This window comes from Marinoscillum furvescens DSM 4134 (genome assembly GCF_003386095.1).
GTDB classification, from domain to species: domain Bacteria; phylum Bacteroidota; class Bacteroidia; order Cytophagales; family Cyclobacteriaceae; genus Marinoscillum; species Marinoscillum furvescens.
Window position 1 is genome coordinate 225,255 of sequence record NZ_QREG01000002.1, and the last position, 115,343, is coordinate 340,597.

Genomic DNA, 115,343 nt, shown 5'->3' on the forward strand with positions numbered 1-115,343 from the left:
CTTCAGTACTCACTACTGCTACTGATTCGGTAGACGTTACTTCCGCTGGACCGGAAACGTTCGCTACTGCTCTGGCTTCAGATGACTACACCGTAGTAGTCGTTGACAACTCTTCGGGATGTGCTACGCAGCCTTACACCGTATTCATCGATGAAGTGCCTGCTAAACCAGAGTTCTCGGTAACAACTCAAGATGACAATACCGTGTGCGATGATGGTATCGCAGGAGCATTCAATGGGCTAATTGAAGTTTCACCTTCCACTTCTGGCACATCGGCGAATTATACCTACCAGTGGTATGAAGGAGCTAGCACAACAACGGCCATTGCAACCGAAACTGACTCCACCATTAATGCCATTGCAGGAGGCACATATACAGTGTTAATAACATCAAATGCTAACGCATGTGACACAGCGATTACCGTAACCATTGCTGATGCTCCGGATAATCCTACCATATCCGCCAGTACTATCAGTGATGTTGACGTTTGTACAGGAAATGCTGGATATCCAAATGGAGGAGTTGACATTACTGTTGCCAATGGGTCTGGTAATTACTCGTATGAATGGTACTACGGATCCGGTGTTGATAGCTCTAAAGAACTTGATAATTCTGATGATATATTTACCCAAAAAGGAATAGCAGGAACAGCAAGTGTAAACGTTTCGGGAGCAAGTTCAAACACTATCTCAGGACTCAATCCAGGAAATTACACAGTGAGAATTCTAGATACCGATAGAGGATGTTACTCTACACCGCAAACTTTCACAATTGCAGAAACACCAAGTGGATTAAGTGTCACAGCTCAAGTAGATCAGGACAACTTTAGCTGCGATACTGGTAATCCCAATGGAATTGTAAGCGTCAGTGCATCAGCAGGTGCCACTACTCCACGTTTTGAATGGTATGCCGGCACTAGTGCAATTGGAACTCCAATAGCGTCAACTTCGACAGTAAACAACCTTAAACACGGAACTTATACGGTTAAATTCATCGATGATGCGACAAATTGTTTCGTTACTGATCAAGTAACTGTAGATGAATTCGTTCCGACTGTCAACATAACAACTAGCGCAACTCCTCAAAACAACTGTAACGACCCTGATGGAACAGCTTCAGTTGATACGGAAAGTATCTCTTTTTCCCCTGCAGGTCCTCCTACTGGATTTACAGCACCGGGTACATTTACCTATCAATGGTACTATGGAGTGGGAACCACGACAGCATTAATAAATGGTACAGACCCGGGGAATGACTCCAACCCAGCGGGAGTTACAAGCGCTACTGTCACAGGTTTGGCAGCTGGAGACTACACGGTTGTAGTTACTGAAACTCAAAGTGGTTGCGTCAGTGCGTCTCAAACAGTAACAATTGGTGATAATGTTTCGGCAAATGCTCCAGATTTGGAGTTCAATGTTTCCATCTTACCAGGTGACTGTTCAGGTGTTGGCACATTCCAGGTGAGATTAGCTTCTAACCCTTCAGGTCATTCTTTTGCTTTTGAATTTTATGAAGGTGCTCAAAATTTTGCAGCTGACTCAACCTTTGGTACAGGACTACAAACAAATGATGAATTAGCATCCAATCCTGGTACTCCTATTACGGTAACTACCACAACAACCAATGCCATTGGAGGCACATATTCAGACAATCAGATTGAAGATGTAGTTTCTGGAGTTTACACTATTGTAGTTACTGATCAAACCACGAACTGTCGTTACCAGGAGTATTACAATCTAGGGTATGCAGGTCAACAAACTACAACAACAATCACTGTTGAAAATGTGGATCAATGTCCGGAAAATGGAGTTGCCAGAGTTGGGCTTGCAGATGACCCTACAAATGCAGGATATCAAGATGGTGATGTAGATGATATCTCCGAGTACATTTTATATCTCTATGCTGGAACGGGTATTCCTGCAGACAGAACTGCGCCTTACTCTTATAATGGATCAGTATTTCCTGTAACCTATAATGCTCAGAATGGTGAAATACGAGATGGTAATGGGGCATTAATTACGACATCTGACATACTTAATACTGATGATGAAGCAATATTTGAAGGACTCCCTGCAGGCCCTTATATTGCCGTAGCAAGAGAAAAACTAAACCCTGCATTTTCACCTGGCTCTACACTCGAGTGCTGGTCTGCAGCCTCTTTAGATGAAGAAATCCTTGATCTTGCCCATGAACCGATAGTTGATGCCTTCACCATTACCGATAATACCAATTGCGACATAAGTGCATCTGGCGCAAATGGACGGCTTGCTGTTACGATTGTAGAAGACCCCAATGAAAATGCCAACCCGGCTACCAACCAACAACCACCTGGTTATCGTTTTACATGGACAAGAGATTCAAATGGGCAAACTGTTTATTCTGAAGACATCTTTACTGAAACCGCGACATCCACTACACCTGATTCACTCAGCCCTGATGATTACACAGTCACCGTTGAAAGAGCATTAGAAACCTTCGACATCAATTATACTCCTGGTAGTGGGATATTTAATGATGGCGAGCGAGTTACATTTTCTGGAGGTGCTCATGGTGTAATTATTACTGACAATTCTGGAAGTGATATGTACATCTACATTACATCGGGGACTTTCTCCGATGGGGAGACAATCACAGGTACAACTTCAAGTGCTACCGCAACAGTAGACAGCAATGCTGCTGGAGCAATCCACCTGAATGGATGTTCAACAACACAATCATTCACTATTGGGAATAACCCGGAACAACATTTCATAACTAATGCCACAGTGATTGATTACAATAACTGTGACGGCATACCAGCTAGTACTGTCACGATCAATGATGGAGATATAGAAGTGGCTAGCGTTGGTCAGACAGCTAGTGATTACACTTTCCAATGGTTTAAAGGAAACACTTCCAATGACGTTACTGCCACTGTTGGGAATGGGGCTACAGCGAATATGAATCTTACAGGATCCCCTTTTGCGAATACTTATTACGTTATCGCAACGAGATCGTCTAACGGTTGCTCCACTCCTGCATTTGAAATCATTATAGATGACAACACCTCAGAACCTCAAGTATCTATTACCTCTACCTCAGATGACACTTCATGTGACCCGGATGCGAATGAAGGAAATGGTTCTATAACTTTCGAAATTTCCAATGCAGACCTAAATACAGATTACGACTATCAATGGTATGTTGGAACCGGTACTTCAGGCACGGCATTAACAAATGCCGGAACAATCAGTGGTGCTGTAGGAAGCTTAAATGGAGCAGCTCCAGCAAATTACGCTTCAACATTGGATGGAATCGATGGAGGTACTTACACTTTAGAGGTTATAGACAGATCGACACCAAATAACACATGTTCTGTTGTTGCCACAGTTTCCATCAATGAGGTTATTTCTCGTCCTACAATAGTAATTGCCGACAACCTAGATCTTAGAAACAACCAAAACTGTACAAATGAAAATGGTTACATCGAAGTACTAGACGTTAAAGAAAATGGAGCTGATCAGAATGTTGCTGGATATACATTTGAATGGTTCCAGAATGATGGAATTACAGCCATTGCAGGTACGGTAAGTAGTACAGGCACCGGGACAGACAATCGTGTTGATGACCTTACCGGTGGCACCTATAAACTCAGAATCACGAACAATTCCACTGAATGTGTAAGCTCTCAGTTAATTGACATCACCATCGACGATGTACAGGTAGACCCTGTCGTGCAACTCGCTTCTAAAACTGCTGATGCATTCTGTGACGGAGCCGATGAAAACGGTGACGGTACCATCGATGTAAACATCACCGAAGCGGGTGCTGCTGCTAACCTTGGAGACTACACCGTAGAATGGTACAGAGGTGCATTCACGAACAGACCTGCGGGTGGCACAGGTGATGCTTCTTTCATGTTCGACAACCAGGGCAACACCACTGGTGCGGCTAGAGGATCAGCAGACATTGGAGCTGACATCACCCAGCTCGACTCGCTCGAGTTTGGTAGCTATACCGTATACATACAGAAAGATGGAACTACCGCGCCAAACGCAGGATGTGACATCATCGCTACTTACAACATCATCAACGATCAGCCTACATTCTCGGTAGATGTTTCTGATGCCTCTCAGGTAGTCACTATGGACAACCAAAACTGTGACAACCCGAACGGAGCAATCAAAATACTCGGTGTGGAAGTGGATGGTGCGTTCGTAGACTTTGCTTCAAACACTAACTACTCGGTAACATGGGCGGGTGGTCCAGCTACTCATACCGTCAGCGTAGCTTCTGACTCTATATCAGCGCTTGTTGGTGGTACATACACAGCTACAATCACCAACACTTCTACTAGCTGTAGTGTCGCTACCGTCGAAATAACCATCGACGATGTACAGGTAGACCCTGTCGTGCAGCTCGCTTCTAAAACTGCTGATGCATTCTGTGACGGAGCCGATGAAAACGGTGACGGTACCATCGATGTAAACATCACCGAAGCGGGTGCTGCTGCTAACCTTGGAGACTACACCGTAGAATGGTACAGAGGTGCATTCACGAACAGACCTGCGGGTGGCACAGGTGATGCTTCTTTCATGTTCGACAACCAGGGCAACACCACTGGTGCGGCTAGAGGATCAGCAGACATTGGAGCTGACATCACCCAGCTCGACTCGCTCGAGTTTGGTAGCTATACCGTATACATACAGAAAGATGGAACTACCGCGCCAAACGCAGGATGTGACATCATCGCTACTTACAACGTCATCAACGATCAGCCTATTTTATCTATCGAATCAAATGATTACGTTCTGGTCAACAACACCAATTGTTCACCAGGAAATGGAACGATACGAATAGATACGATCAGAGAAGATGGGGTGATCTATGCCATGAGTTCCAATATTGGAAACTACACCTTTAGCTGGACAGGGCCTGGAGGTCCACTTGCGAGTACATCTAACCAGATCACTAATCTGGAAGCAGGAACTTACACCTTAAATTTCAGCAACAATACAACAGGGTGTCCTTCTACCTCTATAGATTTCGAATTTGAAATAACTGACGAAAGCGTAGAACCTGTCATCCAGCAAACCGCACGCACAGCTGATACTTACTGCGTCAATGGCGTAGATGGCTATACTGGAGATGGATCACTGACCCTTCGTATACGTGAAGATGGTGCAGATGCTACACTCAGCGACTACACTGTACAGTGGTATAGAGGCACTTCAGTGCCTGCTGGAACCACCACAGATGCTAACTTCTTAGCCGATGAATCTACTGCCATTGGTAGTAACTCCGGTCAAGCCAACGCAGGTAGCGCATATGTTGATGGCAACATCCTATCATTGGATAGCTTAAGTGCAGGATCGTACACAGTCATCGTAGAGAAAGTTTCTGGTACTGACAATTTGGGATGTAGCCATACCAATACTTTCGAAGTAGCATCTGATCCGGCACAGTTGACCATAGACCTCTCTACTCAGGTAACTTTTGATGACAACTACAACTGTGAAAACCCTAATGGATACATTCAAATCACAGGGGTATCAGAGGATAACGCCACTCCATTTAGCATTGCAGACTACAGCTTTAGCTGGGAAAAAGATGGCTCTGCATTCAATGATCCAAATGACGGAAGAATATCTAGCATAAGTGGCACCAACGACAGGCTGGATAGCCTGGCCGCTGGCACCTACTCTGTAGAAGCCACCAACCTGATCACTGGATGTGTGATGAGCTCTACTATAGAGATTCTTATAGAGGACTCTCCTATCAATCCTGAGATCATTTTTGGTAGCAAAACAGCTTCAACGCTTTGTAACAATGCAGCCACTGACGGAACAGGAAGTCTAAATGTATCCATAGAGGAAGATGGAAGTGCAGCCACTTTGAGTGACTACACCTTTACCTGGTATCGTGGCACCACCACCAATGCAGGAAATGAAATCTTCCCGAACGATGGAGGTACCAGAGGTAGTGCAGACACCACCAGTTCCTGGACTTCACTAGATAGCCTGGCCACTGGTCAGTACACACTAGTGATCCAAAAAGTGAATACTTCATCACCGAACGCTGGATGTATTGCACAGCGAACATTTGAAATCATTGAGAACCAACAGTTCCCTGTATTGAATGTTCCAGTTACACAAGTAACCAACAGTACTACTTGTCAAACACCAGGAAATGGTCAGATCACGCTTAATGCGAGCAATATCACCATCGGTGGTACAGCTCAAACTGATCTGGGAGACTTCAGCTGGACCATAACAGCTACCAATGGATCTACCATTAGTGGACAAACTTCTCCTTATAGCCCTACCCTATCTGGAGCAAGCGCAACACTTACAGACCTTTCGCCTGACGTCTACACCATTTCCATTGAGTCGAATGCTACGGGCTGTTTTGCGTCTTCCATCAACGTGGAAGTTCATGACCGATCACAAAACCCGATCATCGGTGACATTGAAATTACGCCTAACTCCAACTGTAGTGGTGGTAACGTGGCACAGGGAAGTGCCGAAATCCTCTCTATCGACGGAGCGGTGCCTTCTGCAGGAAACTATTCTTATCAGTGGTACATTGGCACCACAGCTACTGCTGGCAGTGAAGTGAGCAATACCTTTGCAGTGAGTGACTCTACTGAATTACTTCAGGATGTACCAGATAGTGTTTATACTGTGCGCATTATCAACAATGATGCAGCTAACAATACTGGATGCGTTAGTACGCAAACTGTACGAATCACCAACGATCCAGAGTACCCTGCTATTACTAGTTATGAAGTCAACAACAATGCTTTCTGTACTAGTGAAAACGGAACGTTCAACATTCTGAAAATCCGACATGCAGGCACGACGTACGAAGCGAGCAATACGGCAGACTCTACTACAATGGTCAATGACTTTAGCATAAGCGTGACTGACGCTAGTGGCAATACAGTGACAGATACTGATACCAGTACTCCGCTAGAAATTGATGGTCTGGGAGCTTCTGGCAACCCTTACACCATAGTCGTTACAAGATCCGCAGACTCACAGTGCGCATCAGCTCCACTTTCATTCAATGTAAGCGATGAACCATTCAACCCGATAGTTCAAATCGTGCAAGTGGAAGCCGACTCTACGTGTAATGGTTCGGGCACTGCCAATGGTATACTCCGAGCAATTCCTGACAATCAGCAGAACCCTACAGGGTACAATTACATCTGGAGAAATAGTGCAGGAAACACCGTAGGCACAAACAATGACTCACTGATGAGCCTCAATGCAGGGACTTATTCCGTTGAAGTTATAGACACGTTAAGTGGTTGTAGCACTACGGCTGAGTTTGTTCTGGAAAATGTGCCTAGTGAGCCGGAAATCACAACCCTCACCAAAGCGGATGTAACCACGTGTCAACCATCTGATGGATTGTTTGAAATCACAGGAGTCAGCACGGGAGCTTTGAGTGATTATACCTTTGCTTTCTACGATACCGATCCATCGGTAGGGTCCCCTACTCCTGTACAGGATAGTGCCAGCCCTGCGTTAAGTGCTTCGGCCACTCCGGCATATGACGTCACTCCAGGCACTTACTATGTGAGAGGCACCAACGTCAATACAGGATGTATCACTCCAATCCGACAAGTGACCATCGAAGACAATACGACTCCACCGGTCGTACGTCTGGAAGGCTTTACTTATCAGAGAAACTGTGATCCGTCAAGGCCAAATGGAACCTTTACAGTATCTGCTGACAATAGCCAGGATACGACAGCCTACTCTTTTGAGTGGACAGACGAAAATGGTACGGTAGTAGAAGCAAACAACTTCACTGCTGATAGTTTGGCAAGAGGCAATTACACAGTAACTGTCACCAATCTATCTACAGGATGTACTGCTGAGGCTACGTACTTCATGGAGGATGATTACCCAGATCCACTGGATATCAAAATCACCTCTGAAGGTAATCGCTATTGTGAAGATCCTAATGGACAACTAGCAGCTACGATTATCAATATTCCTGATGGGAAGTCTCTGAGTGGCTATAACTTCTACTGGTATGTGGGAGCACAAAGCAACCCGGATACTGCGCAAGCTGATCATATAGGCACTTCCTGGACCAACCTCAACAATGGTACCTATACACTATATGTGGTAGATACTGAGGATCCATACTGTCAGTCAGATATCCTGACTGCCGAAGTGGCTGATGAAACCGAAAGCAGTAGACCAGATTTCAGAGTAGACATTCTGAATACCGTTACCATCTGTTACGAAGATCAACCAAACGGTAGAGCTGTTATTGGATTTACAGCCAAACCAATATTCAATTATCAGTTTGACTGGTATGCTGGTACTGACACCACTGGTACAGTACTTCATACTGGCAATAACATCGACAGTCTGGCAGTGGGTGTTTACACTGTAGTGGCCACCGACCTGGAGTCTGGATGTGAAGCCATGCAGCAGTTCATCATGGACGAGTCCATTGCTCTGCCAAGTTTACCTTCGGTAACGGTAGTTGAGCATCGTACCAACTGTTCCGTGCCAAACGGCAGAGCATTTGCCAGAGTAAATGGTGAAACAGATGGCTATCGATTTGAATGGTATGCTGAAACTGACATGACTACTCCAGCCTTCATAGGTAGCGAAGTAGAAGGACTCGACTCTATCAACTATGTTGTAAGAGCCGTGAACATAGCTACCGGATGTGAATCTGCAGATAAGCCAGTGGAAGTAAGAGGTGAAATTGTAGACCCTGCGTTCACCATCGATGTGACCATGTCTAACTGTCTGAGAAATACAGACAACTCGATCAACCTCTTCACAGGTAGTGCACGCATCATCTTTGAAGAAAACAATCAAATACTTGCTGCATCCTGGATAGATCCAGATGGTATTGAATACAGCACTGATCCAGTGCTGGGCAATGCCAGACCTGGAAACTGGTCAGTTACCTTCACAGCTGACAATGGATGTGAATACACTGCAGATTTTGTAATCGGAGCTTCTATCAAGATTTACAACGCCGTATCAGCAAACGGTGATGGTAAGAACGATTACCTCATGATCGATTGTGTGGAATACTTCCCTAACAACAGAGTAAGTATCTACAACAGAGATGGATCGCTGGTATACGAAATCGAAGGTTATAACAACAATGACCGAAGATTTGAAGGTCAGAACAATATTGGAAGATCAGGATTGGATCTGCCAGTTGGCACCTACTTCTACTTTATCGATAAAGGTGATGGATCTGAAGTAGTACAGGGATATTTAGAGTTAGTTCGTTAAATTAAGCGTGAGAAATGAAAAAGTTAATATTCACATTAGGCATTCTTATGGTAAGCTTTTCGAGCTTCGCCCAGCTGCGTCCGCTTACCTCTACCTATCCGTTTAACGGACTGCTCATCAACCCTGCATATGCGGGAAGCTTGAACCTCCTATCAGTAACTGCGGTGCATAGAAGGCAGTGGCTAAACGTAGATGGGGCTCCTACTTTTACCGCGCTCACGGCACACAATTCATTCATGTCAAACCGCATAGGTGTAGGTTTATATGCTGCCAATGACCAAATCGGTGCTCATGTCACCAATTCTCTTTATGGCAGCTATGCATATAAAATAAAAACGGGAATTGGAATACTGGCTTTGGGACTGCAAGGTGGGTTTGATAGCCGCAGGTCGGATTTCTCCGAATTAGAGGTTTTTGACAGTAGCGACCCCTACTTCAGCGGTACGGTAAACCGGTTTACTCCAAACTTTGGAACCGGAGTTTACTTTGCCAACCCAAACATGTATGCAGGCATTTCAGTACCCTACCTACTTGAAAACAAAACACTTGTTCTCGAAGATGAAGATGGCTTAGCCTCAGACTCTCGTGAAAGCAGGTATTACTATGCTACCGGTGGAGTGATTTTCCCGGTGGCTCCCAATATCAAGTTGAGTCCTTCAGTGCTGCTTCGCATTCAGGAGCAAAACCGTATTGCTTATGATATTTCAGGCATAGTCATCTTCGAAGACATAGCTTATGTAGGACTCAGCTACCGAAACTCCAACGACATCACCTTCATTGGCCAGTTAATTCTTAATGAAAACTTCCGCGTTGGCTATGCTTATGACGCCACTACGAGTGAAATCAATACTGAAACCACAGGATCACACGAAGTACTGGTCAACTACCGCATCAAGCTGCACAACTATAAGAAGGATCCGGAGTGCCCCGTATATTTTTAGATGCTACTTGCGTGAGCCACTCAGGTCTGCAAGGAGTGCATTGGTAAGTGAAAGCAACAAACTAAAGAGTAGTGCCCACCAAAACCCCGTAACGGCAAAGCCTGGAACGATCACATCAGCCAAAAGGATCATCAGCGCATTGATCACAAGGAGGAAAAGCCCCAATGTAAAAACCGTGAGCGGAATAGTGAGGATGATTAACAATGGCTTCACGGTGAGGTTTAAGAGGGAAAGGATCAGCGCCACGATAACAGCCGCCAAAAAACCCTCGATATACACGCCAGGAAGTAGGTAGGATACGATAATAACCGCTAAAGAGGACAACAAAAGTCTTACAAGAAAATTCATCTAAGTGAGTTTTAGTCTATAATATCAATCTAAATATCGCTGCTGAAGTATATCCCAATGATGCTGCAAATGTCCGGCCATCACATAAAGTAGCGCTCTTACTGAAAACACAGCTCCATTAGCCTCGCCAGTTCGCACACTTTCTTCTTCATTCAGTGTTTGGGCAAACTCCAGATTAGAAACTCGCAAGCCTTCAAATTCGGCAACCAGTGAGGAGAGTGATCGTTCATCAAACCGGCCTGCCGCTACATATTCATCCTGATCATAACCACTCAATATCGCCTTGTCACCTCGGGCAAACCGAAGCGCCCTGTACGCCATGACACGCTCCGTATCGATGATGTGCCCAAGCACCTCTGCCACACTCCATTTGCCAGCTTCATATTTGTACAAAAGCTTCTCATCAGGAATTTGTTTGATATACTCAACAAATTCTTTGGACTGCTTCTTTAGGAAAGCCAGTATGTTCTCATCTCCTACCTCCGATATATACCCACTATAAAAATGCGCATACTCTGCGGGTGCCGGTTTATTGATCTTGTTCATTTTTAAACCAATTTGCGTATTTCAAATAATTTCCTGCTATTCTTTTGAGCATCTCTTTATTCTTACCATCCACTTCCTTTACTTTCTTAGCCGGCACGCCTGCATAAATGCTATTGGCTTCTACTACAGTGCCTTCTAAGACCACTGCTCCGGCTGCTACTATAGCCCCACTTTTCACCACAGCTCCGTCCATCACCATTGCACCCATTCCTATCAGCACACCATCTTCCAGTGTGCACCCATGCACTATGGCATTGTGTCCTATAGACACGTCACTGCCTATATTCGTCGGTGCCTTTTCAAACGTGCCATGAATCGTGGCATTGTCCTGAATATTCGTACGATCTCCTACTTTGATGTAATTCACATCGCCGCGCACCACAGCACCAAACCACACCGTGCAGTCATCTCCCATTTGCACCTCTCCTACCACTGTGGCATTATCCGCCAGCCAGCAGTCCTTACCAAAGACTGGTTTTTCTCCACGTACAGATTTAATCAGGGCCATATCATTTCGTTTTTAAAACCTTATAAATTGCAAGGACGTTAAGGTAATCGTTTTCACTAAAAAAGTGAACGAGAACACGAATCAACCACTCGCAAACTTTAATTTCGCACGAGCAAAAACAACAACCATGATTCGAATATTATCTATTGTCGCTTTGGTGATTATCACCGTAGCATCATGTACCCAACCAGCGAAAGACAACCTGGAAGCTACAGAAGCTCAGCGTGTGCAGCGCATCCATGAGCTGGCTGATCACCTGGCCATCGACACCACCAACTCAGTAGTTACCTGGATTGGCAGCAAACCTACTGGTCAGCACAATGGCATTATCGCGCTCGACTCAGGTACAGTTTCTATCTATCAGGACACCCTTGTAGCAGCCTTTATCCGAATAAACATCTCCTCTCTACAGGTGATGGATATAGAAGACCCTGATAAAAATCAAAAACTTAAAACGCATCTGCTGTCAGATGATTTCTTTCATGAGTCTGCACATCCCTTTGCTTCCTTTGAGGTGACAGATATTAGCACATACGACTCCACATTGGTAGCATCCGATCAGGAGCAGTACCCTTCTGAATTTGCTCCAGCAAAACTGAGCGAATTTATGGTAGCATCACCCACTCACATCGTCAGCGGAAATCTCACCATGCGTGGCACCACCAAAAACATTTCCTTCCCGGCCAAAATCGAAAGAGAAAGTAAGCGTTACGTGATTGAAGCTAAGTTTAACATCGATCGCACAGATTGGAAATTGTCCTACAACAGTGAAGCAAACGTAGTGGACAAAGCCAAAGACCGGTTCATTTACAACACGGTAAATGCAGGCATATACCTGGAAGTGCCCATAGAAGACAAATGATAATACTGCCAAAATGGCACAGTCTTAAATTTCATTTTATCTTTGCCTTTCCTTAAAAATTGAAACTACTTCGAATATGACGCAGGTGATAGCAGATCTTGAGCTTTTGGACAAAAAGACCGAAGAGCAAGACGAGAGTTGTGGAGTGAAAATTTCGAAAGAAAGCAACAACGACCAGGCCCGAAAACTATACATAGAAAGCTATGGATGTCAGATGAATTTTTCTGACAGTGAGATCGTTACATCCATTTTACAGAAAGAGGGCTTTGATACCACTTCTTCTTTCGATAAGGCAGATGTCATTCTGCTCAACACCTGCTCGATACGTGAGAAAGCCGAACTAACAGTAAGGAAACGACTTACACAGTTCAATAAAATCAAGGAAGATCGTCCGGAAGTCACCATTGGGGTCCTCGGCTGTATGGCAGAACGCCTCAAAGCAAAGCTACTCGAAGAGGAAAAAATCGTGGACCTGGTAGTAGGGCCAGATGCCTACCGTGACTTACCTAACCTCGTAAAACAAGCCGAAGACGGTGAAAAAGGAGTGAACACGTTCCTCTCTAGAGAGGAAACCTATGCAGATATCTCACCCGTTCGCCTCAACTCCAACGGCGTAACGGCATTCATCTCTATCATGCGTGGATGTGACAACATGTGCTCTTTCTGTGTGGTGCCCTTCACACGTGGACGAGAACGCTCCCGAGACCCACACTCCATAGTAAAAGAAGCAGAAGAATTGTTTCAAAATGGATTCAGGGAAGTAACACTACTTGGCCAAAACGTGGATTCTTACAAATGGTCTGCAGAAGAAAACAACAAAGCCCGACTCGAAAAACAAGGAGTTGATGAAGTGGTAAACTTTGCCAACCTACTGGAGATGGTAGCTAAAGTAAGCCCGGACTTGCGCGTGCGCTTTTCCACCTCCCACCCAAAAGACATCACTGATGAGGTATTGCACACCATGAAGCAATACGAAAACATCTGTAAATACATCCACCTGCCTGCTCAAAGTGGAAACAGCAGAGTACTCGAACTGATGAACCGCACCTACGACCGTGAGTGGTACATCAACCGTGTGGATACAATCCGAGACATATTGGGGGAAGATTGCGGCATTAGCTCAGACATGATTGCTGGTTTTTGTACCGAAACCGAGGAAGAGCACCAGGATACGCTCTCGTTGATGGATTATGTAAAATACGACTTTTCATACATGTTTTTCTACTCCGAGCGACCTGGTACACTGGCTGCCAAAAAGTACGAAGACGATATCCCTCTGGAAGTAAAAAAACGAAGACTTCAGGAAATCATTGCCAAACAGCAAGAGCACTCCCTGGAGCGCAACAAGCGAGATATCGGCAAAACTTTTAAGGTACTGATAGAAGGAACAAGTAAGCGCTCAGATGAAGACTTACAAGGCAGAAATACCGCCAATAAAGTAGTAATCTTCAAAAATACAGGACAACAAAAGGGTCAATACGTAAACGTTAAAATTCATGACTGTACAGCAGCGACCCTTTTCGGAGAAATCGTAGAGTAAATGGACTACAAGATAGACTCAGAAATTCAAACCGTAAAACAACGATTTGAAATCATTGGCAACTCTCCGAAGCTAAACAATGCTATACGGGTAGCCATGCAGGTGGCACCTACAGACATGAGCGTGCTGATCACTGGCGAAAGCGGAGCCGGTAAGGAGTCTTTCTCCAAAATCATTCACAGCTTATCACACCGCAAGCACGGGCAGTTTATAGCAATCAACTGCGGAGCTATACCTGAAGGCACGATCGATTCCGAGCTATTTGGTCACGAAAAAGGAGCATTTACTGGGGCTCACGAAGCGCGAAAAGGCTACTTTGAGGTAACTAATGGAGGCACCATTTTCTTGGATGAAATCGGGGAAATGCCCGTAAGTACTCAAGCCAGACTACTCCGCGTGCTGGAAAACGGAGAATTTATCAAAGTAGGGTCTTCCAAAGTACTCAAAACCGATGTGAGAATCATAGCCGCTACCAACGTGGATCTCACAGAAGCAATCGAAAAAGGCAAGTTTAGAGAGGACCTGTACTACCGACTAAATACCGTTCCCATCATGGTGCCGCCTTTGCGAGAGCGCGGCGAAGATGTATTGCTCCTGTTTAGAAAGTTTGCCACCGACTTTTCTGACAACTACCGAACCAAACCCATAAGCCTCACAGACTCAGCAAAAGAAATGCTGATGAAGTTTAGGTTTCCAGGCAATATCAGGCAGCTCAAAAACCTGGTAGAGCAAATGAGTGTCCTGGAGATGGACCACCAAATAGACGCTGACACCCTGCTCAAATACCTTCCAAAGACCACCAGTTATTTGCCGGCACTGGTTAGTGGAGAAAAGGGCTCGGATGAGCACAAAAACTTTTCAGAGCGCGACATACTTTACAAAGTGCTGTTCGACATGAAAAGAGACATGTCTGAAATGAAGGGGTTGATCCATCAGATTTTGTCTGAAGACACCTCCCGAAGTGAAATACTCTCTCAGCATAAGCGTTTGTTTAACGACATGGACACCCCGGCCCCACCGCCGGCATATCCATCAGAGCCTCGTGAAGAGCCTACGCCGAACCCACTAAAACCAATCATGTTGGAAACCGGCAAGGAGCGAACAGAAGAAGATACAGACACCTACGATATCGAAGATATCACGCACGAGACGGAAGATGATGACTCCCTTTCGCTAGAAAAGAAAGAAAAGGAACTTATCATCATGGCACTCCAGAAAAACAATAACAAGCGTAAATATGCAGCCAGAGATTTGGGCATATCCGAGCGCACACTATATCGCAAAATCAAGCAATATGAGATCGATAACTAATAGCATAGCCCTACTTTTACTCTTTTCACTGACAGGGTGCGGTGTATATAGCTTCACAGGAGCGTCTATTTCGCCTACCGTAAAAACGATCTCCATTGGTACGTTTTACAACAACGCCACACTAGGCCCGTCCAATATGAGTGTAGTCTTTACGGAAATGATCAAAGACTACTACCAACAAAATACAAGCCTGACACTGGTAGACGAAAATGGCGACCTACAGCTGGATGGCTATATTGCCGACTATACCATCACACCCGTGTCAGCCACAGCATCCGGCAACAACGATCAGGCTGATTTTTCTAGCATGTCGCGCATTACCATCACGGTTTTTGCCAGCTACATCAATACACAGGACGATGAATTTGACTTTGAGCGAAAGTTTTCGTTTTTTGTTGATTACGACCAAAACTCTACAGATTTGTCATCTGAAGAGCAACAATTTTCCGAAGAGATATTTGACCAGATCATTCTCGATATCTTCAATGCCTCTGTGGCAAATTGGTAATTTTTCTTAATTTAGATTTTAATCAACTCAATAGTTCCTCGTGAATAAGCAGAAATTTGTTGAACACCTGAGAAAACCCGGAGAAGTAACCGAGCAATCGCTATCAGAACTGGAAGACCTTATCCAAGCTTACCCTTATTTTCAGGGAGCAAGAACGCTGCTAGCTAAAGCCAGTAAGCAACTAAAAAATAAAAAAGCTGGCCTCAGGATAAACTCTGCTGCCATCTATGCTACCGACCGTGCACTGCTCAAACGCTACATCAACGATGAGCTCATTTTTCTCAACCCACTCCAGGTACATGAATCACATGAGGCAGATCACGAGCGCGATCTCAGCAAAGCCATAAAGAAAAGTACCACTCCCCCTGTGGTGCCTGCCAAACAAGACAAAAAGCAACCGAAACCAACACCACAGGAGGAGCTCCCCAAACAAGAAGCTACTCCTCCGAAAGCAAAACAGGAAACCAAAGCAGAGCCACCTGCTTCGAAAAAGGTAGACATTCCTATAGTTTCTACAGAGCCCGGACCTCCTTCAGATCTAGATCATATCATAGATGAACTCTATCAGGACCTGGAAGAGCTCAAGTCCAACAGAGCCAAACTAAAAGAAATAGAAGATCAGCTGGCCGAAGAAGAAGCCGTTTCCAATGCCGTAAAAAAAGCTACAGCCAAAGCTGCCGCTAAGGACAAACCTGCTGGAGAGACTAAAAAAGCAGCCGCTAAAAAGGAAACAGCTAAAGATAAGCCCCAGGCCAAAGACGAAGAAAAAGCAGCAAGCAAGCCTGCCACTAAATCTGCTAAAAAAGAAACACCTAAAGCGAGCGCTTCAAAATCAAAAAAGGCAACCGCTAAATCAAGCACTACCAAAGCCAAGACTAGCGAAACAAAATCAACAAAGGCTAAAAAGGAAGAAACATCGGATGCTGAACCCGTAAAAAAAGCTTCCGAATCGAGATCCGCACGAACAAGTCGTAAAAAGTCTACCTCAGCGAGTACTGCAAAAAAGGCTACTACCAAGAAATCTACGACAGCAAAATCTTCAGCTTCCAAGTCCACAGCAGCCAAGAAAAGCACTTCGAAAACCAGCAAAACCAAGCCGGCCAGTAAAAAAACTGCTACGAAGAAAGACGAAGGCAATAAGACCGAAGGAAAAGAAGACAAAGGAGAGCGTCCGAAAGTTGATCAAAACTCCATAATTGACAACTTTATCAAAACAAACCCATCGATCACTCCCGCACAGGCCAAGCCTCCTGTGAAAAGCGAAGAGGACCTTTCAGGAGACAGCACACTACTTCACCCAGACATAGCCTCAGAGTATCTAGCCGAAATCTATCTGGAGCAAGGCAGTATAGAGCGCGCCATTCAAATATATGAAGCACTAATGGTGAAATTTCCTGAAAAATCGGTTTACTTTGCCGACGTTATTAAAAAATTAAATAAAGAGAGATAGAATGTACGCGCTGATTGTAAGTATTATCATCCTCGTAGCTTTGCTACTGATCCTTGTTGTGTTGGCACAAAACCCAAAAGGAGGAGGACTTTCCAGCCAGTTTGGTGGAAGTGGCACCCAGCAGATCATGGGAGTAAAAAAGACCGGCGACCTGCTGGAAAAACTAACGTGGGGATTTGCCATAGCACTTTTGGTGCTGACTTTGGCTACAAACTTTTTTATTACTGAAAACACACAACAGTTCTCTTCACCCAACATCGAAAACGCTCAGGGCACCGTACTTCCTTCGCAAAGCATACAACCTTCTGCTGAGGACGGATCTATCGAGGATCTTGGCTTAGAGGGTGACTCTACCAACTAATCAGTAGAAAGCTTACGCAGTATTATTCTCTTTGCCACTGGCAGTACAGTCTGTGGCAAAGGGAACTTTAGCTTACTCACCACACAAAAAGTTGCCGGGTTTGGCAATTCCTTAAAACGCCGCACCAGATCCAGCTTGATCTGCTCAAATGTCCGGCTGATATCCTTAAAGTCATCTGCTACAAACGTGGTATTCATAGCGCGGTATTTCTCATCTGCCCGCTCAAACACCGACAACTGATAGCGGTACACCTTCACATCACGAGCAGCATCCTGATTGAACAGGAAATACCCTTCATTCTTATAGATAGGCGATAAGCCCACCTCTTCTACCTCCAGATGCTCCTCCACCAGGTCATAGAGCTCCTTCCCCTCTTCTATCGTTTCTTCTAGCTGAGGCAGCGCAAACCCAATAATCTCCTCAATCTCGGCCATCACTTCATCATCATGAATGATGCGCTTGTAAGTAAACTGCAACTTTTCAAAATCAGCCTTTGAGATAGACTTGGGAAAGTTCTCATAGTACAACTCCTTGTTGGCTTTAACCTGCTGCAGATTGCGGTAATGCATGATCAAGTCTGACAAAAACGGAAAAAGCTCCGAGGCATCAAATCGTTTTCGTATGTCTTGCAAATAAGCCAGCAACACATACTTCTTATACTCATAATCGATCATCCCATCTGTGAGCCAGTCATGTTTCAAGTTTGTCATACGCTGTGGTGTTTTTTATCACTAAAAAATTAATAAGCAATTCACAAAATGGCAAACTGTCAGATAGACTGACAGACACCAACTACCAAACTGATATTTTGTCAGGTAATTACTGACAAAACAATAAAATCAGGCATTTTTCTCCCTTTGGCATATAAAATGCTCATAGGCCTATTCGAAAGATTAGTTTAACAAATTAACTAACCATATAACAACAACGAACATGTCAAAAGTTAATTTCAAACCATTGGCTGATAGGGTTCTGGTAGAGCCTGCGGCAGCAGAAGAGAAAACCGCATCAGGTATCATCATTCCTGACACTGCAAAAGAAAAACCTCAGCGAGGTGAGGTTGTCGCTATTGGTACTGGTAAGAAAGACGAGCCTATCAACGTGAAAGTGGGCGACCAGGTACTTTATGGCAAATACTCAGGCACTGAAGTGTCTATAGATGGTAAAGAGTATTTGATCATGAAAGAAGCTGACATTTACGGAATCGTATAACCCGAATTACCTAATTCTTAAAAATCTTAAATCGAAATAATTATGGCTAAAGATATTTTCTTCGATACCGACGCAAGAGATAGCATCAAGAAAGGTGTAGACATCCTTGCAGACGCAGTAAAAGTAACCCTCGGACCTAAAGGCCGAAACGTAATCCTTGACAAGAAATTCGGTGCACCTACAGTAACCAAAGATGGTGTTTCTGTAGCAAAAGAAATCGAATTGAAGGAGCCTATCGAAAACATGGGCGCTCAGCTTGTAAAAGAAGTGGCTTCTAAAACTGCAGATGACGCTGGAGACGGTACTACTACTGCTACCGTGCTTACTCAGGCGATCTTCGGTCACGGTATCAAAAACGTAGCTGCTGGTGCTAACCCTATGGACCTCAAAAGAGGTATCGACAAAGCGGTGGCTAAAGTAGTAGAAAACCTACGTACTCAGTCTAAAGAAATCTCTACTAGCGAAGAAATCGCTCAGGTAGCTTCTGTATCTGCTAACAACGACGCTGAGATCGGTAAAATGATCGCTGACGCAATGGACAAAGTAGGTAAAGACGGTGTGATCACTGTAGAAGAAGCAAAGGGTACTGAAACTGAAGTGAAAACTGTAGAAGGTATGCAGTTTGACAGAGGTTACCTTTCTCCTTACTTCGTGACCAACACCGAGAAAATGGAAGCTGAGTTGGAAAACCCTTACATCTTGATCTACGACAAGAAGGTTTCTAACATGAAAGAATTGCTTCCTATCCTCGAAGCTACTGCTCAGACTGGCAAGCCACTTTTGATCATCGCTGAAGATGTAGAAGGTGAAGCTCTTGCTACGCTCGTAGTAAACAAAATCAGAGGATCACTGAAAATCGCTGCTGTGAAAGCTCCAGGATTCGGTGACAGAAGAAAAGCAATGCTTGAGGATATCGCTATCCTTACTGGCGGTACAGTAATCTCTGAGGAAAGAGGCTACAAACTAGAAAACGCTACGCTTGATTACCTCGGTACTGCTGAGAAAATCAACATCGATAAAGACAATACTACCATCGTAAACGGTGCTGGTAAAAAAGAAGATATCGAAGCACGCGTAAACCAAATCAAATCTCAAATCGAGAACACTACTTCTGATTACGACAAAGAAAAGCTACAAGAGCGTCTTGCTAAGCTTTCTGGTGGTGTGGCTATCCTTTACATAGGTGCGGCTACAGAAGTAGAAATGAAAGAGAAAAAAGACCGTGTGGATGATGCACTACACGCTACAAGAGCTGCAGTACAAGAAGGTATCGTAGCTGGTGGTGGTGTAGCACTGATCAGAGCGCTCAAAGCCATCGAAGGGCTGAAACTCGACAACATCGACCAGACTACTGGTGTAAAAATCATCTTCAACGCTATCCAGGCTCCTCTTAGAACGATCGTAGGAAACGCCGGTGGTGAGGCTTCTGTAGTAGTAAACGCTGTGAAAGAAGGCAAAGATGATTACGGATTCAACGCTGCTACTGGCGAATATGTAAACATGTTCAAAGCTGGTATCATCGATCCTACTAAAGTTACTCGTCTGGCATTGGAGAACGCTGCGTCTATCGCTTCACTCCTATTGACTACCGAGTGCGTAGTAGCTGATCACCCTGAAGAGGAAGCAGCTCCTGCTGGAATGCCAGGTGGCGGAATGCCAGGTGGCATGGGCGGCATGATGTAATCAAAACGCTTCAGTATTTTAAAAAAGGTCGATTCAGTTCTGAATCGACCTTTTTTTTTGTATCACTATCAAATTTTTGATGAGACTCTATGTTCATCGAAGTTAACGCAATAATTATTAGACGATTTTCAGACTTTTCTTATTTTTAGGAAATCATGAAAATCTCCATACCTAACCTTATCATCGAGTTTGTCTCGGTGGTGTTCGCCGTATTGCTCGCTCTGGGCCTAAATGCCTACAAGCAGTCGCTAGACAATGAAGCCACAGCAACGGCTTTAAAGGAAGCCATCATATCCGAATGTCATCAAAACTATTTGAAAACTGATTCATTGCTGACCAACAACAGCGAATACTCAGTACTCCTCGACTCCTTAGTACAGCTCGATAGTGAAGACATTCCCTATGTTCCATTTTTCTATCATTTCGAATTGCTCACACATGGGGCCTGGGAAGCAGCTCAGCGTAGCAATGCGGTACAGGATTTAGACCCGCAGTTTCTTTTGGACGCAGCTGACATCTACCACACCCAGCAGTTTTACACTGATTTTGCTGCTAGCTTTTTTAGCAATGTGGGCACTTTTCTCGCCCATCAAAACTCCCTGGATCAGTCCAATATGGCCCTGGCAATGTATTACTACACAGGTGTTCTTAACAACTCAGTAGACGACCTCAGATTGAAGTATGAGGAATTTCTAGACAAGTACGAAAGCAACTAATCTATTCTTAAATAACCAATACTTTACACATGATATTCATTGGAATTCTCGCCCTCCTGTTTGGGCTGTTTATGTTTTTTCTCCGGCCCAACCTCGCGGAGACTGACGAGTTTGAAGGCGAACTAAGAGTACGCAAAAAAGCCCCTCCATTTTTACTCATGTTTAGCAAGCGCATATCGCTAGCGATTAGCACTTTAGGGCTCATTTTCATTTTACTTCCCTACATGTTTTTCTGGGCAGAACCCGGCTACCAGTACTTTTTGGTCTACCCCACCGGAAACACCGATGTGGTCATGAATCAGGGCATCAAGTTTAGAGGTTTTGCCAAAGTAATCTCCTGGCAAAAATACATCGATGTAAAAGTGGTCGATAGTGGTGAAAGCAGCAAAGAAATTGAAGGTGCTATGAAACCCATACCGATTCGGTTCATCGATCAGGTAACTGCCGAGGTTCGGCTTTCCGGGAGGTTTCAGCTACCTACTGTCCCTGAGGATTTCATTGCGCTAGCTATCAAGTACCGAAGCATGGAAAACCTCGTACAAAACACCCTCATTCCTACGGTACGCGAGCAGGCCATCAACACTGGATACATGTATGCTGCGCAGGATTACATCTCTGGTGAAGCTCAGAGCTTTCGCCAAACACTGGACGAGCAGCTCAAAGATGGAGCCTATGCTGTGATCAAAATAGAAAACAGAGACACGGTGTACAATGATGCCATTCAGGAAGTGGATGCACGAACCATCAAGGAGATTCGCACCCGCTACACGGTGGAAAAAGTAATCGAAAATGGCTTTCCTAAACGAATCCCTCATGAGCTCACTGAAAACAACATCATCGTCTCCCAGGTGATTGTAGATGATGTAGTATTAGAGCCGACCTTTAAAAAACGCCTGGAAGCCCAACGCGATGAATCTGCTAAACGTCAGATAGAACAACAAAAAGTAGAGACGGCCAAGGCGGCTCAAACCAGAATCATTGCTGAAGGGGAACGTGACAAAGCCCAGGAGCGCGTGACTCAGGAAAAAGAACAGGTAAAGCAGCTCATAGCGATCGAAACCAAACTCAAACAGGAGCGCACCAACAAAGAACTGGCCGCCATTGCCCTGGAAACCGAGCGACTGAAAGCACAACAGCGAAAAGTCACTGCAGACGCCAAAGCATACGAAAACGCCAAACTCGTTTCCGCAGGGCTTACGCCACAGGAAAAAGCCGAGTGGGAATACAAAACCTCTGTAGGTGTAGCTACGGAGCTAGCAAAACTCAAATTCCCTCAAACCATGATCATAGCTGATGACAAAAAAGGTGGTACGCCACTCGAATCCCTTATCGGAGCAGCCATGGCCAAACAGCTTACACAGGGACAGAAAAAGTAAACCTATTTATCAAATGCCTCCTAAAGACTACCTTTACACAGGTGGCATAGGAGGCATTTTTTGTCTTTGCCATGGATTTTACCTAACTACTAACATGATACTATGAGTACAAGTACTGCTTTCCAAAAAGTAATTGACGCTATAGACACCATTAATGGCCAGGACCCGAATCAAGAAGAAGTCAATGGTCAGGCATACCCCAAGGAATTGCTCTATAGCCAACGAATGACAGATAAATTGCTCGAATTTGAGCCTGAAGCATCCGAGTTACTCCAAATAGCCGCTCGCGGACAACATATCAAACGTTGGTCCATTCCAAGAGAAAGCTACTCCATGGACCGCAAAGGCTACCTCAAATGGCGCACCGTGCTAAAGATGAAACATGGAGAAATCGTGGGTGACCTCATGACTTGTACTCATTACCCCAAAGAGGATATTCAGCACGTAAAAGACCTGCTGATGAAAAAAAACCTCAACAAAGATCCAGAAGCTCAAACCCTTGAAGATGTCATTTGCCTGGTATTTTTAGAGCACTACATCGATGACTTTGCAGCGGAGCATACCGACGAAAAAATGATTAGCATCCTACAAAAAACGTGGGGCAAAATGTCCGAAAAAGGTCATGAGGCCGCACTTAAGCTCCCGCTCTCTGAAAAGGTTAAAGAGTTGGTAGGAAAAGCGCTTGCCTGACATGCATGCATATTGAGCATAAATTCTACTGCGAATAAACCCAAAAAAGGGTTACTAATCTCTACAGGCAATACAAGAGCACTTTAGAACAAGCGAAGCGACTTGTCGCTAAAAAAATGCCTGTCTCTAACTTCGGCATGAAGAAAGCGACAGGCATTTTTGTATAAGGGTAAATTTTATCCCCTGGTTTATGTTTTGTTATCTGCTATTACGATCCAGTCAGAAATGAAGAAAGATCAACAGCCACGAATTTACCTGAGGTACTTAAGGTGTTGGTTTGAGCAAACTGCTGAACGGTAGCCGTAAAATCTCCCTTAACAACGCCATCTGATACTTCTGTGATGTGTAGCGTATAGTCCGTCTTATCTTCATCATAGTCAAAGACTGGGCCATTTGTACTAAAATCGGCACTATCCAAATCGGTAGAAATGCTGTAAGCGTCAGCATGCTCGGCTTTGGTATAGGTCCCCACAGCGAGCTCAGGAAGCGATATATATAAAGACACAGTGTCGGTACCATTCACGAGATCAGCGCTGATCGTCACGGATTTTTCATCATTAAACTCAAACTCTATGTATCCAACAACTTCACTGTCTGGCTTAGTAAAAACCTTGCCTTCTACTGTTACTTCTGCTGACGAGTCTGCCAGCGTCACTTCATCGCTTTCTTCACATGAAAGTGTGAAAATGGCAATTACGAACATTGCGATGAAAACTAATTTCGATTGGTTAAGCATACTTGTAATATTTGTTATGTGTGAATAAAAGTACAAGTCTAACATATTTCTCAGTTTTTACACACACCCCTTATAGGTGTTTACCAGTAAATTCAATGAATTTTTTCAGCGGGCATTATTTCAGTTGCATCTTGCTTCCTCCATCTTTACACACATGAAATTGATTTTAACCTGCATGATGCTCCTTGCGGGCACTCTAACCTTCAGCCAGGGAGTATCCTTCTCTTACCTCCTCCCCAAAAATGGCTACCTGTCGGCTCCTGTTAGTCCTTTTAGCATTCGTGGAATAGGCTTTGGCGAAAAAGCCGGTCTACAGACAGGCATCACGCTGTACAGCATCCCCGGCCTGGGGATGGAGGAGTTGCCTTTTAGCTCTGACAAACCAATGGTTGGACCCCATTTTGCTATACTGGTACCCGGTCAGCTGTTTTTCACCATCCCTGTCAAAAACTGGCAGTTTAAATTTTTGGCCGGTGGCTTTCTCTGGTGGAACATCAACCCTCGGCTTAATGAAGGAAACCTGGATCGGGGATATAGGGAATTCGAACAGGCAGAGAGCCTAAACACAGACTTCTCGCTGAAAAATAAGCTGGGCAAGGGCCTTACAGGAGGACTGGAGATCACTTTCGCGTGGAGCCGTGAGCTATCGCTTACGGCCCAGGCTTCTTACCTAAAAGGGTCTGCCGAAGCCCCACTCTCAGGCACCTACACCGGCAGTAAAAATGGCCAAACGTTTACCACCTCGGCCGACGAAAATGCAGCTATACTACTCGAAGGACTCGAACTTTCTTTTGGAGTGATATTTTCCAGGTAAACAAAAAAAGGCTGGCAGAAAAGCACATTTGAAATGGTATGACCATCACGCTTTTCTGCCAGCCTCTTTAAAAATCCTATTGACAAGGGATTTACTTCACGTCACCCATCCATTTTCTCATAAAGCCTGAGAAAATCAAAAACATAATACCAGCGCCAGTACCCAGCATCACTACAGACATAAACAGGTTAGGTACCTCGGACGCATTTTCCGGATCAAAACCACCGGCAAACAACCCGGCAATGAGGTTTCCAAGAGCCGTGGCCACAAACCAAATACCCATCATTTGGCTATAGTACTTCCTCGGAGCCAGTTTAGTAGTAGCACTCAATCCCACAGGGCTGAGCGTAAGCTCACCAGCGGTATGAAATAAATAAGTGAAAATCAACCAGCCCATTCCAGCTTTGGCGCCCTGCGCGGCAATCAATGCAGCGAAGTACATAATGAGAAAACCAAACGCCATGGAAATAAGTCCGAGTCCAAATTTCACTGGAGTGTTTGGGTTGAGTCCCTTGGCAGAAAGGCGGATCCACAACGCACCAAACACAGGTGATAATACGATGATGAAAAATGGATTGAAGTTTTGGAGCAAGCCGGCTGGTAACTCATAGCCAAAAATAAATCGGTCTGTATAGTCTCTGGAAAACAAGTTGAGTGTGGAACCTGCCTGCTCAAATCCAGCCCAAAAGATCGCAGCACCAATAAAGAGCAAAAAGATCACAAAAACTTGCTTACGCTCTTTCACATCCAGGCCTCCAGCGATAAAAATATTTGCAAAATAAGCCAGCGTAATGACCACTATCAGCACGCCCACACTCTTGGCTATGCCTGTAGCAGTAGTCACATCTACCACTCCAAAGTATTGCAAGGCAAAAATGAGGGCGATCGCTCCAACAGTGAGTAAGTATGTAAACGTATTGCTTGTTCTTTCACCGGGGAGTTTCACCCGTTTTTGAGGCTTTTCGCCAATACCTTTTAATGTACCCTGAGTAAGCTTGTACTGCACCAGGCCTAAAAACATTCCTACAGCTGCAGCACCAAAGCCCATGTGCCAGTCTACCTTTTCTCCCAGGAAGCTCACCACGGTCTGTCCGAGTAACGAACCGATATTGATGCCCATATAAAAGATCGAAAAGCCAGCGTCACGACGCGCACCTTTGTCATCGCCGTAGAGGTCACCTACTATAGAGCTGATGTTGGGTTTAAGGAAGCCGGTACCGATGGCTACAAAGGCCAGTCCTGTAAAAAAAATCTCCTGATGACCAGGGATAGCCAAAACCAAGTGGCCAATCATGATCAAAATACCTCCGTACCAGATAGACTTCTGCTGACCAAAAATATTGTCGGCCAGCCATCCACCAGGCAGTGAAAGCAAATAAACGGCAGCTGTATAAAGTCCGTATACCGCAGCGGAGGTTTCCACATCCAATCCCAGCCCCTGTTGGGCGGTTTCTGTGGTCATAAATAGTATCAGGATGGCACGCATGCCATAGTAGCTAAAGCGTTCCCACATTTCTGTGAAAAACAAGGTTGCCAGACCTCTGGGGTGGCCTAAAAACGTCTTTTCAGAACTCATTCTGTTGGTTTATTGGGTTATATAATCATCCGGTGATCCCACCGCTAAAAGCCGACAATTATAACTAATTAATGATAAATAGCAGGCCCCAATGTTACATCCGCCTTTCTTTTGGTGCATTCCACATCTTTTCTTTCTTTTTTTTAATCAATCCTGTCTAACTTCGCCTTGCAAACGTTTTCAAACCTAAAGACACACCCCTTATAGTCTGAAGGTCTACTTTGAAACTAAAAACAACTAAACTATAACTACCAAATGCACGGGCATTTGGCCTCAAAAACCCATAGCATGCAAGAATACGGATTGAAGTCTCAAAAAGCCGGTTTGGAGTCTGCCGGGATCAAAGTCAAAAAAGCAAACTGGAACCTCACTGCGGCCGAACTTACCGAAATCGCCGTGAGAAATGGTGAAGGTCATTTGACAGATACAGGCGCACTCATGTGTGACACTGGCAAGTTTACCGGGAGGTCTCCAAAAGATCGATTCATTGTAAAGGACGACCTTACCAAAGACGATGTATGGTGGGGAGATATCAACATTCCCATTTCACCCGAACATTTCGACCGACTTCACACCAAAATGATCGGTTTCCTGGAAGACAAAGAAGTCTATGTGCGCGATGCGTATGCCGGTGCAGACAAAACACATCGGCTGAAGCTGCGTGTGATCAACACCATGGCATGGCACAACCTCTTTGCTTACAACATGTTCATCACGCCTCCGGATTACAAGCTGGAAGATTTTGAGCCTAACTTCACCATCATCTGCTGCCCGGGATTTGAGGCAGATCCAGAAACAGATGGCGTGCGCCAAAGCAACTTCGCCATTGTCAACTTCACCAAACGCATGATCCTCATAGGCGGGACAGGCTACTCAGGTGAAATGAAAAAAGGCATCTTTTCGGTACTCAACTTCCTTCTACCTACTCAGGAGGGTGTCTTGCCAATGCACTGCTCAGCCAATATGGGAATAGAAGAGCGTGATACGGCTATCTTCTTTGGTCTGTCAGGCACAGGTAAAACCACGCTTTCTGCTGATCCTAATCGTCTGCTGATCGGCGATGACGAGCACGGATGGACCGAAAAAAATGTCTTCAACTTTGAGGGTGGATGCTATGCCAAGGCCATCAACCTGACCGAAGAAAACGAGCCTGACATCTGGAATGCGATTCGCTATGGTGCCATTCTGGAAAACACGCGATTTATCCCCAATACGCGTACCGTGGACTACACCAATGTGGAGGTGACGGAAAACACACGAGTTTCTTACCCGATCGATCACATTCGCAATATGATCAACCCGTCTATCGGGGGAATTCCTAAAAACATCTTTTTCTTGACCTGTGATGCCTTTGGCGTGATGCCTCCTATCCAAAAGCTATCTAAAGGGCAGGCCATGTATCACTTTATCTCTGGCTACACCTCTAAAGTAGCCGGTACGGAGGCAGGAGTTACTGAGCCTCAACCGGTCTTCTCAGCTTGCTTCGGAGCACCATTTATGCCACTGCACCCTACACGCTATGCAGAGATGCTGGGTAAAAAAATGGAAGAAAATGAAGTAAACGTCTGGCTGGTAAACACAGGGTGGACCGGAGGACCGTATGGCGTAGGCTCCAGGATCAAGCTAAAGTACACACGCGCTATGATATCAGCAGCACTTTCTGGCGTACTCAACAATGTGGGCTATCGCACACACTCCATCTTCGGAGCTGAGATGCCGCTCACCTGCCCTGAGGTGCCAAACGAAATCCTGAGTCCTAGAGAAACCTGGAAAAACGACAAGGCATTTTATGAAAAAGCCAATGAGCTGGCTCGCAGGTTTCAAACAAACTTTGACAAGTTCCGTGAGTTTGCCAATGAAGAAATCCTACAGGGTGAGCCCAAAGAAAACCTCAACTATGTAGGCAAGATAAACGCGTAAGTGTTTTTTGATTCAAAAATGATGAGACGGCAGCCTGGCAGGGCTGCCGTTTTTTTATGCCTCCATTCGAATCACTGTTTTCCCAAACTGACTGCTATCGGCCATACGCTCAATGGCCTCCACCCCACTACTGAGAGCATACACACCATCAATGGCTGGACGGATCTGGTGCTCTTCTACAAAAGCCACCATCTGCTCAAACTCCCGATCACTGCCCATTGTAGAGCCAATGATGCTTGCCTGCGACCAAAAAAGCCTGAAAAGGTCTAGCTCTTGAGGCTTGCCAGTGGTACTACCATAATGCACGATCTTTCCTCCAGGTTTGATCAGCTTTAGGTAATCATTGAGCGCATTACCTCCCGCGCTATCCACAATAGCATCAAAGCCACCTACGGATTTAGCTTCTTTTACCCACTCGGCTCCCTGGTAGTTAAACCCCGCGGTAGCGCCCAGTTTGCGCGCTTTATTGAGCTTATCTTCGCTACTTGATGTCACATACACTTCTGCTCCCGCAGCTATGGCCATCACTGCAGCCATCTGTGACACGCCACCACCTACTCCTGTAACCAGCACCTTTTTGCCGGCTGTCACTTTTGCTTTCACGAATGTCGCCCGAAAGGCCGTAAGCCCTGCCAGTGGCAAAGCAGCTCCCTCTTCATCTGACAGGTGAACAGGCTTTTGCATTAGGCGATCTTCATCCACAGCGATGTACTCCGCCAGCGTACCTTGTGTGGGCATGCCCAGCACCGAATAGTCTGATGATTGGTGTTGTTCGCTTGCTCCCCAGTTCACATTTGGGTTGATCAGCACCGTCTTACCCTTCCAGGTGTCGGGCCCATCTACTACTACCCCGCATCCATCAGAGCCGAGGACCACCTCAGGTTGTATGCCCGGGTATTTACCTACAGATATCCAATAGTCGCGGCGATTGAGAGCGGCAGCTGATAGCTTCACCAGGCACTGGCCAGGCTTCAAGGTTGGCTTGGGGAGCTCAGCCAGGGTAAGTGCATTAGTTTCGTTTGACAGTATGATTCCTTGCATACTCTGTTTGTTTTTGGGTTGTAGCGGAAAATTGTCAAGAATGCCTGAAAGCTCCAAATGAAAAAAACCTCCGGCCCAAAGGCACAGAGGTCTCGTTTTGATCAGAAAAGAAAATTAAGAGTAATTAAAAAGGCATAGCATCATCTCCACCTCCGCCGCCTTCATTTTTGTTGGCTTTGCTAGGAAGAGTGATGGTAAAGTCTGTATTGCCACCGCCACCAGTTTGAGGAAAGGTCTGTCCATAGTTATCGCCACCCATCGGCTGATCCAAATCTTCAAACTTGGTAAACTTACCGATAAATTTCAACGGAACATCTTCCAGTTTACCATGACGGTTTTTAGCGATAATCACGATTCCAGTGCCCTGCATAGGCATTCCGTTTTCGTCTTGCGTAATACCGTAATATTCCGGACGGTAGAGGAACATTACCATATCGGCATCCTGCTCTATAGATCCTGATTCCCTCAAATCCGAAAGCTGAGGTCGCTTATCGCCTCCCCGTGTCTCTACCGCACGACTAAGCTGCGACAGGGCTATCACCGGCACATTCAGTTCTTTAGCGATCATTTTCAGGGATCGCGAAATCTGAGCAATTTCCTGCTCACGGTTGCCACCGTTGTTGGAGCTCTCGCCACTCATGAGCTGCAAGTAGTCAATCACAATAATGGAAACACCATGCTGTGCTACAAGTCTACGTGCCTTGGCCCTCAGTTCGAGGATACTCAAACCAGGTGTATCGTCTATAAATATGGGTGCTTCTGATAGCTTACTGGTTTTACTGATGAGCTGTTGCCATTCGTAAGCTTCCAGGTTCCCTTTTCGGAGCTTATCCGACTCCAGCTCAGCCTCACCAGACACCATCCTGTGTACCAGCTGTACAGAGGACATCTCCAGAGAGAATATGGCCACCGGTATATTAAAATCTACTGCGGCATTTCGGAGGGCCGACACCACAAAAGCAGTCTTACCCATACCCGGACGTGCCGCTATGATAATCAAATCCGAACGCTGCCATCCCGAAGTATTGCGATCCAGCGCTGTAAAACCACTCGGGATTCCCGTAAGTCCATCGCTTTGGTTTTTACGTTCTTCGATCTCCTGAATGGCCTGATGCATCAGCGCACTCATGTTGTCGAAGTTTTTGCGAATATGTGATTCAGACACATCAAACAACGACTGCTGTGCCTTGTCTAACAGATCGAAAACATCTGTAGTATCTTCATAGGCGTCATGCTGAATATCCGAAGAAATCTGAATCAGGTCACGCTTAATCGATTGCTCTGCAATGATCCGTGCGTGATACTCGATATTGGCCGCTGAGTTTACTTTGGTAGTCAGCTCTGACACATAGTATGCCCCTCCTACCAACTCCAGGTGGCCATTTTTTCTTAGCTGATGCACCACCGTCTTGATATCCACAGGCTCACTGTTGTTAAACAGCTTGACGATGGCTTCAAAAATCATCCGATGAGCATCCTTGTAAAAGCTCTGAGGCTTTAAAACCTCTATAACGTTGGTCAGCGCATCACGCTCCAGCATCAGTGCCCCCAGTACTGCCTCTTCCAGCTCTATTGCCTGTGGCGGTAGTTTTCCAAGCTGTCGGGAGATATCCGAAACCGGAGATCTGCGGGGCTTATTTGTTGCTTTTAGGGTTGATGTGTTGCTTCCTTCCATTCAAATTTTTACTAAAAATCAAAGGCAAACCTACGAAGAGATGAGCTGAAGAAATTCGCTAAAGTCATATAAATTTTCACACTTTGTTATCCACAACGAAGCGCCTTATAAGTCAGTTCATTCACAAGTTATCGACATGTTATTCACATTGAAAAAAATTTGCCGCCGAGCCAATTTCCCTTATTTTTGGAGCAATCAGAAAAACCGCTCATGCAAATAAACACGGACCTTATTAAGCATAAACAACGCATCTACATAGGAGGCACCAATGGTGTGGATGAAATTTTCGAACTGGTAAAGTTTGTACTCGATCACGTGAACAAACCTGCTGATTTTTTTACTGTAGGCGCAGACAACACACTCACTGATGCCCCGGTAGTATTTATAAAAGGCGGAGATGAGCTGGACGGAGATGATGCCATCTTTCATCAGCTGGACATCCACATACTTCTACTTCATAGAATTAAAGACAAACTACCCAAAGGATACGACACCATAGATGCCTATGTAGCTCAGTATGAAAAACTGGCAGATAGTCTTCCTAAAGCGGGTACTTTTATTTTCAATGTGGATGACAACATGGCCACTCTCATCGGTAAAAAAGAACGTGAAGATGTGAAAAACATTGAATATTCCGCTCTGCCATCCACAAAGACATCATCTGGATTTACCTTTAATATTGGGTCGGGTGCTGTGGCCGTATCTACAAGTGACGAAAAGTTCCCAAAATACCTGGCTGGTGTTCAGGCAGTACTTAAGCGCATAGGCATTAGCGATGCTCAAATACTTAGTGCACTGAAAGACTACTAACACACGACTGTCGTTCACATACTACAACACCCAAATTCCAACACGCAAAGCCAATCCATGCAACTCAAACTAAAAAACCCACTCGTCGTATTTGATCTTGAAACTACAGGCACCACCATCTCACAAGATCGCATCGTGGAGATGGCACTTATCAAAGTTATGCCTGATGGATCTGTGGAAGAAAAGTGCAGACGGATCAACCCCACCATACCCATCCCTACAGAAGTGAGCCTGATCCATGGTATCTACGACGAAGACGTAAAAGACGAACCTACTTTTAAGCAGGTAGCCAAATCACTAGCCACCTGGCTGGAAGGCTGCGACCTGGCCGGCTTCAACATCTTGAAGTTTGACGTGCCGATGCTCGTGGAAGAATTTTTACGTGCCAACGTGGAATTCGATGTAGACAACCGCAAACTGGTAGATGCACAGAAGATTTTCCACCTGATGGAAAAACGCAACCTTACCGCGGCCTATAAATTTTACTGTGGCAAAGACCTGGAAGGTGCTCATAGTGCACTAGCAGACACTCAGGCTACTTACGAAGTTTTACTTTCGCAGATCGAAAAGTACAACGGAGAGAAGGTAGTGGACCTACTCGGTAAAGAACTTGGCGTCATTGAAAACGACGTAAACACCCTACATGCATTAACCAACAAGAAAATGGTGGATCTGGCTGGCAGAATTGTCTACAATGACAAAAACCAGGAGGTATTCAACTTTGGCAAACACCGAGGCAAGCCTGTAGCAGAGGTATTGCAACGTGAGCCGAGTTTTTACGACTGGATGATGAAAGGAGACTTTCCGCTAGACACAAAACGCAAACTGACTCAAATCAGGCTGCGCAATAGTTTTGGGTAACACCCCGGCCCGAAAAATAATGGATTAAATACTACTTCAACCCAACAATTGGTCTGGGCGAGTAGTATATTTAGCAACTAACCATTCTTTTTATTTATGGCCAAAACCATCATAGTATCTAACCGGCTACCTGTGAAAATCTCACAGGAGAAGGACGAATTCACCTACAAACCCAGCGAGGGCGGACTGGCTACTGGTCTGGGCTCCATTTACAAACAAGGTGACAACATCTGGATCGGGTGGCCCGGGCTTCCGGTTTCGAAAACAGAACACCGACAGGAGATTACAGAAAATCTCAAGAAAGAAAGCATGCGCCCGGTCTTTCTCACCGCCAATGAAATCGAAGACTTTTACGAGGGCTTCAGCAATGAAACGCTGTGGCCAAACTTTCACTACTTCAACCAATACATTGTCTTTGACAATGGCCTGTGGAAAGCCTATCAAAAAGTAAATCGTAAGTTTGCGAAGGAAATAGCTGAAGTACTGGAACCAGACGACACCATCTGGGTACACGACTACCAACTCCTACTCCTTCCTGAAATGCTTCGGGAATTTGCACCGAAGGCCAGTATCGGCTTTTTTCTGCACATCCCTTTCCCATCTTACGAGTCATTCAGGCTACTGCCCTGGAGACGTGAACTACTCAACGGCATGCTAGGGGCCGATTTTCTGGCGTTTCACACCTATGACGACATGCGCCACTTCCTGTCCTCTGTAAACAGACTCGCAGGCCTTGGCAATAGCAATGGCCAAATCAACGTGGACAACCGAAAAGTCATGGTAGATGCCCTACCAATGGGAATAGACTATGACAAGTACGCTCAGGCAGCTGCATCTCCAGAAACTCTGGCTCGCGAAGTACGCTATCGTACTTCTGTAGGTGAGCAGCGTCTGATCCTATCTATAGACCGACTGGACTACTCCAAAGGAATACCACAGCGCCTCAAAGCGTTTGAGATCTTTTTGGATGAAAACCCAGAGTACAGAGAAAAGGTATCCTTGCTGATGGTAGTGGTACCTTCGCGTGATCAGGTAGGCAAATACAAAGAACTCAAAGAAGAAGTAGACCTTCTGGTAGGCCGTATCAATGGTAAATATGCGCGCCTCAACTGGACCCCTATTCACTACTTCTACAGGTCCTTCCCACTGCATGCGCTATCGGCATTTTACCGTATGGCCGATGTGGCACTGGTCACACCTATGCGGGATGGTATGAACCTGGTGTGCAAAGAATTTATTGCCAGCAAGCTGGATCAAAAAGGTGTACTAATCCTTAGTGAGATGGCCGGTGCTTCTAAAGAGCTCTCTGATGCCATCCTCATCAACCCTAACGACTTACACGAACTAGTAGACGCCATAAAACGTGCGCTGACTATGCCAGAAAAAGAGCAAATCGCTCATATGTCTGTCATGCAGGATTCGCTCAAGCGCTACAACATTCATCATTGGGTAAACATCTTTATGGAGCGTTTGAACTTTATCAAAACAGAGCAAAAGGCTCTGGAAACACAGCTCGTAGATGAAGGCATTCGCCAAACCCTCACCGAAAACTACAAAAAAGCTAAAAAGCGACTTATTTTTCTGGACTATGACGGCACGCTGGTTGGGTTTCATAGTGACCCCACGAAAACAAAGCCTGACAAAGAGCTTCGCAGCATTTTGAGTAAGCTCACCAAAGACAAGAAAAACAGAGTAGTGGTCATCTCTGGTCGTGGTAGAGAAAACCTGGAAGAATGGCTAGCAGACTTTGACCTGGAAATCATCGCTGAGCACGGCGTATGGATCCGCGAAAAAGGCAGCGAATTCAAAACCCTCACCCACCTAAACGACGGATGGAAAGACGCCATCATGAAGGTACTGGAAGGGTATGTAGACCGTACTCCGGGTTCGTTTGTAGAGAAAAAAGACTACTCACTGGTATGGCACTACCGCAAAGTAGAAACTGGACTGGGTGAAGCCAGAACCCGAGAGCTCACCAGCCACCTTAAGTACATCACGGTAGACAAAAACCTAAAAGTACTGGAAGGCAACAAGGTGGTAGAAATCAAAAACTCTGAGATCGACAAAGGAAGAGCAGCGACTGTATGGCTCAATAAGCACCAGGCCGATTTCATCATGGCCTGTGGAGACGACTGGACGGATGAAGACACCTTCAAGGCGATGCCTTCAGAGGCATTCACCATCAAGGTAGGCAGCACTTCTTCTGCAGCACAGTATCGTGTGACTGACTTTACAGAGATTAGACAAATTCTCAAAGACCTGACTTAAAATTCAGGTTATCAAAATCTAAAAAGCCCCGGAATGCTGCGTATTCCGGGGCTTTTATTTTATTCACCTCCGCATTAATTAAAGAAAATCTGGTTTATCCAGCTTGCGAGCTATACGAGTGGCCGCATTGAGCAAGCCTACATGGCTGTAAGCCTGAGGGAAATTCCCCCACATGCTGCCATCGCTTTCTTTTACATCTTCACTCAGCAGCCCTACATGATTGGAGTACGACAGGATATTCTCGAAATATTTGATAGCCTCATCCAGTCTACCTACACAAGCAAGGGCTTCTACATACCAGAAAGCACAGATCAGGAAGGTAGTCTCAGGCTCACCAAAATCATCCTGGTGCTTGTAGCGGTAAAACAATCCGTCTTTAGCATGCAGTTCTTTTTCCAAGCCGATCAGATGGTCTTTAGCCGCTTGTGTATTACCATCCAAATAGTTCATCATGATCAATTGTAGCGTACTTGCATCCATACGGTCCACACCTTTGGCCTGAGCGTAAGCCTTTTTGGAAGGCACATAACACTTCTCAATCATTTTCGCAGAGCGTTCTTTCAGCTTGGCTGCCTTTTCGCCCATGGCACGATCTCCGATCACCTTCGCGATTTTCACCGCAGCACTACTTCCCGCCCAGTGAAATAAGTAAGTATAACAGTGATGCTGACTCAAGTTTCTAAACTCCCAAAGACCAGCATCGGTCTCATCAAATGTCTTCTCGATCATATCAAGCGTTTTGATGATCAGCTCCGAAGAGTCAAACCGCTCGGTAAAGATGATACGCTTGTCTTCATAAAGTGGCAACAGCGAAATCAGCACCTGTCCGTACACGTCATTTTGTATGTGAGTGTAAGCATCATTTCCTATTCTCACTGGTTGATTCCCCTGATAGCCAGCCAGTGGTATCTCCTTTTCGATCAGCTTTTTTTGACCAGATATTCCATACAAAGGTTGATACCGGTCGGATTCTTCTATGGTCGTATTGAGGATGTAATGAAAATACTTTTCTGACTCTTCAAAGTGCCCAATATTATTGAAGGCGTTGAGCGTGTAGAAGGTATCCCGCATCCAGCAGTAGCGGTAGTCCCAATTTCGCGTGCTACCGGGAGACTCTGGCAAACTGGTAGTAGCTGCAGCTATAATGGCTCCGGTATCTTCGTACTGATGTATTTTCAGAATCAGTGCCGAGCGAATTGCTTCCCGCTGATAGAAATTAACGATGGCTGCTGTTTTGACCCAGTTTCTCCAGTAATTCTTCGTCTTGGATAAAAACAAGTCTACAGTTTCCTCTAGTGAAGCTTCTAAAGGAGGACCATAGGTAAGCACCATGTACTTGGTTTCATTAAGCACAAAGCTGTCCTCATTGATTACATAGTTTAGAGAAATATTGGTAGTGAGCCGAACATGCGCCTCCAGGCCTAAGAATCGAATGTGATTGCTACCCATGGAAGGCTCAGGCACCGTATTGCCGTAATCACCTCTCGGCGAACATTTCACCACCACTCTAGGACTTCCCTCCAACCGTTCGATCTTTCGAATCATCATCAGTGGACGGTAATAACGATCCGTCTGATAAAACCTCGGTGCAAAATCCGTTACCTTATACCGCCCAGTCTCGCTAGTCACTTCGGTACACAATATATTCGTATTCTCCACATAGTACTGTTTGGATTGCATCTCACTTTCCAAAGGCTTCACAGAAAACTCACCACCCTTTTCCTGATCTAGCAATCCTCCGAAAATGAAGCTACTATCAAAGCGTGGCCAGCACATCCAGGAGATGTTGGTATCTTTATGAATGTGAGCAGTAAAGGCACAGTTGCCAATTACACCAAAATCATACGTATGTCTTTGCATGGGTTATCGTTAAAAAGTTACTAGTATTTCAGATCAATGAATCTAACATTTTATTATCAATTCATAAAATAAATTGATATTTCCTTATAAAGAAAGCAATATAAAATTGATTTATCAATAAAATTAACAAAAACTACTCTTAGCTCCTTGTCTATTTATGGCTATTATTCAGCTCGAAAACGTACAAAAATCCTTTGAGCAGAAACCCGTACTACGGCGGATTTCAATGGACATACATGAGGGTGAGACGGTGGCACTCCTGGGGAAAAGTGGTTCAGGCAAAACTACCCTACTCAAACACCTCAATGCGCTACTGAAACCGGATGATGGAAGGGTTTGTTTTCAGGGCACTCCTATTGACACGCTAAAACCTCACATCCTCCGCAGACAAATGGGCTATGTGATACAAGATGTAGGTCTTTTACCCCACCTTAGTATAGAAGAAAACCTCACAATGCCTCTGCGGATAACAGGCCGATCAGCCAGCCAGGACACTATAATAGAGTTAATCGAGCTTGTAGGACTCCATGAAAAATACCTCAATCGCATGCCACATGAGCTCAGCGGCGGACAGCAGCAGCGTGTGGGAATAGCTCGAGCGCTGGCCACAAACCCACAAGTCATCCTAATGGACGAGCCGTTCAGCGCGCTAGACAACATCACCCGCATACAGTTGCAGGATGACTTTCTAAACCTCAAAGGCCTTGCAGCAAAAACGATCATCATGGTTACTCACGATGTTTTTGAAGCTTTCAAACTGGCCGACCGGATTGCACTCCTGCACGATGGTGAATTGATGCAATTTGACACACCTATCAATCTGCTAACAAAACCTGCCAGCAACCATGTGGCTGATTTTCTAAAAAACGACCATCTGCTGCTAAAAATGCATCAGATTACCTGCCATCAGCTTGGACATCACTCTACCAAAACCGTATTTCATGCACTGGAAAGTGATGAACTGAAAAGCACTGAAAAACTGGCAATTATGCAAGCATTCCTGAATTTCCACTCATGAGCACCTGGCAGTATATAGTGGACCATAGGGAAGAAATTCTGTTACAAACAGAGGAACATTTACTTATAACCCTGACAGCTATTGCGCTGGCAACAGCTGTAGGTGTCTCGCTAGGTATTTTAATAACCCGAAAACCCTGGATGGCCAAAGGTATTCTCGGGCTGGTAGGGATCATTCAAACCATCCCCAGCCTGGCGTTATTGGGCTTCATGCTACCCCTGCTCGGCATTGGCACCCTACCCGCGGTGGTAGCACTCTTTCTCTATGCACTTTTACCTATCGTGAGCAATACCTACATAGGCATCACCAACATCTCTAAGCCGGCCGTAGAAGCAGCTATCGGCATGGGCATGACCCGATCTCAAATCCTGCGTTATGTAGAACTTCCGCTGGCCCTACCTACCATACTTACTGGCATCAAAACTGCTACTGTAATCAATGTAGGAGTGGCCACACTATGCGCCTTTATTGGTGCGGGAGGTCTGGGTCAGTTAATTTTCCGGGGCATATCGCTCAACAACACACCAATGATCCTTGCAGGAGCCATACCTGCCTCATTTCTGGCCATCAGTCTGGATGCATTTTTAGGTCTCGTACAGCGTCATTACAAAAGCAAAATGCTGTGGATTGGTTTATTCGTTGTTGCCGCTATTTGGCTAGCAGTTTCACTATGGCCTGAAAGATCCCCCACTTCATCCTTGACTGCTGGTTTTAATTCTGAATTTATTGAACGAGCAGATGGATTCGTGAGACTGGACAGCACCTACAACCTTCCGCTCACCATCAAAGAAATGGAGATAGGCTTAATGTATCAGGCATTGCACGAAGGCAAGGTAGATGTGATCGATGGATTCAGTACAGACGGGCGAATCAAGGCCTATGACCTGAAACTACTCAAAGATGACCAACAATACTTTCCTCCCTATGAAGCAGCTCCTATCGTAAACAATGCTACGCTCACACTACACCCACAACTCCGGCAAGTCATCAATATGCTAAAAATCACCAATGATGAAATGGTGGAGCTCAACTACGAGGTAGATCAGAACAAAACCGATCTCCAAACAGCCGCCTTTGACTTTCTTCAGTCAAAAGGACTGCAAGCTCACAAAGGTGCCGGCCATAGTGATTCTCCGCACATAGTGATTGGTTCGAAAGCATTTACGGAAAACTACCTCATGGCACATCTCTTTGCCCAGCTGATTGAGGGCAACACCAATCTCCAGACAAAACTTATTTTAGGCTTTGGAGGAACAAAAATCATCTTTGAAGCTCTCAAAGCAAAAGAAATAGACATGTATGTAGAATATACTGGTACAGGCTTACTCGTACTTCTAGACGAAAAATACACTCCCGATGCAACACCTTCAGAGACCTACCAAAGGGTAAAAAAAGGCTTTCAGCATCAATATAACATCACGTGGATGGAACCCATCGGATTCAATAACACCTTCGCGTTGATGATGCGCAGAAACATGGCAGATTCTTTGAATATTCATACCATATCCGATCTCTCAGACCATCTACATCACATTAAATAAAGATTTTCACTACATAGTCAACGATTTAGTTATATTTGGTTGGTTTGTATCATCAATCACATGCTAAAGGAAATTACAAAGAATAAGACGCTAAAGATTATTCTTGAAATCATCGCCGGTTTTTTAGTCTACTTTCTACTGATTACCATTCTTATCTATGTAGAGAAAGACAGCACTCAGTCGGGTATTCGGGATTATCAAAATGCGATTTGGTTTTCTATCGTCACACTTACTACTGTGGGTTATGGAGACCTTTTCCCTGCCACCTTATACGGAAGGGCAATTGGTTACATTTTTATCCTCATGAGCATCGGTATTTATGGTTTGTTGATCGGTCAATTCACTACACTTATGGCTACTATTAAAGAAAACAAAAAACTTGGCTACAATGGCACCTCTTTTGAAGGGCATGCAGTCATCATCGGATGGAACGAATTTGGAAAAATGGTCGTAGAGCAGCTGATTGGTGTCGGCAAGCAAGTAGCGGTTATTACCAACAACAAAGACCATATAGACATCATCAAAGACAACTACAACTCTCGTGACATTTACATTCTGTTTTCTGACTTTACGGCATTTGAGTTATTAAAGAAAAGTAACATCGAGCAGTCGTCCATTGTCTTTGTCAACCTGGATGACGATACCGAAAAGCTGGTCTATATCCTGAATCTAAAAAAGGTATTTCCAGACCTGGAATACGTAGTAACCCTGGACAATGGAGACCTAAAAAACACGTTTGTGAGCGCTGGGGTAACCAATACGATTTCCAAACACGAAATCTCTTCCAAACTACTGGCTTCCTATATGTTTGAGCCGGATGTGGCTGCGTATAGTGAGTCCATCATGTCGTTCGCAAAAGGTGATTCGGACTATGACATGAAGCAGTTTTTGGTCAACTCCTCAAACCCCTACCTTGGGAAAGCCTATCAGGAAGCTTTTTTTGATCTCAAGCGCCGATACAACAGTATTTTGATTGGTATCACAAAGCGTGACAAATACGGTAATAAGCGCCTGATCAAAAACCCTCATGGCGATCTTAAAATTGCTCCTGGCGACTACCTCATAATCATCATGAACGGAAAAGCTTTTAAACTGCTCAAGAAGACATTTGCAGTGAATGAAGGCTTCATCAGAGATCAGAAAAAAGAATCATGAAACACCTCAAATCACTGATACTAACAGGGGCTGCCCTTGCTACCATGATGGGCTGTGAAAACAGAGACATCAATGAAGGCGAGCAATTTAAGCCTCGTGAGATTCATGAAGACATCATGGTACACTTTGACAAGATCACTGTAGATGGAATAGAATACCTCATTTTGGAAAAAGACAATAATAACCCGCATGAGGGATTTGGGTTTATGGCATTTAGAGCAAACAAGCTTATGGAAAAGCAGGACTCGCTTCTAGCCCACATGCGCACGATTCAGGAACTACAAATAAAAACACTAGCTGCTGTGAGTAGACGCTCTGTAGAGGATGTCACTGCAGAAACTGAAGAAATCTTTCTGCGCTATCTAAACATAGAGCAAGATGAGCTCAACCAGCTAGAACAAAACAACCTAAAAAGCGACAGCAGGACTAACTCCCTGGGTGATACAGAAGAAGAATAAGTTGTTTTAAAAGAGTTATGACATAAAAAAAGCACGAGCGAACACTCGTGCTTTTTTTATGTCTTATTGTTTTTTCTTACTTCTGAAAATGCGCCTTGAGCACCTTCAGTGCTTTCGACACGTCTTCTGATACCACTGGCGAATTCACAATATCTTTCGCCACTTTCACAGCATCTATCAGCTCATCCTTATCTCGAAAAACCTCATCAAGGATGTTGCAGTCATAGATTAGAGACATCAATATCACGAACGAATTGGTCGGCTTAGCGCTTTTAAACACAATTGCCTGTAAGCTCTTACGAATTTCTGCCTCAAACGCGTAATTGGCATTGTCCATTCGCTCAGAGAGTGGAATCCACATCAGCTTGGTAGCCTCTTTTTTGAGTATACCTCGCTGTACCAGCAATTCATTCAGATCTTCTTGAATGTCTTTGAAAGTATGCGCCAGATTTTCCACAGCATCAATCAAACCAACCCCAGACTTTACCTTTTTCAGGATATTGTCTAGAATACCGTTTCCAGTACCTGTTTGATCCAGCACTTCAATCACATTATCTTTGATTGCTACTTTCTTCAATAAGTGCAACTCCAGTAATGCCGCACTGATCAAGCCAGGGACAATTGATTTTTCTGCTGCCGCCAGAAGTCTACCTTCTTCGTCATCAAGTGCAATCAAATACAGTCCTTCAGCAATGCTAATTTTCATATATCAAGCTACAGTTAATTTTTTTTCAATAGTAATCCCATCGTAAGTCCCTGCACCAGAATCGAGAATACTACGCAACAGTAGGTAGCAAAAAGTATGGTTTCCTTGATCACTGGCTCTATCCAGGTAAACTCCGATAAAGACAGGGCCAAAGCTACAGAAATACCTCCACGTAAACCACCCCAGGTCAATATAGCAATGGTTTTTGGCTCAAAAGTTCTGAAAAAGGACATGATACTAATTGGCACCGACACCCCAATAAAGCGAGCAGTGAGAACTATGAGAATTCCTGCGATACCGATTAAGATACTGTTAGGCGAGAACGTGTTGGCAATCACAATCATCTCCAGCCCTACCAGAATGAACAAAATGGCATTGAGTGCCTCATCGAGCAGGTGCCAAAACTTGAACACATATTCACCAGTGGCGTTGGCAAGTTTTTCGTCTCTACCTTCATTTCCAATAAAGAGTCCCATTACCACCATGGCTAATGGACCAGACACGTGCAACAGTTCGGCGATTCTACCCCCCACCATCACTAGTGTAAGTGTTACGAGCACTTCTAGCTCCACATGATCATTGTCGATAAAGTTTAGCAAACGGAAACCTAGAAAACCAAAAATAGCCCCTAGAAGCACTCCTCCGATCACTTCTTTGCCAAATAGCAGAGCCACTGACGCTGCGGTAATCTCTCCGCCCCCGTGACCTCCATGCCCGGCAGCATCGCCCCCAAAACTGGCCTGAGCAATACCAAGGATAGTTAGAAAAACTACTACTCCTACACCATCATTGAAAAGCGACTCACCTGCAATCTTAATTTCCAGGTTTTTTGAAAGCCCAAATTTCTTGATCAATGCAAGTACTGCAATAGGGTCTGTAGGCGAAATAAGCGCACCAAACAACAGGCAATAAATGTAATCAATCTCTACTCCTAATACGGGAAAGGTATAAAACACTAGTGTACCCACAATAAATGTGGACAAGAGCGTACCTACTGTGGCAAGTACCAGTACAGGCACTCGCTCTTCGAGTAGCTTTTTCAAATTCACCGAGAGTGCACCGGCAAATAGCAGGAAGTTGAGCATGACGCCCATAAGTACTTCCTTGAAGTCGAATTCTTCTACAATGTGCTCCGCTCCTCTGGTAACAGCCGGAAAAGCATAACCAAGTATTAGAATAAATACTGACATCATTAAGGCGATGGCCATCAACCCAATCGTACTTGGGAGTTTCAAGGCCGTGATGTTAATCAGCGTGAAAATTGCTGCAAGAAAAATCAGCAGCGTGATTAGGTCGAGTATACTCATTTGGTGAAAAATAATGGATTAAAAATGACTCCATATTGGCATTGCCAAAATAAAAATAAAAGTATTACAAAAAAAATATTGCCTAACTTTTATTCCAGACTAAAAACCAGAAAAATCTTTAAATATTCTTAATAAAAGCCGATTTTTAGCCCCATGATTACAATGCGAGACTTTCAGGTTATTGGAATATTTTGTGTTTTTTTAGCTACATCCTTTAGCTGCAAAACGGCCAACCAAACCCTGGGTGCACTAAAGGTCAAGCGAACCCTTAAGACCTCCCCGATATTCAGCAATCAGTTTACGGGATTTTACCTCCTCGATCCTACCACTGGTGAAGTACTTCTAAAGCAAAATGAAGCGTTGCATTTTACACCTGCTTCGAACACCAAAATACTCACCACCCTGGCCTGTCTCACTCATCTAAAGGACTCGTTACCTTTTGGATCTACCTACCTCATGCCTGACAGCACGGTATGCATTCAACCTTTCGGTGACCCTACTTTTCTACATCAAGATTTTCCCGAACAGCCCGTAATTAGAAAACTTGCACAGGCACCCCACCTGTCTGTAGCATTACCCGATCGCATTCTGGAGCCATTTGGTCCCGGATGGGCTTGGGACGATTATCAGTATAGTTTTCAAAGTGAGCGATGTTGGATGCCGATCTATGGCAATGAAGTAAGAATTTACAGTACCGACACACTACACATCGTACCATCTTTTTTCAATCACTATGTCAATAGGTATGTGGGAGAACGCCCGGGCAGTCTTGTATATCGAGATTTGCATTACAACCTTTTCAATATCTGGATGGAGTACGACACGTCTACCTTTGAACGAAAAATTCCTTTCGCCTGGAGCGAAGAATTACTCCATACCCTGCTAGCTGACACCCTTCACATCACGATAAGCAGCAGCACAGATGCCCCATCACATAACGCTGACACTCTTTACAACCAGGCCACCCTCCCCACTCTGGCACTCATGATGCAGCGTAGTGACAACTTCCTGGCCGAACAACTCTTAATCACCACGGCCAGATCGAGAGGATATACCAACATAAGTGCCTTTAGTAAAGCACTTATCGAAATATGGAATCTCCCCGATGACATTCGCTGGGTGGACGGATCGGGGCTGTCGCGATATAACTTAATGACGCCCAGAGTAATGGCTGTGCTTCTTCAAAAAATCCTGAATCACTCCGACAAAGCATCTATCAAGTACATTTTCCCAAATGGAGGGGTATCGGGCACCATCAAACACTGGTATGACGCTGATCAACCCTATGTGTTTGCAAAAACCGGCACACTTAGCAACAATCACTGCCTGAGCGGATACATTCAAACCCGCTCAGGCCGATGGCTTATATTTTCGATCATGAACAACAACTACACGCACCCGGTCACTGATGTGAAGTTGGAAATGGAAAAACTCCTGGAAACCATTCGGGATCGCTACTGATCTACATGTTTGGAAATCAGCCCTCCGGTAAGTCGCATGAGCTCGATTTTACTCTCCATTAGGTTATAGATTGCTTGCAATTTCTGTATAGATGCATTGAGGTGGTTGTTCTGAACCACTCGATAATCAAATGAATTGATCGTACCTCCTTTGAATTTTTCCTGCGTGATGTCCAGATTGGTAGCAGCAGATGACTCCAGCCGCTGATTGATATCAAAAAGCTGCTTCCTAACCTGATAGCGATCATATGCCTGACGCAGGTCCCTGTCAAGAGTTGTCTTCATTTGATCGATGCGTATATTTCCTATATCCTCACGCACCATGCTATTTTTAATCGCTCGGTTAATCTTCCCTCCGTTGAAAAGGGTAAAAGACAGTCGGAAATTCGCAAAGTAATTATCTGTAATAGCATTCAAAGGATCTTCTGGCCCAGGGCTACTGCTGCCATCACTTTGTGGAAAAGACGCTCGGCTTAAATCCACTCTACTTCTAGTATGCGAATACCCTGCACTCATGGTCAATGTAGGGTAGCGATCAGCTCTTGCCAGGTCCACATCTGAGCCCAGTATGCTTTGAGAGATGTACTGCTTTTTCAAGTCTACATTCCCATCAAACATTTTTTGCTGTAAATCCCCCAACTCATAGGACGGAAAGTCTTCCTTCAGATCGTCAGTAAACACGTACTCAGTATCCACATCACGCACTCCCATTACCAAGTTCAGGTTACGCACGGCGGACCTTAACACCAACTCCTGATTTACATAATTTACCGAATCACTCAGGTAATTCCCCTCCTCCAGCAACACATCCGAAGTAACAGAACTACCTAGCTCCTGTTTGGTCTTCACATATACGTAGCGGTCACTGCTCAGCGCCAACTGACGCTCATAGACCTGAAGGCGCTCTTGTTCCAATGTAGCCAGATAATATCCAAGTATTACCGTTTGCAGTGCATTGGTTATCACTATCGATGCGTTTCCTGCACTTTCTGCTTCCAATTGATCCAACCGTCTTCGGGTAGTGATCACCCTAAACCCATCGAACAGCACCCAGTCCATTGTAACACCCGGGTTGATAGAATTGGATAGTGTAATGTCTTGCAGCTGAAATGGTGAGGCTGTTTTCACATTGTCAGACAAATTATTGTTTTGGTTTACCCCAAATGAAATTGTCGGCAACAATCCTGCTTGCCCCCAATTATTGTTGTTCTCTGCAATGTTTACATTTTGACGCTCTATACGGATATCAAAGTTGTTCTCTAAACACAGAGTAATGGCATCAGACAGTGAAAGTGCCTGCTGTGCATGTCCGGCTATGGCCAGCACCATCAGCACCATCAAAGCGTTATATTTTATCATTGTTTGTTGCATTATATATCTTCTAATCATTAAGCAGACTCTCGGTACTCTTCTAGTCGCTTTTCATCGAGCAGCACACGTTCTACTTCTTCTCTACTAGGTTTTTCTCCAGTCCAAAACCATACGATAGCCCTCCGAATATCATTGAACAAAAGGATAAACACAGGGAAGAAAAGCAGAATAATAAAAGTACCTATCAATACTCCATACGCTACTGATATGGCCATCGGAATAAGAAACTGAGCCTGAAAGCTCGTTTCCTTGATGAGCGGGTACAACCCCAATACGGTAGTGAGTGAAGTAAGCATAATTGCGCGAAAACGGGCAATCCCTGCATTATATGCTGCTTGATAAACGCTTTGCCCTTCTTCTTTGATCAGCGAATTAAACTTGGATAAAAACACCACTGCGTCGTTGATAATCACGCCAGAGAGTGCTACCATACCCCAGACGCTGAGTAGCGACACGGGCAGCTCCCTGCCACTGATCCAGGACTCCACGCCGTGCCCAAACATGGCACCAAACCAGCCTAATGGTATCATGAGCGTAATCAGCAAGGCCTGGTAAAAGGACCTAAAAGTGATCATCAGGATAAAGAATATCAGCAAAAATGCTCCCCCAAAATACAATCCTATCTCCTGTCCGGCACGGGCACTTTCTTTTGATTGCCCCCCATAGTCCACATTTACTGATGGAAACCTCGCCTTGAGTTCGGGTATGATGGTGTCTTGAATCTTGGAAATGATCGGCGGCACTTCTGCAAATGGGTCATGCAGGTCGGCTTCTACTGTGACAGCTCGTGAAGTGTTGTAATGACGAATACCAGACACTCCTCTTTCGATTTGATAGTCCGCCACCTGTGTCAGTGGAAAGGATTTTCCATCTGCTGTTTTGATTTTAATATCCTCCAGCTGACCAATACTACTACGATCCTCATCTGGATAACGTACCCACACACGCAGTTCGTCATTGCCTTTCATGAAACGCTGCGCCTCTTCGCCAAAAAAGCCCTGACGCATTTGTCTGGTAATGTCGTCATGAGTAAGCCCCAGAAAGTACGCCTCTGGTCGTAGATCAAAAAGCATCTCTCTCCTACCAATCGGAACATTATCCTGAATTTCTTTGAGGTCAGGAATATTTTCCAACTCAGCTTTCAAAAATTCCTTTGCCTGCCGAAGCTCGTCATAGTTTTTTCCCAGTAGCATAACCGATACAGGCTTACCCCAGCGGTTACCACCCCCAATACTGAACTTATCAGCCTCTGGCACAGGACCTATTTCTTTACGTATACGCCCAATCAAGTCAAACTGATTGATGCCATATTTATCCAGTTCCTCGTACATTACATTCACATTCCCGGCATGCGAACCACTCTCTCCATCTCCAGAAAACCCAACATTGGTGAAGGTATAAGTAACAATATCCTCATCTGTCTCAAACTCGGATTTCATGTCATCGTTCACTTTCCACACGGCCTCATTGAAGCGCTCCAGGTAGGCTTCCACTTTTTGCTCACGCTCACCAGGCTTAAACGAAATATTGATATTAAAGCTATTGAAAGGTATCTGTGGAAAGAAAGTGGCTTTGATCTGACCTCCTGCCAACAGCCCAACAATAATGGCAATAAACCCAAATAGCATTGCTAAAGAAACTGCTCGGTATTTCATACAAAACTGCAGAGCCTTTCCATAAAGCTGGTACCGTAAGTAATCTATAAAGCCATTGATGGCACTGCGAATCTTGAAGCTGCGCGTGTCTTCCTTTTTCACACTCAACACCGACTTGCTGGCAAGGTGGGCCGGCAGGATAAAGAAAGCCTCTAGTAGAGAAAACGCAAGGCTAAATATCACCACATAGGCCATATCCTTCAAAAACTCAAAGCCGCCAGTGAGGAAAAGTAATGGCAAGAAAGCCACGATGGTAGTAGTCACTGAGGTGAATACCGCCGGCAAAACTTCCAGGGTGCCCCGGACTGCTGCCTGGATCGGGTTCTTTGACTTCTCAAAGTGAGCATAGATATTCTCGGCGATAACAATGCCATCATCCACCAAAATACCAATCACCAGAATCATTCCAAACAGGGAAATCATATTGACAGTAAGCCCCACGAACGATCCAAGTATAAACATCCCCAGGAAAGAGGCTGGGATCCCCCAAGCCACCCAAATAGACAGACGAATACTCAAAAACAAGCCCAATGAAATCAGCACCAATAGCAACCCAACCAGGCCATTGGAGGTAAGCAAGTCCAGACGTTGGTTGAGCATATTGTTAAAATCCCATGTGGTGGTCAGCTGCACCGCACTGTTTTGCTCATTAAATTTCTCCACATAGGCCGACACTGTTTCCGAGATCTCCGTGAGATCCTCGGTTTCAAGTTTTCGCACTTCCAAAAACACCGCCTGTTCGCCATTTAGCAATGCCTTGCTTGGTTGGTCTGCAAACTGCTCCTTTATCTCAGCAATATCCCGAAGTAGCAACTTGGTGCCGTCAGCATTACTGCGGACTACTATCTCACCGATCTGATCAGCTTCGGTCTCTTTTGCTTTAGAGCGAATGAGAATCTCTTCAGTTTTTGATTTTACGGACCCAGCCGAAATGTCTCGGTTGTTGAGCCTCACTGCGGCCACTACCTCATCAAAACGCAGGTTGTATCGTCGCAGCGTTTCTTCACTCACCTCTATAGAGATTTCCAATGGAGGAAAACCCGAAACATTGACCTGACTAATCACACCTGTAGCGAGCAGCTCATCCTCTATACTTTCGGCAAATTCCTTGAGTGTTTTCAAACTCACATCCCCTGTGAGCCCAAGCCATTGCGCTGTAGATCGCTGACGCTGCTTATAAACGATGGGTTTTTCAGCCCCTGCTGGAAACGACGAAATCCCATCCACTGCATTTTTTACTTCAGTGTAGATCTCATCGATATCAAAATTATCCAGTGTAAGTATGGAAATGCTTGCACTGTTTTCCGAAGAAGTAGAATTAATCTCATCAATCCCAGCTGTAGACTTCAGCGCCTCCTCTATTTTGGTGGTAACACCCTCCTCCATTTCCTCAGGTGATGCGCCCGGGTAGGCTACAGTTATATTGATCACCCGATCTTTAGAGGTAGGAAAAAACGACATCCTGGTATTCAAAAAACTCACGATACCGCCCAGAAGGGTGAGAGCTATCAGAATATTTGCCAGAATAGGGTATTTAACAAAATAGGCTACCAATCCTTTGATCATACTCATAGCTTAAATATTAGTTTGATGAAGTATTGGTGGCTCCCAGTGATGTGGGCTTAGCCTCTGATCCACCCATTTCCAGGTTGATATCTTTCTGTTCCAGCTTGTGCACCACCATATTATTGTGGGCATTGATCAATGGTTCCACAACCAGATCAGCATTCTCGGGCAAGCCACTTACCACTACACTTTCCTCCATGGTGCGGTGCACAAACACCTCTTTTATTTTTAGAAGGGTATCTTCTACGACGTATACCTCATTCGCATTGTACACGGCATGCCGGGGTATGATCATTCCCTGCTCTACTTTCCTTGCAGGAATGGCCGCCTGGATAAACTGTCCATCATATATTTTTTCTTTGCCCGGCTGGATAGAAACAAAAACATCTATAGACTGTGTGTTCTGATTGACTACATCACTGATTCGAGTCACTTCGCCGGCCCACCGCTGCTGAGTCTCCGCCGAATAGAGCTCCACAGAGGTGCCCATTTGCACCCATGGAATATCTTTGCTTTCTACAGCTACACGCAGCTCATGGCGACCTGTTCTAATAATGGTTCCTATACTCGTACCAGGATTGACAAAAGCCCCCGACTCCTGATTCACTGCGGTGATACTCCCGTCAAATGGCGCATAATAGCGATACTTGGTGAGGCGCTCCTCAGCACTTTTGATGGTATAAAAAGTAGAGTAAATCCCCTGAGTAGCTAAAAAGGTCTTTTCCTTATCAGTTTTGGCTTCTGGCAATTCGGGCAAATCACTGTCCACCGTTACCGCTTTAAAATAAGCATCCCATTGTGAATAGCTATTTGGATGATCTATCTTCAAGTCGGGCAAAATAGCCGCCAGATCACGTAAAAAGTTGCTTTTTTGAGATTTCAACGTCAGAGCAGCTTCCTTATCATCGATATAAAAGAGTAAGGCCCCTTTTCTGAATCGTTGCCCCTCTTTGAGTCTCACAGAGCCCTCATACATACGGCCAGATACTTCTGAAATTAAGTCGATGGACTGAGCAGTTTCTACTCGCCCAAAAGCGGTAATGTAGGTCTGAATGTCTTCGTACGTCACTGATGTAGTGCTTACGAATTTCTTTACTAGCTTAGGTTTCTTGGTTTCCGGAGCTTCCTTTTGTCCGGCAAAAAATACTGACATGCCTATGGCGCTGGCAAAAATTACCGCCCCTACTGCCAATATCAACCACTGTCTTTTCTGCATAAATAGGTGATTACTAAATCTGAATGAATTCTTATGGTTTAAAGGAATTGCCCTCCTTTTGTTGCACTGCCGCGAACTTACTTGACAAGCGGACGAAAACACCGATCAAGCAATTCTTTTAAGTGATAAAAGGTAGCTTTTCAAGGGTACCAAATCGCCCGCCACACCGTATCCAGAATAAAAGTTTTGTGTACTGATGGGCCTTTATATAGCTTTAAAAACAACTTAACTCAAACACCCTATGAATTTGCGGTTTATCCTACTGGCATGTCTTTCTCTTACCATCCTTGCAAACTCCTCGGCCCAGCGCTCAAAAAAACAGTCAGCCGATACCGGCTATAAGCAGAGCTTTTTAGACGGCATCAAATGGCGACACGTAGGGCCATTTCGCGGAGGACGCTCCGCAGCAGTCACAGGCGTACCAGATCAGCCCAATCTGTACTATTTTGGTGCTACTGGCGGTGGAATCTGGAAAACTACAGACGCTGGCAACACCTGGAGTAATATTTCCGATGGCTACTTTGGAGGCTCCATTGGGGCCATAGCTGTGAGTGATTGGGACCCAAACGTGATCTATGTAGGTGGCGGTGAAAAAACAGTCAGAGGAAATGTATCCTTCGGATATGGCCTTTGGAAATCTCTGGACGCAGGAAAAAGCTGGAAACCTGCCGGACTGCCCAAATCCCGCCACATTTCAAGGATTCGCATACACCCCAAAAATCCCAACATAGTCTATGCTGCTGTGATGGGTGACCTGTACCAACCTACATCCGAGCGAGGTGTCTATAAATCTACCGACGGGGGAAATACCTGGAATAAAGTGCTTTTTGCCAACCAACATGCCGGTGCTGTAGACCTTTGTATGGACCCTACAAACCCACGCGTCTTGTATGCCACCACCTGGAGAATTCGTCGAACGCCATATAGCCTGGAAAGCGGAGGTGAAGGCTCCGCCCTCTGGAAGAGCACAGATGCAGGCGAAACCTGGACCAATATCTCTACAAACAAAGGACTCCCTGAAGGGATCTGGGGAATAGCTGGTGTGGCAGTCTCTCCCCTAAATGCCGAGCGTGTGTGGGCTATCATAGAAAATGAAAACGGAGGAGTATACCGATCTGAAGACGGGGGAGCTACCTGGAAGCTCACCAATTCTAGTCGGGCATTGCGCCAAAGAGCCTGGTATTACACACGTATATATGCTGACACCCAGGATGAAGACAAGGTGTATGTACTCAATGTGGACTATCACGTAAGTAAAGATGGAGGAGAAACTTTTGAATCTGCCAGAGCACCACATGGTGACCACCACGACCTATGGATAGCTCCTGAGAATTCTAACCGAATGATCATTGGTGACGATGGTGGTGCTCAGGTGAGCTTTGATGCCGGCGCCAACTGGAGCACCTACCACAATCAACCTACGACACAGATCTATAGGGTGACTACAGACAATGCATTCCCATATCGCATATATGGTGCCCAACAAGACAACTCCACACTGCGAATAGCCCACCGCACAGATGGAACTTTTATCGGAGAACGAGATTGGGAACCTACTGCTGGTGGCGAAAGCGCCCACCTCGCCGTGGACCCTACAGACAATGACATTGTCTATGGCGGTAGCTACGATGGCTTTCTGACACGCTACAACCACCGCACCAAAGAAATACGCGCTATCAATGTATGGCCAGACAACCCAATGGGCTGGGGTGCTGAAGGCATGAAATACCGATTCCAATGGAATTTCCCGATTTTCTTTTCCAAACACGACCCAAAGAAACTCTATACAGCATCTAACCACCTGCATGTCACCTACAACGAAGGACAATCATGGGAGGTGATCAGCCCGGACCTTACGCGAAATGACCCATCCAGGTTGGGGCCTTCAGGTGGTCCAATCACCAAAGACAATACTTCAGTGGAATACTACTGCACCATCTTTGCGGCCGTAGAGTCGCTACACGAACCAGAGGTGATCTACACAGGATCAGATGACGGCCTGGTACACATTACCCGGGATGGTGGCAAAAACTGGACAAACATCACACCAACCGACCTTCCAGAATGGACCATGATCAATTCATTGGAAGTAGATCCTCACCGAAAAGGCGGCATCTACCTGGCTGGCACCCGATACAAACTTGGGGACTATTCTCCGATCTTGTTTAAGTCCTACGACTATGGTGAAACATGGCAAAAAATCACAAAAGGAATCCCCGAAGAGCATTTTACGCGTGTACTTCGCGCTGACCCTGAGCGTAAGGACTTATTATATGCAGGAACAGAATCTGGCATGTACATATCATTTGATGGAGGCAGCTCATGGTCGGCCTTTCAGCAAAACCTGCCAGTAGTGCCTATCACTGATTTGGCCCTAAAAAACAACAACCTCATAGCCTCCACTCAGGGCCGTGGATTCTGGCTGATTGATGACCTTACACCTTTGCATCACCTAAATGCACAAGTCAACGAATCAACCGCATTTCTCTTTAAATCAATGGACACTTACCGCCTCGGTGGTGGAGGTGGCAAAACTTCACTCACAGCAGGTACCAACCACCCTGGTGGTGCATTGGTGCACTTTTACCTAAAAGATACGACAGGTAAAGACACCGTTCGTCTCACATTTCGCAAAGGAACAGACGTAATTAAGGTCTTTAGCTCGGCTCCGAACAAAGACCAACAGGAAGAAAGCCTACCCATCTCTCCTGGGTTCAACACTTTCCAGTGGGACATGCGCTATGCGGATGCCAAAACTTTTGACGGCATGATCCTGTGGTGGGCAACCACTAAGGGTCCCGTAGCTCCTCCCGGAAACTATGAAGTGGAACTCGCTGTGGGCAACTCTATCCAAACCCAGCAGCTGAAGTTGATGAAAGATCCACGAAACAGCTCATCAGTGGAAGACCTGAAGGCACAGTTTGATTTTTTGATATGCGTACGAGACAAACTCTCTGAAACGCACCAGGCCATCCAAAATATCCGATCGGTACGCGATCGGATAGCGGCAGTAAAAACAGCCCTAAACTCCCAAGAGCATCAGGCGCTGATTGCTCAGGCTGACAGCCTCAGCGAGCAACTGACGAACATAGAAAAAGCACTTTACCAGACCAAAAATGAGAGCAGACAAGATCCATTGAATTTCCCCATCCGACTCAACAACAAGCTAGGCCACCTGGCCTCCCTTACTGCAATGGGAGACTACCCTCCTACAGAGCAGGCTATACAATTTTACCAGGAAGTCAGAGCCAGAATAGACGAAGAATTAGGTAAACTGGACCTTCTGATGAAAAATGATGTAGTGACACTAAATGAAGCCATCATTGCCAATAAAATTCAACTCATCAGCACCGACGAATAAGTCAAATTGAGCATATTTGCGACCTCATCAATGCTCGAATCATGTACAATGTAGTCGTAATAGGTGGTGGAATCGTAGGGCTTGCTTCTGCTTTGAAAATCAAAGAAAGCAACCCTAAACTTCGTGTGGCAGTGGTGGAAAAAGAAAAAGACCTGGCCATGCACCAAACCGGTCACAATAGCGGTGTGATCCACTCAGGGCTGTACTACAAACCTGGAAGCCTCAAAGCCAAAAACTGTGTGGACGGGTACAATAAGCTGATACAGTTTTGTGAAGAAGAAGAAATCAAATTCGAGCTGTGTGGAAAAATAGTGGTCGCCACTCGTGAAGAACAGCTACCCACGCTAAACATGCTTTATGATCGTGGACAACACAACGGGCTCACTGGCCTGAAAAAGCTGGTGCGTGACGAACTGAAAGAATATGAACCCTATGCAAATGGAGTTCAGGGGATTTTTGTACCACAGACGGGCATCATAGACTACAAAGAGGTAGCGTACAAATACGCCGAGAAAATACGCCATTTCGGAGGCGACATTTTCCCAGACAACAAAGTACTCGACATCACGGAAAACAAGGGTTTCATACAGGTCACCACCAAGCATCAGACACTCACTACCCGGCTGGTGGTCAACTGCACCGGATTGTTTTCTGACCAAATAGCCAAACTCACCGGTGTACCCGTCAACTACCGAATCATCCCCTTTAGAGGTGAATATTACAAAATCAAAGAACAAAAAGAGCACCTGGTCAAAAACCTCATCTATCCGGTACCTGACCCCAACTTCCCCTTCCTGGGCGTTCATTTTACACGCATGATAGGCGGTGGCATAGAGGCTGGCCCAAACGCCGTACTAGCCTACAAAAGAGAAGGGTATACCAAATCAGACATCAGCCTCAAAGATCTGGCTGGGAGTTTAGGATGGAAAGGGTTTAGAAAAGTCGCTGGAAAATATTGGAAAACTGGCCTGGGAGAGTTTTATCGCTCATACTCTAAAAGTGCATTTACCAAAGCTCTGCAGGAGCTGCTACCAGATATTCAAAAAAATGACCTGGAGCCAGGTGGGTCTGGAGTGAGAGCTCAGGCATGCGACAAAGACGGGGGACTCATAGATGACTTCTTGATACTGGAAAGCGAAAAAGTGATCAATGTAGGAAATGCTCCTTCACCAGCGGCCACTTCTTCGCTAGCTATTGGTGAGCACGTTGCCAATCTTGCCTTGAAAAGATTCTCAAATTAATCCCACAAAAGTCATGATGGTGCCAATCACATCATGAAATAGTTGTTTCTAAAAACCAACTACTGCTGTCAGTTCGTTTATAACCATGAAACGATGAAGCGTATGAAGAACTTAAAAACAATAGCACTTGGATATACTATGTTGTTGGCTTTCTCGGCCTGTGCACAGCAACCTAAAGAAGCACAGACAGAGAATGATAGTATAGGAAAAATCGAAAAAACGGAATCCGAGTGGAAGGCCGAGCTCACTGACATGCAATATTATGTGCTGCGCGAGCAGGGAACTGAGCGTGCCTTTACCGGTGAGCTATGGAACAATAAAAAAACCGGCACCTATTCTTGTGCTGGATGTGGACTACCTCTTTTCAAATCAGAAACCAAATTTCGATCTGGCACAGGTTGGCCCAGTTTTTACCAACCGATCAACACTACCAATGTAGGCACGGAATCCGACAGAAGTCTTGGCATGGTACGTACGGAAGTGCACTGTGAGCGTTGTGACGGACACCTTGGACATGTTTTCCCCGATGGCCCTGAACCAACCGGACTTAGATATTGCATCAATTCGGCAGCACTAAAATTTGTTCCAGAAGCCAAAGACTAAAGCGCTAGCACCTCTTTAATAAAACGAAGCGCCCTCAGCTCCATATAGCTGTAAGGCTTGCGCCATATCGAAAACCCGGCATGTCCTCCATACTTGGGTATCTCCAGGTGAAACAAATCACTGGCTTGTGCAAAAGCCTTAGGATAACATGCCTGTCCCAGCATAGGATCATTGGCTGCATTCACTACCAGCACAGGCACATCTAAGCCTTCAAAGTACCGGTCACATGTAGCCTCACGAAAAAAATGATCCTTATCGGCAAATCCATGCAGTGGTGCTGTATACCGATCATGAAACGCATCAAAGTCTGGCAATTCATCTACTCCAGAAGCATCTACTTCCTCAAACCGCTCAGCTTTCAGCTTTATTTTCTCTATTAGTTTTTTCAGAAAGCGCTGCTCATACATGCGATTCCCTCTAGCCTGCAGTTGCACAGCACTATCTCTAAGGTTACAAGGCACCGAAAAGGTGACTGCACCCTTCAACCGGTGATCTCTCGGAGCTTCGCCCAGATACTTCAAACTCATACTCCCTCCCATGGAATACCCCGCGAGCACTACGTGCTGATAGCCATTCCCCAGCACATGCTGCACTACACGATGCAAATCTGGTGTATCACCATGGTGATAAAACCTGGGTAGCCGATTCATTTCTCCACTGCAACTTCTGCAGTTCCATGCCAGCACATCCCATCCCTGTGCTTTAAAAAAATGAGCCGTTCGCTTTACATAGAATCGTTGACTATCACCTTCCAGGCCATGGGTGATGATCATACATTTATGACTACCTCCCCGTATCCAATCGAGATCCAAAAAATCACCATCCTCCAACTCCAAACGCTCTCGGGAGTAAAAGTCTCCTTTTACTTTAAAAAACATGCTTGGAATCACGGTTTCCCAATGGGCGTTTAGCATATAGCGCGGCGGACGTTTATAGTCAGAGATGTGTTCTAGTGGCATAATTCAGTCGTATATCTTTTCTAAATGTGGCAATGTAGGACCAAATGTAAATTTACCCCTCTTATAAACCACTAACTGACAATCATCTTTACACGGCATCACTGGCAAATACTTGAAGCTTTATTTAGTTTCGCCAGGTCGTATCGGCAGGGTTTTTGCGGAACCGAAAAGAAATTTAATTGAATATCCTTTTGAAGTACATTTCTACCGTATCACTGATTGTTTGTTCACTATGCGGCATTGCTCAGACGATGCAGGTAATCGATGAAACAACCGGTGAAAGCATTGAAAACGTATATATATACCACGAAAATCAAAGCTTTAGTACGCTCACAAGCGCTGATGGCACCGCTGATCTGAGTGCGTGCCCGGCCATGGGTATTGTCATCCTACAACATCCCGCTTACCAATCCACTTCGTTGGCATACAGTGAACTGATAGTTAAAGATTTTCGCGTAGAGCTAATGGAGCGAATTCTGCTTATCGATGAGGTGACGGTAACGGCCAACAGATGGGAACAAAACAAAGGAGAAGTTTCTCAGGACATTTTGGCTATCAGCCCAAAAACCGCGAGTTTTCAAAACCCTGAGACCTCAGCCGACCTACTCGCCGAAACCGGCCAGGTATATGTACAAAAAAGCCAACTTGGAGGTGGGTCACCAATGCTCAGAGGCTTTGCGGCAAATTCAGTACTGCTCGTAGTAGATGGTGTGCGCTTAAACAACGCGATCTTTAGAAGTGGCAACCTGCAAAACGTCATTAACATAGACCCGAATGCCCTGGAGGGAGCTGAAGTGATATATGGCCCCGGATCGGTGATGTATGGCAGTGATGCGCTCGGTGGTGTGATGGATTTTCACACAAAAGGCACCAGGTTCACCACACTAGACAAACCACAGGTGCGCGGCAATGCTATGGCCCGATATGGCAGTGCTGCCAATGAAAAAACAGGCCACCTCGACTTTAGCGTTTATGGCAAGAAGTTTTCGTACATGGGCTCTATTAGCCATACCCAGCTAGATGACCTGAAAGCCGGAAGTAAACGAACCAGTGGCTTTAAAGGACACTTTGAACGTACTCATTATGTGCGCTCTGCTGGAGGTGCAGACTTTCTGGTAACCAACAAAGACAAAAACCTACAAAAACACTCCGGCTACAACCTGCTAAATACCATTCAGAAAGTACGACTAAAAACAGGAGCCAAATCTGATATCGCATACGGTTTCTACTATAGCAACACCTCAGACATTCCGCGTTACGATCGGCTCACAGAAAAACAGGAAGACTCAGACTCGCTCATCTATGCAGACTGGTACTACGGGCCGCAAAAATGGCTCATGCACACCCTTACGTTTAGCACATTTGAGCCTACAGCTGTTTACAGCCAGGCAAAAGTCACTCTGGCATACCAGCAGTATGAAGAAAGTAGAAACGATCGAAAATTTGGAGATGACAGGCTCCGAACACGCACAGAAACGGTAGACCTCTACAATGTCACTCTAGACCTGGACAGGAAAATAGGTAAAGCCAACCTCTACTACGGTGTTGATTTTATCTTCAATGATGTACAGAGCTCTGGGTATCGTAAAAACCTAATAACAGGTGAAAAAACAGAAACCAGCAGCCGATACCCTGATGGTGGAAGTACCTATATCACCACTGCAGCATATGCAAACCTCAGCTACAAACCATCTCCACGATGGGTGCTAAACATGGGTGCTAGATATAGTGATGTGAGGCTTAAGGCAAGCACTACTGATGCCACAGCAAGCAGCTTTCTTCAGGAAGATTTGGACCTTCAGAATCAAGCAGTAAATGGGATGGCCGGAGTAATATTCAACCCCTGGGCCAGCACCCGCATCAAAGCACTTCTTTCTACTGGCTTCCGGGCCCCTAATGTAGATGACGTAGGTAAAGTTTTTGAAGTCGATGACCATGTAGTGGTAGTGCCCAACCCAAATCTTAAGCCAGAATATTCGTACAATCAGGAATTGGCCATACAGCAACGCATCGGCAAGGTATATGTAGACCTGGTAGGCTATCACAGCATGCTCACAGACGCCATTGTAAGAAGTGAGTTTACAGTAAATGGCTCTAATACCATTGAGCTGGATGGAGACACCAAAGAAGTACGTGCTCAGGTAAACGCAGAACAAGCCAAAATCTATGGCGCTTCTGCCCAGGTGAAGACAGAAATCACACCATCACTGGCATTTACCTCTAGTATTACTTTGAGTAAAGGATATGAGACAGGCTCCAATGAACCTTTACGCCATGTCCCTCCTGCCTTTGGGCGATCTGCCGTGATCTACCAAATCAAAAAACTGAGGGCAGAGCTCTACAGCATGTACAACCTACATAAAACGGCAGCCCAAATTCCCTCTAGTGAAATCGACGACAAGCCGCACCTGTATACAGACGAAGGATCCCCAGCCTGGGCGACACTTAACATCAAGTCGCAGTATGTCTTAAGTGAAACATTCACTGTACAGGCAGGCATCGAAAACATCTTAGACCTGCATTACAGAACCTACTCATCGGGGATCAGTGCGCCAGGCAGAAACATCTCTGCCACTCTTCGTGCATCCTTTTAATTATCGTCAGCACCTTCATCTACCCAACAGGATATCAGGTCTATTTGCTCTTGTGTGAGGTCCGGTCTTCCTGCTGGAGGCATGGTACCCGCACCTGTTCTGGCTTTGATCCGAGACGCACTGGCTATCACCTCGGCTTTTGTATTGAGTAGAGGTGACCTGGAGTTTCCGTGACACCCCGACACGGCGCAATTATTGGTAATAATGGGCATCACATCATCTGCCAGACTAACACCGCTAGAAATCTCCGTAGAAACCGTAGCTGTACATCCGTTACCATCCACTACTGTGAAAGTATAACTACCAGCTGCCAATCCCGAAAAAGTTGCTGAGTTCGTCAAATCATTGCTGCCTTGCTGATATTGATAGGCACCATCTCCACCGGTAGCGCTCAATACTACTGCGCCATCGGTGGTTTTACATCCCGCAGGCTCTGAAGATGATATAGTAAGTTGAAGATCATTATCCTGTGCTGCTACCGTCACCTCTAGCTCTGCAGTACACCCAGAAGCATCTTTTACAGCAAAGGTGTAAGCACCAGGTGCTAGCCCCGTAAACTGACTGCTCGCGTCGAAAGCCCCATCACCAAGCCGATAGGAATAGCCTCCCTCACCTCCGGAAGCTGACAAAGCTACCTCACCATTAGCAGCATCGCATGAAGCCGGTGTATTGCTCACAACAGACAGCTCAAGACCTCCACTGGCAGGATTAATAGTAAAAGTAGCGGTGGCCATACAGTCCTGCCCATCCACTGCCGTTACAGTGTATTCTCCGGCAGCTAACCCTTCAAAATCTCCAGACTCCTGAAAGTTCGTACCATCAAGACTGTAAGTTATACTTCCTGATCCTCCAGAAGCTGAAACCTGAGCACTACCAGGCTCCGTACATCCCGGAGGCGTGGTGGAGACCACTTGCACTATCAGGTCTGATTCATTACAATCTACATCCGGCTCCACCAGATCACTTTCTTTCTCTGAAGAGCAAGCACCAATAAGCATAAGGACAAACAAGTAAACGAAAGGAACATAAGGCTTCATATCTCGCAGGTTTCATGTAGATACATAAGTAACACATTTTTGTTTGTAAAACCTTATATTTTTTGTCGCAAAGACGTCAACTAAGGAAGCTTATCAGTCACCACACTCACTGCATTACAGATCATTGGGGGCATTTAGCACTTCCCAGGTGTGATCAGGGAGGAGCTTCACCGTAGCCACCAGCTCGTTGTACTTGCGGCTTCTTCCCCATTCGTTTGGAGCAATCATCGATAAAAAATCAGAACCATCATCGCGTTGATAGAGGTGATAGATCTCTCCAATCACTGGTTTGAAATTTAGCTGGCAGCTGTAAATTCGTTCAGACACATCTATCCTTTTCCTGAGCTCATTGGCTTGCTTCATTAGTAGCTCCATTTGCTCATAGATTTGACCAAACTGCTGATCAGTTTGGGCATACATAGCTGACATGGCTTGCCCTTTGATCACGCCTTTATCTTCAGACTTGATCAGTGCGCTACCCACATTATGAGCAAATTCGATTAGCCCGGGCAAATCGGTTATTTTCTCGCGTTCTTTTTCCAGGTCAATCTTAGAAATATCTACCTTATTCTTGTCACTCATTGACTTTCTCCTCTATGCGCTCTTTTAGGTTCTTTTTGGCTCCAGGCCAGGTAGTGCGTGTACTCATATCATATCCGATGATGAGCATGATTAGCAGAAATATTGCTGCCAGCACAAAAAAAATCTTCTTAGATCTTTTCATATCCATTGGGTGAACTGCAAATTTGGGGCAATAGTTTAAAATTAGATATGACAATAGACGGCAAATTAATTGAGAAATCTGACACTCAGGAAGTGTCTGCGAGTTTTAAGAAGCGAGAGTTTGTGGTGGAATATGCCGAAAACCCTCAATATCCTGAATTCCTAAAGTTTGAACTAATCCAAAACAACTGCCAACAACTGGATGCATTCAATGTAGGGGATGAAATGACCGTATCATTTAACCTCAAAGGCAGAAAATGGACCGATCGGCAGGGAGTGGTCAAATACTTCAACAGCTTGCAAGCATGGAGACTGGAAAAAAAGTCCACAGCAGCACCAACTGGTGGAGCGGATGCACCTCCACCACCTGCAGCATCTGACGAGTGGATGAAGGAAGATTTCTCATCAGATGATGATCTTCCGTTTTAGGAGTTACGTTTTTTGCGAAAAGTAATGGGAATGTAGTCCGATCCTGGCAATCCGATATGGGCCAGATCCCACTCCGGATCGTAATTGGCTACAAGCTGACGAATGCATGCCGCCCGATCATCTGTCGGGTATGGGCATTCGTCCCAGTAGAAAAATTCAACACGATAGTTGTATTGTTTTTTTAGCCCATTTACTCGCACTTCCACCTCAATGTCCTGATCTTCATTGAGTTGTGGTATTTCTATCCCTATGATGCTCATCGATTTAGTTAGTTTGGTTGTCTTAGTTATAAACAAAAAACATACCCACACCTATAAATACTTAATTTACAGCACCTTAAAGTCAGCAACCTAATTACAAAGTGTCCGTTTAAGAACGTAAAATGTCCAAATTCAGATCACACTATTTTTTCATATTCCTGGCTAGCATACTTCTGCTGGGGATAGGGTGCACTCGAAAGCCTGAAAAACGACCTTCTCCTCCTGCTAGTGATACACTCGCAGTGAATGACGCGCTCATACACATCCAATACAGCAGTCCGGGTGTAAAAGAACGCACCATTTGGGGTAAGCTGGTCCCTTATGGAGAAATTTGGCGCACCGGCGCCAACAAAGCTACCTACCTGGCAACCAACACCACAATCACGCTTGCGGGAAACACACTTACGCCTGGAAAATATGCCATCTTTACGATTCCTACTGACACTACATGGACTCTGATTTTCAATAGAGAGTGGGACCAGTGGGGCGCGTACAACTATGACTCTTCTAAAGACGCCTTTAGGACCAAAGTAATCCCTCAACAAGGCACATTTACTGAGCGAATGACTTTTTCGTTAACGAAGAACAAACTAAAATTTAACTGGGAAAACCTAACCTACGAACTGCCTCTAGACATCCAATAATCTAGAGCTTTCGAATAGCGTCCATTGTGACTTTCACCATCAATCTGGAAAGAGCTTGTATGGTATCGTCGCAGGATGTAATCATAAAACGGCGCTTCATAAACTTAGGATCGACAAACCCTATATAGACGTCTCCGTGCTCCTCCCATACGAGAATCTCAAGAGGTAGATCTAGCGCTGCAGTTTGCTGACAATTGATCAGTTGAGTAGTAAGCGTTGGATCCTCAAACAAAATACTCCGTGTAGGCGCAAGCTTCAGTCCACGTTCCCGAGCGATATCATCATGATGCACGGTTTCAAAAAATATCAAATCAGCATCCTGCTCGATAACAGCCACTAGTCGATTGACCGTTTCATCTACGTCAGCTTCACTGCGATAAACAGACAGATTCTGTGCTTGCCCAATTCGGCTTCCGAAAAGGCACACCACTACTATTGTGGCTTTGATAAGGCTGGTAAAACTCATTGCAACTGCTAAAAAACGAAATATTATAATTTCAAGAAAGCTTCCTGATGAATAAATAAACTAGAAAGGCATTTTTTGAGGTTGTTCAGTGAAATTCCCTTAGCTTGCCTTCAATTGGTTAGGAATAAACCGTCTGATTTTTCAATAGTACCATTATTTTTGTTTGAAGGACTCAATAAAAATCTCATGAATATCTACGCAAAACTGACGCTTCTTTGTGTGGCTTTGGTAGTGCTCACTTCGTCACTACTATATTTCTTTGTCAACCAGGAACTGGAAAATGCCTTTCACGATGAGCTAGTAACACTGGCTACCGAACAACCTGAACTTATCAGTGCGAGCATTCAGGAGACTGTAGACCAAATACAAGAAAACCTCCTTTGGGTGATCCTTTCGGTGCTGGGTGGGGCGATCGTTCTTGCACTAGTGGTGGCAAACATCTTTGTGAAGCCCATCATCAAACTCAGCAAAGCAGCGGAGCAAATAGGTCAGGGTAACTTACAGGCAGAAATCAAGGTACACTCTAACGATGAAGTGGGAAAACTTGCCGAGCAGCTTAGAAATGCCTCCCAGGTACTAATCAAACGTCTGGAGGAGCAGAAAAAGCTAAACGAGAAGCTCGAAAGCCAAAAAGACGAAATTTCCACTCAAAAGCAGCAACTCGAACATGCCAACAAACAAGTAGCTGATAGTATTGTGTATGCACAGCGCATACAGCGATCTATACTGCCAGACCTTTCGGTGATGAACAAACTTGTAAAGGATGCGTTCGTGATGTATCGACCAAAAGACGTAGTAAGTGGAGACTTCTACTGGTTTGAGCGTGTCCGCCAGGGACGCAATGAATACCTCATCATAGCCTGTGCAGACTGTACTGGTCACGGAGTGCCTGGAGCTATTATGTCTATCATGGGTAGCAACCAGCTGACCAACATCGTGTATTACCAAAACTATGTAGACCCTAATAAAATATTAGCACGGCTAGATAAGGTTATTAAGTTTGAGTTGCAGCGCGATCAGGACAATCAAAATCGGGATGGATTGGAAATTGGTATCTGCGTAATCAACCTGGATGACCTGAGCATGGAATTTTCAGGAGCAGGGATTCCTCTATACCTTATCAAAAAAGGATCTCAGGAGCTCACCACCTACAAGAGCCCAAAATACATGATAGGTGGAATAGAAGGCGATGAAAAGGAAGTAGGCAACAAACTAAACAAGGAACAAATCCAGCTGGAGGATGGCGATAAGATCTACCTTTCTTCTGATGGATTCCAGGATCAGTTTGGTGGACCTAATGACAAGAAGTTTATGAGCAAAAACTTTAAGCAATTGCTAGAAACCCACTGCATGCTTTCAATGGGTGAACAGCAAAAGCAAATCCAGTTGGCATTTGAAGATTGGAAGAAAAACTCACCACAGACTGATGATGTAGTGGTGATAGGTGTCGAAGTTTAAAAATACCTCCTGACCTGATTGAGGTCAGGCACTTTTTATATAAATACACATCTACAGAAAAAGGTCTGAATCAACATTCAGACCTTTTTTATTTTCCTTGTGAAACTATGATTAGTACCTAATGAGCAATGACTCATCTACTGACATTTCGTAAAGCTCCTCCAGAGCTTCATTCAAAGAGGTCAGTAATTCCGGTGGCAAATCTATATCCGGATCTAGTTCTTCCATTTGCTTTAAGGTCATACCTGCATCACGCACCTGATCCAGGCACTTCAAGCAGATACGTGTCCAGCTCTGTGGACTAATGTTTTCGGTACACCAATTTTTAAAATTACTTGCCTTTACTGCCATATATACCCCCTGTTACAACCTAAAACCAATAATTGAAATATCATCTGTCAAGCCACTCTCTCCTATCCAGTCATCGACTGTTTGGTTGAGAAACTTATACTGCTCAGCGAGCGGTTTATCCTGAACAGACTTCAACATCTCTTCAAACTTCTCCTGAGAAAACTTCACGCCATCCTGATTCTCCTGGTTGTAATAGCCATTAGAAAACATATAATAGGTGGCATTTGGTTCAATTGCAATTCGATCGGCCATAAGGTCATCGATGTTTTCCTCAGTTTCTCCTTCAAGTACGACCATTTCATTGCCATTGAAAATAATCATGTCTTGATTGATACCACTAAACTGTAAAGTCTGTGCATTGTTGTCGAACAATGCCACTGACACCTTCAAATCACACTGAAGCTCCTTAGAACCTGCAGCATCTAATTCTTGTGTAAGCTCTTTGATAATGTCTCCTGAGTGGAAAATCTTACGGTCCTGTATGAGGTCATTGAGTATAGAATCAGCTATCAGGGTTTTTAGCGACCCCACTATACCTTTTCCATCAAACTCAATTACTGCCACTACCGTGTAGTCCTCGGAGCGAAAATTCAAACTGGTAGTCCAGATAAACTCTTCGCTAAAGAGATACTTACTGCGATACATCACAAAGTGGTCAGCCAATATCCTGCTCAGGTAGCGTTCGTTGGGCAGCATAGACTGCTGTAGCAATCCTGCATACCTGATACTGTCAATAAGGCGCTTATTGATGTTCTTCAGCTCCTCTGTACGCTCTCGCACACGCTGCTCCAATTCTACATTGGTCACCTCAAGCTCTTTCATGTGCTCTTCGCTATCCTGAGACTGTTGGTAAGTCTCCATAGCCCTATCGAGCACCCCTTTCATTTCATCAAAGTTCCAGGGCTTGGTGATATACTTGTAGATCCCGCATCGGTTAATCCCATCTTTGATCGCCTCTATATCCGTAAAACCCGTAAGAATGATTTTGATCATATCCGGGTAGTCCGGCAAGATCTTCTCCAGGAGTTCCGTACCGGTCATTTCTGGCATTCGCTGATCGGTGACTATTACCTGTATATCATTTTCCTTCAGGATGTCGATAGCCTCTAGAGGGTTATCGCAGGTATGAACATTAAAAAATTTCCTGAAATTTGACTTAAAGACCCGGAGATTGGTAGTCTCATCGTCCACATATAATAAAGAGTATTTTTTACTCTTCTTAACTCTTGATATCTCTGGTGAATCTTGAATCTCTTCCATCGCTGCTTAAATTCTTCTATTGATCGGTTAGTTTGAGATATATTACTTGCTTTCGGCTACTTTACTGTCTTGAGATTGCTTTACTCTGGTTACTTTTTTGGGCAAAGTAATGACAAATTCTGTACCCTGATTTTCCTCGCTGGTAAACTCAATCTTTCCACCGTGCTTTTCAATAATTCCATAAGTAATGGACATCCCTAATCCAGTTCCTACACCCACAGCTTTAGTGGTAAAGAATGGCTCCCAAATTCTGTTTTTGATCTTTTCAGGTATACCGACTCCATTATCTTTCAACCGGATCACCACTTCATCTTCCAGCTCTTCAGTGTAGATGGTAAGTTCTCCTTCTTTATTATCCTCAGGAATCGCCTGGATACCATTGTTCAGAATGTTCATAAATACCTGGTTTAGCTGACCAGGGAAGCATTCTATGTCATTCATGTTTTCATCATAGTACTTGGATACCTTGATGCGATTCTTCGTCTTGTTTCTTAGAAGAGTAAGTGTAGCATCGATGTTTTCATTCACATTGGCAGACTTCACTTCTTCCTCATCAAGTCTAGAGAATACTCTCAGACCTTTAACGATTTCTATTGTTCGGGTTACTCCGTAGTTTACATCTTTGATCAATTCGTCAAGTTCTTCGAGGATTTCTTCATATTCATGCTCCTCTTTCAGCTCCTTCACGTTCTCGATTACCTCAGCAGGATCAGCTCCTTCGTCCAGTCTCGAATACTCTTCGGCAATTTCTCGCAGGGATTCTATGGACATTTTTATGGATACCATTCCACTAGAAATGAAGTTGATCGGGTTGTTGATCTCATGGGCAATACCTGCCGTAAGCTGACCAAGTGATGCCATTTTCTCAGAGTGAACCAACTGCGACTGAGCACTTTTCAGTGATTGCAGTGCGTTGTTTAGCTCTTCTTTGGACTCTTGCTCTTTCTTAAGTGTCTCTTTAAGCTTTTTCTCTGCAAGGAAGAGCTTCTCATTATCCTGTAGCTGCTTATCTGCCAGCTCTCTGATTTCCTCTTCAGAATCCTGAAGTTTCTTATAAGCCAGGTTTAGTTCATCCTGAGCAGAAATAAGCTTTTCGTTGATTCGTATTTGCTCTTCGGATGATCGGAGCAACTTGGCCTCTGATTCTTGTAGTTTAGTGTTCTTTTCTTCGAGTTCTTTTCGAGACTGGTAGAGCTTTTTGTTAATCAACTTTTGTTTCTGGAAGTTGATCTTCAGCTGCTCCTCAGATTTCTTCACCTTTACATATGCCTTGTTTGCAGAGAGGTAGTTGTCGCTGGCAAGTTTTACCAAAGGTCTAAAAACAAAAAGTCCTTGTAATATCAGGAAACCAACAAAAAACCCGAATACAATTTTTTCCACAAGGCTATAACCTGATTTGTAAGACTGAGCTTCCTCCACGAAATAGTCTGTAATATCATCAGTAGCAATCTGATACTTTCTAATGGTATTGATCAGTGTTTCGATGGAGCTACGCAAAGCCAGCGCATTGATATCAGTATCATTATTGGTATACACCACATCCATCAGGTTGGTCGCATTGATGTTCATCTCATTGTAAAAGAACTTAAGGTTCTCCTGCAAGGTGAGATAGGCTGAAGTCTGCGACGGAGCTGAAATACCCATTTCCGAACTTCCTGAAAGCAGTGCTTCATGGCCTTTGCGCCATTCGGGCAGGATCCGCCCCAGCTCTGTCTGGAAGATAGAAAAGTTGCGTTCGGTCTTGGAGTATCCCATACCGATAGCCGCTTTTACGATTTGTTGACCTAGCGTAGACTGGCGTGCTGCTACCTGAACTATCGCAGGGTCTTCATTAAAATTGTCGATTACATCTTTTTGCAGCACAAAGACGTAATAAGCAACAGAACCGGCCACTATTAAAGCAGTCAGCACATACGCTATAGCATAAAGGTCCTTCTTTAACATATTAAGTTGATGGGTTGGTTAAATTCGCTTAAATCTACAAACACGTCATAGTAACGTTTTTGTATGAATCCCTAAATATAGGAATAATCCAATTGTAATATAATAAATCTAAGGTGGGAAAAGGAATTTCAGGTCCCGGCCGCAATGGTTTTCAGTTTACCAGTCGCCCCGAATCATCCCTCCTGTTCCTACCTGAATTCTTATGCATTTTATATAGAAATCAAGAATCATACAATTGTCTGACATTCAAATGATCGCTATTTGGTATAAAAATAGTCTCAATCAGCATTATATTGCAGTCAATAAGCGCAGGGGTCATCACAAAAATCAATAAGTGTCTGACACTGACCGATTTACTATTTTAGCATTTAAAGATTTGGTTAAATCCGTAAATAGTCTTTACTTTTCCAAAATTGAATAATCACAATAAATCGCATGGATTATCTAAGAAGTTATAAAAATATATATGACCAGAATATAATTTTGATGTACAAAGGGGAATTGACCTTTGACTTAGTAACTTCGATGATTGCTACGCTGGAAGAACGCCTGGAAGAACTCGAGGAAAACAGAAAAGTAAAGAAGAAATTTTACAATGTGGCCACTGAATGTATCCAAAACCTGTATTATCATCTGGATGAAGTGAACTCAGATGAGATACGTATCAGTAGTTATGATTCCCGATCAGCATTGATCCTGATCGCTGCGCGCAAAAGATTTTACAGTTTACAGACGGGTAACTATATCCCTACTGAGAAAACTGAGGAAGTGAAAAAGCGACTGGATGATATCAATGCTGTAGAGCCAGACGAACTCCGAGCACTGTACAAGCAGGCGCTTAAAGAGCAAGAGTTCTCGGATAAAGGTACTGGTGGACTAGGATTTATCGATATTGCTAGAAAAACAGGTGGACAAAAATTAAGATATAAATTTCAACCGGTAACTGACAATGTATCTTACTTTACATTGCAAGTGAGATTACCTAGAGAAATATAGGTAAAGCGAAAACGCTGTGAATACACTTATGGAAAAGATATTTATAGAGCCAACACGGGTTACACCATTAGTCAACTTCAATCCTGAAGAAGGGTTACTTGAGATCAAGGGACGTTCCAGCCCGGAAAACTCCATTCTTTTTTACCAAAAAGTAATTGATTCATTAGATGAATTTGCCCAAAGCGATTATGATGAATTCACGGCAAACTTTTCATTTGAATATTTTAATACGAGCTCTTCCAAATGTCTTTTTGATGTATTCAAACGACTAGGAAAAATAGAAGAAGCTGGTAAAAACCTCATTATCAACTGGTATTACGAGGAAGATGACGAGGATATGATGGAAGCAGGCGAAGATTATGCTGATTTGTTAGATTTAGAGTTTAACTTTCTCGAAATAGAAGAATTCTGAGGAACAAACCGGCTGTATGGAAGGACCAAGAGAGCTCTATCATGAAGAAATAAAGAAGCTAAAAGACTTCCGGTCTCGATTAGACACCCATGCTATATACAAGCAAGATCTGGAGTCTTTCTCTGACGACTATGAAGAGCTCGTGGCCCAGGCCAAGGTAATCACCAGGGTATCTGATCGCCTTCAGAAAAAACTAGACAATGCCAACCTCCAAATCCGGGAGCAAAATGATGAGATCAAGCTCAAAAACACGGAATTGGAGAAAACCATCCAACAACTCGTACAAGCCAGAGTAGGAAGAAAGGCCTCTACCATTATGTTTACCCTGGCCATCGTCCTGTTTATTTCTGAGGAATTTTTCCTTGAAGAAATGATCGAATCTTATGTTTCCATACCATACCTCGGACTCATCATCAAAGGGCTAATCGCACTGGGGTTGAAGTTTTTTGAATCCGCCCTGGAGACTTTCTTTCTCAATCAAGAGAAAAAGAAAATCATTGCGCAGGAAAGAAAAGAAGAAGAACTGCAAGCAGCACTGGCAAACTAGCCTTTCTCCAAAGAAAATTTTACCCATTTAAAAATCCCCCCTAAAAAGTAACGTTTACCCCTCAAATTTATGGCGAGTAATGACAATACAAACTGCTTGAATTAGCTATGTTTGAGGCTTGTCTAATAAATGCTAAGTTTTTTAAAACGTTTACACTAAATGGATTTTTCAACTATTGATATCGTCGTTTTCGTCGGTTATTGTTTGCTGATCGTGGGTATAGGGCTCTACGTATCCAGAGACAAAAAAGGCCACGAAAAAAATGCCGAGGACTACTTTTTGGCTAGTAAGTCTTTGCCCTGGTGGGCTATTGGTGCCTCATTGATTGCCGCCAACATCTCTGCCGAACAGTTTATTGGTATGTCTGGCTCTGGTTTTGCCAGTGGTTTGGCTATAGCCTCATATGAATGGATGGCTGCCATCACACTCATTATTGTAGGAAAATATTTCCTACCAATCTTCATTGAAAAAGGACTGTACACCATTCCTGAATTCGTTGAAAAACGGTACAGCACTCAATTAAAAACCATTCTTGCCGTATTTTGGATTGGGCTTTACGTATTTGTAAACCTCAGCAGTGTGCTTTACCTGGGAGCACTAGCGCTAGAAACCATCCTGGGTGTACCTATGATGTACGGAGTATTGGGTCTTGCGCTGTTTGCAGCTGCTTACTCACTATATGGTGGGCTGAGCGCCGTAGCCTGGACTGACGTGGTGCAAGTCGTATTTTTAGTACTGGGTGGTCTACTCACTACCTACCTGGCTCTGGATGCTCTTTCTGACGGTCAAGGGGTGATCGTAGGTTTTAAGCAAGTACTGGATGCAGTACCTGAGCGCTTTCACATGATACTGGACGAGTCTAACCCAGAATATATGAACCTCCCAGGCATCTGGGTGCTGATAGGTGGCATGTGGGTAGCTAATCTTTATTATTGGGGTTTTAACCAGTACATCATCCAGCGTACGCTTGCCGCCAAGTCCTTGAAAGAGGCACAAAAAGGAATCGTAATGGCCGCCTTCTTGAAACTCCTGATCCCATTTATAGTGGTAGTACCAGGTATAGCTGCCTATGTGATGGTCAACGATCCAGAGATTATGGCTCGTCTTGGAGAATTAGGTCAGTCCAACATCCCAGGACCGGGTGAATCAGACAAGGCTTACCCCTGGTTGTTACAACTGTTACCGGTTGGGCTGAAAGGTATCGCCTTTGCTGCACTTGCTGCTGCTATAGTGTCTTCACTGGCATCCATGCTCAACTCCACTTCTACCATCTTCACGATGGACATCTACAAGCAATACATCAATAAAAATGCGAATGACAAAACCACGGTGACCGTTGGTAGAATTTCTGCAGGTGTAGCATTGGTAATAGCGTGTATCATGGCTCCATTGCTGGGAGGCATCGATCAGGCTTTTCAGTTTATTCAGGAGTATACTGGTATCGTAAGTCCGGGTATCCTGGGTGTCTTTTTATTGGGTCTTTTCTGGAAAAAAACCACCAACAAGGGAGCTATTTGGGGTGCATTGCTATCCATCCCCATCGCAGCTGGTTTCAAACTATTCCCAGAGATTCCATTCATGAATCAAATGGGACTGACTTGCGTGTTTACGATGATCATCATAGCCATAGTCAGCTATATAGATGCCAAAGGTGAAGACAATCCGAAGGGCATCATCATCACCAAGAACCTTTTCAAAACTAGTCCTACTTTCAACATAGGTGCATTCGCAATTTGCATTATATTGGTGGTGCTCTACGGACTATTTTGGTAAAACGTGATTACACTCAATAAAAAACAACAAAAGCTCAAACTCCAGGTGTCCAACACCTGGAAGTTTGGGCTTTTTATGCTTGCTAAGCTACCCATGGGACTGATCGCAGGTATGCGTCTGCGTGAGATTACTGCCGACAAATGTGTAACCTCGGTCCCCTTCAAATATTTAAACAAGAACCCTTTTCAAAGCATCTATTTTGCGGTTCAGAGCATGGCTGCCGAGCTTTCTACAGCCACTCCATGTCTGCTGGCGGTAGCTGGTCATTCTCCTTCTGTAGCTTTTATTATCGTAGATCTCAAGGCGACTTTTCATAAGAAAGCTACCGGCAGAGTATTTTTCACATGCAATGATGGCAAAAAGGCCTTCGAGGCAGTGGACAGGGCAATAACCTCCGGCGAGGCACAGCAGGTCACCTTCCACACCATTGGCCAAATGGCCGATGGCACTGTAGTTTCCGAGTTTGACTTTACCTGGTCATTTAAGCAGCGTCAACCTAAAAGTTAGAGATCAGCAATCTTCTTATTCGCTACTGAAATCTTAACCGCTTCATCCAGCTGATTCATTACTTGATCTACTGTTGTATAGCCTTCGTTTTCTTCCTCTTGTGGCAGCCGATCCAGACCTATACGATCCATCCTGTCAAGTACTAAAAAGACATCCATCTTGTGGTAATCCAACGCTGGCTGGTAGCGATCCACATCGTCATTAGCGTGTACCCGATTGATGAGGCGAGCATTTTCCATATCATCTACTACTTCTCGCACAAACCTACGGGGAATGTTAACTTCCATGCAAAGCTGTTCAAAATCAATGGCACAGTCTTCATTTTTATAATGATGCACAATATGGCGAAGTACCAAAAGTGTGATTTTGCGCTTACTTCGGTGATTCATAATGAGGCTATCGTCATCCCAGGACCAGTTTCTCACATTTTGCAAGGCAAAGGCAAACTCTGCTCCAAACAGCAAAATAGTCCAGCTGAGCTGGAGCCAAATAAGAAATAGAGGCAATGCTGCCAAACTAGCATAGATCACACTGTACTTACCCAGGTAAACCTGCCCCTCTACCCAGGCAAACTGTGTGAGCTGATATGCCGTACCAGCCAGTACTCCAGCAATCAGCGCCGGTTTTATTTTTACTGTTGTATTAGGAAATACCACATACATCAAGAAGAGCAAAAACCAAATGAGGGTGTAAGGAACCAGCTTGACAAAAAACAATATTATGGGTCTAAAAAAGCCTAACAGGCTGATACTCTCAGTAAGCTCCTCTATACTGGTGGTGATAAATACCGTGGCAGAACTGGACAAAATCAATATCAATGGCCCCAGTAAAATGACCGACATGTAATCGGTGAGCTTTCTTTTCAGCGACCTTCCTTTCTTTGTATTCCAAATGTCGTTGAAGGCTACTTCGATATTATTGAGTAGGCGCAATACGGCATACACCAAAAAAACCGCACTGATACCGGCTATCACTCCACCACTCGAATTGCTGAGCATATTGTCGGCAAACTTCAATGTTTGATCAAGCACTTCTTCCTGACCTCCCAGAAACTTCTTCAGTTCTCTCTCCAAAAAATCACGCAACCCAAAAATAGAAGCAACACCCACTGCCATGGCCAGTACTGGCACCATAGAAAGTACCGATAAAAATGTAAGCGCCGAGGCCTTTTCCCCACACTTGTCTTTGGTAAACTCAGATACGGTAATGATTAGTACACGGAGTTGCCGATATAAAAACGCCTGTCTTTTGGGGAGATTGGTTAACTTTATTTTCCAAAGATCTTCTTTAAGAAACTGCCGAATACCCTGTATATTCATACTTGTTCTATTATGGATTTGCCGGAGGTTTGGTAGAGTCCTGTTCAATTCCCTCCACCCGTTCAAATTAACCATTCAAGCCCAAAAAAGATATGCTGGATGCAGAAGTTTTTCAGAGCGTCATTGATCAGTCTCCCGTGCCTCAAGCAATATACTCAGATGATGGCAACCTCCTGTATTGCAATACATCATACCAAAATCTGTTTGCAAAAAGTACAAGCCCCCCAAAACATCTAGCAGACACCTTCGATGCTCCCACTCCTGGAAACCTGGCCTTTTTGGATGCCTTCCGAAACCAGCAAACAACAGATCTCCCCCTAATGAGATACGCTATTCACCTCGGTAGCTCAGATGATTGCTTCTTAAAAATCAGCCTTAAACCACTCAAAAACCAACTAACCTTAATTACCCTAAAAGACTACTCGAGCTTTATCAAAAAAAATAAAACAATTGCTGATAATGCTTATGGTCTGCTCATCCTCAACAAGGAATTCAAAATAGTCTATGTCAATGAACTGCTCCAAGACGCCTACCATCAAAAATTTCAAACTCGACTGAAAGAAAATCACAGCATCCTTGAGTACGCGCCTGACAGTCGTCATGATGAACTCAACAAAATTTTCTCAGACTTAGAGGAAGGGAAATCTGTAAGTGGCGAAACGGAAATTCCCACTCCCCAGGGCACCAGATTTTATCACATTCATCGTCAGCCACAGTTTGATGCAAATGACCACCTTTTTGCCACGGTGATTTCCATCCGTGAAACCACAGACAAACATCAATCTGATCAACAACTAAGAACCAATAGCGACCAATTTAAAACGCTCATATCATCTCTGGATGCCATCATTTGGGAAGCAGATGCCACCACCCTATCCTTCAGATTCGTTAGCCCACAATCTGTCAGAATACTCGGATACGAACCTGAAGAATGGTACCGCTCCAGTGAGTTTTGGCCTAACATCATCCACCCGCGAGACCGAAACACCACGATAGCCTCGTGTGAAAATCACATCAAGGCTGGTACAGACCATATATTAGAATACAGAATCAGGCACAAAAATGGCCACTACATATGGGTCCGTGATCAGGTGAGTGTCAAACAAACTGAAAGTGGTGATAGAATAGTTCGTGGGGTAATCTTCGACCTCACTAAAGAAAAACAAGCCGAAGATGAACTGCTCCGCACCAATAAGCAGCTCCAAACTGCAGCTCAAATGGCCAACCTTGGTTATTGGTCATTTGACGAACACACCAAACAGTTTAATTGGTCCTCCGAAGCACAGGCATTATGGCACCCTTTTCAGTTAAAACCTTCCACCACTATAGATCAGCTCTTCTCCTTTTGTCATCCCGAAGACCAGCTCAGGTTCCACCAGAAGTTTGACCAACTCACCGATGGAGATCACGTCATTCATCAAGCCTTCAGGGTACTGCAAGACGACCTAGTGCGCTGGTATCAATTGAAAGGAAACATTCGAATAGTTGATGGAGAGTTGAAGCAATCCGAAGGTACTATACAAGACATCACCAGGCAAAAACAAGATGAAGAAGCTCTTCAAAGCTCCAAAACACAATTTGTGAATCTGGTAGAGAGTATACAGGATGGGTTTTTCTCATTGGACAAAGACTTCACCATCACCTACTGGAACGCCGCAGCTGAGCGTATGACCAATACCATTAGGTCACAAGCGATTCAAAAAAATGTTTGGGATGTTTTCCCTCAGCTAAAAGAGAACAACCTCCCATTCTATACCACGACAAGTGCGGCTATGGAAGACCGAAAGCCGCGAAACTTCCAGGCCTGGTACCCATTAACGTCGCTATGGCTCGAAGCACGCCTCTACCCCTCAGATGAAGGTTTAACGGTGTTTTTCAAAGACATCACACAAGCTAAAGAAACAGAAACCCAACTCAGGAGATTTAAAAAAGTCATCGATCAGTCATTGAACGCCGTAACGATTACAGACCATGAAGGTCAGGTACTGTATTGCAACAAATCGTTTAAAGACCACATAGGCTATGATGAAAAATCTTTGCAGGCAGCAGGAGGTCCATGTGGAATTTACAAGAGTGAAGAAGTAGCCCAAAAAGTATCGTATTCCATTCGTGAGGGAAAATATTGGGATGGAGATCTGGAGCTAATCAACGTCAAGGGTAAAACAATTGATTTTTATGTCAATGCCGGGCCGGTCTTTGATGATAATGGCGAACTTATCGCCACCTACGGAATCCTCACAGACATCAGTGAACGAAAAGCCGCCGAAGAACGCATTAGAAAATCTAATGACAGATACCAGGCGGTAGAACGTGCCACCAACGACATCACCTATGACTGGGACTTCTCCTCTGAAACTCTGGAATGGAATGAAAGCATCAAAACCCAGCTAGGGCATGACTGGCATAAAGCACCACAGCCTTTAAGCGTATGGGCAAAATTTGTCCACCCTGAAGATTTACCTAAGGCAGAAGAAAGCCTCAATCATGCCCTCTATCAATCTAATGATGACCAATGGCAACAAGAGTATAAACTCCAACGCACCGATGGCTCTTATGCTCAGATCCTGGAGCGAGGATATATCTTTCGGGATCTAAATGGCAAACCAATTCGCATGATTGGTGCACTACAAGATATCACAGAGCTTAAGGCCCAAGAAAAACAACTAAGCCAGGTGAATCAGCAACTGCTAAAGCAAACTGAAGCCCTCAAAAGATCCAACATGGAACTAGAACAGTTTGCCTATGTGGCCTCACATGACCTGCAAGAACCCTTGCGCATGATTACAGGTTTTCTTCAGCTGCTCAAGAAAAAGTATGCTTCCGAGCTAAACGAAACAGCCAATTCTTACGTGGATTTTGCCGTGGATGGTGCAGCACGTATGCGAGAGCTAATCAAAGACCTATTGGCCTATTCGCGCATAGGACGTACTCCAAGAAAACACCAACGCATAGACCTCAACCAGGTGATGTCTGACATGGAAGTGCTTTTCAGAAAAGAAATACATGCATCCAATGGTAAGTTGATCTGGGACAAACTTCCAACCATAGAAGCACCAGCCACTTCCATACGTCAATTATTCCAAAACCTGATCGGCAATGCACTGAAGTATCAAAGAAAAGGCATTGCCCCTGAGGTAAAGATCACAACAGAAGAAAGTGAGACCAATATAAAAATAAATCTTAAAGACAATGGAGTAGGGATGAATCCTGACGATATAAGTCGCATGTTTGCACTGTTTCAGCGGGGACCACAACATGAATCCAATCAGGGGTCGGGTATTGGCCTGGCTATTTGTCAAAAAATTGTGGAAAACCTAAATGGTAAAATAGATGTAACCACCGCCCTCAACGAAGGAAGCACATTTACCATATGGCTACCTAAACAGCATTAACAATCAGATTCAACTAGAATCAACAGCTATCCACCTAATATTCTATTTAATCAGTAGTAACAGACATATTTTTCCTATGTGAAAATTTCGGAAGCACATACGAGAATTCAGAGTAGCCACACCCCATCAAATTACGAGGGATTCACTCCAAAAAACTTCAATATTTTAGTGGTAGAAGACAATATTGGTGATGTCATTCTGATCAAAGAGCACCTGCTCCATGTTTCTGCCTTCTCATCAAACGTACACCACGCTCATAGTGTCGTTACTGCTCTAGATTATCTTAACAATCCAAACCATGCCATAGATGTAGTGTTGCTAGATCTTTCATTACCAGATGGCAGGGGTGAGCATCTTATCACCAAATTTGTGCAGGCTGCTCCCAATATTCCTTTGATCGTACTCACAGGATATGGGGATCAGGAGTTTGGAATCCACACCCTATCTATGGGAGCTGAAGATTACCTAATGAAAGATGAGCTTTCTCCATCCATTTTGGAAAAAACCATCTCCTATTCCGTAGAGCGTTCAAAGATTAAATACCAGCTAAAGGCTTCTGAAATTAAATATCAGGGGCTTTTCAACATGAGTCCTCTACCCATGTGGACCTACAACTTAAAAACACTAAAAATCCTGGATGTAAACAATGCAGCCATCGCACACTATGGATACTCCAGAGAGGAATTTTTAAGCATGACCATAGAAGACTTGCGGCCAAGAAGTGAATTGGGCAAGTTGTATAAAGCAATTGACCAGGCAAAAAACGGAGCTTCTCAAAGTCAGGCTTTTAAACATAAAAAAAAGAACGGAGAGCTGATAGACGTACTGATCAAGGGATCAAGCTTTGATCAGGGAGGTGCTGATACTCGCATCGTGCTATCCATAGACGTAACCGACCAGATCAAACGAGAAATGGCACTTGAGCAAAGTGAAAAGCGCTTTAAATCTCTCGTTCAGGAAGGCTCAGACATGATCACAGTGCTCAATCAACAGGGAGAGTATTTATATGTGAGCCCTACTTCTAAAACAATACTCGGGTTAGACCCTGAGTATATGGTGGGTAACTCGGCTTATCATTTCATTCATAGAGAGGACCAACAAAAAGCAAAGGAGGCCTTCACAAAACTAAAACATCAATCCAGAGTAACTTTCCCTCCCTATCGCTTCAAAAATGGTAAAGGAGAATGGAGGTGGATTAAAACCACCATGACCAACCTGCTGAACGATCCTACTGTGGAAGGACTGGTAGCCAATTCTCAGGACATCACGGAAGAAGTAGCTCATAAAGAACAACTGCGCATTAGCAACGAACGATTCGAGTTGGCTAGCAAGGCTTCTAATGAAGCCATATGGGAATGGAACCTGGAAACCGATGAAATAAGCCGTGGAGATGGTTACCAGAAGGCTTATGGCTATGTAGACGACATCAAAATCACCAGCACTCAGCTTAGAGAACGCATACACTTGAATGACCGACTAAGGGTGCTAAAATCCTTACAGTCACACATTGAAAGTAATAGTGAGAGCCTTTGGGCCGAAGAGTATCGCTACTTCAAAAAAGACGGGAGTATTGCCTTTGTAGAAGATCGGGCATTTGTCATAAGAAATGGTCAAAACAAAGCGATTAAGATGATTGGCTCAATGAAAGATGTGACGCACAATAGACGCATACAGGAGCGCATACTAGAAAATGCCATCGCTGCAGAAGAACACGAACGAGACCGTATAGCCAAAGAGCTGCATGATGGCATAGTGCAGCAAATGACCGCACTGGGAATGTTTATCAACAACTTACCCAAACTAGCTGAAAACAATCAGGAGCTGGTAAATCAAAGCAACAAACTGTATGATCTGGCGACAAAAATAACCAACGAAACAAGGAGCCTCTCCCACAACCTCAGCAGCGCAGATACCCGGCAGCTCAGCCTTGCCGAACTCATCACAAGGTTGATCAACCAGCTCAACTCTATGGGCAACATCGAATTTTCGGCTGACATACGCTTTGAATTCAGCACCGCGTTTGACCTCAAATTGAAAACCAACGTCTACCGCAGCATACAGGAGCTGTGCACCAATGTGCTCAAGCACTCCCAGGCCTCTGCTTGCCTGCTGTCGGCCATCATTACCGACAACACACTCATGGTCATAATCATGGATGATGGCAAAGGAATAGATGAGCAATCAATACCCCAGGGCATAGGCATTAAAAACATCAAAAACAGAGTATACAATTTGGGTGGTTACTTTTCGATGGAAAACCAAAAATCCGGAGGGCTTAAAACGACAATTGAAATCTTCCTCAGCTAAAAGATCTTGAAGGAGAAATGCTTCTTGTAGGTAATTCACCTAAAGGCGAGTAGTAATAATACGTGTTTTGCAAAATGCGTAATTCTACTAATACTTGGCAGCGCGCTAGCTAATACTTTTGACGTATCATTTTTTTTTGTAGAATCCCAACCAGCAAAAATGGATAACGTATCAAAAACCAAACGAACACGGCTTACACCGTGTACCTGTCAGTCTGTAACCCTCAGCTCAACGCAAACCAAATCCAAGTCTGTAAGCGCAGGCCTGTTCATCCAACAAGCTAAAATTCGGGAGCGAGACCGAATCGCCCAGGAATTACACGATGGCATTGTACAGCAACTGGTAGCAGCGGAAATATTCGTCCAAAACCTCGACAGATCGAATAATGAAAACCTGCGCCATGAACTACTCGAACTCCGAGGAATGTTGCGCCATATTGGCAACGAGGTGCGCGACATCTCTCACAACCTATCCTCCTCCAACATAACCGAAAATCATCTGGGCCATCTAATCGGCAAACTCATTTCTCAAGTGAACGAAACGTCCAACATTCGGTTTCTGGCGGACGTGTCCATAAGAGGTGAATTTCCCGTAAGTGAGCAGATAAAAACACACCTGTACAGGACCATTCAGGAGCTTGTTACTAATGTAATAAGACATTCTAAAGCTAGTCAGGCGGTGGTAGCTATCCGCCAAAGCAATCAAAAACTGCAAGTAATCGTTTCTGATAACGGACAAGGTTTATCTGAAAAGTCGAGACAGTCTCCAGGTATAGGATTAGACAATATTAAAAGAAGAATTGACCTGATAAAAGGCAATATAAGCTTTGACAACAAACCAACTGGAGGTCTACAGGTAAGCATAGAGGTGCCCCTCTATGAAACTAACCCCGCTTTAACTCCAACACAGTGATCTCTGGCAGTATACCGACTCGCCCTGGATATCCCAGATAGCCAAATCCTCGATTTACATAGAGGTACTGGTTGCCTTGCTGATAGAGATCAGCCCATTGCTTATAGAGGTACTGTGATGGGCTCCACCTAAAATCACCTATCTCCACACCAAACTGCATACCGTGCGTATGTCCAGAAAGCATAAGGTCTACATCAGGATATTCAGGACGAATCTGCGCATCCCAATGACTGGGATCATGCGACAGCAACAACTTGAACGGAAGATCTTGCACTCCCGCAACCGTCTGCTCCATGTTACCGTACTTTGAAAAACGACCTGCGCCCCAGTTTTCGACACCCAAAAGTGCGATCTGCTCTCCAGATTCCGTTATCACTCTGTTTTCATTCAACAAAAGATCCCACCCCATATAGGCATGCATCTCCTTGAGTTTCTGCACATCGGCCTGTTTTGCCTGCACACTGCTCCAACCGGTATAGTCTCCATAGTCATGGTTTCCCATGGTGGAATACACGCCCATAGGTGCGTTTATTTTCTTGAAAATATCCAGGTATGGTAGTGCTTCTTCACTCCTATTGTTGACCAGGTCTCCGGTGAAAAACACCATATCAGCCTTCTGATCATTGATCATATCCACCCCGCCTGCTACAGCAGTTTTGTTAAAAAAACTCCCGGTGTGGATGTCCGAAATCTGCACCACACGCAAGCCATCAAATGCTTTGGGGAGATTTTTGAAATAGACTGTACGTCTCCTTACCCGATAGTCGTGAGCACCAGAGATCACCCCAAAACTAAAAACCGCTATTGGGAGGGTGCCAGCCACTACGGCCGATTGTGTTAAGAATCTGGACCTGGACGTATCTATGGGTTCGCTTTTTGGATGCCATTGATCTAACAAGTACCCCACAAACCTTCTGGCATCATCTACCACCAGAAAGAGTGATGCAAATATTTTACCTAACAGGGTAATAAAAAACGCTGTAGTAATGAACGACTTAAGGTGCTGGTACGCATCCAGCCGGCTGTACATCAGGAGGCCAGCGAGCAACAATAGTGACACACCAAAATAGCATGCAGTAAATATTCTACGTGCTGAAATATCTTGTGCTGACCACAGCCCCCGAATGGCATAGAAAATATACCAGTCGAGCAACAGGTAGACACCAATAAGTAAAACAAGGAAGTAAATTCGACTCATGGAAACAAAAACGGCCCGAAAGAGGTAATGTTCCGGGCCGTAGATGGGATTGTTTAACTAATGCCTAATTTTCTATTAATCTTAGCAAAGAAGAGATACATCACTGGTACAATCACCAGTGTAAGGAAGGTGGCAAACGTAAGTCCGAAGATGATGGTCCAGGACATTGGCCCCCAGAAGATCACGTTATCTCCTCCCATGTAGAAATCAGCATCATACATGGTAAAGAGCTTAATGAAGTCGATGTTTATACCTACAGCCAAAGGCAGTAAACCCAAAATAGTAGTAATGGCCGTAAGCAATACAGGACGCAAACGTGTCTTACCAGCATCTACAATGGATTGAACCACTTCTTCGAAAGGCAGCTTATCCACTCCAGATTCTCTTTGTTTTCGTTCTCTACTCAACTCAATAAAATCAATCAGTACGATAGCATTATTCACCACAATACCTGCCAGTGAGATGATACCGATCATCGTCATGATCACCACAAAATCCATATTAAATATCACCAGACCGAGAAATACACCGATAGTACTCAACAGTACGGATGTCATGATAATGAACGGCGTAGTGATCTTATTGAACTGAGATACGATGATTAGGAAGATCAAGAATACGGCTAGCAACAACGCCTGACTTAGAAACGCCATCTCCTCAGCCTGCTGCTCTTGCTCACCACCAAACTTATAAGTGTAGCCTGGCGGCATTTCATAGTCTGCCAGCAGTTCCTTGATCTGGTTGTTGATCTCAGTAGGGTTGTAACCTCCCAGTACATTAGACGAAATGGTGATGATCCTATCAAGGTCTTTACGTTTCACAGATCCATACGTGCTACTTAGCTCTGCATTTGCTACTGAAGAGATAGGCACCTGATGAATTTTACCAGTAGTTTGATCTCTAAATGTAATACTCTTGTTCATCAGAGCATCCAGATCATAGCGATATTTGTCTTGCAGGCGCACCTCGATATCGTAATCATCCTCGCCCATTTTAAACTTAGAGATTTCACTTCCGAAAAGCGAGGTACGTACCTCCTGTGCCACTAGCGATGTAGAAAGCCCAAAACGACGTGCCTTTTCTCTGTCTATGTCCACGATGAGTTCAGGCTTACCCGTTTCCAGATCCGTTTTCAACTTTTCGATTCCTTCTATCCCTGACTCATTGATGACTTTTTTCATGTCATCAGTAAGCTCGATCAACTTGGCGATATCCGGCCCCACTACTTCAATGTTCACCGGTTTACCAGCAGGAGGTCCATTGGCATCTTTGTCTACAGTAATGGCCACACCTGGATACTCAGGTATTCCCGAGCGAATTTCCTCCATTATATCACTGGTCATTACAAAATCACCAGTTTCCGGATCGCGGCGGTCTTTAAACTCCTCAAAATTGACGGTGATCCGTGCCTTGTTGGGAGTAGATGACTGACCAAATGCGCTTGGGTCATTGGGGTCTGCAGTATCTTCTCCAACTTTGGCTATCACAGACTCTACCAAAAACTCATAGGGTTCTATAATCTCCTGTACTCGCTTTTCAATCTTCTTCGAAAATTGGTTAGTCGTTTCGATATCTGTACCAATTGGAAGTTCAATGAACACGTTGACATATTTCGGCTCGTTGATGGGGAAAAACACCACCTTCGGAGGAAAAGCACTCATGAGCATAAACGAAAAGATGAGCAGCCCTACGGTTCCGAAGAAAAACACATAAGGTTTCCAACCTGCCAGCGCAAACGTCAGGACTCTGGAATACAGGTTTTCCAGGCGTGGTAAAAATCCCGCCTGAAAACGTTTGGCCATTGGTGCCAATGCATAAACATCAATGACGATAATCACCCCTAGTACGATCAGCAAATTACCCAGTGCAGTACCCCCGAGTAGCAGGATCAATACTCCCAATCCTACCACTATGGCTACATTGCGCCACATTTTGGTCTTGTTTACTTGATGATTCGGTCCTTCCACCTTCATGAAGGTAGAAATCAACACCGGGTTGATGACCAATGCCACAAAAAGTGAAGATGCTAAAGTAATCATCACCCCCATGGGCAAGTAACTCATGAATTGGCCCATGAGCCCCGGCCATAGAGCCAAAGGCAAAAACGCCGCCAGCGTAGTAGCTGTAGACGATATAATAGGCATAGCTACCTCTCCAACACCTTTTTTAGTAGCTGCAAGAGGCGAATACCCCTCCTCCATCAATCGATAGACGTTTTCCACCACCACAATACCATTATCCACCAGCATACCAAGTGCCAGAATAAGGGAAAAGAGGATCATCATGTTGACGGTCACTCCTAGTGCTCCCAGGATGTTGAATGCAATAAACATGGATAATGGTATGGCTATACCCACGAACAAAGCGTTTCGCGTGCCCAGGAAAAACAACAATACCAAAACCACCAAAATCACTCCGGAAATGATGTTATTCTCCAGGGAGCTCACCATTTCTTTCACAAAAGTAGATTGGTCATTGGTACGCGAGATCACCAGATCATCAGGCAACTGACTTTCCAGGTCTTTCATCACCACGTCGATCTTTTCCGTAGCTCGGAGCATGTTTTCACCACTACGCTTGATGATATCTACAGACACCACTGGTTTCTGAGCCAGGCGGGCATAGGACTCCTTCTCTACATAGCCAAATTCTATTTCTGCTACATCTTTGAGGTAGACAATATTGCCCTTCTCGTGCTTGATTACGATATCCAGCATTTGCTGTGGATCTGTAAACTCTCCTACAATCCGTATAGAGCGGCGCACACCATCTGCCAGAATATTACCTCCAGACATGGTGATGTTTTCATCTCGCACAGCCATTGACAGGTCATTAAAGGTGACATTGCGCGCTTCCATTTCATACGGGTTCACCAGGATCTTCACCTCCTTCTCTTCCACCCCACGGATTTCCACCTTTGAGATCTCCGAGATCTTTTCCACCTCATCTTCTATCAGCTCGGCAAATTCCTCAAGCTCATTGATGGTGTAGTTTCCCGACAGGTTGATGTTCATGATCGGAAACTCGGAAAAATTCATTTCAAAGACATTCGGATCCTGCGGTAAATCAGAAGGCAACTCGGGCTTAGCCCGATCCACAGCATCTTTAGCTTTTTGCAGCGCATCTTCTATAGCCATGTCGGCTTGAAACTCCACAATGATGGTAGAATAATCCTGCACTGAAGTAGACTTGATTTCTTCCACTTCAGAGATCGTGTTGAGTTCCTTTTCTATCTCACGTGTTACCAGGTTTTCAATATCCACAGGAGAGTTTCCGGGATAGGGAGTACCGACGTATACGATCGGCTGTTCTATTTCCGGGTAGCTATCCTTAGGTAGCGCCTGGTAGGTAATCACTCCCATCACTACTATGAGTAGGGCCAGAAAATAAACCGTATTTCGGTTATTCAGAGCAAAGGTGGTTAGCCAAAACTGCTTATCCACTTTTTGCGCATCTTCCTTAGACTCGTTCGTTTGCTTTATATCTTCAGACATGTTGTGTGCAGTTTAAGTGATCAGGATGCTTTAGCAAATGACAGCTCCACGCCCTCACTTACATCTCTATAGCCGTTGGTGATAACCTTCTCATTCCCACTAAGCCCTGACAAAATCTCTGTTTTATTTTCAAAAGACTTCCCTGGTTTCACATACACTTTTTTAGCTACCTGCTTACCTTCTTTTTTGGATGCCACAAAGACAAACTTCCCTTCTGTGTCTGATTGGATAATCTTGGTAGGCAAAGTAATAGCTTCTTCATTTTTATAATCCGTCAGGCGGAGCACTGCCACCTGATTGGGGCGAAAGTCGTTAACACCTGTCGGCAGTGAAACCTCAATTTTAAAGGTTCGATTTTGCTCATTGACCACCTGCCCCAGAGCTGTCACCTTAGACTCCAGCGTCTTGTCCTGAACTGGAAGAAATACTGAAACAGGATCTCCCACAGCAAACTTGCCAAGGTATATCTCTGGCACATCGGCCGAAATGTACATCTCTCGTGGATTTACCACGCGTACCAATGGCAAGCCAGGCTGTGCCATCTCTCCCACTTTTACCGGTATATCATCCACTACCCCACTAAAAGGCGCCCGTACATAAGCCTGATCGAGCTGTGACTTCAGGGTAGAGAGCCTGCGCTCCAATGATTCCTTGTTGTTTTTAGCCTGCAAATACTGAATTTCAGTACCGATGTTTTGCTTCCATAGATTAGCCTGCCGCTCATATACAGCCGTAGCCAATTCTAGTTGAGTTTTCACTTCGGCTACATTGTTTTCCAAAATATCAGCGTTTAGTTTGATCAAAAGCTGTCCAGCTTTCACATGCTGACCTTCCTTCACGGAAATCGATTGGATTCGGCCCATCGTTTCAGCACTGATCATCACATTCTTCTTAGAAGCTACCGAGCCACGAATTTCTATTTCATGGCTGAATTCAGACCTGGTGACTGGCGCCGTGGCTACCAGTATTTTGGTGTTTTTATCAGCCAGTGCAGTAGGATCTTCTGCAGCAATTTCTTTCTCTAATGCAGCGATATTAGCTTTCAATTCTACTAACTGCTTTTTGTATTCGGCCAGTTGGTTTTTCTTATCCTCCATTCCAGATGTGCTGCTGCATCCATATATTCCAGCAGCTACTGCTACGATTAAGGTGGTGTTTATGATCTTTTTCATGATCTATTGTTCGTTATGTAGTATTCCTAAAGCTTTTTTCAATTCTAATTGTGCGATGATGGCATCATAGAGTGCACGGTAGTAGTTGGTCTGCGCTTCTTTCAGCGACGTATCCGCCTCTATGACTTCCAGGTTGGAGCCCACTCCTTCCTGAAATTTAATTTGAGTGATTTCAAATATCTCTTCGGCCAGTTCAGCATTCTCACGCTGTACTTCCAACTGACTCAAGGCGTTGTCCAGATTGTCCTTAGAGCGTTTCACGTCCAGCATAATGGATCGCTCCAGTGCCTCAAATCCATTCTCTATCTTAGATAAGCTCAACTTTTCCTGCTGGATTTGATAGGTACGTTGAAGCCCGGTAAACAAGTTCCATTGTAGACTTAACCCCACAGTACTGTAGCTGTACCACTGATCGGGCCCCAAACCGCCCTGATCCTCAATATCAGTATTGGTGCTAAATAAACCTCCGAAGTTTGGAGATTGAGTGGAGTAACCAAGGTTTGCAAAACCAGAAATCGTAGGAAGTGATTCCGCGTACTTATTCTTAATGTTTAGCTTTTGCAGCTCATAGTTGGACTGTAGCACCTGATAATCAGGCCTACGGCTATAATCCCACTCTTCGGGTACCGCTACAGCCTGAAGTGCAGCGTCTTCTAATGTCCCCTCTACCTCTAGCTCCTGATCAGGAGGAAAATTCATCTGAAACTTGAGTAACCTCAGGGAGATATCGTTCATACTCTCCATGTTTTGCTTACTCACTTTCAGGTTGTTGAGGGTCACTTTTAGCCTGTCAGCATCTATTTTTTCCGCAAAACCATTCTCATACATAGCTCGGGTATTTCTATAGAGCGTATCCAGTCGGAGCAAATTGGCATCTACCAACTCCAGCTGCTCACGAGCGATCAGCAGGTTGTAGTACGCCTTGGAAACGTTCATAATCACCTGCTCATCCGTCTGAACACCTTGCTTCACCGATAAATCTTTGTAGGCTTTAGATGCCTGTAGCCCAACGATGTAGGAGCCATTAAAAATCAGCTGATTGATGCTAAGCCGGGCATCTCCAGCGCCTTTTAGCTGAAAGATGTTTTCCAAAGCCACCACATCTTCATTTTCTAAGCCCAGCTGGTCTGCTTGTTCATCGCTGATGAAAAAGGACTGCCCCTCCAGATATTGAGTAAAAAAGCGTGGTTGAGTAGGGCTCTGTTGTAAGCCTACTGTACCTGTAACCTGCGGTAGTCCTATCCCCACAGTTTCTTTTACGCGAGCTTCAGCTATTTGCTCATCCAGCAACGCATTTTTGGCGTCCACATTGTTGGCGAGCGCATAGGCTATGCACTCCTCCAGTGTGTAGGGCCCTGTACCCTCCTGAGCCACCGACCAGGTACTCAGTAGTAATAAAAGCAACGTTAATTTTCCCTTCATGTAGTTAAGCATTTAAGAATGTGTCGGTATTCCGATTATTATTGGTCTATTGGTTTAAATGATGATTCTGATTGTTGGTAAGCTGTATACTTTTTGCGTCCGCTCTCCGTGAGGATGCCATGCACAAAATGATCGAACAATTGCATCTGAACCTCTAGAAAGTCAAATTCAGAACGCGGGAAAATCTGGTCATTAAAAGCCAGCTCTACCAACTCCATACGCAGCACCGCCAGAATGTTCGGATTGAGTTTGCTACGATAATAGCCTTCCGCTATTCCTCGCTCTAGATTTGATTTGATTTGTCCTACTATAAAATCCTTTTTGAATTCCTGAAAAACACTCCACCCTTCAGCATGATACTTCTGTAGGTCAAAAAGCAATGAAGGATTGATCTTAAAGACGTGCTTTCTCAGGCATTTGGCCAAAAGAAAAAGCTCCTCTATGCTATTCGCCGATTTCTGCACGATCTCTTCAATCTCACTTCGCTCCTCGTTCAGGTGCTTGCGTACTGCCTCTGAAACCAGTTCATTCTTATTGCTAAAATGCTGATACAAGGTCTTTTTGCTCATCGACAACCCTCTGGCTACATCATCCATCGATACCGATCGAATGCCGTATTTAACGAATTGCGTCAGAGCCCCCTCTAAAACTTTCTCTTTCGACACTTTTGATTTACACTTATAAGATTAGCTGATAAAGATAAACGATGGAAACTTTAAATATCCAAATAGTTTCCATGGTTTCTACGATCTACTCGGTGGATGGTTTCGAATACACGATGAATTTTTCAAAAAATTTTATTCTCCATCACTTCACAGTATTTTAGACCTGTATATGGCCAGACATTGTCTACATTATCAAAAATCAGGATCAGGCTCCCGAACCATCTTATTCTTTCATGGGTTCGGTCAAAAACACACGCTTTTTGAAGAGTGGACGTGCCAGCTAAAGGATACCCATACTTGCTACAACTTTGACCTGTACTACCATGGCAGAAGTACACGTGCCAACAAACCACTATCGAAAAAAGAGTGGAAAGCCAGGCTCGAGGTATTCTTCGAGTCTGAGGGCATTGATCAGTTTGAAATCGTAGCCTTCAGTCTGGGCGGACGCTTTGCACTGGCCACTACTATGCTCTTTCCTGAGCGCGTTCAAAACCTCATTCTCATTGCTCCAGATGGCATCTGGAAAACGATTTGGTTTCGGCTAGCTACCCATCCCCTTATCAACCCGCTCTTTCGCCACATCATGCTGCACCCCCGCAGATTTCATCAGCTGGTAGAAGTTGCAGAAGATTTTTCACTAGCCAGCCACTCGCTCATTCGGTTTGCTCAGCGTGAATTACAGGTCAAATCCAACCGGATGCGCGTGTTTCAGTCATGGACTTACTTCAGACCTTTGCAATATCATCCTGACGCATTAGTAAAGGAATTTTCTCAACACGAAATACCGGTGCATTTGGTACTGGGCAGCAAAGACTTCATCATACCTGAAGCAAAAGTGGTACCTTTGCTGGACAATCTTACCACGCTGCATACACACAAACTACCCGCCAAACATCATGAGCTCGTTTCTCGCGCCAAACAGCTCATCCCTTCTTTGCTCAATTGAGATAATCTTTGATTTATTCTTCTATTTTTGCGGTGACAAATTCAAGGTCCTCACGCATGATTTATATCTTTCAAAAATCTTCAGATTCATTTTTTGTTGTTGGTAGTCATCAGGCCATTAGTGCCGAAGATCAGAAAAAACTCACCTGGCTATTTTCTGGAGCTACACCCGTAGCTGAGGAGACACTTTCAGGAGACTTTATTGGTCCGCGCAAAGAGATGATCACTCCATGGAGTACCAACGCGGTAGAAATCGCTCAAAACGCTGGTGTTTCTGGACTGTTTAGAATCGAAAACTTTCGCTCAGACAATGGGCAGCTTTTCGATCCCATGTTGCAGCAGCGCTATGATGAAATCAATCAGGATGTATTCACCTTAAATATAGAGCCTGCCCCTATCCAATATATCAGTGACCTGGAGGCGTACAATAAAAGTGAAGGCCTCGCTTTGAGCGATGAAGAAATCACTTTTCTAAAAGAAGTATCTGATGAAATAGGGCGTGACCTTACAGACTCAGAAGTGTTTGGGTTTTCCCAGATCAACTCTGAGCACTGTAGACACAAAATTTTCAATGGCACATTCATCATAGACGGTGATGAGCAGCCGATGACTTTGTTTCAGTGGATCAAAAAAACAAGCAAAGACAATCCGAACCAGATCGTTTCAGCTTACAAAGACAATGTAGCCTTTATCAAAGGGCCTGTGGTGGAGCAGTTTGCTCCTAAAACTCAGGATAAGCCGGATTACTTTCAGGTAAGCGATTATGAGTCCGTCATCTCTCTCAAAGCCGAAACACATAACTTCCCCACCACAGTAGAGCCTTTCAATGGAGCAGCCACCGGGTCGGGAGGAGAAATCCGAGACCGTATGGCTGGTGGCACCGGCAGCTTTCCACTCGCTGGGTCAGCAGTGTATATGACCTCCTATTCGCGCCTCGAAAAGGGAAAGAAATGGGAAGAGAACTTAGCACCTCGCAAATGGCTCTACCAATCACCTAAAGACATTCTCATCAAAGCCTCAAACGGTGCCAGTGACTATGGCAACAAATTTGGCCAGCCACTTATTTGCGGAAGCTTACTCACCTTTGAGCATGAGGAAGAGGAAAAAACCATCGCTTTCGACAAAGTAATTATGCTTGCTGGAGGCATTGGCTTTGCCAAGCTCAAAGATGGCATCAAGCAAAAGGTAGAAAAAGACCAAACTGTAGTCATCCTGGGTGGTGACAATTACCGAATAGGCATGGGTGGAAGTGCCGTATCATCAGTAGACACTGGAGCGTTTGATACCTCTCTGGAGCTCAACGCCGTGCAGCGTTCCAATCCAGAAATGCAAAAGCGAGTAGCTAACGCCGTACGTGCCATGGCAGAGCTAGTTCATAATCCCATCGTATCCATCCACGACCATGGTGCCGGAGGCCACCTCAACTGCCTGTCGGAGCTCGTAGAAGAAACAGGAGGAAATTTCAAACTAGAAAACTTTCCGGTAGGCGATCCTACACTATCAGAAAAGGAACTGATGGTAAACGAATCTCAGGAGCGCATGGGGCTAGTCATCCGCCCGGAAGATGCTGAATACCTCAAAAAAGTATCTGAACGTGAACGCGCCCCTTACTACGAAGTAGGTACCACCTCTGATGACATGGAGCTCAAATTCCAACGCACAGGTTCAGAAAAAGCTCCTTTTGACCTGAAGCTTGGCCACTTATTTGGTGCTTCACCCAAAACCATACTCACTGATACCACACAAAAGCCTGCTTACACTGACAAACCATATGACGCAGACAAACTAGAGGAGTATCTGGAAGAAGTACTACAGCTGGAAGGTGTAGCCAGCAAAGATTGGCTCACCAACAAAGTAGACCGCTCCGTAACAGGAAAAGTAGCCGTACAACAAACAGTAGGAGAAATCCAGGTACCGCTCAACAACGTGGCAGTGATGGCACTGGACTACCTCAGCAACAAAGGCATGGCTACCTCCATAGGTCATGCACCGGTACCTGCCCTGATTCATCCGGGTGCAGGCTCACGTTTGTCTGTCACAGAAGCGCTCACCAACATGGTATGGGCACCACTTACCCATGGCCTGCCTGGTGTATCACTAAGTGCTAACTGGATGTGGCCTGCCAAAAATGACGGAGAAAATGCACGCCTGTATCAGGCAGTAAAAGAACTCAGCGAGTTTGCTTCAGCTCTGGGCATCAATATACCAACTGGAAAAGACTCCCTGTCCATGGCTCAGAAATACCCTGACGGCAAAAAAGTACTGGCACCAGGTACCGTGATCATTAGCTCAGTGGGAGAGGTAAGTGACATCACACAGGTGGTCACACCTAACCTGAAGCCGGCGAAAAATAGCGACCTCATCTACGTGAGCTTTAGCAACACAGACTTTGCTCTGGGTGGAAGTAGCTTTGCTCAGACGCGAAGTATGATTGGCACCACCGTACCAGATGCGGATCCACATGCAGTGAGAAGCACCTTTGAGGCTATCCAGTCACTCGTAGCAGACAATCTCCTTTTAGCCGGACACGACATCTCATCAGGCGGATTGATTACAGCCTTGCTGGAGATGAACTTTCCAAATACAAAAGGTGGGCTACAGGTAGACCTGAGCGTCTTTGAAGAAACGGATATCATCAAAATACTTTTCTCAGAAAACCCTGGAGTGCTCATCCAAACGGATGATACAGACAAAGTATTGGAAAGACTACAATCACACGGGGCAACAGCCCATGTCATCGGTCAAACCAGTGAAAACCGCAGCCTGAAAATCACCAAAGCCGAATGGCAGCTGGACCTTAGCATAGATGATCTGCGAGATGTTTGGTACAAAACCTCTCACCTGCTAGACCGTGAACAAACAGCTCCTGAGCAAGCAGACCTTCGCTTTGCCAACTTTAAAAATCAGCCTCTTAGCTATCAGTTGCCCAAAGACTATGAAGGCACATTTGCCAGCTATGGCATAGATCCGAAACGCAGAACGGAAACGGGCATCAAAGCGGCAATAATCAGAGAGAAAGGAGTAAACGGCGACCGTGAAATGGCCTATGCACTTTACCTGGCAGGCTTTGATGTGAAAGATGTACACATGACTGACCTCATAGCCGGACGTGAAGATCTTTCAGATGTCAATATGATCGTCTATGTGGGAGGCTTCTCCAACTCAGACGTATTGGGCAGTGCCAAAGGATGGGCCGGCTCATTTATCTACAACGAAAAAGCAAAAGCAGCGTTGGACGCGTTTTATGCACGAGAAGACACCTTGAGCCTTGGCGTATGTAACGGCTGCCAACTCATGATGGAGCTTGGGCTGATCTATCCTGAAATGGGCGAGCAGCACCCACGCATGCACCACAACATCACCGGTAAATTTGAGTCTGCTTTTGTAGATGTTACCATACAGAAAAACGATACTGTGCTCTTTGGGTCGCTCAGCGATTCCCGTATGGGCATCTGGCTGGCACATGGCGAAGGACGCTTTGTGTTGCCAGGCAAGCCTGAGGACTACAACATCCCGGTCAATTATGCCTACGACTCCCTTCCCGGCAACCCTAACGGAAGTGATTTTGCTACCGCAGCTGTAGCTTCCAGAGATGGACGCCATGTAGCGATCATGCCACACCTGGAGCGGACCATCTTCCCGTGGAACTGGGCGCATCAAGATGGAGTGAAAGGCAAAGAAATATCGCCGTGGATCGAGCCATTTGTGAATGCGAAAAAATGGATCACTGAACGCAACTAGACATACAAACAAAAGGCGCCGTTGAGGCGCCTTTTGTTTTAATCTTTCATCTTTTGTAACGAAACAGCATTCACGCAATAGCGCAGCCCGCTAGGATCCGGCCCATCAGGAAAAACATGTCCAAGATGAGCCTCACACACATTGCAGGTGACCTCTATTCGGCTCATGCCAAAGGTGTTATCTTCATGATAGGCCACGTGCTCCACCTCCATTGGCTGTGTGAAAGACGGCCAGCCTGTGCCACTTTGAAATTTCTCACTGGAATCAAACAGTGGAGTCCCACAGCATTTGCACGCATATTTTCCGGGATCAAACGCATTGCACATATCCGAACTATGAGCGCGTTCTGTACCACGCTTACGGGTCACATAGTATTCCTCCTCTGTGAGCTGAGCCTTCCATTCCGCTTCGCTCTTCTCTACTTTATTTGGTGGCGTGGGATTGCCCGAGCGAGCATACGCCATCACATCTCTCCATCTTAGCATATTTCTGGGGTATAAATGATTAAAAGTGCCTTTCAGACAAACTAAACTGAAAAACACCTAACCGGCATCAAAATGTTTCTCCTGTAGTCCCAATTTTTTAATTCGCGAATAGATGGCTCCACGGGTGCGCCCAAATTCAGCAGCAATTTCCTTTACAGGCGTACGGCTCACAAAGAGCGTTTCAAGGAGTTCATCTTGTTCGTCTGTCCACTTGCTGTATGCACTACCATGAGTTTGACGGATTTTCTCATATGGCTTCGCTTCATATGGTTTTATGTTGGCTGACTCCTCTCTTTTGACAGGTGTTTGGTCTGCCCCAACAGAAGGTGGCCACACCAGTAGCTCCTCAGGCCACTCTGACTCATGGCGTTCTTCTTTTTCTATTACCTCTATCGAAGATTTTTCTGGGTTTTTAAATGCCATAGGCACCATTTCCTCCGGAATGATCAGCTTGTTTTGAGTGCGTGTGGCCGCTACGTAGAGCACGTTGATATCTTCTATCACCCGTGCCGGATCCAGCTCCACATCGCCACGCCGCAGCAACTCTTTCAGCTTTTCTTCACCTAAAAAATCCCCCAGTAGCGTCACCTCATCATACTCCATTCCCTTGGCTTTATGCACTGTGGAGTAGATACGATCTGCTTTCATCTTATCTTCAGCAGTCACGTGAGCTGCTTTCAGTTCTTTGATCAGGGATGGCAGGTCTCTTCCGTATTTTTTGACTATTTCCAGTATCCCTTTGAGTGTAGGCTGCGCCCCATTATCCACAAACTCTTCCAGTTGTGAAAAATCCTGAAAAGCTTTCATTTGAGGATCGCGAATGCCTTTCCTGTTTCCCAAATACAGGTTTAGCACATCGAAAACCGAACCTCCCTCATCTGCATAAGTATAGCTATTGAAGTGTCCTTCAAAATAGACCGATTCGATGGTTTCATGCTCTATGAGCTGCTCTATGGCATCCACGATAATGGCCAGGTTGCTCCTACCGAGCGTGGCTCGCGAGCCATCCGCCTTTCCTCCTCCTGCTCCCGTAATGTCTGGCACATTGGCCGAAGCGTCCATATGGTGTTTGGTCGTCAATATAGCTTTGGCCAGGTCACCTATAGATCGATCAAACCGATAGCTCGTAGAAAGAACCTTTCGCTCAAAATCAGACTTTTGTAGCGCATTGACTGCATGCCTCCAGGAGTATATCTGCTGATGTTCATCACCAACAATGACACGAGTAGCCTCCTGATTGAGGAACACATCTAGCATAACAGGCGAGGCATCCTGCCCTTCATCAAAGAGGATGTAATCATATTGTGAAAGCTTCGGGCCACGCAGCTGAAAAAGCTTCAGATAAAAATCATGAGGCATCGGAATTTCACCTTTATTGATCATCCCCAGAAACTTCCGCGTATCTTCAATCAGTCGGTCATAGCGTGCCGTCACAAACTCCTGATCCTCCTTTTCGGTAAGGGCAGCCAGGTAATCCACTTCTGCCACGGTAGCCACATGACTATTGCAAAACATACTCATGAGTTGGATCACATGATGTCCGTAGCGCATGTCGGCCACAGCGTCTTTCATCCGAAACTTCAAAAGCTGCTTTGCGTCATGGGCCTGATAGCTGCCACTTTGAAAGTCCACTCCCTGAAACCCCATGTATTTTAATGCCAATGAATGAGCCGTCTCTACCCTTACATGATGAAGCCCAGCCTTCTTAAAACGAACCTGCGCTTCTTCCTTCACGGATTTATTGAAAGCCAGATACAGAATTTTGGAAGACCTACGGGCCTTGGCATACCCAATGAGCGTAGAAGTTTTGCCAGCCCCGGCTACAGCATTGACCACCAAATCTCCGGTGGCGTGTATGACATCAAGTTGTTGTGGAGAAAATTTCAAAAGAAAATTACGTTAGATTCAAATAAACACAACTCACTCATTTTCTGCAACAAGGAAGTAAGCTCAAAATGATTGATATATTTTTTCATGTATTTTTTACTTCACTACTTGCCTATTTGATCTAAAAATTTCTACTTTTGCAATCCAATTCAGGAACAACAACACGGTTTCTGGGTTTGTCCGCCGAGAAGGACGCTAAACATTCTCTGGTTTCTTGGCCTATGGTGTAAAGGCAACACGCCTGCCTGCCGGCAGGCAGGTCTGATTAAAATCAGACTTATTCCGGCAGAAGTGAATGGTTTGGCACTTTAATCTCAAGCTATCTTATTGGCCTATGGTGTAACTGGCAACACGTCTGATTTTGGTTCAGAAGAGTCTAGGTTCGAGCCCTAGTAGGCCAACTAATCCCGATCCGACGATCTTACATTGAGGATCGGGATTTTTTATTTAAAAGCAAGATATCCATGTCCTCAGTCAAAATTTTTGCGGGTAAAGGCACCAATGATTTAGCATCTCGAATCGCAGAAATTTACGGCAAACCCCTCGGAAAAAGTACCTCTCAGAAGTTTAGCGATGGAGAGCTCAACTTCAACTACAACGAATCTATCAGAGGCACCGATCTTTTCATCATACAGTCTACCACTCCCCCATCAGACAACATCATGGAGCTACTCCTGATGATCGATGCGGCGAGACGCGCAAGCGCGAAGTATGTCACTGTAGTAGTCCCATACTTTGGCTATGCACGACAAGACCGAAAAGATCGCCCGAGAGTTTCCATAGCTGCGAAACTTATGGCCAACCTGCTCACAGCAGCAGGAGCTAACCGGCTAATGACAATGGATCTGCATGCTGGTCAGATTCAGGGGTTCTTTGATATTCCGGTAGATCATCTGGATGGCACCGCCATCTTTGTTCCGTACATCAAGCAGCTCAACCTGGATAACCTGGTATTTGCTTCTCCTGATGTAGGGGGTACGGCAAGAGCAAGAAGTTACGCCAAGCACTTCGAGGCAGACATGGTGGTGTGCGACAAGCACCGAAAAAGAGCCAATGAAATAGCGTCTATGCAGGTAATTGGTGATGTAGATGGCAAAGATGTCATCCTCGTAGACGACCTGGCAGATACGGCCGGCACCATTTGCAAAGCAGCCAACCTGCTGAAAGAAAAAGGTGCAAACACCGTAAGAGCCATATGTACACACCCGATCCTTTCGGGCAAAGCATATGAAAACATAGAAGCTTCCGAACTGGAAGAGCTCATCACCACTGACACCATCGCCCTCAAACAAAAGAGCGACAAAATTAAGGTGTTGACTGTAGCAGACCTTTTTGCGAAAGCTATCCGAAAAGTGCACGACCATGAGTCTATAAGCGCACTATTCATCTAAATTTGTATTTTCTAAACAATTAATAAATAACAATTATGAAAACTGTTGAGATTGTAGGGTATAAAAGAGCGAATCTCGGCAAGTCCGAAGCAAAAAAACTAAGAGCAGAAGGTATGGTACCTGGCGTACTGTACGGTGGAGAAGAGCAAGTGCACTTCTACGCTCCTATGATTTTGTTTAGAGAACTTGTTTATACCGACGAAGCACACTTTGTAAACCTAAATATCGAAGGAGACACTTACGAAGCGATCCTTCAGGACATCCAGTTTCACCCTGTGAGTGAAATCATCATGCACGTGGACTTCCTGCAGCTATTTAGAGGCACTAAGATCAAAATGGACATCCCTGTGCGTCCTGTTGGTACACCTCCTGGCATCCAGCAAGGTGGTAAGCTTATCCGTAAGCTGCGACTAATGACTGTGAGAGCATTGCCTAAGGATATGCCTGAGTACATCGAAGTAGATGTATCGAAGCTTGGCCTTGGTAAGTCAGTAAAAGTGGGTGAAGTACCTACCGAAAACTTTGAAATCCTGAACAGCCCGCTCGTGACCATCATGGGTATAGAAGTACCTAGAGCACTTCGTGGCAAGCAGGTGGAAGATGAGGAAGGTGAAGAAGAAGGCGAAGAAGCAGCAGCTGAATAAACCTTTTCATCAAACGTCACTAAATCCTACTTTCGGGCAACCGGAAGTAGGATTTTTTTTTGACTAAATACCGCGCTACTCCCCCAACCAATCCTTTATTACTTTTGCTGCCCATCAAATACAGACTTCAATCTCATGAAATACCTCATAGCCGGACTTGGAAATATTGGTCCTGAGTACGAACTCACCCGTCACAACATTGGCTTTCTGGTACTGGATAGACTTGCAGACCAGCAAGGTGCAAAGTTTGAGCATGGCCGCCATGCATTCTTTACAGAGTTCAAATACAAAGGCCGCACCATTCATCTCATAAAGCCAACCACCTACATGAACCTGAGCGGCAAGGCTGTAAACTACTGGCTAAAGGAACTGAAGATTCCTAAAGAAAACCTTCTGGTGATCACTGATGATGTAGCCCTGCCCTACGGGAAAATCCGCCTCAAGGGCAAAGGATCTGCCGGAGGGCACAACGGCCTCAAAAACATTGAGGAATTGACTGGAGGCCAAAACTACGCACGGTTGCGCTTTGGCGTGGGTGATGATTACCCTAAAGGCCGGCAGGTAGACTATGTACTGGCACCATTTAACAAGCAGGAAATGGACGAGCTGGTACTCAACATGGACCGGGCTATCGACGCTACTCTTGCCTTTAGCACCATTGGTCTCGCACGCACCATGAACCAATTTAACTAACACCCTATGACTGAGCACCTCACAACCCTGGGCATACAGATCGTACCCAAAAGCAAAAACCTCGACACCTACCAGCTAGTAGATGCTGCGATAGAGGTGATTAGCCGGTCCGGCATTACCTACCAGATCACCCCGTTCGAAACGGTGATGGAAGGGCCGTATCCTCAGCTAATGGAAATAGCCGAACAAGCTCAAAAGGCCGTACTGGACGCAGGAGCAGATGAATGCCTGGTATACTATCGCATACATTATCGCAAAGACGCTGACGTCACATTCGCCGAAAAAAGGTTGGATAGATAGGCCTTTATGGCATATTTTTATCCAGAACCTAATTCACATTTTATGAAAATTGGCTTGCTTACACTGGTGTTGAGCCTAATGTCAGTCACGCTTTCTGCCCAATCAAACGTAAGCGACAACTTGCAACACCTCCATCAAGCAATCAACTCTGCGGGCAATTCAGATGAACAGATAGCGCACACGATCGCTTTTGCCATAGCACTACCCCCACAGCAAGTAGACAGTGTGCTCGCCATACGCGAAACTTTGCCCAGCATAGCCACATCCTACAAGGGCATCCCTATCGCTACTGTACAAGACTATTTCACCGGCATCTATTACCACAAGAGACGTAGGCTGGACAGCCTTTACCACTACTTTAACAAGGTAGCTCCCGAATTTAAAGGCCGCGACACACGCTCTTACCTGTGGGCACTCAATCACATAGCCGTCTACCACGCTCGTACAGGTGCCAATGACAGTGCCATTTATTACCTCAAAATTTCTGAACCCCTGGCACTTCGTGAAGAGCCAACTACCTTGAAACGCATTTATGGCAACCTGGGCATTTTCTATCGAAAAGCTAAAAACTATGACAAGGCGCTTGAATACTTTGATAGGGTTTTTGCGCTACCAGACGCCAACCGGATGGATTCAGTAATTGCCTATATGCAGCTAGGCAGCATCATGGTACAGCTGGAGCGTTACCCTGAAGGCAAGTCACACTTCATGAGCGCCTACCAAATAGCCCCCAACAACTCGCAATTTCAAGTAGCAGCGCTCAACAACGTGGCGAGCATATTGCGATCTACTGATGCTAAGGACTCAGCACTCTCCTACTACAACCAGGCCTACGACATCATCACCCGGGCACCAGATGCCCGACAGCTTATCATCAAAAACCGTCTAATGGCCGCTGACATTTACCTGGACAACGGTGAACTTACAGCAGCACGCCAGAGCATTCAAATCGCGGAAGACTCACCTCTGAGAACCAGCCCGATGGAAAACAAACACCTGGCCTACCTCTGGAGCAGGTATCATTACGAAAAACACCAATATGATTCTGTTATTCATTATGCCAAGGGCTTTTTGGCAGATGCCGAAAACCTGATAAGCTCTAATCGTGAGATCGACTTTGGGGGGTATTTTGAACTAATAATCAGCACCTATGAACATCTAGGAGATCAACAGGGAGTCAATACCACATATGCCGCCTATGTAGGACACCTCAAAAACAATGATTTGGCTCAAGCCAAAAGAGAACTGACAGACCTCAAAATAGCGTACGAAACCCAGGAAAAAGAAGAAGCTTTGCAGGCAAGCCGCGACCAGCTAGCGGCCAACCAGAAAATCAACTGGCTGCTAGGAGCGAGTTTTGTCATGGCGCTGTTTGCCCTACTCACACTGGCTTATACCTTCACATCAGTTCGCAACAAAAACCAACAACTGGAAGCGCAAAATCAAAAAATCAAAATCCTCATTCGCGAACTCCACCACCGGGTAAAAAACAACCTACAAGTAATATCCAGCCTCTTGGGACTCCAATCACTCAAACTTGAAGGTGAAGAAGCTAAAGCTGCATTTGCAGAAGGAAAAAGCCGGGTAAATGCCATGGCCATGATCCACAAAAAACTGTACCAACAAGAAGGTCTGGAACAGGTGAATATCCATGATTACCTGGAAGAACTGGTGCGAAACCTGAAGCAGAGCTTTGACTCAGAATCAAAAGTGAAAGTAAACATGGATGTAGCCGAGGCACAGTTTAACATGGACAAAGCAATACCTGTAGGACTGATTCTCAATGAGCTCATCACCAACTCCTTCAAATATGCTTTTGACAACATAGAGCAACCGCTAGTAGAGGTAAGACTGCTACAAACCGACAAACAATTTCAACTGGATGTAATGGACAATGGCATTGAGCTTGATCAAAACTTTGATGTAAACAATGCCTCTTCCTTTGGGCTGCGTCTGGTGCATTTGCTGGTGGATCAGCTGGGTGGTAGCATTCGCCTTCATCAGGCCAACCACACCAAAACATTTTCTATAGAGTTTAGCTAAATGACCCAACACAAACGCATCATAGTAGTGGGTGGCGGAGCTGCAGGATTTTTTACAGCGATCAACATTGCCGAGAAGCACCCGCGCTATTCTGTGACGATTCTCGAAAAATCTAACAAACTACTGAGCAAGGTAAAGGTCTCAGGCGGTGGCCGCTGCAATGTCACTAACGCACGTCATCGCCCGGGCGAGCTCATAGACTTTTATCCTCGAGGACAAAAGAAACTTTATAAGGTTTTTGAGCAGTTTACCACCAAAGACATGGCAGACTGGTTAGCTCAACATGGGGTAGAAACTCATACAGAAGCCGACCAGCGCATGTTTCCAGAGAGCAACTCTTCCCAAACAATCATCGACTGCTTTTTGGCTACAGCCAAAGCCAATGGAGTAAATATCTGCACCCAGGAAGCGGTAATGGCCCTGACTCCCACTGGAAACCTGTGGCAAGTACAAACGAAAACCCGCACACTGGAAGCGGATGCTGTAGTGATGGCCGGAGGCAGCAGCACGGGTCTTTGGCGGATACTAGGAGATAGGGGACTAAAACTATCTCCTGCGGTACCTTCCCTGTTTACCTTCAACATCAAAGATCCACGCCTGCAGGGACTGATGGGTGTGAGCTTTGAGCAGGCAAGCGTACGGATAGTAGGTAGTAAGCTGACCGACACAGGGCCTATGCTCATTACTCATTGGGGGCTGAGTGGACCAGCCATACTCAAACTATCCGCGTGGGGTGCACGAGAGCTGGCAGAGAAAAACTACCACTTTGAAGTGCTGATCAACTACCTGGGAGAGACTCCTGCAGATGATGTGAGGAATCAACTCAACACCACCAAGCAAAATCACCCCAACCGAAAAGCAGGCAACTACCCTCTGGAAGGAATTCCCAGGCGATTTTGGGAGCGTATACTCCAGATTGGAGGTATCCAGGAGAATCAGACATTTGGTGAACTAACCAAAAAACAAATCAATAAACTGGTAGAAGAACTGTGCCAGGGGCGCTACTCGGTATCAGGCAAAAGTACGTTTAAGGAGGAGTTTGTGACCTGTGGAGGCGTAAAACTGAGTGAAGTAAACCTTCAAACATTCGAAAGCAAAAAGCACCCTGGACTTTACCTGGCTGGAGAACTGCTCGACATAGACGCCCTTACGGGTGGCTTCAACTTTCAGGCCTGCTGGAGTGCTGGATGGATGATATCGGAAGCGATCTAATCTCTGCTTCGTGGCATAGCGGGCGTTGACGCAAATAAATCTCAACTTTCTCGCCAGACCTTTCACCCCGAAATGTCTAACCTTATTTTCTCAAAGTATATCGCGAGAAAATCAACCGATTGCAGATCTAACCAATTATCGTATTCAGGCTAACATGAACCTATCATTCCTAGAAAACAACATATCTACTCACAAGCCTTTCTCTGTTTTACGCAACCGATTGATTTTCCAATCGAGAACAGCTACCTTGCATGACAATTGTACATACAAACAAAATACATCACATGAACTACAGCAGTGTAGCAGGGAAAACGGTAGTGATTACGGGCGGGTCTGGAGTATTGGGCAGCTCAATGGCTCACGCTTTCGCAAAGGCTAAGGCAAAATTGGTCGTACTGGGAATGACTGACACCAAGATAAAGCGTACTGTTGCGGAACTACAAACCATAACGGCTGATGTGATCGGTGTAAAAGCTAACGTTTTAAATCCTACTGAGCTCCATGAAGCCAAAGAAACCATCCTCAACCGCTTCGGCCAGATAGATATTTTGATCAATGCTGCTGGTGGCAACACCCCTAAAGCTACACAACCGGAAGGTCAATCCATCTTTGACCTTAACCTTCCGGACATAGACTTTGCGATAGACCTCAACCTAAAAGGAGCCATCTACCCTTCTTTGATATTTGGGGAAGCCATGGCTAAAACTGGACGGGGAAGCATCATCAACATCTCTTCCATGGCCACCTACTCTGCAATCACACGCGTAATGGGCTATTCAGTAGGCAAGTCTGGAGTCAATTCCTTCACCCAATGGCTGGCATGTGAACTGGCTGATAAGTTTGGTGATAAGGTAAGAGTCAATGCGATAGCTCCTGGATTCTTTTTAGGTGATCAAAACCGGCGATTACTACTCAATGAAGACGGTACACTAACCCCACGCAGTAAAAAGGTAATTCAAAAAACCCCGATGAGAAGGTTTGGGGACATTAAAGAACTGAATGGCTTAGCGCTATTTTTAAGTTCAGACGCGGCTAGCTTTATTACGGGCACCATCATTCCGGTAGACGGAGGATTTAGTGCTTGTAGCGGAGTGTAAAAGGATTATTAAGTTGGTCCAGAGTAAAAAAAATGCCCCGGAAACCACTCCGAGGCATTTTGTTTGCCGTATAAAATCAATCAACTAACCAAACCAAAAACCGGCAAACGAACATCACTATGAAAAACTTGATGTAAAAATGAACCGATCTTGATTCAGTTGCGCCCGCAACTCGTTACACTCAGTGGAATTCACGATCAGCTCTTGCAGCTGGCAGTTGAAAGGAAAGATATCTACCATCATCTATTGTCCATATCTGCTCCAGTAAAATCCATTTCATTACCTGTATTTCTAGCTAGTTTTATCGATCAATTAGCATACAAGTACTAAAGGATATGAATCAGGTTTATCATTTTTTCAAATTGACGTTTTCTGTTGTCTTCATATGGATCATCAGCATCCATAGCAACGCTCAAAAGCAGACTCCTCAGCGTCCGAATATTGTTTGGATAGTCATGGAGGACATGTCTCCACAGTTTTACGGAGCCTATGGAAATACTGCCGCCAATACTCCCGTGATCGATTCGCTGATCAACGCCGGTATTCGGTTTGATGCGGCATTTTCTACCGGAGCAGTATGCTCCCCCAGTCGGTACAGCATCATTACGGGCACACGTACCAATGAGTACGGCACTGGTCATCACCGTTCCAACTACCCCATTCCTACTTCCGTAAAACCCTTCCCGCATTTCTTAAAAAACGCAGGCTACCACACTTCCAACAACTCCAAAAGAGACTACAACACCTCCGAAAGATGGAGAATCACCCGTGAGGCATGGGTAGAGAGCTCCGCAACAGCTGGCTGGTGGAACCGAACCGAGGACCAACCCTTCTTTTCGGTATTCAACTTCAACAACTCGCACCAGTCCAGAACATTTACCAACCCGTACAAAAACTACAAAGGACGCATCCTGGACCAGCTTTCACCAGATGAGCGCATAGCCGATGAAGCTATCATCCTACCTGACTACTACAAAGACACCCCCGAAATGCGTCGTGAGCTGGCTCGGACTTACAACGCACTGAAAAAAATCGACAATGAGATAGACACGCTGATGAACAAATTGAGGAAAGAAAAGCTGGTGGAGTCCACCATCATTTTCATCTACTCAGACCATGGTGGCGGTGGGCTCCGCACCAAAAGTAAGGGCATTGCACTAGGCCATCAGGTGCCTATGGTGGTAATTACCCCTCCGGCATACGCTCACCTCAACCCCTTTAAAAACCAAAAAGCCACATCACAGCCCGTAACTTTTGAAGACCTGGCCCCTACCATACTGGCACTAGCGGGCCTGGACGCACCGGATTACATGACGGGTAAGGCTTTTCTAGGTGAAGCCCCAGAAGCCCAACAATACGCATTTACCTCTGCCGACCGATGTGGTGAAGCCTACAACCTCACGCGTTCTGTGAGTGACGGACGCTATTATTATACCCGATCATTTTACCCAAACAGACCAGCATACAGCTATCAAAAATACTTTGACTATGCTGCGAGCAGGCAGCTGATCAGATCGTATCACATGCAGGGCCAGCTAAACCCTATCCAGGCTATGCCGCTGCAAACCAAACCCACTGAAATGCTCTATGACCTAAAGGAAGACACCTGGCAAACGAACAATCTGGCGGCCAATCCAAAATTCCGAAAGGTGAAGAAGAAGCTGAGCAAAGCACTGGACAACAAACTGCGATCAGCCAAAGACGTGCTGTTCCTTCCAGAATGCACGCTAGACTCCATTAGCAAGACCACTACTCCGTTTGAATACAAATCCTCTGATGCCTATGAGTTTGAAGCCATCTATGACATGGCCAGTCTAGTCGGAACAGGTGACAAATCCATCAAAAAACAACTTCAAGGGCTCGGCAATGAAAACCCCATTGTGCGCTACTGGGCTGCACTCGGACTTTCCGCACAAGCTAAATCAGACCTAAGCCCTTTCCAATCTCAACTTAAAAATCAGTTGACCGACGATTTTCCTCCTGTACGCATCCAGCTTGCAGCTCTGCTCCTCAGTCATTTCGGGGACCCGGATGCCCGGGCGGTTCTGACCAGCTACATACATCACGACAACACGTACTTATCCCTGCAGGCTGTTCAGGAAATTCTCTATTTGCCGAAAAGCGAATCCGTTCTTTTCATGGAAGAAATCAAAAAACTTCAGGGAAAAGAAGGCTTGTCCGGACTCCTATCAGAAAGCATCGACATGTATCGCTACTTGCATGAAGGTAGAGAGCTGGTTTACAAAACGCACTGGTAATCAGCTAGGGCGCGGTATTGAAACAGGCTGCCGGGAGACCGGCAGCATTCACCAAATTTGGTTCTGCTACATCACTCCATGCAAAGCGTACGGCAGCTGGGTTGCGCACCTCTTTAGCCCATACATGGACCTGGCCGTTTATTATTTTCGCTGTAGCGGAAAACCACTCTCCCTGCTCGTTGGACACTTCAAAGTCACGCAAAGGACCATCCACGCTTTTTAGCCCTTCGGCAAAAGCAAAATTCACTACCACTTTGCGGCGATCAATTGTATGGCTTTTATAAACCGGACCAGAATAGGCCACATCCACCTGATAGTCTTTGGCCAACGCCCAGGCAGCCAGTCGCTCGCCAACTTGTCGTTTACTGCGCGGATGAATATGACCTAAATCTCCCAGATCGTTGGTAACCACCATGCCCGTATAAGGAATTTCCATGCATTCGGCCTGTGCTTGTTTCAGGTAAGGCACCAGCTCACGCGCACTCCAGTACTTATATGGAGCGATTTCGGAGAAATAAAAGGGCATCTCATCACCCCAATGTGACCTCCAGGTATTGATGAGCTTTGCCATCACCTGAGGATAAGTCTCCGGACGGAGCCTATTGCTTTCTCCCTGGTACCAAATGGCACCCTTCAGTGCAAAATGACGCAATGGATAAATCATTGCGTTGTAGGCTTTACCCGGCAAGGAAGGCCACCGATTTCCTTCCTTCAAACCAACAAAAGGGCTTGTAAGCAGTGAATCACCCAAAACCGAATCTGCCGGCATCCATACTTCCGCATTGGTGCCTCCCCACGAGCTAGCGATCATACCTATGGGCCTGCTTAGGGTGCTATGGAGCCTGTCGGCAAAAGCGTATGCCACAGCTGAAAAATCCCGAACAGATTCTGAAGAACAAACTTTCCACTCACCCTGCACATCAAGCTGCGGCGCATCAGCAACGCGCTTTTGCACCAGAAACAAACGGATTTCCGGTTGATCAGCCTGCGCGATTTCTTCACGAAAATTGGTCATACCCGGAAAACCAGCATGAATGGAGTCTACAGGCATTTCCATATTGGACTGGCCGGATGCCAGCCATACCTCACCGATCAGGACATCTTTTACCACCACAGTATCATGTCCTGCAATGTAAAGCGTATGAGGCCCGCCAGCTTTAGGTGTGGGCAAAGCCACTTTCCAGTCGCCACGAACAGCCTTCGTAGTAACCGTGTCACTCCCCCAACTGGCCCAAACTCGAATAGCTTCATTGCTCCGGCTCGTCCAGCCCCAAATCTGAGCGGTGGTCTGCTGCTGCAGCACCATATGGTCACCTATGATAGCTGGTAGGGTGATTTCAGCTTTTGCTGTAATGCTTAAAAAGATAAAAAGACATGGAGTGCACCAAAGACGCAACCAACAAGCTGTAGAATAGAAAAATGGCATATTGAGTGATGAGTTAATGAACTACGTAAACTTAACGGAAAACAGACCACCGCTTAGCGGGTAAGCCTCCAACTGCTCATCTGACATGCCATATCGTGCCGTGGTGATAAACAGCTGGTTTTGATCAGGTCCACCAATAGTACAGGAAGTGACGTGAGGTGCAGGAACGCTCACTTCGGCTATCTGCTCACCAGTAGCAGGATTGAAGCAGCCAACCCGATAGCCACCCCAAAATGCGATCCAGAGATTACCTCGCTGATCCATGCACATACCATCGGGAAGTGCTTCTCCATCAGTGAAGTCCAGCACCACTTTACGGTCAGACAGCTGCAACCGATCCTCCTGATAGCGATAACGGCAAACTGTCTTTTCTAAAGAGTCTATGTGATACATGTACTCTTGATCCTGACTCCAGCAAAAACCATTAGGCACAGAGAGTTTGTCCAGCACGCTATGCAGCTCCCCATTAGTATCCAAACAGTAAAATGCTCCCGCCTTTTGGCGAGCATCCACTTGCATTGTACCGAGCCATAGCCTTCCGCTACGATCCATTTTCCCTTCATTGAAACGTATATCTTGTTTACCAATAGGCAGGCGCTGAAATGGCTCCCATTTCCCAGAGGTAGTATCCAAAGAGATGATTTGCTGATGCGCCGCTACCAACACCTGATCTCCATCTTGAGGAAAAAGCGCACTCGGAAACAGAGGTGTTATCCACTGTTGATGGCTTTTGGTCTCTGGATCAAAAGTGTGTACGCGCGCTTTGTCTATATCTACAAAATAGAGTCTTTGCTGGGCCTCATGCCAAATAGGGCCTTCACCAAGTGAAGCTTTGAGGTCGAGTTCTAATTGTGCCTTTAGTGATTTCATATGGATGGGTTAATATCTTACCGACCTTAGGTCTGAGTTAGTATTTCACATATCTTGCATGATGGTGCTCCTACCTCCGTCTATGAGATAGGTCACACCGGTGATAAACTGAGCAAAATCGCTTGCCAGAAACGCACAAAACGCCCCTATCTCCTCGACCGTACCCAGGTGCTTGACGGGATGAAGTTCTACCACCTTTTTGCGGGCTGCTGCCGGATCATCAAAGGACGCAAACCAGTTTTCGCCACCCTCTGTCTCTACAAAACCCGGAGCCAGCCCAACTGTGCGAATTTCAGGTCCCCAATCGAGTGCCAATGTGCGCACTAAACCTGTCAAAGCCGTTTTCGTAACATTGTAGGGAAAACAATTGGGCAAAGAGCTATAAGCATGATTGCTGGTCATGATCAGGATCACTCCTTTTGTCTTTCGCAAATGAGGCTGAGCCAGCTTGCTCAAATGCCAATGTGCTTTGAGGTTGAGGTCCATGTTGAACTCCCATCGCTCATCGGTGCATGCTTCAGGACTTTCAAAAACATTGGCTCCAGCATTGGATACCAGTATATCTATGCGCTCGAAACGGGCCACCGAAGATCTCACAAAATCCGTAAGCGCTTCTTGACTGGTTACATCAGTTTGCTGATAAAATGCCTTTCTGCCCTCGCGCTCTACCAAAGCAACAAAGTCTTTCGCTCCCTGATCTTCAGCCTCAGAAGTGCCACAGCCTGCCACATGGCAGCCGGCTCTGGCCAGCATCAGCGCCACACCTTTTCCTATACCGGAAGTCACTCCGGTAACGATCGCTACTTTATCCGTGAGGTCTATTGCTAATGACATAAGCGCGTTTTGCTACACGTAAAAGCCATCTTTCGCTATGGTGATTCCCGGATGTTTTTCCATTTCCTCCTCTATGAGGTCCACGCCCAACCCGGGAGCTTCGCTCAGGTGGAGCTTTCCATCGCGCACCATATCTGCTATAGGTGCCGTGATGATCTCATCTCGCCAAGGCACATCGGTAAACATAAATTCCTGACGGAAAAAATTAGGCACTGAGGCGCACACATGAGCACTCGCCAAAGTAGAAAGTGGACCGTTTGGATTGTGTGGTGCCAGCAAAACATTATAGGCTTCCATCATAGTAGCCATGCGCTTCATCTCCGAGGGCCCTCCACAACGAGTAATGTCCGGCATCATGATCTCGCAAAGCTGGCGTTCCAACACTTCGCGGATGCCATAGCGCGTGTAATGCCGCTCCCCTACCACGACTGGAGCACTGCCCGGCAGGCGCTTGCGCACTGCTTCAAGCGAATCCACATTTTCCGGACCAACAGGCTCTTCATACCAGGTGATATCCAGATCGGCAAAGCGCTGAGCCATTTTCACTGCCATCCGTAGATTAAGCAGGCCGTGGGTTTCTATCATGATATCAAAATCGGGCCCTACCGCATCTCTCACCGCTTTGCTCACCTGATAAGCCAGCTCCTGAGTCTCTGCGCTCAGCGTGAGACTGGAAGACAAATGCTCCCCATACAGATAGCTCGTATGAGCAAAAGGGTCAAATTTCAATCCTGTAAAACCGGCTTCCTTCACCTTTTTGGCTTGCTCCGCATACTCCTCAGGCGTGTGTCCACCGTTGATAAACCAATAGTTGGCATATAGCAATACTTCTTTGCGATAGCCGCCGCCCAGCAGGTCATAGCACGGTACACCCAGCACTTTAGCCTTGAGGTCTAGCAGCGCCATATCTATGCCACTAATCGCGCACAAACTCACTCCGTGTGGGCCGGCCCAGTTGAGGTCGCGGTACAGCTTGGTCCAGATAAAATCCGTCTTCATGGGATCCATACCAATAATGCGATCGCCAGCATGTTTGGTAGCATGGTAGACCATGGGGCTTCCAGGCCAGTTGGTGGATTCACCAACGCCCGTGTGTCCGGTATCCGTATATATTTTCAGCATGGTCCAGTTATATTTCACACCTTCTACCAACCATACTTTTACATCCGTAATTTTCATTCAGGTAATTGATTAGTCTTTTGAAAAAATGCTTTTCGAACGCAATGAGTATGTGACACCATCTACATGATGCCGTACTTATCGAAAGCGTCTTTAGCACTCATCCCCTCTAAAATGGCCTTTTGCACTACTTTTTCACCTCGTGCTTTTTCGATAGCCCGCTCAAACACTTCCTGCTCAATAGCCTGAGGCACCACGCACACTCCATCGATATCTCCAATGATGATATCGCCAGGCATGATGCGTACCCCTTCGATTTCCAAAGGAACTCGATAGTCAATCACCTTGCCACGCGGCGCCTGATCCTGTGCATATTTCCCGTAGGAAAAAGTAGGAAAGTCCAGGTCGAGTAAGCCTACCGTATCCCGCGAGTAGCCATTAACCACCGCACCTTGTGCGCCGAGTTTTTGAGCTCGCGTACCCATCAGCTCTCCCCACAGCGCGTAGGATGGAGAAGCCCCCGTGCAGATGTAAATTTCATCTTCCTTGAGGTCGTCCAGAGCTTCCAGCATCAGCCCAAAAGGCTTTTGCATAATCGGGTTTTGACCGTGAGCGGGAAGGTCTTCGAAGCAGTCCGCCTCCAGCACCGTCATAGCTCGCCCTACCAGAAACATATCGTCGCGTAGTGGACGGATCTCAGGTGGTAAAAACTGGTGCAGATAGCCCATTTTATCCATAATATCCCCTACCACAGCGGTATATAGCTCCGCTCTTACAATGGCAAAAAGTTCTTTATCTGACGCCCAGGTCACCTTTTCGCCGGTATCTATTACTTGGTTCATTGTTAGTTCTTTTTCAGTGATGATAACTGTTGGAAATCAATGGACTGATCTGGCTGGAAAGCCTCACTGTCCATGTAACGCATCAAGCTGTAGCGTAGCTGCCTGGCTTCTACTCGCTCGTCGAGCAAACTGTACAGGTCAATGGTGGTAAAGAGGAGCTTCCCGGCACCGACATTTGCTTCGAAAGCCAGCCCTTGATTGCGATTGGTGGTGAAGTTGTCGATCACGCGAATGAGTGGCTTCACTTCCAAATCTCCGAGTTGTACGATTCTTGAGTTTGTGCACAAGTCCCACCATTGCCAGTTGCTATGGTACTCTGTAGGAAAATCGGTAAATGCGCGGTGCTCCGGATCTACTAAAAGCCCCATATTAGACGGCTGCTCAAACATCAGCTGGCTCCAAAAAATTGGTCCAAATCTATTCGGCTCGCCAATCTTTTCTTTCAAGTTAGGATTAAGGAGTACGCTTTTACCTGCTGCAAGAAGCTTTTTTGCCTCCATAAACGATTGGGTATAAACAACATCAGATTTTGGTTGTGTTACCTTCGGGTAAACCCAAATATCCCATTGATTGCGGTAAGCCGTTCCTTCCAACTCTACCCGAACGGTCAGCTTTTTGGCTTTTTCTGCCTTTAGCTCAGTGGAAAACTCCCCTACTATTTCATTTCCGACAGGTATGGAATCACCTACTACACGTCCATTTGCAACAAGTTCTGACTTGTCACGGATTTCCCAGTTGAGCTGAAAGTCCTCTATGGGCTTTGTGAAATTTGCCACCTGAACCTTTGCTTCAAACAGCTCTCCGGACCTGTATGCAGCTTTTTCAAACCGGAGTAAAGGCACCACCGGTGCATTGAATTGCCGAAAAGTCGTACTATCCATGATGCCTTTGGACTCCCAAAAGACATTGAGCAACCCAACCAGTGCGGTACCGTGCCCCGGGTAATCCTGTAGCTGAAGCATCTGAAAGCCATCCATACTGGGTGTCTTCAGCGCCCGCTCAATATCTTCTTTGTAGAGCAGTGCCGCCAGCTGACCAGAAGCCTGTGTAAATTTCGGTGCGAGTGGCAACAGCCCATTGCGTTCAAGGTCGAGGCGGATCGCCTCAAAATTGAGTGCCTGCCATACACCTGTATACTTTTCAATCTCAGAAAAATCTGGATAGATGGCATACTGACCTATCTCATGGGAGATAATTGGCTTATCGATGTGCGAAAGACGTGCTTCAAAGTCCTGATCAAACCTCGGGGAAACCGTATTGAAAAAACCTTGCCCGCGAATCCAGCCTTTGTCGGTCCACTGCGTGATGAAGTAGTCGTCCTCCGGCTGAGGGGTCTGCCCTATTCCTTTCTGGAAAGAAAATGTTGTGGTCGTATACAATCTACGTGTATCCGATGCACGCACTTTAGCCACCAGCTTGTTTAGCAATTCATAGTCTCCCTCCAGCTCATTACCCATTGTCATGAGCACAAACGATGGATGGTTACCATATTCTCGCAAGATGCTGAAGGCTTCGTTTTCCAGGAACTCGTTTGTAGCCTGATCGGCACCAACATCGAGGCTCCAGTGCGGCAGCTCCACCTGCAAATACATGCCCAGCTGATCCGCAGCCTCGAAAGCACCTTTTGGTGGACACCACGAATGAAATCGTATGTGATTGAACCCATAGGAGCGCACTACCTTGAGGGTCTTGAGCCATTCGGCTTTCGTCATGTCTGTACGGCCCTTGACGGGAAAAACTGCACAGTCCAGGTTGCCACGCAAGAAGACGCGCTGCCCATTTACCTGTAGTACACCCTCCTGATCGCGGATTTCTCTAAGCCCAAACTCCATGGATGTACGGGCATCAGAACCATTCACCCGTAGATCAAGTGTATAAATCGCCGGATTTAGCTCCTCCCAAAATTCAAAATGCTCAGGAAGCTGAATCGTCAAACTACCTTTTTCATTTGAGAAAGTCAATGGCTTTTCTCCCGATTGTAATTCGTCACGATCCTTGCGAATGGTATAGCTTAGTATGGTTTCATCCGTTGCTTTCATCGGGACTTCTATCCGAAGCGTGCGGCTGGACACCTCGGTGTAAAGGCGCACATCTTTCAGGAGTGTCCCCTTGCGCTGCAAAGAGATTTCACCCAAAATACCATTCCATTTACCCTGTGTATGGTTGGAGTAGGCATGAGAAAAACCCTGCGCCTCCGGTGTTGGGTAGCGCTCGTGCTCGAAGCTAATACCTCGATGGATGAACGAATTATCCACAAGAATCGAAATCGAGTTTTCACCCGGTTTCAAAAGCCCTTTGACGCTATATCGATGAGGGGTGGACAAGCTCTCGGCGGATCCGAGCGACTTTCCGTTAATCCAAACGGAAGATCTCCACAATACCCGCTCCAGCGTCAGCAATAGCTCTTCATCATTCCAATCGGCAGGCAAGTCGAAGGTACGGTGGTACCAAACCTTTCCGGTATAGTATTGCCTTCTGGTTAGGTTAAAGAGTACCGTATCATTCATTTGGGGTTCGAGACTATGCTTTACCCCAAGGCCATTTTCATCGATGGTGCCGGGTAGCTGCATGACCACACCTGGTGTGGACTGCTGCTCAAACCAACGCTTGGCTACCCCCTGATCCAGGGAGTCCAGCATCACTTGCCACTCTCCAGCCAAAGAGATTTCATGAGTTGCAGGTTCGCTGCATGACCAAAGAATCATTGCAGCGGATAAGCTTAGAAAAAGCTTATTCATAAAGGTCAGGAGCATAAAATGACGGTTGTCGTTAGTTAAAAAGTGTCTTAAGGTCCCCTGCTGTTAGTTCCTGCTTTGGAGCAAAGGCATCACTGTTCATGTAGCTGGAAAGGCTATTTCTCAACTGGCGCGCTACAAGTCGGTCATTAAGATCATCCTGTAAATCGATCGCCGAAAACAACAGCTTCCCATTTCCAACCTTGGCTTCAAAGAGGTTTCCCAGGCTTCTATTCGTGACAAAATTGTCCACCACGCGCACAATTGGCTCGATACCCGCTTCATCCAGTATCAAAGATTTGGACTGGATACACAGATCCCACCATTGCCAGTTGGAGTGGAATTCGGTAGGAAAATCTGCTAGTGCCGGGTGCTCAGGATCGCAAAGAATTCCCATGGTAGCCGGCTGATCAGGAAAGTGCACCGGGCTCCAAAACACGGGTACAAACCTTCCGGTAACGCCTCTGAGTTGATCTACTGGCGGATTGAGCAGTACGGTTTCGCCTTTGGCAAGCCACTGTAGCGCCTGATCCAGTGATCTGGTGTAGCGAACGTCCCCTTCTTCAGAATCAGCATTTGGGTACACCCAGATAGGCCATTGGTTTTTGTAGCTCGTACCTTCGATGGCCACTTCTACGGTCAGTTTGGACGCTTGAGCTACTTCCAGTTTTTGGCTGATCGAACCGAACACAGCTTCATTACCTACCGGAATCTCAGAGGAACTGAAAGTCCCTGCCCCTAGTTCGGCCTCATCAGAAAAGATGCGCCACGTGATATTTTGCGCGGCAAATGGTCGGTAAAAATTGGCCACCTGTACTTCAGCTTCGAATGTTTCTCCCGAAGCGTAGACCGCTTTTGGGAAGCGGATAAGCGGAACCACCGGCCCACTAAACTGCGCAAACTCGGTGCTATCAATCATACCTTTGGACTCCCAAAAGGCATTGAGAAGACCTACAAGCGCAGTACCCTGACCAGGGAAATCTTGCAATTGCAATAGCTGAAAGCCATCAAAAGTCGGTGTTTTGAGCGCACGCTCGATCTCTTCTTTGTAGAGCAATGCAGCGAGCTCACCCGATGCCTGCGTAAAGTCAGCAGCATGCTTCAGCAGGCCTTTACGCTCCAGGTCATCACGTACCGCCATGAAGTTGAGGGGCTGCAAGACTCCAGTATATTTTTCAATTTCGGACAAATCCGGGTAGACAGAATACTGACCGATCTCATGCGAAATCACCGGCACATCGATATGGTCGATTTCATTGCGATAGTCCTTATCAAAATGCGGGGCGCGTGCATTGAATATTCCCTGACCTCTGATCCAGCCTTTATTGGTCCACTGGGTCACGAAATACTCATCCTCTGGCTGCGGCATGTCCCCTACACCTTTTTGGAAGGAAAAAGTAGTAGTCATGTACAGGTGACTATTATCCCATGTTTTCATTTTAGCTACCAGCTCGTTGAGCCAAAGGGTGTCTCCTTCCAGCTCGTTTCCGGTAGAGAAAAACACAAATGACGGATGGTTGCCATATTCACGAATCATGTGGCGTGCCTCTTGATAGAGGAAGTCATTGGTTTTGGGATCTTTCCCTACGCTGAGGTTCCAGAAGGGAAGCTCCACCTGCAGGTACATTCCCAGCTGATCCGCAGCCTCAAAAGCGGCCTTTGGAGGACACCACGAGTGAAAGCGCAAATGATTGAGACCATAGCCTTTGGCCATTTTCATTAGTGAGGTCCACTCAGATGTTTGCATCGGAGGGCGGCCCGTTTCCGGGAAAATCACACACTCCAGATTGCCACGCATAAACGTGCGCTGGCCATTGATTGTCAGCTGTGCATTGGCGTTGGACACGGTGCGGTAGCCAAAATCAACCACTTTGCTTTCGCTACCCATCGTCACTTTACACTGATAGACTACAGGATTAAATTCATCCCACTGCTCCAAATCTGTAGCATCGAGGGTCGTGGTAAATACTCCAGCATCGGTCTGACCTTTCGCTTGAAGTATCTCCTTACCATTTTTCAAAACAGACACCTTCACCGCTTCATTCACCTTTTGAGAAGCACTTACATTTATCTTCAATTGTTGCTTTTCGGTATCTGCATATACCTGCACCACTTCAGGCTCCACTCCGGAAGTAGCCTTTAAGGAAATCTCTCCCAAAATGCCATTCCACTTAATTTGGGTATGGTTGGTATAAGCATGCGCCATGTCTTTATCCTCAGCTGCAGGGTATTTGTTGCCAGCTACATTGATGCCCGGATAATCGTTGGAGTTATCTACCAGTACGGTCAAGGTATGCTCGCCAGGACCGAGATAGCTAGAAAGATCGAAGTAATGTGGAGTAATCAGGCTCTCCTGAAAGCCTTCTACACGCTGATCATCCACCCAAACCTGAGATTTCCAAAGTACTCGTTCGAGCTTGAGCTGCACCTGCTTGCCGTCCCATGATGCTGGCACCGTCACTTTGCGCTGATACCAGGCCTTTCCTGTATAGCTATGCTTACGTGTGAGGTGAGATAGCACATAGTTGTTGAGCTCCGGTTTGAGCGTTGTGGGCGTACCAATTTCCGCTTCATCTAGTGTACCCGGAAGGGAAATCGATGTGCCGTTGAGTGTTCCAGTAAACCATTTTTCTGCCTGTCCTTGAGCTTTAGGATCTAGCTTCACGGTCCATTCTCCTGAGAGGTCTATAGCAGTGCGCTTTTCCTGGCCACAGCTTATCAGGGCTACAAGGGCAATGGCTAGTACTGCTAACTGTAAAAAGGTTCTATTTATCATGTGTATTAATCTTTTGTGGCGCTTCCCCACCAGTTTTTATTAGGCTGGAAGTCGTCTTTTAGAATTTTCAATCTGTTGCGTTCCAATGCAGGCAAGAGCTTCTCTCTTACTCGTTTATTGTAAGCAGTGAGTTCGTCCTCAGAAAAATGAGGGTTTTCTACTGGAAAGCGAGCGTCATGAAGATTGAGGTATAGCAATAAGTCATTCTTCATTTGACTTGCCAGGTCACGCTGCTCTTTGGCGATATCGCGCTGCTCGTCTACATCAGCGTGC

At 45.3% G+C, this 115,343-nt stretch carries 87 protein-coding genes and 1 tRNA gene (1 of these 88 only partly in view); 49 read left to right on the forward strand and 39 right to left on the reverse strand.

What is annotated here, in order from left to right; genetic code table 11:
• The first annotated feature begins 155 nt into the window (after nucleotides 1–155).
• Nucleotides 156–9,260 (forward strand): gliding motility-associated C-terminal domain-containing protein, encoded by a 9,105-nt coding sequence (locus C7460_RS23610; RefSeq protein WP_221409436.1) that lies wholly within the window; start codon nucleotides 156–158, stop codon nucleotides 9,258–9,260.
• Nucleotides 9,261–9,274: 14 nt separating this feature from the next.
• A complete protein-coding gene (locus C7460_RS03365; protein WP_115866661.1) occupies nucleotides 9,275–10,201 on the forward strand; it encodes a PorP/SprF family type IX secretion system membrane protein in 927 nt (308 codons plus the stop codon).
• Nucleotides 10,202–10,204: 3 nt separating this feature from the next.
• On the opposite strand, the gene C7460_RS03370 is transcribed toward C7460_RS03365, so the two are convergent.
• The 3 genes from C7460_RS03370 to C7460_RS03380 are packed head-to-tail and all read right to left on the reverse strand — an operon-like array spanning nucleotide 10,205 to nucleotide 11,603.
• Nucleotides 10,205–10,549: a phage holin family protein gene (locus C7460_RS03370; protein WP_115866662.1), complete on the reverse strand. Its 345-nt coding sequence runs from the start codon at nucleotides 10,547–10,549 to the stop codon at nucleotides 10,205–10,207.
• A 24-nt stretch (nucleotides 10,550–10,573) separates the two neighbouring features.
• On the reverse strand, nucleotides 10,574–11,095 hold the full coding sequence (locus tag C7460_RS03375; RefSeq protein ID WP_115866663.1) for a DinB family protein: 522 nt from the start codon (nucleotides 11,093–11,095) through the stop codon (nucleotides 10,574–10,576).
• A complete protein-coding gene (locus C7460_RS03380; RefSeq protein WP_115866664.1) occupies nucleotides 11,079–11,603 on the reverse strand; it encodes a gamma carbonic anhydrase family protein in 525 nt (174 codons plus the stop codon). Before C7460_RS03380 ends, C7460_RS03375 begins: the two co-directional genes overlap by 17 nt.
• 127 nt (nucleotides 11,604–11,730) lie before the next feature.
• Between C7460_RS03380 and C7460_RS03385 the strand changes: the two genes are divergently transcribed.
• The 6 genes from C7460_RS03385 to secG all read left to right on the forward strand — a co-directional run bounded on the left by C7460_RS03385 (nucleotide 11,731) and on the right by secG (nucleotide 17,635).
• Nucleotides 11,731–12,465, forward strand: coding sequence for a YceI family protein (locus C7460_RS03385; protein WP_115866665.1), 735 nt, complete (start codon nucleotides 11,731–11,733; stop codon nucleotides 12,463–12,465).
• Nucleotides 12,466–12,541: 76 nt separating this feature from the next.
• The gene (gene miaB, locus C7460_RS03390; RefSeq protein ID WP_115866666.1) at nucleotides 12,542–14,005 is read left to right on the forward strand and encodes a tRNA (N6-isopentenyl adenosine(37)-C2)-methylthiotransferase MiaB; all 1,464 of its coding nucleotides are present in this window, start codon (nucleotides 12,542–12,544) and stop codon (nucleotides 14,003–14,005) included.
• Nucleotides 14,006–15,316: a sigma-54 interaction domain-containing protein gene (locus C7460_RS03395; protein WP_115866667.1), complete on the forward strand. Its 1,311-nt coding sequence runs from the start codon at nucleotides 14,006–14,008 to the stop codon at nucleotides 15,314–15,316.
• Nucleotides 15,300–15,824: an LPS assembly lipoprotein LptE gene (gene lptE, locus C7460_RS03400; RefSeq protein ID WP_115866668.1), complete on the forward strand. Its 525-nt coding sequence runs from the start codon at nucleotides 15,300–15,302 to the stop codon at nucleotides 15,822–15,824. The genes C7460_RS03395 and lptE overlap by 17 nt, the downstream gene beginning before the upstream one ends.
• 40 nt (nucleotides 15,825–15,864) lie before the next feature.
• Nucleotides 15,865–17,274, forward strand: a complete 1,410-nt coding sequence (locus C7460_RS03405; protein WP_115866669.1) for a hypothetical protein — start codon at nucleotides 15,865–15,867, stop codon at nucleotides 17,272–17,274.
• 1 nt (nucleotide 17,275) lies between these two features.
• On the forward strand, nucleotides 17,276–17,635 hold the full coding sequence (secG, locus tag C7460_RS03410; protein WP_115866670.1) for a preprotein translocase subunit SecG: 360 nt from the start codon (nucleotides 17,276–17,278) through the stop codon (nucleotides 17,633–17,635).
• On the opposite strand, the gene C7460_RS03415 is transcribed toward secG, so the two are convergent.
• Nucleotides 17,632–18,345 carry a hypothetical protein gene (locus tag C7460_RS03415; protein WP_115866671.1) on the reverse strand — a complete coding sequence of 238 codons (714 nt, stop codon included), beginning with the start codon at nucleotides 18,343–18,345 and terminating at the stop codon, nucleotides 17,632–17,634. The genes secG and C7460_RS03415 overlap by 4 nt on opposite strands.
• A 223-nt stretch (nucleotides 18,346–18,568) precedes the next feature.
• On the opposite strand from C7460_RS03415, the gene C7460_RS03420 reads away from it, so the two are divergent.
• The 5 genes from C7460_RS03420 (at nucleotide 18,569) to C7460_RS03440 (ending at nucleotide 23,312) form a co-directional block, all read left to right on the forward strand.
• Nucleotides 18,569–18,847 carry a co-chaperone GroES gene (locus C7460_RS03420; protein ID WP_115866672.1) on the forward strand — a complete coding sequence of 93 codons (279 nt, stop codon included), beginning with the start codon at nucleotides 18,569–18,571 and terminating at the stop codon, nucleotides 18,845–18,847.
• Between the two features lie 42 nt (nucleotides 18,848–18,889).
• Complete coding sequence (gene groL, locus C7460_RS03425) at nucleotides 18,890–20,530, forward strand: chaperonin GroEL (RefSeq protein WP_115866673.1); 1,641 nt, start codon at nucleotides 18,890–18,892, stop codon at nucleotides 20,528–20,530.
• A gap of 155 nt (nucleotides 20,531–20,685) precedes the next feature.
• Nucleotides 20,686–21,246, forward strand: a complete 561-nt coding sequence (locus C7460_RS03430; protein ID WP_115866674.1) for a hypothetical protein — start codon at nucleotides 20,686–20,688, stop codon at nucleotides 21,244–21,246.
• 29 nt (nucleotides 21,247–21,275) lie between these two features.
• On the forward strand, nucleotides 21,276–22,622 hold the full coding sequence (locus C7460_RS03435) for an SPFH domain-containing protein (RefSeq protein WP_115866675.1): 1,347 nt from the start codon (nucleotides 21,276–21,278) through the stop codon (nucleotides 22,620–22,622).
• Between the two features lie 102 nt (nucleotides 22,623–22,724).
• A complete protein-coding gene (locus C7460_RS03440) occupies nucleotides 22,725–23,312 on the forward strand; it encodes a DUF4202 domain-containing protein (RefSeq protein WP_115866676.1) in 588 nt (195 codons plus the stop codon).
• A 208-nt stretch (nucleotides 23,313–23,520) separates the two neighbouring features.
• Here the strand turns inward: C7460_RS03440 and C7460_RS03445 are convergent, their stop codons facing one another.
• The gene (locus tag C7460_RS03445; RefSeq protein ID WP_147302838.1) at nucleotides 23,521–24,048 is read right to left on the reverse strand and encodes a hypothetical protein; all 528 of its coding nucleotides are present in this window, start codon (nucleotides 24,046–24,048) and stop codon (nucleotides 23,521–23,523) included.
• 154 nt (nucleotides 24,049–24,202) lie between these two features.
• Between C7460_RS03445 and C7460_RS03450 the strand changes: the two genes are divergently transcribed.
• Nucleotides 24,203–24,862 (forward strand): hypothetical protein, encoded by a 660-nt coding sequence (locus tag C7460_RS03450; RefSeq protein WP_147302839.1) that lies wholly within the window; start codon nucleotides 24,203–24,205, stop codon nucleotides 24,860–24,862.
• Nucleotides 24,863–24,953: 91 nt separating this feature from the next.
• Here C7460_RS03450 and C7460_RS03455 read toward each other — a convergent pair whose 3' ends face one another.
• A complete protein-coding gene (locus C7460_RS03455) occupies nucleotides 24,954–26,438 on the reverse strand; it encodes a peptide MFS transporter (protein ID WP_115866679.1) in 1,485 nt (494 codons plus the stop codon).
• A 288-nt stretch (nucleotides 26,439–26,726) separates the two neighbouring features.
• On the opposite strand from C7460_RS03455, the gene pckA reads away from it, so the two are divergent.
• Nucleotides 26,727–28,358, forward strand: a complete 1,632-nt coding sequence (gene pckA, locus C7460_RS03460; protein ID WP_115866680.1) for a phosphoenolpyruvate carboxykinase (ATP) — start codon at nucleotides 26,727–26,729, stop codon at nucleotides 28,356–28,358.
• A gap of 54 nt (nucleotides 28,359–28,412) precedes the next feature.
• Here the strand turns inward: pckA and C7460_RS03465 are convergent, their stop codons facing one another.
• Together C7460_RS03465 and dnaB are read right to left on the reverse strand one after the other, a co-directional pair.
• Nucleotides 28,413–29,399, reverse strand: coding sequence for a zinc-binding dehydrogenase (locus C7460_RS03465; protein WP_115866771.1), 987 nt, complete (start codon nucleotides 29,397–29,399; stop codon nucleotides 28,413–28,415).
• Between the two features lie 124 nt (nucleotides 29,400–29,523).
• Nucleotides 29,524–31,074, reverse strand: coding sequence for a replicative DNA helicase (dnaB, locus tag C7460_RS03470; protein ID WP_115866681.1), 1,551 nt, complete (start codon nucleotides 31,072–31,074; stop codon nucleotides 29,524–29,526).
• A gap of 210 nt (nucleotides 31,075–31,284) precedes the next feature.
• On the opposite strand from dnaB, the gene C7460_RS03475 reads away from it, so the two are divergent.
• The 3 genes from C7460_RS03475 (at nucleotide 31,285) to C7460_RS03485 (ending at nucleotide 35,013) form a co-directional block, all read left to right on the forward strand.
• Nucleotides 31,285–31,884, forward strand: a complete 600-nt coding sequence (locus tag C7460_RS03475) for a hypothetical protein (protein ID WP_115866682.1) — start codon at nucleotides 31,285–31,287, stop codon at nucleotides 31,882–31,884.
• 57 nt (nucleotides 31,885–31,941) lie between these two features.
• Nucleotides 31,942–32,745 (forward strand): 3'-5' exonuclease, encoded by an 804-nt coding sequence (locus tag C7460_RS03480; RefSeq protein ID WP_115866683.1) that lies wholly within the window; start codon nucleotides 31,942–31,944, stop codon nucleotides 32,743–32,745.
• A gap of 96 nt (nucleotides 32,746–32,841) precedes the next feature.
• The gene (locus tag C7460_RS03485) at nucleotides 32,842–35,013 is read left to right on the forward strand and encodes a bifunctional alpha,alpha-trehalose-phosphate synthase (UDP-forming)/trehalose-phosphatase (protein ID WP_115866684.1); all 2,172 of its coding nucleotides are present in this window, start codon (nucleotides 32,842–32,844) and stop codon (nucleotides 35,011–35,013) included.
• 78 nt (nucleotides 35,014–35,091) lie between these two features.
• Here the strand turns inward: C7460_RS03485 and C7460_RS03490 are convergent, their stop codons facing one another.
• The gene (locus tag C7460_RS03490) at nucleotides 35,092–36,873 is read right to left on the reverse strand and encodes a glycoside hydrolase family 15 protein (protein ID WP_115866685.1); all 1,782 of its coding nucleotides are present in this window, start codon (nucleotides 36,871–36,873) and stop codon (nucleotides 35,092–35,094) included.
• 157 nt (nucleotides 36,874–37,030) lie between these two features.
• On the opposite strand from C7460_RS03490, the gene C7460_RS03495 reads away from it, so the two are divergent.
• Genes C7460_RS03495 through C7460_RS03510 form a run of 4 tightly spaced genes read left to right on the forward strand, consistent with a single transcriptional unit; the run spans nucleotide 37,031 to nucleotide 41,045 of the window.
• Nucleotides 37,031–37,891: an ATP-binding cassette domain-containing protein gene (locus C7460_RS03495; RefSeq protein WP_115866686.1), complete on the forward strand. Its 861-nt coding sequence runs from the start codon at nucleotides 37,031–37,033 to the stop codon at nucleotides 37,889–37,891.
• Complete coding sequence (locus C7460_RS03500; RefSeq protein ID WP_115866687.1) at nucleotides 37,888–39,432, forward strand: ABC transporter permease/substrate-binding protein; 1,545 nt, start codon at nucleotides 37,888–37,890, stop codon at nucleotides 39,430–39,432. Before C7460_RS03495 ends, C7460_RS03500 begins: the two co-directional genes overlap by 4 nt.
• Before the next feature lie 60 nt (nucleotides 39,433–39,492).
• Nucleotides 39,493–40,587, forward strand: coding sequence for a potassium channel family protein (locus C7460_RS03505; RefSeq protein ID WP_115866688.1), 1,095 nt, complete (start codon nucleotides 39,493–39,495; stop codon nucleotides 40,585–40,587).
• A complete protein-coding gene (locus C7460_RS03510) occupies nucleotides 40,584–41,045 on the forward strand; it encodes a hypothetical protein (RefSeq protein WP_115866689.1) in 462 nt (153 codons plus the stop codon). The genes C7460_RS03505 and C7460_RS03510 overlap by 4 nt, the downstream gene beginning before the upstream one ends.
• Nucleotides 41,046–41,121: 76 nt before the next feature.
• On the opposite strand, the gene C7460_RS03515 is transcribed toward C7460_RS03510, so the two are convergent.
• Both C7460_RS03515 and C7460_RS03520 read right to left on the reverse strand, forming a co-directional pair.
• A complete protein-coding gene (locus tag C7460_RS03515; protein ID WP_115866690.1) occupies nucleotides 41,122–41,751 on the reverse strand; it encodes a GOLPH3/VPS74 family protein in 630 nt (209 codons plus the stop codon).
• Between the two features lie 14 nt (nucleotides 41,752–41,765).
• Nucleotides 41,766–43,058, reverse strand: coding sequence for a cation:proton antiporter (locus C7460_RS03520; RefSeq protein ID WP_115866691.1), 1,293 nt, complete (start codon nucleotides 43,056–43,058; stop codon nucleotides 41,766–41,768).
• Nucleotides 43,059–43,211: 153 nt separating this feature from the next.
• On the opposite strand from C7460_RS03520, the gene C7460_RS03525 reads away from it, so the two are divergent.
• On the forward strand, nucleotides 43,212–44,519 hold the full coding sequence (locus C7460_RS03525) for a D-alanyl-D-alanine carboxypeptidase (protein ID WP_115866692.1): 1,308 nt from the start codon (nucleotides 43,212–43,214) through the stop codon (nucleotides 44,517–44,519).
• Here the strand turns inward: C7460_RS03525 and C7460_RS03530 are convergent.
• From C7460_RS03530 to C7460_RS03540, 3 genes are read right to left on the reverse strand one after another with little or no spacing between them, the layout of a single operon-like run.
• Nucleotides 44,513–45,877, reverse strand: coding sequence for a TolC family protein (locus C7460_RS03530; protein ID WP_115866693.1), 1,365 nt, complete (start codon nucleotides 45,875–45,877; stop codon nucleotides 44,513–44,515). The genes C7460_RS03525 and C7460_RS03530 overlap by 7 nt on opposite strands.
• Nucleotides 45,878–45,906: 29 nt before the next feature.
• Nucleotides 45,907–49,116 carry an efflux RND transporter permease subunit gene (locus C7460_RS03535; RefSeq protein WP_115866694.1) on the reverse strand — a complete coding sequence of 1,070 codons (3,210 nt, stop codon included), beginning with the start codon at nucleotides 49,114–49,116 and terminating at the stop codon, nucleotides 45,907–45,909.
• A 10-nt stretch (nucleotides 49,117–49,126) separates the two neighbouring features.
• Nucleotides 49,127–50,326: an efflux RND transporter periplasmic adaptor subunit gene (locus tag C7460_RS03540; RefSeq protein WP_115866695.1), complete on the reverse strand. Its 1,200-nt coding sequence runs from the start codon at nucleotides 50,324–50,326 to the stop codon at nucleotides 49,127–49,129.
• 241 nt (nucleotides 50,327–50,567) lie between these two features.
• Here C7460_RS03540 and C7460_RS03545 point away from each other — a divergent pair, with 241 nt between their 5' ends.
• The 3 genes from C7460_RS03545 (at nucleotide 50,568) to msrB (C7460_RS03555) (ending at nucleotide 55,531) form a co-directional block, all read left to right on the forward strand.
• Nucleotides 50,568–53,687 carry a WD40/YVTN/BNR-like repeat-containing protein gene (locus tag C7460_RS03545; RefSeq protein ID WP_115866696.1) on the forward strand — a complete coding sequence of 1,040 codons (3,120 nt, stop codon included), beginning with the start codon at nucleotides 50,568–50,570 and terminating at the stop codon, nucleotides 53,685–53,687.
• A gap of 41 nt (nucleotides 53,688–53,728) precedes the next feature.
• The gene (gene lhgO / locus C7460_RS03550) at nucleotides 53,729–54,928 is read left to right on the forward strand and encodes an L-2-hydroxyglutarate oxidase (protein WP_115866697.1); all 1,200 of its coding nucleotides are present in this window, start codon (nucleotides 53,729–53,731) and stop codon (nucleotides 54,926–54,928) included.
• A gap of 102 nt (nucleotides 54,929–55,030) precedes the next feature.
• Nucleotides 55,031–55,531, forward strand: coding sequence for a peptide-methionine (R)-S-oxide reductase MsrB (gene msrB, locus C7460_RS03555; protein WP_115866698.1), 501 nt, complete (start codon nucleotides 55,031–55,033; stop codon nucleotides 55,529–55,531).
• On the opposite strand, the gene C7460_RS03560 is transcribed toward msrB (C7460_RS03555), so the two are convergent.
• Nucleotides 55,528–56,490, reverse strand: coding sequence for a YheT family hydrolase (locus C7460_RS03560; RefSeq protein ID WP_115866699.1), 963 nt, complete (start codon nucleotides 56,488–56,490; stop codon nucleotides 55,528–55,530). The genes msrB (C7460_RS03555) and C7460_RS03560 overlap by 4 nt on opposite strands.
• Before the next feature lie 191 nt (nucleotides 56,491–56,681).
• Between C7460_RS03560 and C7460_RS03565 the strand changes: the two genes are divergently transcribed.
• Nucleotides 56,682–59,084, forward strand: a complete 2,403-nt coding sequence (locus tag C7460_RS03565) for a TonB-dependent receptor (RefSeq protein ID WP_147302840.1) — start codon at nucleotides 56,682–56,684, stop codon at nucleotides 59,082–59,084.
• On the opposite strand, the gene C7460_RS03570 is transcribed toward C7460_RS03565, so the two are convergent.
• From C7460_RS03570 to C7460_RS23615, 3 genes are all read right to left on the reverse strand, one after another.
• Nucleotides 59,081–60,121 (reverse strand): hypothetical protein, encoded by a 1,041-nt coding sequence (locus tag C7460_RS03570; RefSeq protein ID WP_115866701.1) that lies wholly within the window; start codon nucleotides 60,119–60,121, stop codon nucleotides 59,081–59,083. The genes C7460_RS03565 and C7460_RS03570 overlap by 4 nt on opposite strands.
• 114 nt (nucleotides 60,122–60,235) lie before the next feature.
• A complete protein-coding gene (locus tag C7460_RS03575; RefSeq protein ID WP_115866702.1) occupies nucleotides 60,236–60,703 on the reverse strand; it encodes a DUF2452 domain-containing protein in 468 nt (155 codons plus the stop codon).
• Complete coding sequence (locus tag C7460_RS23615; protein ID WP_170147868.1) at nucleotides 60,696–60,845, reverse strand: hypothetical protein; 150 nt, start codon at nucleotides 60,843–60,845, stop codon at nucleotides 60,696–60,698. The genes C7460_RS03575 and C7460_RS23615 overlap by 8 nt, the downstream gene beginning before the upstream one ends.
• Before the next feature lie 47 nt (nucleotides 60,846–60,892).
• On the opposite strand from C7460_RS23615, the gene C7460_RS03580 reads away from it, so the two are divergent.
• Nucleotides 60,893–61,273, forward strand: a complete 381-nt coding sequence (locus tag C7460_RS03580) for a DUF3127 domain-containing protein (protein ID WP_115866772.1) — start codon at nucleotides 60,893–60,895, stop codon at nucleotides 61,271–61,273.
• Here the strand turns inward: C7460_RS03580 and C7460_RS03585 are convergent.
• Nucleotides 61,270–61,533 carry a hypothetical protein gene (locus C7460_RS03585; RefSeq protein ID WP_115866703.1) on the reverse strand — a complete coding sequence of 88 codons (264 nt, stop codon included), beginning with the start codon at nucleotides 61,531–61,533 and terminating at the stop codon, nucleotides 61,270–61,272. The genes C7460_RS03580 and C7460_RS03585 overlap by 4 nt on opposite strands.
• Nucleotides 61,534–61,655: 122 nt before the next feature.
• Between C7460_RS03585 and C7460_RS03590 the strand changes: the two genes are divergently transcribed.
• Nucleotides 61,656–62,177 (forward strand): DUF2911 domain-containing protein, encoded by a 522-nt coding sequence (locus C7460_RS03590; protein WP_115866704.1) that lies wholly within the window; start codon nucleotides 61,656–61,658, stop codon nucleotides 62,175–62,177.
• A gap of 1 nt (nucleotide 62,178) precedes the next feature.
• Here C7460_RS03590 and C7460_RS03595 read toward each other — a convergent pair whose 3' ends face one another.
• A complete protein-coding gene (locus tag C7460_RS03595; RefSeq protein WP_115866705.1) occupies nucleotides 62,179–62,643 on the reverse strand; it encodes a DUF302 domain-containing protein in 465 nt (154 codons plus the stop codon).
• A gap of 186 nt (nucleotides 62,644–62,829) precedes the next feature.
• Between C7460_RS03595 and C7460_RS03600 the strand changes: the two genes are divergently transcribed.
• A complete protein-coding gene (locus tag C7460_RS03600) occupies nucleotides 62,830–64,101 on the forward strand; it encodes a PP2C family protein-serine/threonine phosphatase (protein WP_147302841.1) in 1,272 nt (423 codons plus the stop codon).
• A gap of 111 nt (nucleotides 64,102–64,212) precedes the next feature.
• On the opposite strand, the gene C7460_RS03605 is transcribed toward C7460_RS03600, so the two are convergent.
• From C7460_RS03605 to C7460_RS03615, 3 genes are read right to left on the reverse strand one after another with little or no spacing between them, the layout of a single operon-like run.
• The gene (locus C7460_RS03605) at nucleotides 64,213–64,452 is read right to left on the reverse strand and encodes a hypothetical protein (protein WP_115866707.1); all 240 of its coding nucleotides are present in this window, start codon (nucleotides 64,450–64,452) and stop codon (nucleotides 64,213–64,215) included.
• 12 nt (nucleotides 64,453–64,464) lie between these two features.
• Complete coding sequence (locus C7460_RS03610; protein WP_115866708.1) at nucleotides 64,465–65,712, reverse strand: response regulator; 1,248 nt, start codon at nucleotides 65,710–65,712, stop codon at nucleotides 64,465–64,467.
• Nucleotides 65,713–65,754: 42 nt separating this feature from the next.
• On the reverse strand, nucleotides 65,755–67,656 hold the full coding sequence (locus C7460_RS03615; protein WP_115866709.1) for an ATP-binding protein: 1,902 nt from the start codon (nucleotides 67,654–67,656) through the stop codon (nucleotides 65,755–65,757).
• Nucleotides 67,657–68,091: 435 nt separating this feature from the next.
• Here C7460_RS03615 and C7460_RS03620 point away from each other — a divergent pair, with 435 nt between their 5' ends.
• From C7460_RS03620 to C7460_RS03640, 5 genes are all read left to right on the forward strand, one after another.
• Nucleotides 68,092–68,652, forward strand: coding sequence for a SiaB family protein kinase (locus C7460_RS03620; protein ID WP_262511840.1), 561 nt, complete (start codon nucleotides 68,092–68,094; stop codon nucleotides 68,650–68,652).
• A gap of 28 nt (nucleotides 68,653–68,680) precedes the next feature.
• Entirely contained in the window at nucleotides 68,681–69,064 is a 384-nt protein-coding gene (locus tag C7460_RS03625; protein ID WP_115866773.1) for a DUF1987 domain-containing protein, read from the forward strand.
• 16 nt (nucleotides 69,065–69,080) lie between these two features.
• Nucleotides 69,081–69,611, forward strand: a complete 531-nt coding sequence (locus C7460_RS03630; protein ID WP_115866711.1) for a hypothetical protein — start codon at nucleotides 69,081–69,083, stop codon at nucleotides 69,609–69,611.
• A 159-nt stretch (nucleotides 69,612–69,770) separates the two neighbouring features.
• The gene (locus C7460_RS03635; protein WP_115866712.1) at nucleotides 69,771–71,384 is read left to right on the forward strand and encodes a sodium/sugar symporter; all 1,614 of its coding nucleotides are present in this window, start codon (nucleotides 69,771–69,773) and stop codon (nucleotides 71,382–71,384) included.
• Between the two features lie 3 nt (nucleotides 71,385–71,387).
• A complete protein-coding gene (locus C7460_RS03640; RefSeq protein WP_115866713.1) occupies nucleotides 71,388–71,891 on the forward strand; it encodes a DUF4442 domain-containing protein in 504 nt (167 codons plus the stop codon).
• Here C7460_RS03640 and C7460_RS03645 read toward each other — a convergent pair.
• The gene (locus tag C7460_RS03645; protein WP_170147869.1) at nucleotides 71,888–73,210 is read right to left on the reverse strand and encodes a YihY/virulence factor BrkB family protein; all 1,323 of its coding nucleotides are present in this window, start codon (nucleotides 73,208–73,210) and stop codon (nucleotides 71,888–71,890) included. The two genes, C7460_RS03640 and C7460_RS03645, sit on opposite strands and share 4 nt — an antisense overlap.
• 92 nt (nucleotides 73,211–73,302) lie before the next feature.
• On the opposite strand from C7460_RS03645, the gene C7460_RS03650 reads away from it, so the two are divergent.
• The 3 genes from C7460_RS03650 to C7460_RS03660 all read left to right on the forward strand — a co-directional run bounded on the left by C7460_RS03650 (nucleotide 73,303) and on the right by C7460_RS03660 (nucleotide 79,821).
• Nucleotides 73,303–76,602: a PAS domain S-box protein gene (locus tag C7460_RS03650; RefSeq protein ID WP_115866715.1), complete on the forward strand. Its 3,300-nt coding sequence runs from the start codon at nucleotides 73,303–73,305 to the stop codon at nucleotides 76,600–76,602.
• A 78-nt stretch (nucleotides 76,603–76,680) separates the two neighbouring features.
• Nucleotides 76,681–78,909: a PAS domain S-box protein gene (locus C7460_RS03655; RefSeq protein ID WP_115866716.1), complete on the forward strand. Its 2,229-nt coding sequence runs from the start codon at nucleotides 76,681–76,683 to the stop codon at nucleotides 78,907–78,909.
• A gap of 159 nt (nucleotides 78,910–79,068) precedes the next feature.
• The gene (locus C7460_RS03660; protein ID WP_115866717.1) at nucleotides 79,069–79,821 is read left to right on the forward strand and encodes a sensor histidine kinase; all 753 of its coding nucleotides are present in this window, start codon (nucleotides 79,069–79,071) and stop codon (nucleotides 79,819–79,821) included.
• Here the strand turns inward: C7460_RS03660 and C7460_RS03665 are convergent.
• From C7460_RS03665 to C7460_RS03685, 5 genes are read right to left on the reverse strand one after another with little or no spacing between them, the layout of a single operon-like run.
• Entirely contained in the window at nucleotides 79,793–81,019 is a 1,227-nt protein-coding gene (locus C7460_RS03665; RefSeq protein ID WP_115866718.1) for a metallophosphoesterase, read from the reverse strand. The genes C7460_RS03660 and C7460_RS03665 overlap by 29 nt on opposite strands.
• A 53-nt stretch (nucleotides 81,020–81,072) precedes the next feature.
• Entirely contained in the window at nucleotides 81,073–84,513 is a 3,441-nt protein-coding gene (locus C7460_RS03670; protein ID WP_115866719.1) for an efflux RND transporter permease subunit, read from the reverse strand.
• A gap of 20 nt (nucleotides 84,514–84,533) precedes the next feature.
• On the reverse strand, nucleotides 84,534–85,685 hold the full coding sequence (locus C7460_RS03675) for an efflux RND transporter periplasmic adaptor subunit (RefSeq protein WP_115866720.1): 1,152 nt from the start codon (nucleotides 85,683–85,685) through the stop codon (nucleotides 84,534–84,536).
• 3 nt (nucleotides 85,686–85,688) lie between these two features.
• The gene (locus tag C7460_RS03680; protein ID WP_170147870.1) at nucleotides 85,689–87,107 is read right to left on the reverse strand and encodes a TolC family protein; all 1,419 of its coding nucleotides are present in this window, start codon (nucleotides 87,105–87,107) and stop codon (nucleotides 85,689–85,691) included.
• Between the two features lie 38 nt (nucleotides 87,108–87,145).
• Nucleotides 87,146–87,772 carry a TetR/AcrR family transcriptional regulator gene (locus C7460_RS03685; RefSeq protein WP_115866722.1) on the reverse strand — a complete coding sequence of 209 codons (627 nt, stop codon included), beginning with the start codon at nucleotides 87,770–87,772 and terminating at the stop codon, nucleotides 87,146–87,148.
• A gap of 169 nt (nucleotides 87,773–87,941) precedes the next feature.
• Between C7460_RS03685 and C7460_RS03690 the strand changes: the two genes are divergently transcribed.
• Nucleotides 87,942–88,718, forward strand: coding sequence for an alpha/beta hydrolase (locus tag C7460_RS03690; RefSeq protein WP_115866723.1), 777 nt, complete (start codon nucleotides 87,942–87,944; stop codon nucleotides 88,716–88,718).
• 56 nt (nucleotides 88,719–88,774) lie between these two features.
• Nucleotides 88,775–92,458 carry a phosphoribosylformylglycinamidine synthase gene (gene purL, locus C7460_RS03695; RefSeq protein WP_115866724.1) on the forward strand — a complete coding sequence of 1,228 codons (3,684 nt, stop codon included), beginning with the start codon at nucleotides 88,775–88,777 and terminating at the stop codon, nucleotides 92,456–92,458.
• 38 nt (nucleotides 92,459–92,496) lie between these two features.
• Here the strand turns inward: purL and msrB (C7460_RS03700) are convergent, their stop codons facing one another.
• Both msrB (C7460_RS03700) and C7460_RS03705 read right to left on the reverse strand, forming a co-directional pair.
• A complete protein-coding gene (gene msrB, locus C7460_RS03700) occupies nucleotides 92,497–92,943 on the reverse strand; it encodes a peptide-methionine (R)-S-oxide reductase MsrB (protein WP_115866725.1) in 447 nt (148 codons plus the stop codon).
• A 57-nt stretch (nucleotides 92,944–93,000) separates the two neighbouring features.
• Nucleotides 93,001–94,830: a UvrD-helicase domain-containing protein gene (locus tag C7460_RS03705; protein ID WP_115866726.1), complete on the reverse strand. Its 1,830-nt coding sequence runs from the start codon at nucleotides 94,828–94,830 to the stop codon at nucleotides 93,001–93,003.
• A 328-nt stretch (nucleotides 94,831–95,158) separates the two neighbouring features.
• On the opposite strand from C7460_RS03705, the gene C7460_RS03710 reads away from it, so the two are divergent.
• From C7460_RS03710 to C7460_RS03750, 9 genes are all read left to right on the forward strand, one after another.
• A tRNA-Gln gene (locus C7460_RS03710) sits at nucleotides 95,159–95,231 on the forward strand.
• Between the two features lie 63 nt (nucleotides 95,232–95,294).
• Nucleotides 95,295–96,221 carry a ribose-phosphate pyrophosphokinase gene (locus C7460_RS03715; RefSeq protein WP_115866727.1) on the forward strand — a complete coding sequence of 309 codons (927 nt, stop codon included), beginning with the start codon at nucleotides 95,295–95,297 and terminating at the stop codon, nucleotides 96,219–96,221.
• 35 nt (nucleotides 96,222–96,256) lie between these two features.
• Nucleotides 96,257–96,865 carry a 50S ribosomal protein L25/general stress protein Ctc gene (locus C7460_RS03720; RefSeq protein WP_115866728.1) on the forward strand — a complete coding sequence of 203 codons (609 nt, stop codon included), beginning with the start codon at nucleotides 96,257–96,259 and terminating at the stop codon, nucleotides 96,863–96,865.
• Between the two features lie 135 nt (nucleotides 96,866–97,000).
• Nucleotides 97,001–97,558, forward strand: coding sequence for an aminoacyl-tRNA hydrolase (gene pth, locus C7460_RS03725; protein ID WP_115866729.1), 558 nt, complete (start codon nucleotides 97,001–97,003; stop codon nucleotides 97,556–97,558).
• 6 nt (nucleotides 97,559–97,564) lie between these two features.
• Nucleotides 97,565–97,858 carry a thiamine-binding protein gene (locus tag C7460_RS03730; RefSeq protein ID WP_115866730.1) on the forward strand — a complete coding sequence of 98 codons (294 nt, stop codon included), beginning with the start codon at nucleotides 97,565–97,567 and terminating at the stop codon, nucleotides 97,856–97,858.
• Between the two features lie 42 nt (nucleotides 97,859–97,900).
• On the forward strand, nucleotides 97,901–99,901 hold the full coding sequence (locus C7460_RS03735; RefSeq protein ID WP_170147871.1) for a tetratricopeptide repeat-containing sensor histidine kinase: 2,001 nt from the start codon (nucleotides 97,901–97,903) through the stop codon (nucleotides 99,899–99,901).
• Complete coding sequence (locus tag C7460_RS03740) at nucleotides 99,902–101,113, forward strand: BaiN/RdsA family NAD(P)/FAD-dependent oxidoreductase (RefSeq protein ID WP_115866732.1); 1,212 nt, start codon at nucleotides 99,902–99,904, stop codon at nucleotides 101,111–101,113.
• A 284-nt stretch (nucleotides 101,114–101,397) separates the two neighbouring features.
• Complete coding sequence (locus C7460_RS03745) at nucleotides 101,398–102,210, forward strand: SDR family oxidoreductase (RefSeq protein WP_115866774.1); 813 nt, start codon at nucleotides 101,398–101,400, stop codon at nucleotides 102,208–102,210.
• 335 nt (nucleotides 102,211–102,545) lie between these two features.
• Entirely contained in the window at nucleotides 102,546–104,468 is a 1,923-nt protein-coding gene (locus tag C7460_RS03750) for a sulfatase-like hydrolase/transferase (protein ID WP_115866733.1), read from the forward strand.
• Between the two features lie 4 nt (nucleotides 104,469–104,472).
• Here the strand turns inward: C7460_RS03750 and C7460_RS03755 are convergent, their stop codons facing one another.
• From C7460_RS03755 to C7460_RS03790, 8 genes are all read right to left on the reverse strand, one after another.
• The gene (locus C7460_RS03755; protein ID WP_115866734.1) at nucleotides 104,473–105,894 is read right to left on the reverse strand and encodes a sialate O-acetylesterase; all 1,422 of its coding nucleotides are present in this window, start codon (nucleotides 105,892–105,894) and stop codon (nucleotides 104,473–104,475) included.
• A 21-nt stretch (nucleotides 105,895–105,915) separates the two neighbouring features.
• A complete protein-coding gene (locus tag C7460_RS03760; RefSeq protein ID WP_115866735.1) occupies nucleotides 105,916–106,764 on the reverse strand; it encodes an SMP-30/gluconolactonase/LRE family protein in 849 nt (282 codons plus the stop codon).
• A gap of 45 nt (nucleotides 106,765–106,809) precedes the next feature.
• A complete protein-coding gene (locus C7460_RS03765) occupies nucleotides 106,810–107,598 on the reverse strand; it encodes an SDR family NAD(P)-dependent oxidoreductase (protein ID WP_115866736.1) in 789 nt (262 codons plus the stop codon).
• Nucleotides 107,599–107,610: 12 nt separating this feature from the next.
• Nucleotides 107,611–108,777: a mandelate racemase/muconate lactonizing enzyme family protein gene (locus C7460_RS03770; protein ID WP_115866737.1), complete on the reverse strand. Its 1,167-nt coding sequence runs from the start codon at nucleotides 108,775–108,777 to the stop codon at nucleotides 107,611–107,613.
• Nucleotides 108,778–108,839: 62 nt separating this feature from the next.
• A complete protein-coding gene (locus tag C7460_RS03775) occupies nucleotides 108,840–109,559 on the reverse strand; it encodes an RraA family protein (RefSeq protein ID WP_115866738.1) in 720 nt (239 codons plus the stop codon).
• Between the two features lie 2 nt (nucleotides 109,560–109,561).
• Nucleotides 109,562–112,297, reverse strand: a complete 2,736-nt coding sequence (locus C7460_RS03780) for a sugar-binding domain-containing protein (protein WP_170147872.1) — start codon at nucleotides 112,295–112,297, stop codon at nucleotides 109,562–109,564.
• A gap of 31 nt (nucleotides 112,298–112,328) precedes the next feature.
• On the reverse strand, nucleotides 112,329–115,070 hold the full coding sequence (locus C7460_RS03785; protein WP_115866740.1) for a sugar-binding domain-containing protein: 2,742 nt from the start codon (nucleotides 115,068–115,070) through the stop codon (nucleotides 112,329–112,331).
• Between the two features lie 5 nt (nucleotides 115,071–115,075).
• A protein-coding gene (locus C7460_RS03790) for a sulfatase (RefSeq protein WP_221409438.1) crosses the window boundary here: on the reverse strand, nucleotides 115,076–115,343 show its final stretch. Its footprint extends 1,292 nt past the window's final position; only the last 268 of its 1,560 coding nucleotides appear in the window; its start codon lies off the right edge, out of view — the gene reads right to left on this strand; the stop codon is at nucleotides 115,076–115,078.

What these genes read in the sequence shown, in the direction of transcription:
- C7460_RS03370 (WP_115866662.1), bottom strand. Translation starts at nt 10,549, where the DNA reads ATGAATTTTCTTGTAAGACTTTTGTTGTCCTCTTTAGCGGTTATTATC.
- C7460_RS03650 (WP_115866715.1), top strand. Translation starts at nt 73,303, where the DNA reads ATGCTGGATGCAGAAGTTTTTCAGAGCGTCATTGATCAGTCTCCCGTG.
- C7460_RS03720 (WP_115866728.1), top strand. Translation starts at nt 96,257, where the DNA reads ATGAAAACTGTTGAGATTGTAGGGTATAAAAGAGCGAATCTCGGCAAG.
- C7460_RS03595 (WP_115866705.1), bottom strand. Translation starts at nt 62,643, where the DNA reads ATGAGTTTTACCAGCCTTATCAAAGCCACAATAGTAGTGGTGTGCCTT.
- C7460_RS03635 (WP_115866712.1), top strand. Translation starts at nt 69,771, where the DNA reads ATGGATTTTTCAACTATTGATATCGTCGTTTTCGTCGGTTATTGTTTG.
- C7460_RS03690 (WP_115866723.1), top strand. Translation starts at nt 87,942, where the DNA reads ATGGCCAGACATTGTCTACATTATCAAAAATCAGGATCAGGCTCCCGA.
- C7460_RS03740 (WP_115866732.1), top strand. Translation starts at nt 99,902, where the DNA reads ATGACCCAACACAAACGCATCATAGTAGTGGGTGGCGGAGCTGCAGGA.
- C7460_RS03580 (WP_115866772.1), top strand. Translation starts at nt 60,893, where the DNA reads ATGACAATAGACGGCAAATTAATTGAGAAATCTGACACTCAGGAAGTG.
- groL (WP_115866673.1), top strand. Translation starts at nt 18,890, where the DNA reads ATGGCTAAAGATATTTTCTTCGATACCGACGCAAGAGATAGCATCAAG.
- C7460_RS03750 (WP_115866733.1), top strand. Translation starts at nt 102,546, where the DNA reads ATGAATCAGGTTTATCATTTTTTCAAATTGACGTTTTCTGTTGTCTTC.
- C7460_RS03385 (WP_115866665.1), top strand. Translation starts at nt 11,731, where the DNA reads ATGATTCGAATATTATCTATTGTCGCTTTGGTGATTATCACCGTAGCA.
- C7460_RS03605 (WP_115866707.1), bottom strand. Translation starts at nt 64,452, where the DNA reads ATGGCAGTAAAGGCAAGTAATTTTAAAAATTGGTGTACCGAAAACATT.
- C7460_RS03630 (WP_115866711.1), top strand. Translation starts at nt 69,081, where the DNA reads ATGGAAGGACCAAGAGAGCTCTATCATGAAGAAATAAAGAAGCTAAAA.
- C7460_RS03495 (WP_115866686.1), top strand. Translation starts at nt 37,031, where the DNA reads ATGGCTATTATTCAGCTCGAAAACGTACAAAAATCCTTTGAGCAGAAA.
- C7460_RS03530 (WP_115866693.1), bottom strand. Translation starts at nt 45,877, where the DNA reads ATGATAAAATATAACGCTTTGATGGTGCTGATGGTGCTGGCCATAGCC.
- C7460_RS03625 (WP_115866773.1), top strand. Translation starts at nt 68,681, where the DNA reads ATGGAAAAGATATTTATAGAGCCAACACGGGTTACACCATTAGTCAAC.
- C7460_RS03775 (WP_115866738.1), bottom strand. Translation starts at nt 109,559, where the DNA reads ATGAACCAAGTAATAGATACCGGCGAAAAGGTGACCTGGGCGTCAGAT.
- C7460_RS03615 (WP_115866709.1), bottom strand. Translation starts at nt 67,656, where the DNA reads ATGTTAAAGAAGGACCTTTATGCTATAGCGTATGTGCTGACTGCTTTA.
- C7460_RS23615 (WP_170147868.1), bottom strand. Translation starts at nt 60,845, where the DNA reads ATGAAAAGATCTAAGAAGATTTTTTTTGTGCTGGCAGCAATATTTCTG.
- C7460_RS03545 (WP_115866696.1), top strand. Translation starts at nt 50,568, where the DNA reads ATGAATTTGCGGTTTATCCTACTGGCATGTCTTTCTCTTACCATCCTT.
- C7460_RS03375 (WP_115866663.1), bottom strand. Translation starts at nt 11,095, where the DNA reads ATGAACAAGATCAATAAACCGGCACCCGCAGAGTATGCGCATTTTTAT.
- C7460_RS03660 (WP_115866717.1), top strand. Translation starts at nt 79,069, where the DNA reads ATGGATAACGTATCAAAAACCAAACGAACACGGCTTACACCGTGTACC.
- C7460_RS03760 (WP_115866735.1), bottom strand. Translation starts at nt 106,764, where the DNA reads ATGAAATCACTAAAGGCACAATTAGAACTCGACCTCAAAGCTTCACTT.
- pckA (WP_115866680.1), top strand. Translation starts at nt 26,727, where the DNA reads ATGCAAGAATACGGATTGAAGTCTCAAAAAGCCGGTTTGGAGTCTGCC.
- lptE (WP_115866668.1), top strand. Translation starts at nt 15,300, where the DNA reads ATGAGATCGATAACTAATAGCATAGCCCTACTTTTACTCTTTTCACTG.
- C7460_RS03765 (WP_115866736.1), bottom strand. Translation starts at nt 107,598, where the DNA reads ATGTCATTAGCAATAGACCTCACGGATAAAGTAGCGATCGTTACCGGA.
- C7460_RS03755 (WP_115866734.1), bottom strand. Translation starts at nt 105,894, where the DNA reads ATGCCATTTTTCTATTCTACAGCTTGTTGGTTGCGTCTTTGGTGCACT.
- dnaB (WP_115866681.1), bottom strand. Translation starts at nt 31,074, where the DNA reads ATGGAAGGAAGCAACACATCAACCCTAAAAGCAACAAATAAGCCCCGC.
- C7460_RS03465 (WP_115866771.1), bottom strand. Translation starts at nt 29,399, where the DNA reads ATGCAAGGAATCATACTGTCAAACGAAACTAATGCACTTACCCTGGCT.
- C7460_RS03485 (WP_115866684.1), top strand. Translation starts at nt 32,842, where the DNA reads ATGGCCAAAACCATCATAGTATCTAACCGGCTACCTGTGAAAATCTCA.
- C7460_RS03415 (WP_115866671.1), bottom strand. Translation starts at nt 18,345, where the DNA reads ATGACAAACTTGAAACATGACTGGCTCACAGATGGGATGATCGATTAT.
- C7460_RS03645 (WP_170147869.1), bottom strand. Translation starts at nt 73,210, where the DNA reads ATGAATATACAGGGTATTCGGCAGTTTCTTAAAGAAGATCTTTGGAAA.
- C7460_RS03475 (WP_115866682.1), top strand. Translation starts at nt 31,285, where the DNA reads ATGCAAATAAACACGGACCTTATTAAGCATAAACAACGCATCTACATA.
- lhgO (WP_115866697.1), top strand. Translation starts at nt 53,729, where the DNA reads ATGTACAATGTAGTCGTAATAGGTGGTGGAATCGTAGGGCTTGCTTCT.
- C7460_RS03780 (WP_170147872.1), bottom strand. Translation starts at nt 112,297, where the DNA reads ATGAATAAGCTTTTTCTAAGCTTATCCGCTGCAATGATTCTTTGGTCA.
- C7460_RS03620 (WP_262511840.1), top strand. Translation starts at nt 68,092, where the DNA reads ATGGATTATCTAAGAAGTTATAAAAATATATATGACCAGAATATAATT.
- C7460_RS03455 (WP_115866679.1), bottom strand. Translation starts at nt 26,438, where the DNA reads ATGAGTTCTGAAAAGACGTTTTTAGGCCACCCCAGAGGTCTGGCAACC.
- C7460_RS03445 (WP_147302838.1), bottom strand. Translation starts at nt 24,048, where the DNA reads ATGCTTAACCAATCGAAATTAGTTTTCATCGCAATGTTCGTAATTGCC.
- C7460_RS03500 (WP_115866687.1), top strand. Translation starts at nt 37,888, where the DNA reads ATGAGCACCTGGCAGTATATAGTGGACCATAGGGAAGAAATTCTGTTA.
- C7460_RS03735 (WP_170147871.1), top strand. Translation starts at nt 97,901, where the DNA reads ATGAAAATTGGCTTGCTTACACTGGTGTTGAGCCTAATGTCAGTCACG.
- C7460_RS03585 (WP_115866703.1), bottom strand. Translation starts at nt 61,533, where the DNA reads ATGAGCATCATAGGGATAGAAATACCACAACTCAATGAAGATCAGGAC.
- C7460_RS03785 (WP_115866740.1), bottom strand. Translation starts at nt 115,070, where the DNA reads ATGATAAATAGAACCTTTTTACAGTTAGCAGTACTAGCCATTGCCCTT.
- C7460_RS03540 (WP_115866695.1), bottom strand. Translation starts at nt 50,326, where the DNA reads ATGCAGAAAAGACAGTGGTTGATATTGGCAGTAGGGGCGGTAATTTTT.
- C7460_RS03730 (WP_115866730.1), top strand. Translation starts at nt 97,565, where the DNA reads ATGACTGAGCACCTCACAACCCTGGGCATACAGATCGTACCCAAAAGC.
- C7460_RS03575 (WP_115866702.1), bottom strand. Translation starts at nt 60,703, where the DNA reads ATGAGTGACAAGAATAAGGTAGATATTTCTAAGATTGACCTGGAAAAA.
- msrB (WP_115866698.1), top strand. Translation starts at nt 55,031, where the DNA reads ATGAAGAACTTAAAAACAATAGCACTTGGATATACTATGTTGTTGGCT.
- C7460_RS03570 (WP_115866701.1), bottom strand. Translation starts at nt 60,121, where the DNA reads ATGAAGCCTTATGTTCCTTTCGTTTACTTGTTTGTCCTTATGCTTATT.
- C7460_RS03610 (WP_115866708.1), bottom strand. Translation starts at nt 65,712, where the DNA reads ATGGAAGAGATTCAAGATTCACCAGAGATATCAAGAGTTAAGAAGAGT.
- pth (WP_115866729.1), top strand. Translation starts at nt 97,001, where the DNA reads ATGAAATACCTCATAGCCGGACTTGGAAATATTGGTCCTGAGTACGAA.
- C7460_RS03505 (WP_115866688.1), top strand. Translation starts at nt 39,493, where the DNA reads ATGCTAAAGGAAATTACAAAGAATAAGACGCTAAAGATTATTCTTGAA.
- C7460_RS03745 (WP_115866774.1), top strand. Translation starts at nt 101,398, where the DNA reads ATGAACTACAGCAGTGTAGCAGGGAAAACGGTAGTGATTACGGGCGGG.
- C7460_RS03440 (WP_115866676.1), top strand. Translation starts at nt 22,725, where the DNA reads ATGAGTACAAGTACTGCTTTCCAAAAAGTAATTGACGCTATAGACACC.
- msrB (WP_115866725.1), bottom strand. Translation starts at nt 92,943, where the DNA reads ATGCTAAGATGGAGAGATGTGATGGCGTATGCTCGCTCGGGCAATCCC.
- C7460_RS03435 (WP_115866675.1), top strand. Translation starts at nt 21,276, where the DNA reads ATGATATTCATTGGAATTCTCGCCCTCCTGTTTGGGCTGTTTATGTTT.
- C7460_RS03515 (WP_115866690.1), bottom strand. Translation starts at nt 41,751, where the DNA reads ATGAAAATTAGCATTGCTGAAGGACTGTATTTGATTGCACTTGATGAC.
- C7460_RS03450 (WP_147302839.1), top strand. Translation starts at nt 24,203, where the DNA reads ATGAAATTGATTTTAACCTGCATGATGCTCCTTGCGGGCACTCTAACC.
- C7460_RS03675 (WP_115866720.1), bottom strand. Translation starts at nt 85,685, where the DNA reads ATGAAAAAGATCATAAACACCACCTTAATCGTAGCAGTAGCTGCTGGA.
- C7460_RS03490 (WP_115866685.1), bottom strand. Translation starts at nt 36,873, where the DNA reads ATGCAAAGACATACGTATGATTTTGGTGTAATTGGCAACTGTGCCTTT.
- C7460_RS03535 (WP_115866694.1), bottom strand. Translation starts at nt 49,116, where the DNA reads ATGAGTATGATCAAAGGATTGGTAGCCTATTTTGTTAAATACCCTATT.
- C7460_RS03430 (WP_115866674.1), top strand. Translation starts at nt 20,686, where the DNA reads ATGAAAATCTCCATACCTAACCTTATCATCGAGTTTGTCTCGGTGGTG.
- C7460_RS03665 (WP_115866718.1), bottom strand. Translation starts at nt 81,019, where the DNA reads ATGAGTCGAATTTACTTCCTTGTTTTACTTATTGGTGTCTACCTGTTG.
- C7460_RS03670 (WP_115866719.1), bottom strand. Translation starts at nt 84,513, where the DNA reads ATGTCTGAAGATATAAAGCAAACGAACGAGTCTAAGGAAGATGCGCAA.
- C7460_RS03380 (WP_115866664.1), bottom strand. Translation starts at nt 11,603, where the DNA reads ATGGCCCTGATTAAATCTGTACGTGGAGAAAAACCAGTCTTTGGTAAG.
- C7460_RS03770 (WP_115866737.1), bottom strand. Translation starts at nt 108,777, where the DNA reads ATGAAAATTACGGATGTAAAAGTATGGTTGGTAGAAGGTGTGAAATAT.
- C7460_RS03600 (WP_147302841.1), top strand. Translation starts at nt 62,830, where the DNA reads ATGAATATCTACGCAAAACTGACGCTTCTTTGTGTGGCTTTGGTAGTG.
- C7460_RS03680 (WP_170147870.1), bottom strand. Translation starts at nt 87,107, where the DNA reads ATGAAGGGAAAATTAACGTTGCTTTTATTACTACTGAGTACCTGGTCG.
- C7460_RS03590 (WP_115866704.1), top strand. Translation starts at nt 61,656, where the DNA reads ATGTCCAAATTCAGATCACACTATTTTTTCATATTCCTGGCTAGCATA.
- C7460_RS03715 (WP_115866727.1), top strand. Translation starts at nt 95,295, where the DNA reads ATGTCCTCAGTCAAAATTTTTGCGGGTAAAGGCACCAATGATTTAGCA.
- C7460_RS03525 (WP_115866692.1), top strand. Translation starts at nt 43,212, where the DNA reads ATGATTACAATGCGAGACTTTCAGGTTATTGGAATATTTTGTGTTTTT.
- C7460_RS03520 (WP_115866691.1), bottom strand. Translation starts at nt 43,058, where the DNA reads ATGAGTATACTCGACCTAATCACGCTGCTGATTTTTCTTGCAGCAATT.
- C7460_RS03365 (WP_115866661.1), top strand. Translation starts at nt 9,275, where the DNA reads ATGAAAAAGTTAATATTCACATTAGGCATTCTTATGGTAAGCTTTTCG.
- miaB (WP_115866666.1), top strand. Translation starts at nt 12,542, where the DNA reads ATGACGCAGGTGATAGCAGATCTTGAGCTTTTGGACAAAAAGACCGAA.
- C7460_RS03560 (WP_115866699.1), bottom strand. Translation starts at nt 56,490, where the DNA reads ATGCCACTAGAACACATCTCTGACTATAAACGTCCGCCGCGCTATATG.
- C7460_RS03395 (WP_115866667.1), top strand. Translation starts at nt 14,006, where the DNA reads ATGGACTACAAGATAGACTCAGAAATTCAAACCGTAAAACAACGATTT.
- C7460_RS03480 (WP_115866683.1), top strand. Translation starts at nt 31,942, where the DNA reads ATGCAACTCAAACTAAAAAACCCACTCGTCGTATTTGATCTTGAAACT.
- C7460_RS03420 (WP_115866672.1), top strand. Translation starts at nt 18,569, where the DNA reads ATGTCAAAAGTTAATTTCAAACCATTGGCTGATAGGGTTCTGGTAGAG.
- secG (WP_115866670.1), top strand. Translation starts at nt 17,276, where the DNA reads ATGTACGCGCTGATTGTAAGTATTATCATCCTCGTAGCTTTGCTACTG.
- C7460_RS03510 (WP_115866689.1), top strand. Translation starts at nt 40,584, where the DNA reads ATGAAACACCTCAAATCACTGATACTAACAGGGGCTGCCCTTGCTACC.
- purL (WP_115866724.1), top strand. Translation starts at nt 88,775, where the DNA reads ATGATTTATATCTTTCAAAAATCTTCAGATTCATTTTTTGTTGTTGGT.